Origin of the sequence: Arsukibacterium sp. (assembly GCF_018402695.1) — a bacterium.
Classification (GTDB): domain Bacteria; phylum Pseudomonadota; class Gammaproteobacteria; order Enterobacterales; family Alteromonadaceae; genus Alishewanella.
In genome coordinates, this window is sequence record NZ_JAGYIM010000009.1 from 1 (window position 1) to 115,343 (window position 115,343).

The window sequence follows — 115,343 nt, forward strand, 5'->3', positions numbered from 1 at the left end:
GCCCCACTGAATATCATTCAGCGCCTGGCGCAGTTTTAACGTAGCCGGGCCGGCTTCACCGCTACCCACTTTATGCTCGGTACCATCGGCAATTAAAGTACCTACCGGGGTTAGTACCGCGGCGGTGCCTGACAAAGCCGCTTCAGTACCCGGTTTGGCTGCACGTTCCAGTAACTCAGTAACACTTAGCTCCCGCTCAGATACCGTCATGCCCATATCACGGGCCAGGGTCAGCACTGAATCGCGGGTAACCCCATGCAGGAAGCTGCTGTCCAGCGCCTTGGTAATAATTTCATTGCCGTCAATCAGCAAAAAGTTTGCCGCGCCGGTTTCCTGGACATCACCGCCCGGGCAGAACAGTACCTGATCTGCCTGGACACTGGCCCGCGCTTTTAAAATCGGTTGCAGCGCGCTGGCGTAATTACCACCGCTTTTTACCATGCCCATATGGGCCGCACAGCGGGCGCCATTTTGCTCCAGCAACAACCGTAGCGGCTTGCTGCCACCGGCAAAGTAATCGCCAACCGGCGATAACAGCACATACAACATGGAGCTGGCTGTTGGTGCCGCGGCTTTGCCAATGGCGGCTTCAGTACCAATATGGGTTGGCCGGATATACATTGAGCCTGGCGGCTCGGGTACATCGCTGGCGTACTGACGGACAATATCAATAATCATCTGGCTTAAGGTCGCGGCATCGGGCTGCGGCAGGGATAACAACGCGCTGCTTTGAATTAGGCGGGCGACGTTTTTCTCCATCCGGAATAAATTTATCGAGCCATCGCTGTGTTTAAAAGCCTTTAAACCTTCAAAGCAGGTGCTGGCATAATGCAGCACGTGCGCACCCGGGTGCAGGCTGATACTGTCTGCAGAAACGATCTGTGGGGTGCTCCAGGCGCCCTGTTCAAAACGGGTTAATGCCATCTGTGGCATAAAAACACTACCAAATGCAGCCATTGTTGCTTCCTGTTGTTAATCTTTATTGGTTATTGAGTGCCGCCAACGGTCATGGCGTCCAGCTTCAGGGTTGGCTGGCCAACCCCTACCGGCACGCTCTGGCCCTGTTTACCACAAACGCCCACCCCAGTGTCCAGCGCTAAGTCGTTACCCACCATCGACACCTGCTGCATCGCCGCCGGGCCGTTGCCAATTAAGGTAGCGCCTTTAATCGGGCTGGTGATTTTGCCATCTTCAATTAAATAAGCCTCTGAGGCCGAAAAGACAAATTTACCCGAAGTGATATCCACTTGGCCGCCACCAAAATTCGGGGCGTAAATACCCTTTTTCACACTGGCAATAATTTCCGCCGGATCATGCTCGCCGGCCAGCATATAGGTGTTGGTCATCCGCGGCATTGGCAAATGAGCAAACGACTCGCGCCGGCCATTACCGGTTGGGTTCACGCCCATCAGCATGGCATTATGTTTATCCTGAATGTAGCCTTTGAGGATGCCTTTTTCGATCAGCACGTTGTGCTGACTGGGCACGCCCTCATCATCGACATTAAGCGAGCCGCGCCGATGCGCCAGGGTACCGTCATCAACAATGGTGCATAGTTTGGATGCAACCTGCTGGCCGATTTTACCACTGAAAGTAGAGGAGCCTTTGCGGTTAAAGTCGCCCTCCAGGCCATGGCCAACTGCTTCGTGCAGCAGCACGCCAGGCCAGCCCGAACCCAGCACCACCGGCATGGTACCGGCCGGCGCGTCTATTGCGGTTAAATTAACCTGGGCCATTCGCACCGCATCGCGGGCATATTGCTGCCAGCGCGGCTGGGCATTTACCAGTTCGCTGAAATATAAGTAATCGGTACGGCCACCACCACCGGCACTGCCGCGTTCGCGCCGGCCATCCTGTTCCAGTAGCACTGAACAGTTTAAGCGGACCAGCGGCCGGATATCCGTTGCAAAGGTACCATCGCTGGCCGCGACAAGGACTTCCTCATACACCCCCGACAAGCTGACCATGACCTGTTCGGCCCGGCTGTCAAGGCTGCGGATAAAGGCTTCAATCTGATTAAGCAGTGCTACTTTTTCGGTATTGCTCAGGCTTTGCAGCGGCTCGCATGGCAGGTAAATATTGCTGTTGCCACTGCGGCTGAATGCTTTCACCCGGCCCTGCTGGCCATGGCTGGCAATGCCACGCGCGGCTCCTGCAGCTTGCTGTAACGCTGCAGCGCTAATGGTATCAGCGTAGGCAAAACCGGTTTTTTCACCGCTTATCGCCCGCACACCCACACCACGTTCAATATTAAATGAGCCGTCTTTTACCAGACCATCTTCCAGTACCCAGGATTCATGGACACTGGACTGAAAATATAAATCGGCATAATCGAGCTGATGGCCAAATAAATAGCCAAGGGAGTGCTCCAAATCAGCCATGCTGAGATCTGAGGCGGTAAGTAAATTCTGTTCAACTGCATTCATTATTTCAGCTCACTGTTAAAACGATTATGCTGGTGGACCGGCATTTTCTGGCCGAGTTGCTGGCACTGGCCTATATCAACCAGCGCCGATATCCAGCCGGGACCGGTGCCGGCGTCAGCAAGTATCTCACCCCAGGGGTCGATAATCAGGCTGTGGCCATAGGTTTCGCGACCATTCGCATGCACCCCGGTTTGATTAGCCGCCAGCACAAAACACTGGTTTTCAATGGCCCTGGCTTGTAACAATGTATGCCAGTGGGCCGCACCGGTTGGCCGGGTGAACGCCGATGGTACTGTTAACACTTGCATACCCTGTGCGGCTAACGCCTGCATTAAACCGGGAAAGCGCACATCATAGCATATACTCAGCCCCAGTTTCAGGCTGGGCAATTGACATAAACTGATCTTTTCACCTGGCAAGGTGGTGGCCGACTCGCGATAGCTGCCGGTACTGTCAGCCACGTTGACATCAAACAAATGCAGTTTCTGATAATCAGCCAGCAATTCACCTGCGGGGCTGTATACCAGACAACTCGCGGCAAAACGCTCGGGGTTAGCAGTAGCGGTTGGCTGACTGCCGGCTACCAGGTACACACCAAACTCAATGGCCAGTTGCCGGCAGGCCTGCTGAATTGCACCTTCGCCAATAACGGCCTGATGGGCCAGCTGTAATTTATCGCCGCCGCCAAATACCGCAAAACACTCCGGTAACAACACCAGATGCTGCGCTGATTGGGGCAGTTGTTGCAGGTACTGTTTTACGGCCGCCAGGTTAACCAAAGGCTCCGGGGCGCTGGTTAACTGAATTGCCGATAAGCGCCAGTTAGTCGCCACGGGGTTGTTGCTCCTCTAAATCCATTATGGTCTCGGGCTGGGCTATCCGCACCGGTACCGGCACCTCGGTGCTGTGACGATTCACTTCTGTTACTACCGGCTGCTCAAAGGTACCGGTTACAGTAAAGTTAATCCGCGAGATCACTTCCGCCGACTGAAACACTTCGTCCAGCGCCAGCGCTGCCAGGCCCGTAGCCGGGTTAACCATCCAGGCAATGATCACCGGTAAACTGGAGGTGACTTTGGGCGAGAATGACATTTGATAATCCAGCTCTGAATTAACCAGATCAGCATAGCCCTGAATCGCCAGATTGCCGGGGACGCCATCAATGCTGGTATCACTGGTTTGCACTACCCCCCGATGAATGGCCAGGGCACCGCTCATTTTGTTATAAAAGAAACCTTTGGAGAATACGTCGCGAAAATCCAGCCGTAACTTGCGCACCAGCGAATCGAGACTGAAAATCGAAAATAGCCGGGCGCCCTGATCGCTCACTTCGGTTAGTGCCCCTTCGCCCAGGTTAAACTGCAACTGACCATTGAGTTTTGCCAGCTCAAACTGGGTGGGTGCCGCTGGCCAGTTAAGGTTAAAATTCATCTCAGCCCGGCTGCCACTGATCCCGGTTGTCAGCTGAAACTCATTCAGCAACGCCCCCAGGTTGGGGCTTTGAAAACGACCGCTGAGCTCGGTCACCCCTAACTGTTGATCAGGAAACCAGCTGCCCTGCACTGTCAGCTCATTGCTCTTATAGCGACTGGTAAATTCAGACAATTGCCAGTGGTCACCCTGGCCGCTGGCGGCCAGCTGCAGTTGGCCAAACCGGTAGTTGCCAATTGAGCAATCGTTACATTTTACCGTTAGCGGTGGCAGCGTCAGCAGGCTGGCCTCAAGTTGCGGTAGCAGCTCTTCCGGTGTGACCAGAGCATCTACCTCACCAGATACTGTTTGAAAATTGGACTGGCCCGGGGATTTACCGGGTAATGGCAAATGCAGGTAATCTATGTCAGCTTGTAGCCCCTGCTGCTGCCAGTCGTGACTGAACACCCAACGACTGGCGATTTCAGTGCCATGCAAGCGCAAACGCCAGGCATCCGGTCCCGGCTCCAGTTCAAATACGGTATTGGTCAGCGCGGTGTCCGCGACCAGGCCAAGTTTTGCTATCCTGCCACGCACCCTGCTTAACGGCGGCATCAGCCCGCTGCTATCCTGGCTACGGCTAAACAGCTGTTCACTAAGCAGTTGTTGCCACGGGTGCAGTTCTGCATGAGCGACATCAATATCAATAGTAAAGTGCGGCCCGTTAATCCCCGCATTCTCTGGTCCCAGGCTTAGATTTGCCCGGCGCACCTGAGCATTGGCATGGTCAAGCTCAGCTGTAAAATACAGCTGATCAGCATAGTTCAGTTCGAGCAGTCCCTGCTGACTATTGCCCTCAGCCTCGATAGCAAGATTTGCCGCTGTCGCTGCCGCTTTTTGATAGGGAGCCGGCAGCAGCAATGCTGCATCGCTTAAATCTGCCCTCAGGGTCGAGCTGTAGCTAAAGTCATCATTTTGCAACTGCAATGCTAACGCGAGTTGCCAGTCCAGCTCACCACTGGCTAATGCTGCAGCGTCAGGCCACAGCGCCTGCACCACATTGCTGCTGTCATTGGTTGCCGTAGCAGCGAGGTTAAACTGGTAATGGTCGTTCTGCTGCTGGCCATCGAGGCTGGCCGTTACCGGTAGCTCGCGCCAGTTAAATTTAAGATTCTCTGCATTTACGTCACTATCACGGAAGGTTACCTGACCGGTTAGCTGACGGATGGCCAGCTGCGGCGCGGTTAAATCCAGACTAACGTTGTTAAGCGCTATAGTGCCGCTTGCCTGAACCGCAGGCTGGCGTAAGCCCAGCTGCAGCGCAATATCAGCCCGGGCCGGGCCGGACGGCGCCAGCTGCCGTAACACCTTGCCTAAATTATCACGCAGCGGCGAGGCGTTAATCAGGCCAGTGGCGTCGTCCAGCTGCAAGGCGCTGTCGATGTCGATTGTCAGGTATTTAGCATCAAGCAAGTTAGCAATTTCAGCAGTAACCTTACCCTGAAGCGCCATGCCACCGATAGTGGCGCTGTCGGTGCTGATTTGCATTGCGGCGTTTTCAAACCACAACCGGCTGTTAAGTTGTTCCAGCGAAGGCCACTGCGGATTAAACTGAAAGCTGGCGTCGCTAACGACTGCTTCAACCTGAAATATACCCTCGGCAGCAGCAAAAGGATACTGTGCAGGTCGCCCCTGCCATAACACTGCAGCCTGCTCCAGCTGGCCATCGATGATCGCATTGCTCAAATAATCCCGGGTTTTCTCTGGCAGGTAACGTAGCGGCAGATAGCGCCCGACTTCGCTGGCTCTGGCACCGGTTAATACTGCAAAAAGGCTCAGCTCAGGCTGTTGTTGCAGACGCCATTGCATACTGCCGGCCAGGTTAAAATCGGCCGTGTCGAGTTGCAATGAGGGTAGCTGGATTTGCCAGTCACCAGCGCTGGTTTTTCTGGCCAGCAAGCTAAGCTGCAACTGCTGATAGGGGATAGGCGCACTGAACATAGCGGGCCATTGCAGCTCACTTTGCTGGCCGCCGAGGGTTAAGCCTGCGGCAGTCGGTGCGGCCCAGAACTCGCCGTTCAGGCCGGCTACCCCTGGCAGATCAGTGCTGCTGATTTTAGTCAGGTTGCTTAACTGACCCTGCAGTTGCCAGTTATCCCGGCTTTGCAATTGCCACTGCGCCTGGGTTAGCTCACCCTGCAATTCGGTGGTGGTCAATCGCGCCAGTTGGGGTATTTCATCACTGAGTAACTGACTTAGCGGTGCTAACGCATCCAGTTTTAACTGCTGCAGCTGGCCATGCCAGCCGGGCGATTTTTTATGCAGCTGTACTGTCAGGTCCGGCCATACCGCCTGACCATCAGACAAGGCTAAAGGCCCGGAATAGAGCGACCAGCCTTCTGCAGTAGGATGCCATAACAGCTGGCCCGGCCCCAGTTTCAGCTGATGCGCCTGACCCTGTCGTTGCCAGCTTAAGCTGTTATCCGCCAGCTCAATCTGAAAGCGCTGCAGTTCACCCTTGTCGACCCGGCCCCAGGCCTGAAAGTTGATATCTGCCTGATCCAGACGGCCAGTTTGTGGCAACGACTGTTGAAACCATGGCAAAATATCCAGCTGGCGGCTTTCCAGGAATATCTGACCAAATGCCTGATCTAAGGTAGCGCCATATAAATCGATAATAAAAAGACAGGGTATTGCCGGTGATATCGGCAACCGCAAGCTCACCAATACCCTGATGACGCTCCCCCTCATTGCGCCAATCCAGCTTATGCACCGCAATAACAATATCGTCCTGCCCTCTGCTGTTAACACCAGCTCACTGTCAAGCAAGGTAAAGTGATTCAACTGGCGAAAAAATAATTGTTCCAGGGCGTTAATTGCCGGGGCAGTATCAGTGGCTGAGTCAGTTTGCGGACGATTAAGCAGGTACTGCTGTCAATGGCATAACGCAGGCCTCTGAGTTCAAATGCTCGGCCCGCAGCTGCATGACTGCGCAAACTTTGCCAGAAATCAAAATGCACCTGGGTTTGTTTAATACTAGCTGCACCTCCTGCTGCGGCTTACCTAGCTGCATTTGGTTCAGCACCGTGGCCGGACCAAACTTTTGCCAGCCGGCACTGATTTCGGCTATCTGAACCTCGGTACCCAGCTGGTTGGCAAGCAGATCTTCTCAGATGATGTTTATAACTATCGGCATAGGGCAATGCCAGGCGTAATATTGATACCAGAGTAGCAAGCAGCACCAAGCCTATGGCCAGCAGTAGCCAGATTTTATGTAAACAATAAAAGCAGACCCGGGTTGCTTGTTGCACTACATCATCACCACATCAAATTGCTCCTGCGTATACATCGGCTCACCATAAATAGTTATTTGTTTGCCAATAAAAACCTGTAACTCCGCCAGGCTATGAAACTCGTCGGTAGTCAGGGCGTCTTTCACCACCGGCGACACGTAAACTGCAAATTTATCTGCCGCATAGGCCCGGTTTACCCGGACAATTTCCCGCAAAATTTCAAAACACACTGTCTCGACTGTTTTTAAGGTACCGCGCCCCTTACATACCGGACATTCAGAGCACAGAATATGCTCCAGGCTTTCCCGGGTTCGTTTGCGGGTCATCTCTACCAGGCCCAGCGCCGAGAAGCCATGAATATTAGTTTTTGCCCGATCACGCGACAAGGCCAGCTCCAGGCTGTGATACACCCGGCGTTGATGCTCGGTACTCTGCATGTCGATAAAGTCGATAATAATAATACCGCCCAGATTGCGTAACCGCAGTTGGCGGGCGATGGCCTGCGTCGCCTCGGTATTGGTATTAAATATAGTCTCTTCCAGATTGCGATGGCCAACAAAAGCGCCGGTATTGACATCAATAGTAGTCATCGCCTCAGTCTGGTCAATAATCAGGTAGCCACCGCTTTTCAGCGGTACTTTACGCTCCAGCGCCCGCTGTATTTCATTTTCAACATCAAACATATCGAAGATGGGGCGCTCGCCGGGGTAATATTCCAGCAACGGCGAAATATGCGGCATAAACTCTTCGCAAAATGCCGTAAGTTGCTGAAAGGTAATTTTAGAATCAATCCGCACCCGCTCCAGTTCGCTGCCAACGAAGTCACGTAAAATCCGGTAGCTCAGGGTAAGGTCTTCATAAACCACGCCCTCTTTGCGGGTTTTCTGCTTGCGCTTAACTATCTTGCTCCAGAGCTTTTTTAAAAACTTCGCGTCCTGCACCAGCTCATCACTGCCGGCCCCTTCCGCGGCGGTACGGACAATAAAGCCACCGGTGTCATCCAGACAGTCGCTGACGATATCTTTTAAGCGTTTGCGTTCCGCTTCGCTTTCCAGCCGTTGCGATACGCCAACGTGGTTGGAGTCTGGCATAAACACCAGATAGCGCGAAGGCAGGGTAATGTCGGTAGTTAAGCGGGCCCCTTTGGTACCCAGCGGATCTTTGACCACCTGTACCAGTAAATGCTGACCCTCGCGCACCAGTACCCGGATGTCCTTACTAACGGCGGGCTTAGTGTCCTGCTCATTGCTTTCATTGTGTTGTACTATGTCAGAAGCATGCAAAAAGGCCGCTTTATCCAGGCCAATGTCGACAAAAGCCGCCTGCATGCCGGGCAATACCCGGCTGACTTTACCCACATAAATATTGCCAACCAGACCCAGTTTGGCCTGGCGCTCGATATGTAACTCCTGTAGCACCCCATTTTCGATCAGGGCCACCCGGGTTTCTGTGGGCGTAACGTTTAACAGTAGTTCTGCACTCATGCCTGCTCCTGCCAGTTACGTAATAAACGATCCGTTTCGCACAATGGTAAACCGACCACAGCGCTGTAGCTGCCACTGATATGGCTGACAAAACGCCCGCCCTGGCCCTGAATGCCATAGCCACCCGCCTTATCCCGTGGTTCACCCGTTTGCCAGTAAGCGGCGATATCGGCAGTACTAAGCTGCCGGAAACACACTTCGGTGCTGACGCAGCAGCCATTACTGCTGTGCTGCCCAACTAACGCCACGGCAGTCATAACCTGATGGCAACGCCCGGACAGCAGTTGCATCATCCGGCTGAAGTCGGCCTGATCGACCGGCTTACCTAAAATATGCTGGTCCACCACCACAATAGTATCTGCGCCCAAAACCGGCACTGAGAATTTTAGTTTTTCAGCGCCAGCCTGTGCCTTGGCGTGGGCCAGTCTGGTAACGTAAACCTGTGGGCTTTCATTACCCTGGCGGCGCTCATCGACATCAACCTGCACCAGGCTGAACGGTACAGCAATTTGCTGCAGCAATTCACGACGCCGGGGTGAAGCAGATGCAAGTGCAATTTCTGGATACATTAGTTAGGGTCTTCGTCGGGTTGAAACGTCAATTATTGGATCTTAAACTGCCTTCGGTAGCGTCTTAACAACCAGAATAACCAGGGCCAGACCAACATGCCCGTTAATACCGGCCACAAATAAGCGGGCAAAAAGTATACTCCGGTTAAAAAGTGACTGAGCCAGAACAGCAGTAAATGATACAACGCTAAAAACAGGCCTATCAGTAAGGCTTGCTGAATGACCGAAAAGTTCCTGATCTTTAAATAGTTAACGGCGACAATAAAAGTAACGACTGAAAATGCCAGGGCATTAACTCCTAATACAGTGCCAACCAGCACATCAGTTAAAAACCCCAGCACAAAGGCGGTAAGAATATTGACCCGTCCCGGCAACGCCATCGTCCAGTAGAGTACCACCAATAAAGCCCAGTCTGGCCGGAATAACTTTACCTGTTGCGGCATTGGCATAACTGTTAGCAGCAACGCCACCAGCAGAGATAAATAGATAAACCCAAGCCCCCCGTTTCTGCGCATTAGTTTGGCTCCTCGGCATCCAGCACATCTTCTAGCCGGGCACCTGGCCATAACAACAGTACATGACGAATTCTATCCAGTTGCGCATAAGGTTTGGCGTAAACAGTCATAAAAGGCTGACTTTCATCTTGCTGCACCCGGCTGACTTCGGCTACCGGATAACCCTCGGGAAATAACCCATCCAGCCCTGAGGTCAGCAGGCGGTCGCCCACCCGGATATCGGCGCTTTGCGGTAAGTGAATCACCCGCAGCAAATCCCATTGGCCAAGGCCCTCGGCCACCGTACGAATGCCGGTGCGTTCTGCCCGGACCGAAATAGCATGGGTATTATCTGAGATAAGCAGCGCCCGGCTGCTGGTTGGCCCGACACTAACAATCTGGCCGACCACACCGCGCTCATCGATTAACGGCTGATGCTCAGTTACACCGTCATTTTTACCTTTATTCAATACAACCTGATGGCTGAACGGATGGCTGTATACGGCAAGAATTTCCGCCACCAGGCGCTGCCCATCGGCTAGCGGTGCAGACCCCAGCAGTGCCCGCAACTTGCTGTTTTCCTGCTGCAGATAACCCAATAGCTGCAACTGGCCGTTCTGGCGCAGCAGGGTTTCTTTCAGGCGGGCATTTTCATCCAGCAGACGCTGGTGTGACATAAATTGCTCGGTAGCGCCGGAAAGCAGGGTTTCCGGCAAACTGGCAATATAAAACAACGGGCTGACCGCTGAAGTAAGAAAACTGCGAAGCTGGGTAGAACGCTCAGTGTAGCGGTCTACCACCATTAAACCGACACTGCAAAGCACTGCCAGTAACAGACGTAGTCCTAACAACGGGCCCCGGCTGAAAATAGCGTTCATAACTTAACTATTCTGGTAAGAGCCCAATCTTTAGTAAGAGCACTATCACTTAGGGTAAGCGTGCTGTCACTCATAACTGAATACATCACCACCATGCATATCAATCATCTCCAGCGCTTTACCACCGCCACGGGCAACACAGGTTAACGGGTCATCGGCTACGACGACCGGAATACCGGTTTCTTCCATCAGCAAACGGTCCAGGTCACGTAACAAGGCGCCACCACCGGTTAACACCATACCGCGCTCAGAAATATCTGACGCCAGCTCTGGTGGTGCCTGCTCCAGCGCTACCATTACCGCGCTGACAATGCCGGCCAGTGGCTCCTGCAAAGCCTCCAGAATTTCGTTGCTGGTCATGGTGAAGCTACGTGGTACCCCTTCGGCCAGGTTACGGCCGCGAACTTCAATTTCCAATACGTCATCGCTTGGATACGCAGAACCAATTTCTGTTTTAATCCGCTCGGCGGTTGCTTCGCCAATTAAAATGCCGTAGTTACGGCGAATATAGTTAACAATGGCATCGTCGAATTTATCCCCACCGATACGCACTGAAGATGAATAAACCACGCCATTTAACGAAATAATCGCAACTTCAGTGGTACCGCCACCAATGTCCACCACCATAGAGCCGGTTGCTTCCGACACGGGCAGGCCGGCACCGATAGCGGCGGCCATGGGTTCATCTATCAGATACACTTCACGGGCACCAGCACCTTGCGCCGACTCACGAATGGCGCGGCGCTCGACCTGAGTTGAACCACAAGGTACACATACCAACACCCGCGGGCTGGGGCGTAAAAAACTGTTGCTGTGCGCCTGGCGGATAAAGTGCTGCAGCATTTTTTCTGTTACATAGAAATCGGCGATGACACCATCTTTCATTGGCCGGATAGCTTTAATATTACCCGGGGTGCGGCCCAGCATCCGTTTTGCGGCATGGCCGACTGCCGCGACACTTTTCGGGCCACCGGCACGTTCCTGCCGAATGGCAACCACTGACGGTTCGTTCAGCACAATGCCCTGATCTTTCACGTAAATCAGAGTATTTGCCGTACCTAAATCGATAGATAAATCGTTTGAAAAGAGGCCACGCAATTTATTAAACATGTAGACGCCAGATCCTATTAACAAGTACTCCGCAAGCAGAGGCACCATTGGCGGGCACACTGCATCGATACACCGGAGTTAAAATCAGTTACTCAGGCTATTCTAAGTAAGTCTATGCCAAGAAAATAGCCTTTTGTGACATTTTTCAGAAATTAATCAGCCTTAGCGCGCTATGTGGCGGCGTAGCCAGTGCTTACTTAGCAAAGCGTCGGCGGTTAATGGCTAAAAGCGTTCGTGCCAGTAGATTTGCCGCGGGTTGCCACGATAGCGACCAAAGATAAACTCAGCCAGCGGCGAGTTATTATAGTTGCCATCGTCATTCCAGTCATATTGCAGCCAAACCGGTACCTGATAGGTCGCCCCCACTACCCCTGGTTCGTCCGGGGCTAGCAGTAATAAGCCGTCGGTTGGCGTTTTGCCACTGCTCAGCGCAGCCGCATTGGCGACGGCGCTGGTCAGAGTACTGCTTAAATTCAAACTGGCAGCGCTGATAACACTGCAACTATCTGCACTGTTGCCGGTAAACCGGCTGCCGTCCCAGTACTCAGCAGTTAAATTAACCGGTAAGTCGTCAAATTCGGGGCCAAAACCATTGGCCATTTGCATCCGGCCATAGCGGATATCCGTCAGCAGCAGCGCCGCAGCATTGCAGCTATTGTCCGCCGCACAATCGATATTACTGACGTTGGTGTCCGGGTTGGCAACCAGGCTGCCATCGGCGTCAATAACATTTAGCGCCACAGTAAGCTCGGAATAAGGGCCGTCAGCTGCGCCGCCAGGCTGGCGGTTAATTCGCAGCTCAGTGGTGCTGAACGATTGACGGCCCTCGGTCCAGTTTCCAAAGCCACTGCTACTGATTCGGCCAGTCAAATCGATAGCATCGTCCGCATTTTCTGCCTGCAATAATAAGCTGGTATTGGCAAAATCACCGTAGTAATTCCGGGTACGCTGCCCCAGTGCATTGCGTGCCGTTAAGGTGAAGCCCAGGGCAAAGGGTTGCTGCATATAGCTGAAGCTGCCGCAGGCCGGGCTGCTGCTGATATCGCTGACAGCAAAGTCGGCTGGCACAAACCGACCACTCGGTTGGCCAGTACCCGCCGGCACCGGGTCGGTCATGGTTAAGTAATTGACCGGCGCAGTATTAAATCTGAACACCCCGACTTCTGCTACGCTTTGTTCAATTACGGTTTGGCTGTTAACAGCACGTTGATGCCTGTAACTGAGCTGCCCCAGGGTTCCGGGCTCACCGGCTGGCGCAATCAGGGTATGATTAAGGCCAATATCAGCCTGCTGAAAGTTCGGGGTTACCGGGTTAGCACAAATATCAGTACTGCCCTCCTGCCAGGCATGGGCACTGATCGTCAGCGGGAACGACTCTGCGGCCAGCTTAAACACCGGGCAACTGGCATCGGCTGCCGGGCAATGGCCCTCATTGCTGATACATAAGCCTGCCGGGCGGCGGATAAATTGATCGCTGCCATTGAGTACCAGCCCGCTATCGTCATTGGCAGCACTGCCACTGTAACGGGCATTGAGCTGCACCTGACCGGCATCGGCATAATTAACACTGATAAGCGCCTCGCCGTTTTCGTCAAAATCAAGCAGCAACGGAGTAGAACTGCCCTCAGTAACCCCAATATTACTGCCGTTAACCTGCAGCGGTAGCGATGCTGGCCGTTCTGCTGGCCCGGGGTCAATATAACTGCTCCAGAAGCCGACATTGCGGCTGACATCGGCAAACTGCGGCACACACTGCTGGCTGACATCGCTTTGTCTTACTGCCGCCACCATGATATCCGTTGCCGGCTGATTGGCAATACCATCAGCCACACTAAATACCAGGCCGGCACTGGCAAAATTGATATTACAGGCCGCGGTGGTTAACGGGCCGCTGCCAGCACGGCATAAAGTCTGGCTCAGTGGCCGGGTGCCGGGTACCGAACCACTGACCCCTACCAGGGTATTGCCGGCTGCATTGCGCCGTAAATCAACAGTAGTAGTACCACCGGCAAAATTGATTACATTGCCCCCCACCCAGCCCCCGCTGGCAACAGTGGCGGGGCTTAAGGTCGCCGTTACCGGCTCGGTGACAAGCTGGCTGCAATCCGCATTAGCGCAGGCCCGCACCGTTAAGGTTTCCGGCTTGCAGGTTAACGCCTGACCGCTGTGATCAAATTCAAAATGATCAATTTGCTGGCCGACCGGCGACGAGCGCAAGGCACAAATACTGATGTTATCAAGCTCATGGATATTGGTCGAGCCGCCGGTTGAACCGGTCAGCGACAAAAAGAAGTTTTCCGGAGTGGCAGCTTGGCTTGGTTCGCTGCGAACATCAAATGGTGCAATCAGGGTAATAAAACCTGTACCATGATCCCGTTCAACAGATACCAACGTAGTGTCGGCAGCTCTGGAGTCAACGGTAAAGCGATAACGGTGCGGGCTTGCCGCATTGCCATCTACCCTGGGGCTCAGGCAACCACCAGCCGGATTGGTTGCGCCATTATTACAGGTACCACGCAAATAACGATAACCTGTGGTGCCCTCACCTGACCCTCTTACCACCACACTCTGTTGCCTGCGGCCTGGACCACCAGGACCACCCTCTCTTGAAAAGTTACCAAACTCGTCCAGGCCAAAGCCTAACCAGCCGCCGGCAAACCCCGGAATACCGGGCTTATAACCATAACCCAGTGGCCCGCCAAAGGCACCGGGCTGAGGCGTTACTGTTGCATCAGATAACACTACTGCCAGACCATCAGCACCACTGCCACCATAGGCCCAGTAATCAAATTCAATAACGACCAGATTGTTTTCAGCGGGATACAAGCGCTGAAAAGTTGCTGACGTTGCCTGATTGGTGACAGCCTGGGTCATTCGCAGCCGGCCGTCAACAATACCTGGCGTAAAGGTTCCCCGACTGCTGGCTGTTACCCAGTCCGCCAGATCATCGGCAAAATCGTCGGCCAGGCATTGCAAGGGCTCAGCCGGACAAAGCCGGACCGTACCATCAGCATCCCGCTGCTCACTTTGCTGCTGATATAACTGCTGCACCTGGCTGGCATTCAGTACCCGATCATAAACCTGCACTTCATCCAGGGCAGCTGTTAACAAGTTAACGTCAGTACCATCGGTATGCAACACCCGGCCCAGATCATTAAAAGGCGTAGTGACGATACCCTGCTGAGATGCAAGGGTGCCGCTGTTATCCAGCTCACCATCAATAAAAATCTGAAACGCGCCGCTACTGGCGTTGCGGGTCAGCACCACATGCCGGTACTCACCATTATTAATCGCTACCGTTGATTTGGTTGCTGCGAAGTCATTACCCTTAGTCAGGCCAATCCGGCCACTGGCATCCAGCCAGCCCCAGAAAATATCGTTGGTGCCGCCAGTTTGTTCAACACCTGCCACCGCGGGCGCCTGCCAGCCGGTATTATTGCCGCTGGCCGTGGTGTTAATCCAAAAGCTGAGCGAGGCAGTGCCGCCCAACACTGATAAGTCATCCAGACTGATATAACCGTTACCAGTGAAGTCACTGGCCCGGCAAATCTGCCCTTCACCAATAGTTGTCGTATTAATTGCCTGTCCGTTATTACTGCCAATACTGTCGGCAACTTCGTCTGTGCTGCCATCCCAGTTGTATTGGTCAAAGCGGTATTCGGCCATTGGCAGCAAAGTCGGGGCGCCGCACAATACGCCAGCTTGCAACTGACTGATAGCGTCCGGCTGGTAATTAATAACTACATTATTACCCCCGGTTATCGAGCCTTTGGTTGTGAGAGCACCGGTTATTTCTGTGTTGGCACTGTTACCAAGAGTCACTGTTTTACCGGCTAAAATAAATCCACTGATTTTGGCATTGTTTTCAAGCGTCAATGTTCCGGTAACAATCAAGATTAAATTCGCTGGTGTATTACCCCAGTTAATGAGTGTACGCCCCGCTATGGTTAAGTTGCCGTCGACAAAAATTCTGGTTGTCGTTGATGTCGTCGTGATATCGTTTGACCATCGACCACTGGCAAGCTGATAGTCACCACTAACAAGGGGCTGCGAGGCCACCTCAGATGTTAAGTCGATGGGATTAACCGGGTCAAAGTTAACAACCGTTGGTACATCTGAATCCGATTTAAGTCCCTGCGTCCATATATCACTGCAATCAATCGCCATGGCCTGTGCGCTAAATAACAATATCAAGCTTGCTAACAACCACCTCATTGCCTGACCTCCAGTTCAATGCTTCTACTGGTAATAAATTCATTGGCATTACAACTGGCGGTGCTTTGCAGTTGGTAAAGCTGACTTAGTTGCGGGCTGGCAATGGCCTGGGCGGTACATTGCACCTGCGCTTCGCAGCCGGTTAACCCGGCCGTGGCAAAATTAAAGGTCCAGTTGCTGCAATTAGCAGTGCCGCTGCGCGGAAATAATTCGGTTAACGCTAGTTCCATGCCGCTTTGCGCCGCAAACAAGGCCCGGGTGCCCTGTACTTCGTATACGACACTGTCGCTGCTGCTTAATAAAATACGGGACAAGGCCAGCACTATCGCCAGCATCACCACGATAATAAATACCGCCACCACCAGCGCGCTGCCTTGTTGCGATGTTTTAGTTGACGCCAGTTTAAGGGACATTGGGAATATGTACCTCATAGTTAAAAAACATATCACTGGCCGGGCTCTGGCCAAACTGCAGCAATAAATTAACCACGCTGTTACGGGTTAACACCGCGTCGTTTACGGCAAAACGGACCTGCTGCACATCGCTGGCCATTAAGGCCGCACTGCCAACAGGAGGCAATGGCTGGGCTGCATTATAACTGTAATCGCTATAGCGGCGAATACTGCCATCTACCCCGTTAAAGCAGTAACTAACCGGGCTTTCGGCCAGCAGGTAAAACCGCTTTTCGGGCGAGTCTAACGGGAAACTATGGCTACTGCTCAGCTGCACGGTGCGGGTGGCACTATTGCCATCGCCATCGTCCGGCTCGTTGCCGCTAAGGGTGATAGTGCTGCCAGTGGTGCCATATATATCGGCCAGCTCGCGCGGGTAAATAGTAAATGGCAGGTTCAGATAGTCACTCTGCCAGTTCAGCATCGCCAGTTGCAATTCGTTGCCGGCGTCCGGCGCTACCGGCGCCTGTAAATACACGCCACTGGCAACAATAGGCGCAAATTCTATACAGCGCAGTAAGGCAGCATCGTTGGTCCGGATACTGTTCGGGGCGGCATTTCGTAATTCCCGCTGTAAGCGCTCGGCAACAAAGCGGCTTTGGTTCAGCACCTGCTCGCGTTCTGTCGCGTCGCTGTACATGGTGGCGCCCAGACCAATATAGCTGCTAACCCCCAGTGCCAGCACCGACAACAGCACGATAACAATGGTGAGCTCAATCAGGGTAAATCCGCCCGGCTTTTTTGCAGACAGACATTGCGGTGTTGTTTGCCACATTACCAGTTCCCCTTATAGCTGCTAAATTGCAACTCGCTACCGGTTGGGGTGCGGACTGTTACAGTAATCACTTTTACCTGATCGGCCGCCAGGCTGATACCGCTGATTTCCGAAGCAGTGGCATAACTGACGCTGACGCTGAGTTGATAATTGCGATACACATCAGCCAGGTCTTCGGCCAGAATATTGGTTAGTAACGACCCATTGACGGTAAAGTTATCAAAGTCGTCTACATCATTAAAACGCAGCCGGTTATCAGCAGCGGTTTCACCGGCATCGGCCGGCCAGCTGCCATCGCCGTTCTGCACGGTGCAGGCCGGCGCGCCACTTTCCCCGCAGCGCAACACACTGCCGCTGCGCGGGCTTTGCTGATCAAAAGAGCGGGCCATAATATCGTTCAGCATGCTCTGGCCCAGCTCAGTGGCCCGCACCTGATGCCAGGGATCGGTACTTTTAATGTATAGCGGCCCTAATACGGCCGTCACCAGGCTAAGTGCGATAGCCAGCACCACTATGCCGATAATCAGCTCTATCAGGCTAATGCCCCGTTGGCGCCAGGCTAACATCGGTGAATATACCCTTCATACTCAATACAGATGGCAAGGTTAACGCTACCCAGGACATTGACCCGGCAGACGCTGTTACAGCTACGCACACCGGATGCGGTTATCGGCTGGCCCAGATTATTAAAATAAAGGTCGTTATTAAAGGAGCCAGGCAGCAGCCGGATACTGCTGCGGTCACGTTCACTGATACATAATGCGGTAGCGGTGTTGGCGCAATCATCAATTCCAGCCGGGTTAATACTGAAACTGCCTAGCCGGAAGCCCGCGGGTGGGCAATTGGTGCATTGCATGGCCTGCATTTGCTGGCGCTGAATTAAACTAAACGCCTGGTCGCGGTATAAATATTCGTTAGTGCCACCGCCAGAAAAAAAGCGTGGTAGCAGAGTGACTGCTAACACGCCTATAATAACCAGCACCACAATAAGCTCTATTAAGGTAAAGCCAAGGTGACGCTGGAATTTGTTCATTACAACTTACTGCTATTAGCAGCCGTCGCCAGAAACTGTAATTTCAGGTTTCACATTTGCGCTTTCTGGTTCAACATAAGTCACTTCACAGACTTCATCATCTGACGGAACATAACCAACCGGCGTAATTGTCGCTTCGGTACCCGTTACGTCAATGTCCCACTCTGCTGCAGCCAGCTCAGCAACGGCACGAAGTGACGCGGCCTCTGCTGCGGGGTAGCCGTAAACTACGTCGGTATTCCCTGTGGGACAAGTATCACTCGACGCTGCGACCACTGCAGCCCCATCAAAACATGACAGCGCCGCAGATTGTTGACCTGCAATAATTGCCTTGCCGTATATCAGTGAGCTAGCAGACTCAAGTGCTCCCTTAACTCCGGTCAAAGTAGATTTACGGGCATCACCACTAAAGTCTAAAAATTTCGGGGCAGCGGTTACGGCCAAAATACCCAGAATAACGATGACAATAATTAACTCAATTAATGTAAAACCTGCTTGATTACGTTTCATTTATTACTACCTTTGGTTAAATTAGAACTCAGTTATTTTTGTTTAAAAATAAATTGACCTGGCCTGTCGCCGCATTGTACGAAAAGCCGTTGTTATCCTCTGTATCGGCAGGCGCTTCGGACAGACCAGCTGTTTGATGATAAAAACATACATTAGTATCGGCCCGGACAAACAGCTGGTTTGCGGCGTCAAAATCAGAATCAACCCGCAATTGCTGCTGAAACAAGTTATTAATTAAGAATAAACAGTCATCTACATCAACACTGGTAACGAGGGTGTTAGTCTCCGGGTTGCCTGATGGGTAACCAATGGTGCCATCCACACCGATATTAATCCCATCGTAATCAACCACAGTGCGACCTGGTGCGCCGCCGTTGCCAACTGGCCGGCCTGCCACCTCCCACTGCGCCCGTACCAGGCCCACCGCTGAAGCATAACCACCAGCAATACCTTCTACCGCCACGTCTTCGGCTTCCGCTGTCACGTTTAAAAAACGTGGTAACGCGGTGGCGGCCAACAGGCCAAGAATAATAATTACAATTACCAGTTCAATTAACGTAAAGCCATTTTGTCTTTTCATATTGGTTTCTCCCAGACACTTGTAAAATTAAGTATATCGTTATTTATTGTTATTAGCTTATTTTGTGTCAATTATTAACCACCTTTATAAGCGTTCAGCATATCCCACATTGGGGTGAAAATCCCTAATGCCAGCAACAATACCATCGCGGCGACAATGACAATTAATACCGGTTCTATTTTCGCTGTCAGGCTTTTTAAGTCAAACGCGACTTCGCGCTCGTAAAAACCGGCCACTTCGGTCAGCATTTCATCCATCTGGCCAGTCTCTTCGCCCACTGATACCATCTGTAACACCAGATCAGTAAACATTTCGCTTTGCTGCGCTACCCTGAGCAGGCTTTCGCCCCGTTCAATACTGCGCCGCATTTCCCGGATCTTATCTCCAAGATAGTCGTTATCGACCGCTTCGGCAACCAGGCTAAGTGCCGTCGTGATTGGCACCCCGGCTTTGAGCATCATCGAGAAGCTGCGGGCAAAGCGACCGAGGGTTGCCCGGTTTATAATACTGCCAATGATCGGCATTCTAAGTTTCCAGCGGCCCCAACGCAATCTGCCAGCGGGGGTTTGCAAATAAAAGCTGATGCCGATAATCGCTCCCAATAACAATACCAGCAGCAGGGGCCAGAAGTTAATAAAAAACGATGAACTGGCCAGCAACAGCTGGGTTGACCAGGGCAGCTCGGCATTAAAGCGGGCAAACATATTGGCAAATTGCGGAATAACAAAAATATTCAGTACTACCATGGCTATGACCAGGGCAATTAATACGAAAATAGGGTAACGGGTGGCCTGCTTGATCTGTTTGCGGGTTTCCAGTTCCTGCTCAAAATAAAAGGTTAACTGTAAAAACGCTTCATCCAGCCGGCCAGTATTTTCACCAACATGCACCAGGCTGACAATTAAACGGCTGAATACTTTGGGGTGGTTCGCCATGGCCACCGATAAACTGCGGCCATTTTCCAGTTCACTGGCCAGATCGGTCATTACCTGGCGTAAGCGTGGCGAGCCGGTGCTTTCTGCCAGACTTTTAATGGCCCGGATTATTGGGATACCGGCTTTCATCAGTGAGTACATCTGACGCGAGAAGATAATCAGTTCAGTCAGGCTGACTTTCGCCTGCCACAGCACAAAGCCGGCTGTTTTGTCTGCCACCACAACAGCTTCAATACTTAGTGGAATATAGCGCCGCTGTTTCAGAATGTCAGCCGCCGCCGCCTGACTGCCGGCTTCTAACTGGCCGGTTACGGCATTACCGCTGGCATCGCGCGCCTTGTACTGAAAGCTGGCCATTGCTTAGTTATCCTCTGCCACTGCAGCCGCATCGGCGCTAAAATCCGGTGTCAGCGGCTCAGTTTCCAGATACTCAGACACCCTGATCACTTCTTCCAGTGTGGTCACACCCTGCTGGGCGTAATCCAGTGCCATATTGCCCAGGCTGACAAAGTCGGCGCTGTGATAGGCCAGATTACTGAAACCTTCAATATCAGAGCGGCGCAGCGCATCGGCCAGCGGTTTATTAATTACCAGCAGCTCAAATACACCCAGCCGGCCCTTATAACCGGTATGGTGACATGACTGGCAACCGGCCCCCTGCCAGTAACTGGCCTGTTCACTGGCTTTGTGATGGCGTAGCCAGGTCAGCTCCAGCTCATCGGGCTGATGCGGCTTTTTACAATAATCACAAAGCCGGCGCACCAGTCGCTGGGCGATAATGGCCCGTAACGCACTGGCGACCAGATAGGGTGCCGCGCCCATATCAATTAAGCGCAGGGTACTGGATACGGCATCGTTGGTGTGTAATGTTGATAACACCAAGTGGCCGGTGAGCGCGCCGCGCAGACCCATTTCAGCGGTTTCCTGGTCACGCATTTCCCCGACCATAATGATGTCAGGGTCCTGACGCAACGTTGTGCGCAGCACATTACTGAACGTCAGGCCAATTTTATGATTAACCTGTACCTGATTGATCCGCGGCAAGCGGTATTCAACCGGGTCTTCGACGGTAATTATTTTACTGCCGGCCTGGTTCAGCTCGCTCAGCAAGCCATACAGAGTAGTGGTTTTACCCGAGCCGGTCGGCCCAGTGACCAGTATCATGCCATGCGGACTTTGCACAATACGCCGCAGCCTGGCCAGCATTGGGCCGGGAATACCGGTATCTTCCATTTTCAATAAGCCGGCAGACTGGTCCAGTAACCGCATAACCACCGACTCGCCGTATTGCACTGGCATGGTTGACATCCGGATATCGATTTTATGCTGCTTGACGGTAATCTGGAAACGGCCATCCTGTGGCAGCCGTTTTTCTGAGATATCCAGGCTGGCCATCAGTTTTAAGCGCAGTACCAGAGCCGCAGCGATACTGACTTCGTTTAAGGTACTCTCCTGCAGAATACCATCGACCCGCTGGCGGATCCGCAGCACTTTTTCATCGGGTTCAATGTGAATATCAGACGCTTTCACTTGCACCGCATCTTCAAAAATTGAGCGCAGCAGCTTGGCAATGGTGTTGTCGGTTTCTTCCCGGTTTTCTTCAGCCAGCAGGGCGTCTTCGGTATCGCCGCTGTGCTCCTGTTTAAGCTGGGTGGCAAAGGTTTCAATATCTTTTGTACGGCGGTATAACGAGTCAAAGGCTTCCAGCAACTGGCTTTCCCGCACCACCGCTATTTTAATTTCCCGCGGTGCTAATAACGGCGCTATCTGATCCAGCACAGCTAAATCGGCCGGATCGTTCATCCCCAGTAAGACAGTGTCACCCATATCTTCAATAACCAGGGCCCGGAAGCGCCGGGCATGTACTTCTGCCAGTAACTGTGCCGCTTTCGGGTCGATTTTGCGCTGGGCAATATCCAGAAAGGGTACCTGTAACTGCTGCGCCAAAAACTGCAGTAACTGCTGCTCTGACAGAAACTGCATTTCGATAAGCGTAGCGCCTAACTTACGACCACTACTTTTCTGGCGGGCCAGTGCCTGCTCAAGCTGGGCCTCAGTAATAATGTGTTCGTGCACCAGCAAATCGCCCAGGCGCATTTTAAGCTTTGGTTTTTGCATACTAGGGTTCTGTTGCCTTTAGCCGTTGCTGAATAAAATTGTGACTGCTTACCGACAGTGCCTGGCGGTACTGCCAGGCATGCTGATAGTACTGGTGCGCTTGCAAGGGCTGCCCGAGTTGCTCACTGGCCAGTGCCGCACCCAGGCTCCAGCGCCCCTGCTCAGGCTGCAATTGCTGCAAACGCTGATACAAACTAAGAGCAGCATCATGTTGCTGCAATTGCTGTAATACCGTGGCCTTTAAACCAAAATACTCTGGTTCTGCTGCCAGCTCAAACTGATCAGCTAAAAACGTCAGCGCCTGTTGCCACTCGCCCTGGCGCACTGCCAGTTGCGCCAGCTGCATATTTATTTCTGCGCTGAGCACCCCGTTTTGCCGGGCCTGCAATAAAACCTGGCTGGCACTGACAATTTGCTGCTGCTTTAACCATAACCTGGCCAGGTTAAGATAACCATTGGCCTCCGCCGGTTGCCGGGCAACAATTTGCTGCCAAATCACAATGGCGCCGCTGGTATCGCCTGCCGCTTCACTGGCGTTGGCCCGTAGCTGCATATTCTGCTGCTGCGCTGCCGGATCCAGAGGCTGCTTATCGACCCTAGCCTGGGGCCGGGCCGCGGCGGGCAATTCAGCTTCCTGCACTGCAATAACTGTTGGCTGCCGGGGCGCCGTGTTGTCAGGCGATGCTGGTGATGCCACATGCTGCGTTGCCCGAACTTGCTTCGCCAGAACCAGCTCTGCCTGCTCAGCAGCACTATCAGGCTTTGCCGCAGTGCGGGTTAGCGCAGCCCCTTCTGCAGCGGCCGGTTCAACCGACAGGGCAGCCATAATAGCTGCAGGCTTCGCACCGGCTGTGTCGTCCAGCTGGCGTTGCTCTGCTACAGATGCGTGCTCGCCAATTGTACTAGCTGTATTAGCGGCCGCGTTGTTGCCGGCATCAGCAAGCTCTACCTGCAGCTGACTATTGTTGTTAAACCAGAATGCAGCACCCAAAACCAGCACCATCAGCAACACCAGCCAAATAAAGCCGTACTTACTGTTACTGCGCGGCAGCGGAACTTTTTGTCTGTAACTTGCTGTTACCCGAGGTTGCTGGCGTTGCTCCAGATCCTGCAGCATTTTATTGATCACGCTCATCGCAGCACCCAGGCAAAGCAGGCAGCACTAAACACTGCCGCACCAGTCAGTAACCATAAATAGTGTGAGGCACCGCGGCGGGTGTCTTCAGTATCCTGGGCGGCAAAGCGGATATGCCGGCCTGTTACCCTGCTTTTACCCTCGCCGTACGCCAGCATCAGCCCTTTATGGGACAGCAAATTAACTAATCGGGGAATACCCCGGCTGTAACGGTTAATAGCCAGTAAGGCAAAACGATTAAATAACGCCGGTGTTGCGCCTGCTGTTTGTAAGCGGTGCCGGACATAGAAGCGAATTTGCGCCGGCGACATTACTGGCAGTTTATAAGCAAAGGAAATACGTTGGCGTAACTGGCGGAATTGCTGACTGGCCAGCCGCTGATCCAGCTCTGGTTGGCCGAACAAGACAACTTGCAACAGTTTCCGGCGTTCAGTTTCTAAATTTGTCAGCAACCGCAGTGATTCAAGTGTATCGTCTGGCAGCGCCTGAGCTTCGTCGATCACCAGAATAACTTTTTTGCCACTCTGGGCCAGCAATATTAATTGTCGCTGCAGCAACTGTAGCAACTGACTGGCGTCGATATTAGCGGAGTATTTCAGACCCAGCTCTGCCGCCAGGGCCCAGCGCAGTTCAGTAGGCGTTACACTGGGATCGGGCAGGTAAGCCAATTGCCAGTCAGCTGGCGCTTGTTTTAACAACAATCTGCATAACAAGGTTTTACCGGTCCCCACTTCACCGGTAACTTTAATAAAGCCCTCGCCGGCATTTAAGGCCGTATTCAATACCGCCAATGCGGCTTCATGTTGCGGTAAGCCAACATAAAACCGGGTATCGGGGGTTAATGAAAACGGCGGGGCGGCCAGATTAAAGTGGGCAGCATACATAAGCTTATTGCTCTGGATACCAGTCAGTGATTAATTTCTCTGACTGTTGCAACTGCTGTTGCCAAACCCCGGTACCCACCACGGTGGGCTTAAGCAGGATCACCAGTTCTTTTTTACGTTCAGTTTTAGTTTTGCTGGTAAACAACTGACCAAGCAACGGTATTGCACCCAGCACCGGGGTGCGCGATTCGCTGTCACTGGTTACCGTTTGCATTAAGCCGCCAATGACCACAATTTCACCACTCTGGGCTTTTATAATGGTATCTGACTCGCGAATATTGCTTTGTGCCAGCGGCAATACTATTTGCTCATCGCTGAAGCGGATAGTTTTACTTTGCTCTGACGTTTCGGTCACGGACGGGTGAACATGCAAAATTACGCTACCGTTTTGATCTATCTGCGGCGTCACATCAAGCGCAATACCCGAGAAAAAAGGCTGCAGCGAAATATTAGGAGACGTGGTGGTGGCACCGGTGCCGGCAATGGTAGTGTTGCTGGTCACATCGGTAACAAAATACTCATCCTGGCCTACTTTTATCACCGCTTTCTGGTTGTTCATTGCGGTGACCCGCGGGCTGGATAAGACCTGAGCGTTGCCCTGTGTTTCCAGCAAGTTAATTACGCCATTAAAGTCGGCGTTATTAAACGAAATAGCCGTTACACCGCCTAAATTGGTGGTGGTCGGGTTATTTGGAATAACCCCGGAGGTGGTAAAATTAAAGCTGGTAGAGCCAATGGTGGCTAAGGCGTTCTGCCAGTTAATACCCTGCTGATACTCATCACTTAAGGTAACTTCAATAATTTTTGCTTCCAGCACTACCTGGCGTTGCAGTTGCTGTTCTGACTGGCCCAGAAAGGCTTTGACTGCGGCAATTTCATCTGGCATGCCCCGCACAGTAACCAAGCCTGCCTGAGGGCTGACTACCACCATCCGTTGCTCACCTTCGCCCAGCACACCTGCTACTGCCTCTTTTAAATCACGCCAGAAGTCAGTCCGGCTTTCACTCTGGATGGTGCTACCATTAAATTGTTGCTGACTGTTTTGTAACTGGCCATTGTTGTTGCCAAGGGGGTTATTCTGCAGATTATTATTGGCCAGGCCCTGATTGCCGCGGCCATTGTTATTCTGGTTTGAATTATCCTGCGATACCCCCCCTGAATTTACCGAAATAGAGGAAAACCCATTGCGCTCAAGCATTAAATAGTTAACTGCAATGGTTTCCGTACGCAGACCAGCAGGATAAACCTGATATACCATGCCATGGCGCCGGATATCAAAGCCATACAACGACTGCACAATAGCCAGGGTTTCAGCCAGGGTAACCTGCTTCAGCTGCAGGCTGATTGTGCCACTGACGCTGGGATGAACCACCAGACTGTAAGGGGTGTCGTGAACGATGGAGTGAAAAAAGTCTGTCAGCGCCACATCGCTGGCCGACACATTAAACCGGGGTTCTGTGCTGGCTATTGCTGCAGGCGGTCTGGCAAGCAAATCCTCAGTTACTGCCGCCGGCACTGCCAGCGCGGGCTTTGGAGATACCTCGGCCGGTTGTAACGCTTTTTTGGCAGCTGCTGCGCCGGCATTTGGCTCCAGCGCCTGACAAGCGGATAGCAATAAGATGCTGCTGATCAAACACAATTTATAGCGGGTATTATCTATCATAATTTTTTATCGTTTTATTATGTAACTGCAAAATGCGTTGTTCATCCCCCCGGCTCAATACTACCGCGGTAGTACTGATATCGGTAAGGGTATAGCCCTGATACTGATCACCAAGCTGCAAAAACTGGCCGTTAATGGTAGCGGCCTTACCCTGATCGCTGTTTTGAATTATTTGCAATTTCAAGCTGCTGGCAGGGCTTGTCGTCGTATTGTTACTGCTGAAAACATCAATGTAGCCTGCGGCTGGCCGGGTGGGGTCAGCCTGGCTGGTAAATGCCAGTAACAGTGCAGCACTATAGCTGAATAAAGTTTTCATTCTCGCTCACTGTAATAAATTCAATCCTAATATCGGCCAACGGATACTTTGTTACCTGATAATCTAACTGCTGCCACTGCACCAACCAGGGTAGTTGTTCCAGCTCACTTAACAGTTGTTGCACATTCTGATAGGCACCACTGACAACCAGGGTGGTTTTATGCTGATATAACAAAGGCGCCTCGTCCACCAGCTGGCCTGCCAGTACCACCGGCACCGCCGCCGAAGTGGACAGTGACTTTAGTTTTACCTGCTGGCTTTTGCCGAGAATTTCCCGCAGCAACGCCAACATCTGATCGGCGCCAATAAACAAACTACTCTGTTGCTGTCTTTGGCTGATTAATTCAGTCTGCTGCAGTGTCAGTCGGTCAATTTCATCGCGGAAAGGTTGTTCAATATCGACTGCCAGCTGCAACTGCAATAGCTCAAGCTGCTGTTGCACCTGCTGCTGTTGTAAACGTAACTTTTGTTGTTGTCCGGTTAGTTGCTGTTGTTGCTGCCAGGCAGGTTCCAACAGGTACATTAATAATAACCAGAAAACTAAGATTACAGAGCCGAAAAAAATAAGCCGTTTTTCTCTTTGCTGTAAAGCCTGATAATGCTGATTCAGCTGTTGCCAGTTCGCCATGCTTAGTCTCCCTGCTCAGCAATAAGGTGGAACTGGACCGCCTGCTGTTCAGGCAGTTGTGTCAGGCGCAGCTCGTTAAAACGCTGGCCTTTAAAATAGTTGAAATGTCGCAGGCTTTCCAACCAGCCAGGCACTGTCGCTGGTGCTAACGTCAGGCCTTGTAATTCACTGCTGCCGGGCCGCAGTTTAAAATGGGTTAACCAGACACTGCTAATATCGGCATCAACCAATTGTTGCAATACTACGCTATAGGCGTAATCAGCTTGCACCTGCTGCGCTGTTAAGTACTGTTGCAATGCAATTTGCTGTTCGACCCGACGTTGCAGCTGATCTCGCTCGACAACTAAGGCTTTCGCCGGCTGCCGCTGCAATAACGCCTGTTGTAGTAAGCCAAGCTGTTCCTGCTGACGTTGCAACTGCTGTTCAGCCAGTTTATTTATTTGTATTTGCTGGCGTTGTTGCCATTGCATACCCCCCCATGCCAGCAAACTGATTGTCAGCACCAGCATAACTAAACCAAATAGTGATGCCAGCGCCATTGTTTCTTGTTTTGGCTTTAAACCAGCCTGGTACAAATTTATCCGCTGCTTCATACTGCCGGCTCTCCGCCAGCGCTCGCTGCTGCAATTGCAGGCCAGAATTCATTTACATCAAAGCCCGCAGCCCACTGCAGCTCAGGTTTAAGCTGCAAAGCCTGCACCTGACCGAAACCGGCCTGGTGAAACAACGGTACTAAATCAGTTCGTTCACTGCCACTACATAACAAATGAATACTGCGTACCGGCGGCAACTTAAGCTGGCTTTCGATGTAGTCCATAGAGCGTTGAATTTCTAGTAATAAGTTATCAAAAACCCCCTGCTGCAACTCGGAGTCAGAATATTGGTGCAGTCGGTTAAAACCGCGCAACCGCCGGGAGAACTGCAGTTGGCCCTGCCGGATAACCTGTAATAGCACGTCTTGATCGGGTTGGTGCATTAATACCAGGGCGGCATGATCAGCATAGTCAAGCAGCTCATGAATTAACCACTCTTCTATCAGAATTTGCTGCAGGTTGAGCTTGTCACGGTTAACAAGCGCTATCAGCTCCTGCAGCTGGCTTTTTACACTCACCACCACATTAATTTTAGCGGGCTGCCCGGGCGCTGCCGGCAAATCGATGTAATCAAGTACCAGCTCTTCCAACGCGATATCCGTCAGATCTTTTATTTGCCACGGTAAAGCGGTTAATAATTCCTGTTCGGCGATGGCGGGTTTTTCCAGTTGGATTATCTGATACATAGTCGGCGGGATAATCAGGGTCAATGCCATCGATTTGTTGACTTTGGCCAGTATGTCCTGCATTGCCAGCTGCCAGTTCCCCTGTGGCACAGGCTGCACTTGAACTGACGGCGGTTTACCTTCGGCTGGCTGAAGTAGCAGTTGAATTTCATGCTCACGAATATGCAACACAGCAATACCTGCGGCATTATTCTGGCCAAATCTGATGTGCTGCAATACTTTGGCTAACATCTTAATGCTATTTAACCCTGATATCGGTTTATAATACTGGCAACGTCTATTTCAAAATTGCCATCCCGCTTTATGTTATTACCAACCTCTGACTTTGCAGGTCTTTCTGCCCACTGGTACCGGATAGCTGACTCTCTGCTGGCAAAGACCCGGGTTGAGCTTTGGGTATATTGCCCGAAGACTGCTGAGCCAATGATATCCGGCAATAAATGGATGAAATTACAATATCATATTAAGTTGATTCAGCAACAGCAATATCGTGGCTTCGTCACTTTTGGTGGCGCCTTCTCCAACCATCTGGCAGCCTGTGCTGCAGCCGCTGAATTGTTCAATATTAAAGCAACAGCGTATGTCCGGGCTGATACTATTGATCGGCAAAATCCGACCTTACAGTTTTGCCTGGCAAAAGGTATGACATTAATTGCCACCGACCGGCAGACATACCGGCAACGAGAGCAGGCAGATTTTCTTAACATGCTGGCACTTCGCCATCCGGATTGTCTGATTATCCCTGAAGGGGGCAGCTCTGTGTTGGGGGCTAGTGGTATTGCCGGTTTGAATCTTACTGACACTCCCGCAGGACCGGCGGATGTAATAGCGACCGCTACGGCCAGCGGGGGCACACTTGCCGGTTTAATTACAGCACGCTCTCAGCAGGTCCACAGCAATAGTTCGTCCGAAATAATTGGACTTGCGGTGGTTAACGACCCATCACTGCCTGTGAAGGTAACAGCCCTGCTCAAAAATAACGCTGCCCACCCCGCGCCCTGGCGCATAGTAGCCACAGCACCGGACCAGCGTTACGCAAAATGTGCTGCTGAACATATCGACTTTTGCTGCGAATTTGCCCTTAACCACAACATAGCGCTTGAGCCGGTCTACACCGGCAGAGCGTTATGTAAACTTTATCAGATGATAGCAGCAGGTGAGTTTGCCCCGGGCAGCCGGATTAGCTTTTTCCATACCGGGGGGTTACAGGGCCTGGCTGGCTTATATTACCGGCAATTAATTAATCAGCAACAGTACCAGATATTGTCTGCGGCAACGGTTGGCTGAAGTAAAACCCCTGCCCCCCAGCAACGCCCAATTTTTGCAGCGTTTGCCACTCAGCAGCCAATTCGACGCCGGTACCGATCACCCGGATACCTCGCTCGGAAAAGTGAGATATCAGCCCCCGAACAAACAGTTGCTGCTCCAGATGCTGGTCAATATTACGCACAACAGATGGATGTAATTTCGCTGATTCAATTGCCAAATCATCTGCATATGGCGGTATATCAATGGTGAGGCCTACCTGATCCACGACCAGTGAGAAACCCAGGTTAATAACTCTGTCTAATACCGGCTTCAATTTATCGTAATAGCGAATCAAATGATGTTCGGTGAGTTCCAGCGCTAACTGGGAGGAATCGAGCTGGCCAGCTATCACCGCCTGCTCCAGCCATTGTTGCCAGTCTTTGCTTAATAATGAATGAGCGTTAATATTAACGCTACATCTGATAGCACTGCGACTTTCTAATGAACCCAGCTTCGCCGCGCGCAGCAGCACATGCTGGTCAATTTGTAACGTTAAACCACAGCTGTACGCCATGGGCAGAAATATCGCCGCAGGGATATTTTCGCCCTCCGTGCTTTGCAAGCGCACTAATACTTCTTGTTGTAACAGCTCCTGGTCCTGCCATGAAAACACTGGCTGAAAGCTTAAGCTAAAGCGGTGCTGTGCCAGCGCCTTAGTTATTTCAGAGCGCCACCAGACTGACCCCTTGGCCGCAGGTTTTTTCTCAGGTTCAAAACCAAAGGCACTATTGTGGCCATAAAGCTGCGCAGTTCGCAGCGCCATATCGGCTTCAGACAGTAATTGATATGTCGTTTGGTTCCGCTGATAAGCTACATAACCGATATGGACAAAGTCAGAATTTAAATAATTTGCAAAACAATTGGCCCTGCCCATTGCTACTACCAGCGTATCAGCCAGGTTAGCCATTTCCTTTTCTGAAATACCTGCCAGCAATAACACCAAATCATTTTCAGATAAACGCGCCAGGATCCTGTCCTGATAGGGCTCACAATAACTATTTATAACTTCTACACACGCCTTCAGACATGCCAGCTGTTTAACCTGGCTGATACTGTGCCCCGGGTGGGAAACTTCGACAATGAAAAGCGCCCCGGAACCTTCTTCTGAGACGTCACTTAAAAAATGCTGGAGTTTACTTTCAAAAAAAATGCGGTTACCAATGGCGAGTTCGTGATCAATAAGCCCCTGCACTCTGACCAGATGACGCACTTCATGATCGCGCCTGATATAATTTAACAGCCGGTCATTAACCTTCTCCAGCCTGATGTCGGGCATTAAATCAGCCCGCTGGCTAAGTTCAAGCCGCTCTTCCAGCCGTTTTATGGCATGATCTACCTGTAACACAGTGGTAGCAAGTGAACGCCGATGCCATTGTACGCCATAAAATAATCCGGCTAAAAAAATGCAAAGCGAGAGATTAAGCAGCAGACCAAGTTGCCAGCCAGCAAGGCTGCTGGTGCTCAGGATCATAGCAAGACCGAATAACACATTGGCAAAAATAAAGCTGGAGGCCAGGATAATTAACCAGCTGGAAAAGGTTTTTTGTTTAAATAGCCGGGCAAGCGACACACGCAACTCCTTTTGACAATTAATACAGTGTTAGCTTAATTCGCTGCTTTGTCTATATGTCAGCCGACATTTATAGCGTGCCTCCAACGGACTACAACGCAAAAAATGCTGCTCTGCTTAACGACCTCACGCAAAGTCACTGGTTAAGCTCGCTGGCGCAGCCCGCTAAACGGGATATACTAAAACTCTGAATACAGAGCTAAGTGAGGTTTTTTCATGAACATTAACCTGGCAAAAAGGTGCATCACCGCTATCTTCAGCTTACTGGTAGTTTTGAGTTTTAGTACTACAGCTCATCATGGCTGGTCATGGGCAGAAGATAAACAAACTGAAATGACCGGCACTATCACAGAGATATCAATCAGCCCACCGCACCCCCGCCTGATGATTGATACAGCTGATGGCCCCTGGCAGGTTGACCTGGGCAACCCAAGACAAACCCGCGATGCCGGCTTTGTCGAAGGGTCAGCTAATGTCGGAGATACCGTGTTAGTACGTGGACATCGCTCCGCTAAAAGTGACGAACATATTATTAAAGCAGTTAGAGCGACTATAGAAGGCAAACAATATACTTTCTACCCGCAGTTAGTTCGTGAAGACTAAATGCAGTGTTGCGCGCATTTCTGCTAAGTCTGGGTGATACTGAGTTAGCTTCGATGCTTCGCCAATCAGATATTGCCTATCCGTTGATAAGCGCGACACATATCATCGGCGTTGGCCTGGTGCTCGGAAATATGGTTTTATTGGATTTCCGGCTGCTTGGCGTGATCCGACAGCGTCAAGTGACTGAACTTTTCCCACTGCTGCGCCGATTGGCAGCGGTGGGCTTGTTGCTGGCAATAACCACCGGAATATTGCTGTTTAGTGTGCAGCCAGCGCATTATTTAGCGAATAATGCATTTATTCTGAAATTGGGTTTACTCGGCCTAGCCTTAATTAATATTCTACTGGTCCACCGACTAGCAGCCTGGCAAGCGGCCCTGGCTGGCCAGCCCGTCGCCCCCATCTTAAAAATATGCGCCTTAATTTCACTGTTCCTGTGGCTGGCCATACTGATTGCCGGACGTTGGATAGCTTTTATTTGAGACAAATAAAAAAGCCCCTGCTCTGTCGAGAGGGGCTGTTTTATTGAATTGGGAGCCTGGCGGTGTACTACTCTCGCATGGCGAATGCCACACTACCATCGTCGCAGCTGCGTTTCACTTCTGAGTTCGGAATGGGATCAGGTGGGTCCACAGCGCTATTGCCACCAGGCATTAACTGTTTACTGTTCTTTAACTTAGCAGGCTGATATTCAGTTACTCACAACTGTACTTCTAAACGCTTTCTCGCGCTCTAAAACATCTTGGGCGTTGTATGGTTAAGCCTCTCGGGCAATTAGTATGAGTTAGCTTAACGTGTCACCACGCTTCCACACCTCACCTATCAACGTTGTGGTCTTCAACGACCCTTTAGTAGACTCGAAGTCTAAGGGATGACTCATCTTGTGGCCGGCTTCCCGCTTAGATGCTTTCAGCGGTTATCCGTTCCGAACATAGCTACCGGGCAGTGCCATTGGCATGACAACCCGAACACCAGCGGTTCGTTCACTCCGGTCCTCTCGTACTAGGAGCAACTCCACTCAATCATCCAACGCCCACGGCAGAATAGGGACCGAACTGTCTCACGACGTTCTAAACCCAGCTCGCGTACCACTTTAAATGGCGAACAGCCATACCCTTGGGACCGACTTCAGCCCCAGGATGTGATGAGCCGACATCGAGGTGCCAAACACCGCCGTCGATATGAACTCTTGGGCGGTATCAGCCTGTTATCCCCGGAGTACCTTTTATCCGTTGAGCGATGGCCCTTCCATACAGAACCACCGGATCACTATGACCTACTTTCGTACCTGCTCGACGTGTCTGTCTCGCAGTTAAGCTGGCTTCTACCATTACACTAACCGTACGATGTCCGACCGTACTTAGCCAACCTTCGTGCTCCTCCGTTACTCTTTAGGAGGAGACCGCCCCAGTCAAACTACCCACCAGACACTGTCCGCAACCCCGATTCAGGGGCCCACGTTAGAACATCAAACATACAAGGGTGGTATTTCAAGGACGGCTCCATCTGAACTAGCGTTCAAACTTCAAAGCCTCCCACCTATCCTACACATGTAGGGTCAATGTTCAGTGCCAAGCTATAGTAAAGGTTCACGGGGTCTTTCCGTCTAGCCGCGGGTATACGGCATCTTCACCGCAATTTCAATTTCACTGAGTCTCGGCTGGAGACAGCCTGGCCATCATTACACCATTCGTGCAGGTCGGAACTTACCCGACAAGGAATTTCGCTACCTTAGGACCGTTATAGTTACGGCCGCCGTTTACCGGGGCTTCGATCAAAGAGCTTCGCTTGCGCTAACCCCATCAATTAACCTTCCGGCACCGGGCGGGTGTCACACCCTATACGTCCTCTTGCGAGTTTGCAGAGTGCTGTGTTTTTAATAAACAGTTGCAGCCAGCTGGTCACTGCGACTCTCTATTGCTTACGGAGCAAGTCCTTCACAACAAAGAGCGTACCTTCTCCCGAAGTTACGGTACTATTTTGCCTAGTTCCTTCAGCCGAGTTCTCTCAAGCGCCTTGGTATGCTCTACCTGACCACCTGTGTCGGTTTAGGTTACGGTCGCCAATACCTGAAGCTTAGAGGCTTTTCCTGGAAGCATAGCGTTAACAGCTTCGTGTCCTTAGACACTCGTCTCGTATCTCAGTCTTAGACATCCGGATTTACCTAAACGTCCAACCTACATACTTTCACGCGGACTACCAACGCCGCGCCTGCCTAGCTTTCTCCGTCCCCCATCGCAGTATTGGCCGGTACAGGAATATTAACCTGTTTCCCATCGACTACGCCTTTCAGCCTCGCCTTAGGAGCCGACTCACCCTACCCTGATTAGCATGGGATAGGAACCCTTGGTCTTTCGGCGGGGAAGTTTTTCACTCCCCTTATCGTTACTCATGTCAGCATTCGCACTTCTGATACCTCCAGCCATCCTCCCGGATAACCTTCAACGGCTTACAGAACGCTCCTCTACCACTTGCACAAGTGCAAGTCCGCAGCTTCGGTGAATGATTTAGCCCCGTTACATCTTCCGCGCAGGCCGACTCGACTAGTGAGCTATTACGCTTTCTTTAAAGGGTGGCTGCTTCTAAGCCAACCTCCTAGCTGTCTATGCCTTCCCACATCGTTTTCCACTTAATCATTACTTTGGGACCTTAGCTGGCGGTCTGGGTTGTTTCCCTTTTCACGACGGACGTTAGCACCCGCCGTGTGTCTCCCGAGTAGTACTCATTGGTATTCGGAGTTTGCATGGGGTTGGTAAGTCGGGATGACCCCTAGCCCATTCAGTGCTCTACCCCCAATGGTATTCGCTCGAGGCGCTACCTAAATAGCTTTCGAGGAGAACCAGATATCTCCGAGCTTGATTAGCCTTTCACTCCGATCCACAAGTCATCCCCTACTTTTTCAACAGTAGTGGGTTCGGTCCTCCAGTTAGTGTTACTCAACCTTCAACCTGCTCATGGATGAGATCGCCCGGTTTCGGGTCTACACCCTGCAACTATTCGCCCAGTTAAGACTCGGTTTCCCTACGGCTCCCCTATTCGGTTAACCTCGCTACAGAATGTAAGTCGCTGACCCATTATACAAAAGGTACGCAGTCACCCCACGAAGGGGCTCCCACTGCTTGTACGTACACGGTTTCAGGTTCTATTTCACTCCCTTTACAAGGGTTCTTTTCGCCTTTCCCTCACGGTACTGGTTCACTATCGGTCAGTCAGGAGTATTTAGCCTTGGAGGATGGTCCCCCCATGTTCAAACAGGATACCACGTGTCCCGTCCTACTCGTTTTCACTGTAAAAGCATTGTCGTGTACGGGGCTATCACCCTGTATCGCTGTTCTTTCCAGAACATTCCACTAACACCAATTCAGCTTAAGGGCTAATCCGCGTTCGCTCGCCGCTACTAACGGAATCTCGGTTGATTTCTTTTCCTCGGGGTACTTAGATGTTTCAGTTCTCCCGGTTTGCCTCGTTACACTATGTATTCATGTAACGATAACGCATAAATGCGCTGGGTTTCCCCATTCGGATATCTGCGGGTCTAACGCCTCTTACCGGCTTCCCACAGCTTTTCGCAGGTTAGTACGTCCTTCATCGCCTCTGACTGCCAAGGCATCCACCGTGTACGCTTAGTCACTTAACCATACAACCCCAAGATGTCTTGGAATGCACAGTTGTGAGTAAGGTTCACAATTCTTGCTGGTCTGTTTTACCCATGGCTGCGTTATACTTCCTCACTCGCTCAGTCATTGACCTTACGTCAACTCCTTCACTCGCTCGTCGTATGCCTTGCCCTGGCTAAAACATCCTTCGCAAAGGTTGCTTTACCTTGTTTTATTACTTTTTACATCAGCTTGCCAAATTGTTAAAGAGCAGTTTGAGATAAACTCAAATCAAATCATTCTGTTAAGAACGTTTTGATTTGAATTTGCTAGAACAAAGTAGAAGTGGTGGAGCCAAGCGGGATCGAACCGCTGACCTCCTGCGTGCAAGGCAGGCGCTCTCCCAGCTGAGCTATGGCCCCCTTCTAACAAGGTAAATTTGATTCAGGCAAGGCGCTTTAACACGAAGCATACTGAAGTATGTGAGTGTTGAAGCAACGAAGCATCAATCAAATTTGGTGGGTCTGAGTAGACTCGAACTACCGACCTCACCCTTATCAGGGGTGCGCTCTAACCACCTGAGCTACAGACCCGTCTAACTGGTCTGTTTTACTTATTGCTTTGTTGCCAACCTCGCTCAATCAGTCATGTACTTCAGTACACTCCTTCTTTCGCTCGGCTGTCGCCTCGCACTAAGCAAAACATCCTGCGTTATATATCTCTATATCGCGCATTAAACTTTATTTGCTCTATCTCATGCAATCAATCATCTGTGTGAGCACTTAAAACGAGCTCGTTATAGGTAAGGAGGTGATCCAACCGCAGGTTCCCCTACGGTTACCTTGTTACGACTTCACCCCAGTCATGAATCACAAAGTGGTAAGCGCCCTCCCGAAGGTTAAGCTACCTACTTCTTTTGCAACCCACTCCCATGGTGTGACGGGCGGTGTGTACAAGGCCCGGGAACGTATTCACCGTGACATTCTGATTCACGATTACTAGCGATTCCGACTTCATGGAGTCGAGTTGCAGACTCAATCCGGACTACGATACGCTTTATGAGATCCGCTCACTGTCGCCAGCTTGCCTCCCTCTGTACGTACCATTGTAGCACGTGTGTAGCCCTACTCGTAAGGGCCATGATGACTTGACGTCGTCCCCACCTTCCTCCGGTTTATCACCGGCAGTCTCCCTAGAGTTCCCACCATTACGTGCTGGCAACTAAGGATAAGGGTTGCGCTCGTTGCGGGACTTAACCCAACATTTCACAACACGAGCTGACGACAGCCATGCAGCACCTGTCTTACGGTTCCCGAAGGCACATCAGCATCTCTGCTAACTTCCGTAGATGTCAAGAGTAGGTAAGGTTCTTCGCGTTGCGTCGAATTAAACCACATGCTCCACCGCTTGTGCGGGCCCCGTCAATTCATTTGAGTTTTAATCTTGCGACCGTACTCCCCAGGCGGTCTACTTAATGCGTTAGCTGCGATACTCACGGTACAAGACCACGAACATCTAGTAGACATCGTTTACGGCGTGGACTACCAGGGTATCTAATCCTGTTTGCTCCCCACGCTTTCGCACCTGAGCGTCAGTATTGTGCCAGGGGCCGCCTTCGCCACTGGTATTCCTCCAAATCTCTACGCATTTCACCGCTACACTTGGAATTCTACCCCCCTCTCACATACTCTAGCTCCCCAGTATCGAATGCAATTCCCAGGTTGAGCCCGGGGCTTTCACATCCGACTTAAAAAGCCGCCTGCGTGCGCTTTACGCCCAGTAATTCCGATTAACGCTTGCACCCTCCGTATTACCGCGGCTGCTGGCACGGAGTTAGCCGGTGCTTCTTCTGCGAGTAACGTCAAAATTGTTGCTATTAACAACAACCCCTTCCTCCTCGCTGAAAGTGCTTTACAACCCGAAGGCCTTCTTCACACACGCGGCATGGCTGGATCAGGCTTGCGCCCATTGTCCAATATTCCCCACTGCTGCCTCCCGTAGGAGTCTGGGCCGTGTCTCAGTCCCAGTGTGGCTGATCATCCTCTCAAACCAGCTAGGGATCGTCGCCTTGGTGCGCCATTACCACACCAACTAGCTAATCCCATATAGGCGCATCCGATAGCATATGGCCCGAAGGTCCCATACTTTGGTCCGTAGACATTATGCGGTATTAGCCACCGTTTCCAGTGGTTATCCCCCTCTATCGGGCAGCTTCCTATACATTACTCACCCGTCCGCCGCTCGTCATCACCCGAAGGCATGTTACCGCTCGACTTGCATGTGTTAGGCCTGCCGCCAGCGTTCAATCTGAGCCATGATCAAACTCTTCAATTAAAGTTTTTTCGGAACCGAAGTTCCAGCTCAGCATTACTGACTAAATCTTTATAACTTGGTCACTCATACTGATTTGTTTCGTTTACACGAACATCATTATAAGTGCCCACACAGATAATTGATTGCTAATTGTTAAAGAGCGTGCTTCAAACCAATCTCTTGGTAATGAAGCGAGAACCGCTTGCGCCATTCTCAGAAGTCTTTCTCAGTCGTTTGCTGCGTTACCGCTGCCCCGTCTGTGGATGCGCATTATAGAGATCCGCCAAATAGGATCAAGATCTTTTTTACACTAAGATGACTGACCGGGTGTTTTTTGTGCAATTAGCAGAATAATTCCGCAGACTGATGAAATTTCGGGCAATTATTCGCTTAGGTTTTTGAAATGAGTAAGATCAGGAGCCAATTCACGTGGCCGCTGCAATTCATGTTGATAGATCAGTTGACCCAGTTGACGCATAAACGGCTTAGCTATTTCATTTAGCTGGTAGTTGTCGTCATTAAGAGTATCGTTTTCATTGGCATATATTACCGCAACCAGTAAGAACTCGACATTATGTTCGGTATCGGCAATATAGGCACCGTCGATAGCATGGCCATAAGCCCAGCCGGTTTTATCGAAAACTTTAAGATGACTCGGTATTGGCTCAGCTTCGCCGCCTACTAACAAAAATTTGGCATAATTATCAGGGTATTCATTTACATCGTAATCCGGGTAGCGGCTTACCGACGGAGCCAGGCTCATATAACGCATAATAAATTCGCGGTTTTGCTCACTAATAGTAAATTTTTGTTCTGCGCTGAATGTTTCAGGAAAAAAAATCCTTTTTAGCACGCCGTTATAATCCACCACAGAAAACCGGTTTTTTTCGCTAAAATCCATTGGCTCAGGCACCAGTTTACCGTTTGCAAAATGTGCTTTACCCAGCAGTGGTGATGGCTTATTAACATAGCGCTTGTCGCTGTTACGGGCAGGTAGTGCTAATACCACCTTATTGTCAGGGTCTACAAACCGCACTGGGTTGTAGTGCCGTTGCTCCACTTCAGCCAGTGGCACACTTAAACGGTGATTAATAACAGTGTTAGTTAATCCCATGCGCATTAGCTGATCATTAATATAATCCTGACCTAATAACTCATATAAGCGGTTATAGGCGTCATTATCACTAACCAGCAGAATTTTCTTTATATAGTGGCCAATACTGGGTAGTTTGTTCACTGCACTGTCATCTGCCAGGGCCTTTGTTTGTGCTGGCCGGCTACTGTCGCTAAGCATTACAGTATCTCTGGTTAACCCGGGCAGGTTTTGCTGTTCCAGCCATTGCAGCGCCAATAGAGATACCGGCAATTTTACGGTACTTGCCGGATAAAAATACCGTTGTTCATCCAGAGCATACTGATAATGTGTAAACGTCACCATGCTGTCTGGCTGACGGTCAATCTGGGTATAGAGGATCTGTACCTTAAAGCGCTCAGAGTTTGCCAGGACCTGAGCAACCATTGGGTAATCTGCCGCATGATTAGCCAGTAGTGGCTGAAGCGGATGACATTTTTCGGAGTGAATAGCAGCACAAGCTGCAGCCTGAGCAGGAAACAGTGAAGGGCAAAATATAACAACAGCGATAAACAAGGCGCGAATTGACTGCATAACACACTACCAAAATCCAGAATATTCTAGCTTAGACAGATTTATGCGGAAAAACAAACAGGCATAAAAAAACCGGGCAAAAGCCCGGTTTTTTAATTAGAGATTAGCTTACTCAGCTGCAGTTTCTTCAACTGGCAGAGTGTCCACTTCAGGACGATCAACTAACTCGATATAGCACATTGGTGCGTTGTCGCCGGTACGGAAGCCACACTTCATAATACGAGTGTAACCACCTGGACGCGCGTTGTAACGCGGACCTAAAACGTTGAACAACAAACCAACAACTTCTTTATCACGAGTACGGGCAAAAGCTAAACGGCGGTTTGCAACGCTGTCGTTTTTAGCCAGGGTGATCAATGGTTCGATCACACGACGTAACTCTTTAGCTTTTGGCAAAGTCGTTTTGATGATTTCGTGCTTCACCAACGAGCTTGCCATGTTGCGGAACATTGCAGTACGGTGGCTGCTGTTCCGATTTAATTGACGACCACTCTTGCGATGGCGCATGATCTATTCCTTCTCACTAAACCAGGAACTGGTGTCTGGTTAGTCTTTATTTACCAAACTAGCTGGCGGCCAGTTTTCCAGGCGCATGCCCAGAGATAAACCCCGCGACGCCAACACGTCTTTGATTTCGGTAAGTGACTTCTTACCAAGATTAGGCGTTTTCAGCAACTCAACCTCGGTACGTTGTACCAGATCACCGATATACTGAATCTGCTCTGCCTTCAAGCAGTTAGCAGAACGAACTGTTAATTCTAAATCATCAACTGGACGTAACAGAATCGGATCAAACTCCGGCTTCTCTTCGCGTTTTTCCGGCTCACTCTTATCGCGCAATTCAACAAAGAACTCCAGCTGTTCAGCCATAATTGTTGCTGCACGACGAATGGCTTCCTCAGGCTCAACTGTGCCGTTGGTTTCCATATCGATGATCAGCTTATCCAGGTCGGTACGCTGTTCTACCCGAGCCGACTCAACGGTGTAAGCAATACGCTCAACCGGACTGAATGACGCGTCTAATAACAGACGACCTATCGGACGTTCGTCATCATCGGAGGACAAACGAGCTGATGCAGGCACATAACCGCGACCACGCTCAATCTTCAGGCGCATACTGAACTCAGTTTCGCCGGTCAGATTACAAATAACGTGCTCAGGGTTAGTAATAACCACACCGTCGCCACGCTGGATATCTCCAGCAGTTACAGGGCCGGCACCTTTCTTCGTTAAAGTCAGCGTGACTTCATCTTTGTCTTCCAGGCGAACGGCAAGGCCTTTGAGGTTCAGTAAGATATCAATAATATCTTCCTGGACGCCCTCTTTGGCACTGTACTCATGGAGCACGCCGTCGATTTCTACTTCAGTCACTGCACAACCTGGCATTGACGATAACAGAATACGACGTAACGCGTTGCCCAAGGTATGCCCGAAACCGCGCTCAAGTGGTTCCAAAGTAACTTTGGCACGAGTTGGGTTGATCCTTTCGATACCAACTAATCTCGGCTTAAGGAATTCGGTGACAGAACCCTGCATATATCCTCTCTTAACAATTAGCTTTACTTAGAGTAAAGCTCGACGATTAACTGTTCGTTGATGTCCGCAGACAAGTCAGAACGCTCAGGCAGACGTTTGAAAACGCCTTCCAGCTTCGTGTTGTCAACTTCTATCCAAGTTGGCTTCTCACGTTGCGCTGCTACTTCAAGAGCTGCACTGATACGTGCCTGCTTCTTGGCTTTCTCGCGCACAGAGATCACTTGTTCAGGTAATACAGTATACGATGGAATGTTAAGCACTTTGCCATTTAATAAAATAGCTTTGTGGCTTACCAGCTGACGTGCTTCAGCACGAGTACTGGCCAGACCCATACGGTACACCACGTTGTCAAGACGAGACTCTAACAACGCTAACAGGTTTTCACCGGTATTACCTTTCAAACGAGCAGCTTCTTTGTAGTAATTACGGAACTGCTTCTCTAACACGCCGTACATACGACGCACTTTTTGCTTCTCGCGTAACTGTAAACCGTAGTCTGATAAGCGACCGCGACGTGCGCCGTGCTGACCAGGAGCAGTTGTTAAGTTACACTTTGAATCAATTGCTCTTACGCCGCTTTTCAGGAACAGGTCTGTACCTTCGCGACGACTAAGTTTGAGCTTAGGACCCAAATATCTTGCCATCTTCTTTCTCCAATAATCCGTGAAGCGCTGTAATTACACGCGACGTTTTTTAGGGGGACGGCATCCGTTATGCGGGATAGGCGTCACGTCGGTGATATTTGTAATGCGGTATCCAGCGGCATTAAGGGCACGAATCGCTGATTCGCGGCCAGGGCCAGGACCATTTACAAACACTTCAAGGTTCTTAAGACCATATTCTAACGCAGCAGTACCGGCACGTTCAGCAGCTACCTGAGCAGCGAACGGCGTTGACTTACGCGAGCCACGGAAACCTGAACCGCCAGAAGTTGCCCAGCAAAGAGCGTTACCCTGACGATCGGTGATCGTAACGATGGTATTGTTGAAAGAGGCATGGATATGAGCCATACCATCAGAAACTTGCTTTTTTACCCGTTTACGAGTACGAACTGGTGCTTTTGCCATGTTATTACCCCGTCCTATTTCTTAATCGCTTTGCGTGGACCTTTACGGGTGCGCGCATTGGTCTTAGTTCTCTGACCACGAACTGGCAGACTACGACGGTGGCGTAAGCCACGGTAACAACCAAGATCCATTAAACGTTTAATGTTTAATGTCACTTCACGGCGTAAGTCACCTTCAACGGTGTACTTAGCAACTTCGTCACGAAGCGTATCTAACTGCGCATCAGATAATGCAGCAATTTTCATACTTTCTTCGATACCCACAGCAGCTAAAATTGATTTAGCGCGGGTTTTACCGATACCATAAACATACGTTAAAGAGATAACTGCATGTTTATTATCGGGGATGTTAATGCCAGCGATACGGGCCACTAACGTTCTCCTATAAAAAATTAAAAGGTGCCAATTTGAAAAGCCCGTAAGGATACTCAAATGGCGCTCATATTGCAAACAATTAACGGGCCGAACGCAATGTTCAGCCCGATAAACTGTTTTCTACCTTAACCCTGGCGCTGTTTGTGCTTAGGTTCACTGCAGATTACCCGCACAACATTGTTGCGCTTGATAACTTTGCAGTTACGGCAGATCTTCTTAACGGAAGCTCGTACTTTCATAACTTAACTCCGCAAATATATCTTAACGGCTATAGCCTTTAAGATTTGCCTTTTTAAGCACAGAATCATACTGATGTGACATCAGATGGGTCTGTACCTGTGCCATAAAGTCCATAATTACCACCACGATAATCAGTAATGATGTACCGCCGAAGTAAAATTGCACATTCCATGCAACCATCATGAACTCGGGAACCAAACAGATAAAAGTAATATACAAAGCACCTGCTAAGGTTAACCGGGTCATCACTTTATCAATGTATTTTGATGTCTGCTCACCAGGACGGATCCCAGGGATAAAAGCACCGGATTTCTTCAGGTTGTCTGCTGTATCACGCGGATTAAACACCAACGCAGTATAAAAGAAACAGAAGAAAATGATAGCCGCCGAGTATAACATCATATACAGCGGTTGTCCCGGAGATAAAGCTAGCGACACTTCCTGCAGGAAGTTAGCAACCATACCTTCGCCTGTACCAAACCAACTGGCAATAGTGCCTGGAAACAGAATAATGCTTGACGCAAATATTGGTGGAATAACCCCGGCCATATTCACCTTTAACGGCAAATGGCTGCTTTGCGCGGCAAACACCTGACGGCCCTGCTGACGCTTAGCATAGTTAACCACAATACGACGCTGGCCGCGTTCAAAGAACACCACAAACCAGGTAATCGCAATAACAATTACGCCAATAGCAACTAATAGTAAAAAGTGCAAATCGCCCTGACGTGCCATCTCAATCGTCTGGCCAATGGCAGACGGGAAGCCAGCAACAATACCGGTGAAAATAAGCAGCGATATACCATTACCAATGCCACGCTCAGTAATTTGTTCACCTAACCACATTAAGAACATGGTACCGGTAACCAAACTGATGATAGCAGTAAAGTAAAATGCAAAGCCCGGGTTAAGCACTAACCCCGGCATCATATTTGGCAGGCCAGTGGCTATACCAATAGACTGCAATATCGCTAAACCTAAAGTACCGTAACGGGTGTACTGGTTTATCTTGCGCTTACCGGCTTCGCCTTCTTTTTTCAGTTCGGCCAAATGCGGATGCATCACGGTCAACAACTGAACAATAATTGAAGCTGATATATAGGGCATAATACCCAGCGCAAAAACAGAAGCCCGCTCAAGTGCACCACCGCTGAACATGTTAAACATTTCAACGATGGTGCCTTTTTGTTGCTCGAATAACTGAGCCAGCACGTTGGCGTCAATTCCAGGAATTGGCACAAAGGAGCCTAACCGAAAAACGATTATGGCCAAAAGTACAAATAACAGACGGGATTTCAGCTCGCTGAATCCGCCTTTTGCACCTCTTGAGTCCGAACCTGGTTTAGCCATAGCGTACTATCCTTATTATTCTTCGACTTTACCGCCGGCGGCTTCGATGGCTGCGCGCGCGCCTTTAGTTACGCCTAAACCTTTTACAGTCACTGGACGAGTAAGCTCGCCAGACAGCACAACTTTAGCGAACTTAACAGTGCGAGAAATGATGTTAGCTTCCATTAAGGTTGCTAAATCAACTACGTCACCATTAACTGCAGCCAGCTCGTGTAACCGGACTTCAGCAGAAACCAGAGATTTCTGCGAAGTGAAACCGAACTTAGGTAAGCGTTGTTTCAATGGCATTTGACCGCCTTCGAAACCAGGACGCACTTTACCGCCTGAACGTGACTTCAGACCTTTGTGACCGCGACCTGCAGTTTTACCTAAGCCAGAACCGATACCACGGCCTACGCGTTTTTTATCTTTCTTTGCACCTGGTGCGGGAGAAAGTGTATTTAACAGCATCTTTTACTCCTCCACTTTAACCATGTAATACACAGCGTTAATCATGCCACGAACTGAAGGTGTATCTTCAACTTCGACAGTATGATTAATACGGCGCAAACCTAAACCCGATAACGATGCACGATGCTTCGGTAAACGACCGATGCTCGATTTAGTCTGGGTTACTTTAATTGTCTTCTTCGCCATGGCAAATTACCCCAAAATGTCATCAACGCGTAAACCGCGTTTAGCTGCCACTTGCGCCGGTGACTTCACTGAAGCCAGGGCATTGATGGTAGCGCGAACTACGTTAATTGGGTTAGTTGAGCCGTAACACTTAGACAGAATGTTCTGGATACCCGCTACTTCTAATACGGCGCGCATTGCACCGCCAGCGATCAAACCAGTACCTTCTGATGCAGGCTTCATAAATACATTAGAGCCTGAATGCACACCACGAGTTGGGTGGTGCAAAGTGTGACCATTTAACTCAACCTGGGTCATGTTGCGACGTGCTTTTTCCATTGCTTTTTGAATAGCAGCGGGTACTTCACGTGCTTTACCATAACCGAAACCAACGCGGCCGTTGCCGTCACCGACTACAGTCAACGCAGTAAAGGAGAAAATACGACCACCTTTAACTACTTTTGACACGCGGTTTACTGCAACAAGCTTCTCTTGTAAATCAGATTGTTGTTTAGCTTCTTCGTTAGCCATGAGCTACTCCTAGAACTGAAGACCGGCTTCACGCGCTGCGTCTGCTAACGCCTGCACGCGACCATGATACTGGAAGCCACTGCGGTCAAAAGCACAAGCAGTAACGCCTTTGGCTACTGCACGTTCGGCAATCGCTTTACCTACAGCCTTTGCAGCATCTACGTTACCTGTGTACTTCAATGATTCACGAATAGTTGCTTCTGCAGTAGAAGCAGCAACGATCACTTCAGCATTTGGTGCGATAAGCTGGGCGTAGATGTGACGTGGTGTACGGTGTACAACCAGGCGATTCGCACCTTGTTCGATAATGTTTCTGCGAGTGCGTTTGGCACGGCGCAGACGAGCAAGTTTCTTATCCATCGTCTTACCCTACTTTTTCTTCGCTTCTTTACGACGCACGTTTTCATTCGCATAACGAACACCTTTGCCTTTATAAGGCTCTGGTTTACGGTATGCCCGGATGTTTGCAGCAACTTGACCAACTAATTGTTTGTCAGCACCCTTTACCACGACTTCAGTCTGGGTAGGTGTTTCGATAGTGATACCTTGCGGGATCTCGAACACTACAGGGTGTGAAAAGCCCAGGCTCAGGTTTAACACCTTACCTTCTGCTTTTGCACGGTAACCAACACCAACTAGTTCCAGCTTCTGAGCGAAACCTTCACTAACACCTGTTACCAGGTTATTGATCAATGCACGGGCAGTACCCGCTTGTGCGTTTGCATTTTCGAAACCGTCGCGTGGAGTGGTACGTAAAACGTTACCTTCGACAACGATCTCAACTGCTGGGTTAACATCTACTGTTAACTCGCCGTTTTTGCCCTTCAGCGTCACAACCTGACCATTTTGCGTTAAAGTAACGCCGGTTGGTATAGTGACTGGGGCCTTAGCAACACGAGACATAGATTACTACCTCCGTTACGCTACGTAGCCGATGATTTCGCCACCGATACCAACCTTGCGCGCAGCGCGGTCAGTCATTAGTCCTTTAGATGTTGACACAATGGCCACACCTAAACCGCCCATTACCTTAGGTAACTCGCCGCTCTTCTTATAGATTCGCAGACCTGGACGACTAACACGATCGATAGTCTCAATAACTGATTTGCCCTGGAAATACTTTAACGTAACTTCCAGCTCTGGTTTAACATCACCAGACACAGCGAAATCGCCGATGTAACCTTCGTCTTTTAATACTTTCGCGATTGACACCTTCAATTTTGAAGATGGCATTTTAACCGCAACTTTGTTGGCAGCTTGGCCGTTGCGGATGCGAGTAAACATATCCGCTACTGGATCTTGCATGCTCATAGCTCGTTACTCCCGTGATTCTTACCAGCTAGCCTTACGAAGGCCAGGAATTTCACCGCGCATAGCTGCTTCACGAACCTTAATACGGCTCATTCCGAACTTACGCAGATAACCATGTGGACGACCTGTTACACGACAACGGTTACGTTGACGTGAAGGGCTGGAATCACGCGGCAACGTCTGTAGCTTCAGAACTGCTGCCCAACGATCTTCATCAGAAGTTGCTGGATTCGCAATCAGGTCTTTCAGCTCATGACGCTTTGCAGCGAATTTGGCTACCAGTTGTGCACGCTTTACTTCGCGAGCTTTCATTGATTGTTTTGCCATGACCCTACACCTTATTTCTTGAACGGGAAGTTAAACGCGGCAAGTAAAGCACGTCCTTCGTCATCGCTACGAGCGGTAGTCGTAATAGTGATATCTAAACCACGTACTGCATCTACTTTATCGTATTCGATTTCTGGGAAAATGATTTGCTCACGTACACCCATGCTGTAGTTACCACGGCCATCAAATGACTTCGGGTTTACACCGCGGAAATCACGAATACGTGGGATAGCAATAGAGACTAAACGCTCTAAAAAATCCCACATACGCTCGCCGCGCAGGGTCACTTTTGCGCCAATAGGGTAGCCTTCACGGATTTTGAAACCTGCTACAGATTTACGAGCCTTAGTGATAAGTGGCTTTTGGCCAGCAATAGCGGTTAAATCCGCTACGGCGTTATCAAGGATCTTTTTATCTGCAACCGCTTCACCCACACCCATATTGAGCGTGATTTTAACAATCCGAGGGACTTGCATGACGCTGGTGTAGCCAAACTGTTTAAACAGTTCTGGGACTACGGTGTCTTTATAAATTTCATGCAGTTTCGCCATCGTATTACTCCAATAGCAATTAGATTACTTCATTATTCGATTTGAAGAAGCGAACTTTCTTGCCATCTTCAAAGCGGAAACCTACGCGATCAGCTTTACCCGTTTTAGGGTTAAAAATCGCTACATTTGAAACATGAATAGAGGCTTCTTTCTCAACGATACCACCCGGGGTATTAAGCGCAGGAACAGGTTTCTGATGCTTTTTTACCAGGTTAACGCCTGAGATATAAACACGGTTTTCAGAAAGTAATACTTTCGTCACTTTGCCGCGTTTGCCCTTGTCCTTACCAGTAAGAACAACCACCTCATCATCACGACGGATTTTACTAGCCATTGTGACTCCTTACAGTACTTCTGGTGCCAGTGACACGATCTTCATAAACTTATCGCCACGAAGTTCACGTGTTACAGGTCCGAAAATACGTGTGCCGATCGGTTCCAGCTTAGTGTTCAACAACACTGCTGCATTGCGATCAAAACGGATTAATGACCCGTCCTGACGACGTACGCCTTTGCGTGTACGCACCACCACTGCATTCAGAACGTCACCTTTTTTAACCTTACCGCGAGGAATTGCTTCCTTAACAGTAATTTTAATGACGTCACCAATTGCGGCATAACGGCGATGCGAACCACCTAAGACCTTAATACACATTACGCTGCGCGCGCCGCTGTTGTCTGCGACTTCCAGCATAGATTGCATCTGGATCATCTTAGTGCTCCGCTATTCTACTATATAGCCCTCTCGGACTACGCTGCTTACGATAATAAATACCCCCCAGATAGAAGGGCGCGTGATTATAACAGCACTTTTACTAAATGGATAGTTTAATAATAAAAAACGGCCCCACGGGGCCGTTTCTTGCAGTGACTTAACAATTAAGTCGCTGATTCAACTACCGCTACCAGGGTCCATGACTTAGTCTTGGACAGAGGACGACATTCACGGATTGTGACAACATCGCCTTCTTTACACTGATTGGTTTCGTCATGTACGTGCAGTTTGGTAGTACGCTTGATGAATTTCCCATAAATAGGGTGCTTCACAGAACGTTCGATAGCAACGGTGATAGACTTGTCCATCTTGTTACTGATCACTTTACCTTGCAGCGTACGGATATTCGCTTCAGTCATTACGCACCTGCCTTCTCGGTTAAGATAGTCTTAACGCGCGCGATATCACGACGCACCTGCTTCAATAAATGTGTCTGAGCTAACTGACCAGTAGCTGCTTGCATGCGCATATTGAACTGCTCACGTAACAGACCTAATAATTCAGCGTTTAACTCTTCTACACTTTTCGATTTTAATTCGCTGGCTTTCATCACATTACCGTCCGCGTTACAAAGGTTGTCTTAAATGGAAGCTTAGCAGCAGCAAGCGTAAATGCATGACGCGCTAACTCTTCAGACACACCGTCCATTTCGTACAGAACTTTGCCAGGTTTAATCTGACATACCCAGTACTCAACAGAACCTTTACCACTACCCATCCGTACTTCCAGCGGCTTAGCAGTAATTGGCTTATCTGGGAACACACGGATCCAGATTTTACCAACACGCTTTACAGCCCGCGTCATAGCACGACGTGCAGATTCGATTTGACGTGAAGTCATTTGACCACGTTCTAATGATTTCAGTGCATAAGTACCGAAAGATACTTTATCGCCTACCTGGGCTAAACCACGGTTACGACCTTTGTGCACTTTACGAAATTTTGTACGTTTTGGTTGCAACATCGCTCAATACCCCTACTTAGCCTTACGTGCCGGTTTTTTCGGCGCTTTAGGCTGGTTGTTATTGTTAGCGTTGTTGGTGTTGCTGCTTAATGGCAGAGCTCCTAAGATCTCGCCTTTAAAAATCCACACCTTAACACCAATGATACCGTAAGTAGTTAAAGCTTCTGAGGTGTTGTAATCAATGTCAGCGCGCAGGGTGTGCAGTGGCACACGACCTTCACGATACCATTCATCACGGGCAATCTCAGCGCCGCCTAAACGGCCACTTACCTGCACCTTGATACCTTTAGCGCCAATCCGCATGGCGTTTTGTACTGCGCGCTTCATAGCACGACGGAACATAACGCGACGCTCTAGCTGGCTGCTGATTGAATCAGCGACTAATTTGGCATCTAATTCAGGCTTGCGGATTTCAGAGATATTGATCTGCGCAGGTACACCAGCAATAGCGGCAACTTGCTTGCGGATCTTCTCAACGTCTTCACCTTTCTTACCGATAATTACGCCTGGACGAGCAGTGTGAATAGTCACACGGATGCTTTTCGCAGGACGTTCAATATCAATCCGGCTTACTGAAGCGGCTTTCAATTGCTTCGTCAGGTACTGACGAACTTTGTAGTCACCGTTTAAGAAATCCGGGAAATCTTTTGTATTCGCGAACCAGGTTGAGCTCCATGGCTTAGTGATACCTAGGCGAATACCATTAGGATGTACTTTCTGTCCCATTTCTATCTCCTAGTTATCAGCTACAACCACAGTAATGTGGCTGGTGCGCTTAACAATACGGTCAGCACGACCTTTAGCGCGTGGCTTAATCCGTTTCATGGAAGGACCTTCATCGATGAAGATGGTCTTCACTTTCAACGTATCAATATCCGCACCTTCGTTGTGCTCAGCGTTGGCAATGGCTGATAAAAGAACCTTTTTAACTAACTCAGCAGCTTTCTTCGGGCTGTAAGTCAGTACGTTCAGCGCCTTATCTACTGACAATCCACGCACCTGGTCAGCGACCAGACGGGTTTTCTGTGCAGAAGAACGGGCAAATTTGTGTTTAGCTAATGCTTGCATCATTTACCCCTTAGCGCTTCTTGGCCTTTTTGTCGGCTGCATGACCACGGTAAGTACGAGTAGGTGCAAATTCACCTAACTTGTGACCAACCATCTCTTCCGAGACAAACACCGGTACATGTTGACGACCATTATGGACAGCGATGGTCAAACCGATCATATCAGGTATGATCATTGAACGACGGCTCCAAGTCTTTATAGGCTTCTTGTCACCGCTTTCCAACGCTTTCTCTACCTTCTTCAGCAAGTGAAGGTCAATAAATGGACCTTTCTTGAGAGAACGTGGCATGGCAATTCCTCACAAATTATTTATCACGACGACGTACGATAAGTTTATCAGTACGCTTGTTTGAACGAGTTTTGTAGCCTTTAGTTGGTACGCCCCATGGAGTAACAGGGTGACGACCACCAGAAGTCTTACCTTCACCACCACCGTGTGGGTGGTCAACCGGGTTCATTACTACACCACGTACGGTTGGGCGAATGCCGCGCCAGCGCATAGCACCAGCTTTACCGTATTGACGTAACATGTGCTCGGCATTACCGATTTCACCGATAGTCGCGCGACAATCCGCTAATACTTTACGTACTTCGCCGCTACGCAGACGCAGAGTGACATACTCACCGTCGCGTGCCAGGATCTGTACGAAAGCACCGGCTGAACGAGCCAGCTGGCCGCCCTTACCTGGTTTCATTTCGATATTGTGCACAACCTGACCTACCGGGATATTCCGCAGTGGCAAAGTGTTACCCGCTTTAATAGGCGAGTCCATACCAGAAATAATTGAATCACCAGCTTTCAGGCCTTTAGGGGCCAGAATGTAACGACGCTCACCGTCTGCATACAGGACTAAAGCGATGTTAGCCGTACGATTTGGATCGTATTCTAAGCGTTCAACTTTAGCCGGGATACCGTCTTTAGTGCGTTTGAAGTCGACAACACGATAATGTTGCTTATGACCACCACCGATATGACGGGTAGTGATACGACCTTTGTTGTTACGACCACCAGTTTTAACGTTCTTCTCTAACAAAGGAGCATAAGGCTTGCCTTTGTACAGGTCAGGGTTAACCACTTTTAATACGTGGCGACGACCTGGTGACGTAGGTTTACACTTTACAAGTGCCATTTCCTAACTCCTCTTCTTACTCAGCGCCGCCAACGAAATCGATTTCGCTGCCTTCTTTAAGAGTAACGTAAGCTTTTTTCCAATCGCTACGCTTGCCCATCCGCGCACCAGTGCGCTTGGTCTTACCCTTAACATTAACAGTGCGAACACCCACTACTTCTGTTTCAAACAGTTTTTCTACGGCAGCTTTAATATCAGCTTTAGTAGAAGTAGTAGATACCTTGAAAACGATAGTGTTGTTGTTTTCTGCCGCATTAGTTGCTTTTTCAGAAACGTGCGGAGCCAGAATCACTTTCAGTAAACGTTCTTCACGGATCATGCTAACAGCTCCTCAAGTTGTTTAACTGCAGCAGCAGTCATTAACACTTTGTCGAATGCGATTAAGCTGACCGGGTCGATACCGTGTACGTCACGTACGTCAACCTTGTACAGGTTACGTGCAGATAAGAACAGGTTCTCATCTACTTCGTTAGTCACAATTAATACGTCTTTCAGATCCATCGCCTTTAATTTGGCAGATAAATCTTTGGTTTTCGGGGTGTCAACGGCGAAGTTTTCAACCACGATTAACCGTTCCTGACGAACTAATTCAGACAGAATGCTCATGATCGCACCGCGATACATTTTACGGTTTACTTTCTGGCTGTGATCTTGTGGCTTAGCCGCAAATGTCACACCGCCTCCGCGCCATATTGGGCTACGGATTGTACCAGCACGGGCACGGCCTGTACCCTTCTGGCGCCATGGCTTCTTGCCGCCACCGCGAACTTCTGAACGAGTTAACTGTGCACGGGTACCCTGACGGGCGCCAGCTGCATAAGCAACTACTACCTGGTGTACCAGAGCTTCGTTAAACTCACGTCCAAAGGTAGCTTCGGAAACTTCAAGAGCGCCTTGAGCGTCTCGTAATGCTAATTCCATCACTTATCTCCTCAGACGTTAGCTTTTAACAGCTGGTTTAACGATCACGTCACCGCCGATAGCACCAGGCACTGCGCCTTTTACTAACAGAATGTTACGCTCTGCGTCTACACGAACCACTTCCAGCGATTGCACGGTTACCCGCTCAGCACCTAAGTGACCAGCCATTTTTTTACCTTTGAATACTTTACCAGGTGATTGGTTTTGACCAATAGAACCTGGGGCACGGTGTGACAAAGAGTTACCGTGAGTAGCATCCTGGGTACGGAAATTCCAGCGCTTAACAGCACCAGCAAAACCTTTACCTTTTGATGTGCCAGACACATCAACTTTTTTCGTTTCTGCGAAAATATCCACAGTAATCTCGCTGCCAACCTGGATGTCAGCGCCTTCGTTGTCTTGCAGGCGGAATTCCCACAGACCACGACCAGCATCAACACCCACTTTCGCGAAGTGACCCGCTTCAGGTTTGTTCAGGCGGTTAGCCTTAATAGAACCAGCAGTCACTTGCAGCGCGCTATAGCCTTCAACGTCTTGCGTTTTAACAGCAGTAACGCGGTTTGGTGTTGCTTCGATTACGGTTACAGGGATTGATACGCCATCTTCAGTGAAGATGCGTGTCATGCCCACTTTACGACCGATTAGACCGATAGCCATTTCCTAAACCTCTCTAAAAACCTGTCTGATTAACCCAGGCTAATTTGAACGTCAACGCCAGCAGGCAGATCTAAACGCATCAGCGCATCAACCGTTTTCTCGGTTGGTTCAACGATGTCGATTAAACGCTTGTGGGTACGGATTTCGTACTGGTCACGCGCATCTTTATTGACGTGAGGAGAAATCAGAACAGTGAAACGTTCCTGACGGGTTGGCAGTGGAATAGGACCACGGACCTGGGCGCCAGTACGCTTAGCTGTGTCAACGATTTCCATAGTTGACTGATCGATCAAGCGGTGATCGAACGCTTTCAGACGGATGCGTATCCTTTGACTACTCATGTATCAAAGCCTCAAAGAGCAAAAAGAGCAAAAATAAACATAAGCCATAACCCTAATTGGGTATGCTTATGCACCAAAGTACCAGTTGCTCCCCAATCGGGAGCATTGTCGAACAGTTAATTCAGCCTGAAGCAAGTTCAGCGCTGTTAACTGTTGCAGCCATAATTAAATCGACTGGCCGCGTATTATACTGAAATCAGCCATTAACGCAAGTGTTGTTTATAATTTGCGCTGTCTTTTGTGCTAATCAGAGAATATCATTTAATTCAAAACCGATACCAAAACGGGTCACCGAACGGTCGTAGTCAATCAGGCTCTCGCCATAACCATTAAACAGCTCGACATATAAACGGATATGCCGGTTAAATGGCCGGGAGTACGACAAACGCAGCGCACCTTTATTATCGCTGCGTAGATTGTTACGCAGCATTAGCCGCCAGGTGGCATCATCCTGCTTATAAGCAGCGGATAACTCAAACCAACCCATGTATTTAGTAATGTCCGGGTTATCATCGCCTTTCGGGTCGTCCACAGCGGTTTTTCTCTGCTCGTTAAAACGATACCAGGGCTCAAAGTTGATAAAAACATTACCTATCGACGTTACCCAGCTTAATTTTAAACGATTCCAGCTGCGCGAGAGCTCACCAGCACGACCATTAGATTGGTGAGATAGGCTTAAACTAATGATCCGGCTGGCCGCTTCTTCATAATTACGGTAATGCGGCAGCATTAAGATAAGTTCCGGCTCGTAATTGGTCTCCCGAAAAGGTGATGATACCCTGGAATTATAAGCCTGCCAGTAAGCCTGCTGGGTAAAGGCGAAAAACAGATAACCATTGTCTTTATAAATCTTGGTCCACAGGGGGGTTTTCAGGCTTAGTTGAAACTTTGCTTCGACGTTGTCTGATTGTGCACTTACCCCGTCTCGATTCAACGTACCAGCAATACCATCCACATACGTCAATGGCATCAGATAGTTCGTTTCATGCGGCAGCAGAGTAAAAGGTTCATACTCATCCCATTGCTCTGCTTTTAATCTTTTGTCCAGTGCATCAGCGGCAAACAATGGCAGGGTTACCCATAATAGCAGGCAAGCAAACACTAACTTCATAGTGGTCCTTAAATCAAATCTCTTATACAGCTTGCAGGTCTTTCGCTACTGCAGCAACTTCGACTAATAGTTTTCAGGCGCCAGATTGTACAACATGGCGCAATCAGCGTTCAGAACAGCGCTGATACCAGCTACTTTTGGTAAAATCCGGCTGAAGTACCAACTTGCAGTATGGGTTTTAGCGTCTATAAAATCACGACTATGTTTATCTTTATCCAGGGCCAGCAGATTTTTATACCACATGTAGCCATATAATGTGTAGGAGACCAGTGTCAGATAGTCACATGCAGCGCCAGCCAGCACGGTATTTTCTTTATTCAGGAGCTCAATTGTCAGTTGTCGCAACTCACCAATTATCATGACTAATGGCTTAGCCAACGCATGCGGCTTTTCTGTCAATTCAGTAGAGATGTCATCCAACAAGCTAAACAACACTGCGCCGTTATCTGCTGCGACTTTACGAAGCATAAAATCAGCAGCCTGGATACCATTGGTACCCTCATAAATCTGCGCTATGCGAACATCGCGAACCAGTTGCTCCATGCCCCACTCTTTAACATAACCGTGGCCACCAAATACCTGCTGGGCACTGACACAGGCATCAAAACCCTGATCGGTCATGAAAGCTTTCGCTATAGGTGTCAGTAGATTAGCGCGCTGACCAGAAACCACACAGTTATCATATTTAGATTTATCCAGCAGTGCAGCAACCCAGGTAGCGAAAGTACGCCCTGCTTCGTTGATGGCTTTGATGTTCAGCAGCATCCGCTGCACATCAGGGTGGCCGATAATTGGCTGGGCTTTATTGGCGTCCTGTTCGTTGATCCGTCCTTGCAAGCGGTCTTTGGCATAAGCCAATGCATTCTGATAAGCCCGCTCGGCAGCACCCAGGCCCTGGCTACCCATCGACAGCCGCTCATAATTCATCATGGTAAACATGCAACTTAAACCACGATGGGGCTCACCAATCAAAAACCCTTTAGCATCATCAAAATTCAGGACGCAAGTCGCCGAACCATTAATGCCCATTTTATGCTCGATAGAACCGACACTAACCTTGTTGGGCTCGCCCGGCTCACCATTGTTATCAAGCAGATATTTTGGCACTAAAAATAATGAAATCCCCCGACTACCAGCTGGTGCGTCAGGCAGTTTCGCCAGCACCAGATGGATAATGTTAGCTGTCAGTTCATGTTCGCCGGCGGTAATAAATATTTTTGAGCCATTTAACGCATAGCTGCCATCAGCATTTGGCTTGGCAGTAGTACGCATAATACCGAGATCAGAGCCGGCATGTGATTCGGTTAAACACATAGTGCCGGACCATTCACCACTGTATAGTTTTGGCAAATAAGTTTGTTTGGTGGTGTCATCGGCATGCTGCAACAACGCTACGCAGGCGCCTGCGGTTAAGCCAGGATATAGTGAAAAAGCAATATCGCTGCTGCAAAGCATTTCGTCGACCATCATGGATAAGGCTTTCGGCATCCCCATACCACCATATTGCGGGTCACCGCTTAAGCTGGTCCAACCGCCCTCAGCTAAGCTTTGATAGGCAGTGTAGTAATGAGCAGGCAGGCTTACCTTGCCATCAGTTAACTGTGCGCCGCGCTGATCCGCATCAGCTGAATAAGGCGCAATTTGTTGCTCGCATATTTTCGCAGCCTCTTCCAGGATGGCTTTTGCGGTATCGACCTCTATTAAGTCCTTTAACTGACCATTTGTTTGCCAGTACTGGTCTAACTGCCAGACATCAAATAAGTTAAAGGTCATATCGGTTATCGGGGCCTGATAGCTGCTCATTGCAAATTCCTCACTGGACGGATGAGTCAGTAATATGGCATATCCCTCTGGTTCAAACAAGTTTTTCAAACATGCGTTTGAATTTTATTTTGGCAACAAAAAAGGCTCCTTAGGGGAGCCTTCTTTACATTGCTGCTATTCAGTTAAGAATTAAGCAATGATTTTAGATACAACACCAGCACCTACAGTACGGCCGCCTTCACGGATTGCGAAGCGTAAACCTTCGTCCATCGCGATTGGGCAAATCAGCTCAACAACAAACTTCAGGTTGTCGCCTGGCATGACCATTTCTACGCCTTCTGGCAATTCAACTGCGCCAGTTACGTCTGTAGTACGGAAATAGAACTGTGGACGGTAGCCTTTGAAGAATGGCGTATGACGACCACCTTCTTCTTTTGACAATACGTACACTTCGCCTTCGAACTTAGTGTGTGGCTTGATTGAACCTGGCTTAGCCAATACCTGACCACGCTCTACGTCTTCACGCTTAGTACCACGTAACAACGCACCAATGTTCTCGCCGGCACGACCTTCGTCTAACAGCTTACGGAACATTTCTACACCAGTACAGGTAGTCGCTACTGTGTCTTTGATACCAACGATTTCTACTGTCTCACCGACTTTGATGATACCTTGCTCTACCCGGCCTGTTACTACAGTACCACGGCCAGCAATTGAGAATACGTCTTCGATTGGCATGATGAATGGCTTGTCAATCGCACGCACCGGCTCAGGGATGTACGTGTCTAACGCTTCGCCCAGCTCCAGAATTTTCTTTTCCCACTCAGCATCGCCTTCCAGGCCTTTCAGCGCTGAACCGCGGATTACCGGTAAATCATCACCTGGGAAGTCGTAGTCTGAAAGCAGCTCACGCACTTCCATTTCTACCAGCTCTAACAGCTCTTCGTCATCTACCATGTCACACTTGTTCATGAACACGATGATGTAAGGTACGCCTACCTGACGTGATAACAGGATGTGCTCACGTGTCTGTGGCATAGGACCATCAGTCGCCGCAACAACCAGAATTGCACCGTCCATCTGCGCCGCACCAGTGATCATGTTCTTAACATAGTCAGCGTGACCCGGGCAGTCTACGTGAGCGTAGTGACGGGTAGGGGTGTCGTATTCAACGTGTGACGTGTTGATAGTGATACCACGGGCTTTTTCTTCCGGTGCTTTGTCGATTTGATCGAAAGCAAATGCCTGACCGCCGTATGTCTTAGCTAATACGTTAGTGATAGCAGCTGTCAGAGTAGTTTTACCGTGGTCAACGTGACCGATGGTACCTACGTTTACGTGCGGTTTTACGCGTTCAAATTTAGCCTTAGCCATTTGTAGACCCTTCTATATTAAATTGTAGCCCGACTTACACCGGGCCATACTAATTGATTAGTTAGACTTACGTGCAGCGATAATCGCTTCAGTTACGTTGTTTGGTGCTTCCTGATAATTCAGAGGCTCCATTGAGTAAGAGGCGCGGCCCTGACTCAGTGAACGCATGTTGGTTGCATAACCAAACATTTCTGATAACGGAACATTTGCGTCAACGATTTTGATACCACCAGGGGCATCGTCCATACCATGAATAATACCGCGACGACGATTTAAGTCACCTACTATATCACCCATAAACTCTTCTGGCGTTACCACTTCAACTTTCATAATTGGCTCAAGTACTACCGGTTTCGCTTGCAGCGCACCTTTCTTGAAGCCCATTGAAGCAGCAACTTTAAATGCCATCTCGTTAGAGTCTACATCATGGTATGAACCATCAAAAACAGTCACTTTAACGTCGATAACCGGATAACCCGCTAATACGCCGTTTTTCATCTGTTCTTGTATACCTTTGTCGATGGCAGGAATGTATTCCTTCGGAATAACACCACCCACTACCGCGTTGACGAACTCGTAACCTGCACCTTCTTCCTGCGGTTCGATCTTCAGCCAACAGTGACCAAACTGACCGCGACCACCAGACTGACGCACAAACTTACCTTCGACTTCGGTAGCCTGGCGCAGCGTTTCACGATATGACACCTGTGGTTTACCCACGTTGGCTTCAACCTTGAATTCACGACGCATCCGGTCAACGATAATGTCTAAGTGTAATTCGCCCATACCTGAAATAATGGTCTGGCCGGTTTCTTCGTCAGTATGCACCCGGAAAGAAGGGTCTTCTGCCGCCAGTTTACCCAGCGCGACACCCATTTTTTCCTGATCAGCCTTGGTTTTTGGTTCAACGGCTACCGAGATAACCGGCTCAGGGAACTCCATACGTTCCAGAATAATGACATTATCCTGATCACACAAGGTGTCGCCTGTCGTGGTATCTTTTAAACCGATTGCGGCGGCAATATCGCCGGCACGAACTTCTTTGATCTCTTCACGGGTATTGGCATGCATTTGTACCATCCGGCCAATCCGCTCTTTCTTCTGTTTCACGGAGTTATAAATAGAGGAACCTGCCTCTACCACACCAGAGTAAACCCGGAAGAAAGTTAAGGTGCCAACGAATGGGTCAGTGGCGATCTTAAAGGCAAGTGCTGCAAAAGGTTCATCGTCACTTGAATGACGCTCCCCTTCAGACTCGTCTTCCAGAATACCATTTATCGCCTTAACCTCGGTCGGTGAAGGCAAGTATTCTATAACCGCATCCAACATAGCTTGCACGCCTTTGTTTTTAAAGGCGGAGCCACATAGTACCAATACCACTTCATTTCGTAATGTCAGTGCACGAAGGGCTGATTTGATCTCTTGTTCTGAGAACTCATCGCCTTCAAGGTAGCGCTCCATCAGGTCTTCACTGGCTTCAGCCGCAGCTTCAATCAGGTTCTGACGCCACTCTTTGCACTCTGCCAACATGTCAGACGGGATCTCTTCATAATTGAAGGTCATACCCTGGTCTTCCATGTTCCAGTTAATTGCTTTCATTTTGATCAGGTCAACCACACCACTAAAGTCGTCTTCAGCACCAATAGGCAGCTGAATAGGCACAATAGTGCTGTTAAGACGGGTCCGGGCCTGCTTCACTACCCGCAGGAAGTCAGCACCGGTCCGGTCCATCTTGTTGACAAAAATCATCCGAGGAACTTCGTACTTGTTTGCCTGACGCCATACAGTCTCAGTCTGCGGTTGCACCCCAGACGAGCCACACAGCACCACCACAGCACCATCCAACACCCGCAGCGAACGTTCAACTTCGATAGTGAAGTCAACGTGACCCGGTGTATCGATAATATTTATCCGATGCTGGTCAAACTGTGCCTGCATACCGGCCCAGAACGTCGTAGTTGCAGCCGAGGTAATTGTAATACCACGCTCCTGCTCCTGCTCCATCCAGTCCATAGTAGCGGCGCCATCGTGTACTTCACCGATCTTGTGTGAACGACCGGTGTAAAAAAGTACACGTTCAGTAGTCGTGGTTTTACCCGCATCTACATGCGCACAGATACCAATGTTGCGGTAGCGTTCTATTGGGGTTGTACGTGCCACAATAGTGTCCTCATCTTTTGAATCTGCTTACCAGCGGAAGTGAGCGAATGCTTTGTTCGCTTCGGCCATACGGTGCACGTCTTCACGCTTCTTAACCGCAGAACCTTTGTTTTCGATGGCATCCAGCATTTCACCAGCTAAACGCTGAGCCATTGATTTTTCACCACGTTTACGGGCAGCTTCTACCAACCAACGCATAGCCAGAGCATTACGACGAACCTGACGAACTTCACATGGTACCTGATAGGTTGAACCACCTACCCGACGTGATTTAACTTCGACAGTTGGACGAATGTTATCTAAAGCAACTTCGAAAAGATCAATATGCTCTTTCTTCGATTTGGTAGCTGCAATTTCTAAGGCGCCGTATACAATTGATTCGGCTGTGGATTTTTTTCCGTCGACCATAACGACATTGACAAACTTGGCAAGTAATTCACTTCCGAACTTAGGATCTGGAAGGATTTTACGTTGACCTATGACGCGTCTTCTTGGCATTCGTAACTCCGATTGCTTCAGGTGATTCCAAAACTTTTAATACATTGAAGAAAAAAAGTTGTTTAGTTTGGCCTTACTAACGGAGTACCGTTATTTCTTAGGCCGCTTCGCACCGTACTTAGAACGGGCTTGTTTACGATCTTTTACGCCTGCACAGTCTAATGTGCCACGTACGGTGTGGTAACGCACACCTGGAAGGTCTTTTACCCGGCCACCGCGAATAAGCACAACACTGTGCTCTTGCAGGTTATGGCCTTCACCACCAATGTAAGAAGAAACTTCGAATCCGTTAGTTAAACGAACACGGCATACTTTACGTAATGCTGAGTTTGGCTTCTTAGGTGTAGTGGTGTATACACGGGTACAAACACCACGCTTCTGCGGGCAAGCTTCAAGCGCCGGAACGGTGCTCTTGGCTACCTTCTGGCTGCGCGGCTTACGCACTAGCTGGTTGATTGTTGCCATTAAATACTCCTGGTTAATAAATACCCAATAAACGTGAAAATTCCGCACCCCAAAATTAGGGTCGCGGAATTCTAATGGTCAAGCTTTGACCTGTCAAGTTACAATGCAGTTTGCTGGCTTTTTATCCACCGGCAAACTGCCTGCTCCTTTCTTACTCGTCGTTGCCCGACAAATTCATATTAAGTGCATCGGTCAGGGCCTGTTCAGCAGACTCTGCACTCATTGACGGTTCAACAACGTCGGTATTGCCGCCACGCTGACGTAGACGGGCACGGTTTTGATGGTAAGCAAAACCAGTACCTGCCGGGATCAAACGGCCAACAATAACGTTTTCTTTCAAACCACGCAGTTCGTCAAACTTACCACCAACAGCGGCTTCAGTTAGAACACGGGTTGTTTCCTGGAACGACGCTGCCGAAATAAATGAATCAGTCGACAGTGACGCTTTAGTAATACCCAGTAATGAACGCTCATACTGTGCAGGCATTTTGCCGGCCGCTTCCAGATCGCGGTTTGCGATATTGACACGGGCCACTTCTGCCATTTCACCTTCCAGGAACTCACTGTCACCCGGGCTGGTGATTAAACACTTACGCAGCATCTGACGAATAATCGTTTCAATGTGCTTATCGTTAATTTTTACGCCTTGCAAGCGATAAACATCCTGAACTTCGTTAACGATGTAGCTGGCTACATGGTGAATACCACGTAACCGCAGAATATCGTGCGCAGATTCCGGACCTTCAGAGATCACTTCGCCCTTTTCAATGCGCTCACCTTCGAACACATTAACCTGACGCCATTTCGGGATCATCTCTTCATGGGCATCACCCTGTTCCGGGGTAATAACCAGACGACGTTTACCTTTAGTTTCTTTACCGAAGCTGATAACACCTGAGATTTCGGCCAGGATGGCTGGATCTTTTGGTTTACGTGCTTCAAATAAATCGGCAACCCGTGGCAGACCACCGGTAATGTCGCGTGTTTTTGAACTTTCCTGCGGAATACGCGCTAACACGCCACCGGTCAGTACAGTTTCGCCGTCTGCTACTTCGATAGTAGTAAAACTTGGCAGACGAATTTCCTGCAGGCCGCCATCATCGGTCGCCAGGATAAGTTTTGGCTCTTTCGCGTTAGCTTTAGCCAAATCTTTTACTACTGTCCGGGTTAAGCCGGTCAGTTCATCCTGTTGTACTTCAGTGTTGGTATCATCTACATCACTGAAGCTAACCTTGGCACCACGCTCAACGATAATGGGGTGTGAATGCGGATCCCAGTTCGCGACGATTTGACCAGAAGCGACTTTAGCATTGTCGTCAGTTGCCATAATAGAACCATATGGCAGCTTGTAACGCTCTTTCTCACGACCTAACTCATCGAATACGGTTACTTCAGCAGAACGTGAGGTAATAACGATTTTGTTATCGGCGTTGCGCACAAACTTAGCGTTATGCAGTTTTAAGGTACCGGCATTTTTCACCTGCACACTGTTTTCAGCTGACGCCCGTGACGCTGCACCACCGATGTGGAACGTACGCATCGTTAGCTGGGTACCTGGTTCACCGATTGACTGGGCAGCAATAACACCTACTGCTTCACCGGCGTTGATCAGGTGACCACGAGCCAGGTCACGGCCATAACATTTGGCACAGACACCAAAGTCAGTCTGACAGGTAATTACTGAGCGAACATGAACTTCGTCAATTGAATTTTGTTCGATCAGATCACAAAGTTGTTCGTCCAGCATGGTGCCGTCGGCAACTAATACTTCACTGGTAGTTGGTGATACAACATCACCGATAACAACCCGGCCCAGAACCCGCTCACGCAGGCCTTCAACCACGTCACCACCTTCGATCAATGGCTTCATAATGATGCCCTGATCTGATCCACAATCGCTTTCTGTTACCACTAAATCCTGGGCGACATCGACCAGACGACGGGTCAGGTAACCTGAGTTTGCCGTTTTCAGTGCAGTATCGGCCAGACCCTTACGGGCACCGTGGGTAGAGATAAAGTACTGTAATACGCTTAAGCCTTCACGGAAGTTAGCGGTAATTGGCGTTTCAATGATAGAGCCATCCGGCTTCGCCATCAGACCCCGCATCGCTGATAACTGCCGAATCTGCGCTGGTGAACCCCGGGCGCCTGAGTCAGCCATCATATACACTGAGTTAAATGATTGCTGTTCTACAGTATTGCCTTCACGGTCAACCACAGACTCTTTAGACAGATTGTCCATCATCGCCTTTGACAAGGTTTCGTTAGCTGTTGACCAGATATCGATAACTTTGTTGTACTTCTCACCGGCGGTAACCAGACCCTGCTGGAACTGGTCCTGAATTTCAGCGACTTCAGTTTCTGCTGCGTCGATAATCTCGGTTTTTGCTTCCGGGATCACCATGTCATCAATACCTACCGATACGCCAGACAACATCGCATAGTGGAAACCGGTATACATGATTTGGTCAGCAAGAATAACCGTTTGCTTCAGGCCGATGCGACGATAAGCGCCGTTTAACAAGCGTGAAATCTGCTTCTTACCCATTGGCTGGTTGATTGAATCAAACGCCAGGCCTTCAGGCAGAATAGAGAATAAAATAGCACGGCCAACGGTAGTGTCACGTACCGCTACGGTTTCAGTACGGCTGCCATCTTCAGCAATTTCTACTTCAGTGATCCGAACTTTAACTTTGGCGTGCAAGCTGGCACAGTCTGCGCGGAAGGCTTTTTCAGCTTCTTTCGCACTCTTGAACATCATGCCTTCGCCTTTGACGTTAATCGCCTCACGCGTCATGTAATACAAGCCTAATACCACGTCCTGTGAAGGTACGATAATTGGCTCACCGTTCGCCGGAGATAGCACGTTGTTGGTCGACATCATCAGCGCACGGGCTTCTAACTGCGCTTCAATGGTTAACGGTACGTGTACCGCCATTTGGTCACCATCGAAGTCGGCGTTATAAGCGGCACACACCAACGGGTGCAGCTGAATTGCTTTACCTTCAATCAGCACCGGTTCAAATGCCTGAATACCTAAACGGTGCAGGGTTGGTGCCCGGTTTAACAATACCGGATGTTCGCGGATCACTTCGTCCAGCACGTCCCATACGGCGCCTTCTTCGCGCTCAACCATTTTCTTGGCAGCTTTGATGGTCGTGGCTAAACCACGGGCTTCTAACTTACCGTAAATGAAAGGCTTGAATAATTCCAATGCCATTTTTTTCGGTAAACCGCACTGATGCAGACGTAAAGTAGGACCTACGGTAATTACCGAACGGCCTGAGTAGTCAACCCGCTTACCTAGTAAGTTCTGACGGAAACGACCCTGCTTACCTTTGATCATATCGGCCAGAGATTTCAGTGGGCGTTTATTTGAGCCAGTAATAGCCCGGCCGCGACGACCGTTATCTAATAAGGCATCAACCGCTTCCTGTAACATCCGCTTTTCGTTGCGAACGATAATGTCCGGTGCTGACAAGTCTAACAGCCGCTTTAAGCGGTTATTACGGTTAATCACCCGGCGGTATAAGTCGTTCAAGTCTGAGGTGGCAAAACGGCCACCGTCCAGCGGTACCAGAGGACGTAAATCCGGTGGCAGTACTGGCAGCACAGTCATAATCATCCACTCAGGCTTGTTGCCTGATGTGAAAAATGACTCCATTAGTTTTAAACGCTTGCTGATCTTTTTACGCTTAGTTTCAGAGTTGATAGTAGGCAGCTCTTCACGCATCTGCTTAATTTCAACTGCTAAGTCGATACCACGCAGGATGTCCAGCACGGCTTCAGCACCCATCTTGGCTTCGAATTCGTCGCCATGCTCTTCCAGCACATCCAGATATTCTTCTTCAGTTAACATCTGGCGACGCTCTAACGAGGTCATGCCTGGCTCTGTTACCACGTAGCTTTCGAAATACAGCACGCGCTCGATATCACGCAGGGTCATATCCAGTAATAAACCAATCCGGCTTGGCAGCGATTTTAAGAACCAGATATGCGCTACCGGGCTGGCCAGCTCAATGTGGCCCATCCGCTCACGACGCACCTTGGTTAAGGTAACTTCAACGCCACACTTTTCACAAATAACACCGCGGTGCTTTAAGCGCTTGTACTTACCGCACAAACACTCGTAATCTTTTACCGGGCCAAAAATCCGGGCACAGAATAAACCGTCACGCTCTGGTTTAAAGGTACGGTAGTTGATCGTTTCTGGCTTTTTCACTTCACCAAATGACCATGAACGGATCATATCCGGTGAGGATAAACCGATACGAATAACATCAAACTCTTCAGTTTTAGTTTGTTGTTTCAGAAACTTTAATAAGTCTTTCACCTTTGCTCTCCTGTAAGAGGTAAACCGGAATGGGGCAGCGCACTGCCCCGCCAACTAACTGTCGGTTTATTCCTCTTCCAATTCGATATTGATACCGAGCGAACGGATTTCTTTCATCAGTACGTTGAAAGATTCTGGCATGCCAGGTTCCATTCTGTGGTCGCCGTCAACGATGTTTTTATACATCTTAGTACGACCGTTGACGTCATCAGACTTAACAGTAAGCATTTCCTGCAGGGTATAAGCCGCACCATAAGCTTCTAACGCCCACACTTCCATCTCACCGAAACGCTGACCACCGAACTGTGCCTTACCACCCAGCGGCTGCTGAGTAACCAGACTGTAAGAACCGGTAGAACGCGCGTGCATCTTGTCGTCAACTAAGTGGTTCAGTTTCAGCATATACATGTAGCCAACCGTTACCTTCCGCTCGAAAGTATTACCGGTACGACCATCATATAAGGTGATCTGACCGCTGGTTGGTAAATCGCCAAGTGTTAATAACTCTTTGATTTCTGATTCTTTAGCACCATCAAATACCGGTGTTGCCACTGGCAGGCCTTTACGCAGATTTTGCGCCAGGCGACGAACTTCATCGTCAGTAAAGCTGGCAACATCAACGTTCTGGCGTGATTCCCCTAAGGCATACACTTTAACCAGGAAGTCGCGGATTTCAGCCACTTCTTTCTGATCTTTGATCATACCGTCAATTTTATCACCGATACCACGCGCCGCTAAGCCAAGGTGAGTTTCCAAAATCTGACCGATGTTCATCCGTGACGGAACACCTAACGGGTTCAGCACGATATCAACCGGCTGACCTTTTTCGTCATATGGCATATCTTCAACCGGGACGATAGTTGAAATAACACCTTTGTTACCGTGACGACCCGCCATTTTATCACCTGGCTGGATCCGACGTTTAACCGCCAGATACACTTTAACAATTTTCAATACGCCAGGCGCTAAATCGTCACCCTGGGTAATTTTACGGCGTTTTAATTCGAACTTTTTATCGTACTCAACCCGAATTTCTTCGTACTGGGCCGCTAACTGCTCTAAATCGTTTTGCTTGTCTTCGTCGCTCAGGCTCTGATTAAACAGCGCATCGCCTTTTAACGTATCCAGCTTGGCGCGGTCTAAACCGCTTTGCTCCAGCAGGTTACGGGCACGGTCATAAATACCGGCTTCCAGGATCCGGAATTCTTCATTCAGGTCTTTCTTAGCCTGTTTGACTTCCATTTCCTCGATTTCGCGGGCGCGCTTGTCTTTCTCTACGCCATCACGGGTAAACACCTGAACGTCAATAACGGTACCTGTTACTGAGTTTGGTACCCGCAGCGAGGTGTCTTTAACATCAGACGCTTTTTCACCGAAGATAGCTCGTAATAGTTTTTCTTCCGGGGTTAACTGGCTTTCACCCTTAGGGGTAACTTTACCTACCAGAATGTCGCCACCTTTTACTTCAGCACCGATATACACGATGCCCGCTTCGTCCAGTTTGGAAAGCGCAGACTCACCGACGTTCGGGATATCACCGGTAATCTCTTCAGGCCCAAGCTTAGTATCGCGGGCGATACAGCTTAATTCCTGAATATGAATAGTGGTTAAACGATCTTCCTGTACCAGACGCTCAGATAACAAAATCGAATCTTCGAAGTTGTAACCGTTCCACGGCATAAATGCCACGCGCAGGTTCTGACCTAACGCCAGTTCACCTAAGTCGGTAGACGGGCCATCAGCCAATACATCACCACGTTCGATAGGCTCGCCATGGTTAACGCAAGGACGCTGATTAATACAGGTGTTCTGATTAGAACGGGTGTATTTGGTCAGGTTGTAGATATCGATACCGGCTTCACCGGCGATCATTTCTTCTTCGTGTACTTTAATAACAATACGGCTGGCGTCGACATAGTCAACTGTACCACCACGCTTTGCTACTACTGTTACGCCTGAATCTTTCGCTACTACCCGCTCAATACCGGTACCTACCAGCGGCTTATCAGCTCGCAGAGTTGGCACAGCCTGACGTTGCATGTTCGAACCCATCAGGGCCCGGTTAGCATCATCGTGTTCAAGGAATGGAATTAGCGCCGCGGCAACCGATACGATTTGCTGTGGTGCAACGTCCATATACTGAACTTCTGATGATGGCATCAGGGTAAATTCGTTTTTATAGCGACAAGGCACTAACTCTTCTGACAGACGGTTTTCGTCATTCAGTTCAGCATTAGCCTGAGCGATAACAAAGTTACCTTCTTCAATCGCTGACAGGAAATCGACCTCGTCAGTTACAATACCGTTTTCAATCCGGCGGTACGGGGTTTCTAGGAAACCATATTCGTTAGTCTGAGCAAACATTGACAACGAGTTAATCAGACCGATATTCGGACCTTCAGGTGTCTCAATCGGACAAACCCGGCCATAGTGAGTTGGGTGTACGTCCCGTACTTCAAAGCCTGCACGTTCACGAGTCAGACCACCCGGGCCTAATGCAGAAATACGACGCTTGTGCGTCACTTCTGACAGCGGGTTATTCTGGTCCATAAACTGTGACAGCTGGCTGGAACCGAAAAACTCTTTAACGGCAGCTGAAATTGGCTTGGCGTTAATTAAATCCTGTGGCATTACGGCATCTAAATCGCCCAGTGACAGACGTTCTTTCACTGCCCGCTCTACCCGGACCAAACCGACCCGGAACTGGTTCTCGGCCATTTCACCAACAGAACGGATCCGACGGTTACCTAAGTGGTCAATATCATCAACTTCGCCGTTACCGTTACGAATGTCGATTAACACCTTCATTACTGCCAGGATATCTTCTTTGCTCAGTACACCGGCACCAATGTTTTCTTCAAAACCAACCCGGCGGTTAAACTTCATCCGGCCAACAGTTGACAGATCGTAACGATCTTCAGAGAAGAACAAATTTTCAAACAGGGTTTCAGCGGCTTCACGCGTTGGTGGCTCGCCTGGGCGCATCATCCGGTAGATTTCTACCAGCGCTTCAATCCGGTTGTTACTTGGGTCAATCCGGATAGTTTCTGAAACGTAAGAACCTTGGTCTAAATCGTTAATGTACAGCGTTTCAAAACTGTCATAACCTGCTTTAGTCAACTTGGCTAACATATCCAGAGTTAATTCAGCATTCGCTTCGGCAACAATTTCACCACTGCTGGTGTCAACGTAGTTCTTAGCAAGAACCCGGCCCACTACATATTCATGTGGAACTTCCATCATAGTCAGGCCGGTTTTTTCCAGCTGACGCACATGACGGGCAGTGATCCGACGGCCTTGCTCAACAATCACTTCGCCATCGTTGTCTTTAATATCAAAACCGGCTGTTTCACCGCGTAAGCGGTTGGCAACCACTTCCATCAACAACTTACCTTCTTTAACTTCAAACTTAGTGTTTTCAAAGAAGGTAGCCAGAATTTCTTCTGTGCTGAATTCCAGCGCCCGCAATAAAATAGTTGCCGGTAATTTACGGCGACGGTCAATCCGGACAAACAGATTATCTTTGGCATCAAACTCAAAGTCTAACCAAGAACCACGGTAAGGAATAACGCGGGCGTTATATAACACTTTACCGGAAGAGTGCGTTTTACCACGGTCGTGGTCAAAAAATACACCCGGGCTGCGGTGCAGCTGAGAAACGATAACCCGCTCAGTACCATTAATGACAAAGGTACCATTTTCGGTCATCAGCGGGATTTCACCCATGTAAACTTCTTGTTCACGGATATCTTTAATCGTGCCTGGTGCTTCTTTATCAAATAACACCATCCGCAGCTTCACACGCAATGGCGCAGAATAGGTAACGCCACGGATTTGACATTCTTTTACATCAAAAACAGGTTCCCCAATGCGGTAGCTGACATACTGCAATTCCGCGCTGCCTGAATAGCTTTTGATTGGAAATACAGAGCGGAACGCGGCTTCTAAACCGTATTCACCTTCCGGATCTGGCTCGATAAATTTGCTGAAAGACTCGATTTGAATCGATAGCAGGTATGGCACATCCAGTACTTCCGGACGTTTGCCGAAGTCCTTACGGATACGTTTCTTCTCAGAATAAGAGTAAGTCATGGGGTTCCTCAGCTTGCTGATTTTTTTCCCAACTACCGAATTACCGGTAATTTATTGCTACCAGACATGGTAACAGCAGGGGTGGGGAAATCATTGTCCCACAGCGCAAAAAGGCCGGTGATTAATTCATCACCAGCCCAGCCCGAATTTCAGGCAGTTAACCCGGTTTTTACCGGATTATTTAACTTCAACAGATGCACCAGCTTCTTCAAGATCTTTCTTAAGAGCAGCTGCTTCATCTTTAGAAACGCCTTCCTTGATGGCAGCAGGAGCTGACTCAACCAGGTCTTTCGCTTCTTTCAGGCCTAAGCCGGTAGCACCACGTACTGCTTTGATAACAGATACTTTGTTAGGGCCAACAGCAGCCAGAACTACGTTGAATTCTGTTTGTTCTTCAGCGGCAGCAGCCGGGCCAGCAGCAACAGCTACAGCGGCAGAGGCAGATACACCGAACTTTTCTTCCATTGCAGATACTAATTCAACTACATCCATTACAGACATTGCTGCGATAGCATCTAAGATTTGATCTTTAGTCACTGACATTGCTCAGATTCCTAAATTAGGGGACGGATCCCGAATTAAATTCCACTCATCAAACAACACGCAAAATTACGCGGCTTGATCCTGTTTTTGGTCGCGAACCGCGGCAATTGTACGTACAAGTTTGCCGGCTGCTGCTTCTTTCATAGTGCTCATTAAGCGTGCAATAGCTTCGTCGTAAGTTGGTAACGATGCTAAAACATCAATGCTTACTGTTTCGCCATTAAAAGCGGCACTTTTCAGCTCGAACTGTTTGTTATCTTTCGCGAAATCTTTGAAGATCCGCGCTGCAGCACCTGGGTGCTCCTTAGAGAACGCAATCAGTGTCGGGCCTACGAATGCATCTTTCAGACACTCGAACTCGGTGCCATCTACTGCACGGCGAACTAAGGTGTTACGGACCACTTTCATCCAAACACCAGCATCACGGGCCTGCTTACGCAAGGCAGTAATGTTGCCTACAGTGACACCACGAGCGTCTGCGACTACCGCAGATAAAGCACCTTTGGCAGCTTCCTGGACTTCAGCAACAATTGCTTTTTTGTCATCAAGCTTTATAGCCATTGGCTCTTAACTCCTGGTTCATCCGGATAATATTTATCCGGTTGCCTACACATCGCCTCCGATTACCCGAAGGCGCGCGATTTACGGTGAGACCAGATTGAATTTAATTCGTTCTGGGGCCTGCACCGTCTGCGTAGGTTGTTGTTTTAAGCAATGCAGCTTGCGCTTTATTGCACCTACGGTCTTGGACGGAAGCACCTATTGGCCGTTTTAACACGGTTAACTGGCGCTTCTACCCGAATTTTTTGAGGGCGGGATTATAGAACAATACCGCCCAGCTGTAAAGCTAAGCCTTAAACCACCGCGCTCAGAGAGGCCTGGTTTAACGTCATGCCGGCACCGTGAGTAGATGAAATGGTTACTTTCTTAATGAAAATACCTTTCGCTACTGAAGGTTTGGCGCGCTTTAATGCAATCAGCAATGATTCTAAGTTTTCTTTTAACTTGTCAGCATCGAAGTCGATTTTACCGATAGTTGAATGGATAATACCATTCTTGTCATTGCGGTAACGGATTTGACCTGCTTTTGCATTTTTAACAGCGTCAGCAACGTTAGGCGTAACAGTACCGGTTTTAGGATTAGGCATTAAACCACGTGGGCCTAAGATCTGACCTAACATACCAACAACCCGCATAGCGTCCGGAGAAGCGATAACGACATCAAAGTCCATTACGCCCTTCTTAACTTGTTCAGCTAAGTCTTCCATACCTACGATGTCAGCGCCAGCAGCTTTAGCCGCTTCAGCGTTAGCACCCTGAGTAAATACCGCAACACGGACCGTACGGCCAGTACCATGTGGCAGTACGGTTGCACCACGCACGTTCTGGTCTGACTTACGAGCGTCAATACCCAGGTTAATGGCAACGTCAACGCTCTCAACGAACTTGCCGGCAGTTAATTCTTTTAACAAAGCAACAGCTTCGTTGATGTCATATTCGCGAGTTACATCTACTTTAGAGCGGATTAACTTAGCGCGTTTTGTTAATTTAGCCATCGATTAGCCCTCCACCACTAAGCCCATTGAACGAGCAGTACCTTCAATGGTACGCACCGCAGCAGCATGATCTGCAGCTGTTAAGTCAGGTTGTTTGATCTTAACGATCTCATCAATCTGTGCAGCTGTAACCTTGCCAACTTTCTGGGTATTCGGACGACCAGAACCACTCTTCAGGGCCGCTGCTTTTAACAGCAGGAACGACGCTGGCGGGGTACGGGTTTCGAATGTGAAAGAACGATCGCTGTATACAGTAATTACTACTGGGATCGGCATACCTTTATCAAGGCTTTCAGTGCGGGCGTTAAAGCCTTTACAGAATTCCATGATATTCACGCCGTGCTGACCCAATGCTGGACCAACTGGCGGCGAAGGGTTTGCCATACCGGCTTTAACCTGCAGCTTAATAAGTGCTGTGACTTTCTTTGCCATGTTTCACCTCTGTTATAGGGTCGTAGCCTTGTAAATGCGAGGACACTTACTCAAACGGCTCCCCTGACGATAAAAAGGGCGCAGATTATATTTTAATCAGCGCCCCGTTACAACTAATAAGTTTAGGCTTTCTCGACCTGACCAAACTCCAACTCTACTGGGGTAGCACGGCCAAAAATTAATACTGACACTTTTACGCGGCTCTTTTCGTAGTCAACTTCTTCGACTACGCCGTTAAAGTCAGCGAATGGACCTTCAGTAACCCGAACCACTTCACCCGCTTCAAACAGGGTTTTCGGTTTCGGTTTATCTGCATTGTCCTGCAGACGATTGAGGATGGTCATTGCTTCTTTTTCAGAAATAGGTGCGGGACGGTCTGAGGTACCGCCAATGAAACCGAGAACCCGCGGCACGCTTTTCACTAAGTGCCAAGCTTCCTCACACATTTCCATTTGTACCAATACATAGCCGGGGAAGAACTTGCGCTCGGACTTACGCTTCTGGCCGGCACGCATTTCAATGACTTCTTCGGTAGGCACTAATACTTCACCGAACTTGTCTTCCATCTCGTTAAGTTTGATATATTCACGCAGCGATGTGGCAACCCGTTGCTCAAATCCTGAAAACGCTTGTACGACATACCAACGCATTTTTGCAGCCATGCTTTAGATCCCCAATCCGGTAAAGAAAGAAACAACCCGTAATAAAATAGCATCCAGGCCCCATAATAATAAGCCCATAATAATAGTGGCTATTATTACTACCAGCGTAGTTTGCATTGTTTCCTGGCGGGTAGGCCAAACAACCTTACGGATTTCAGAACGAGACTCTTTAGCGAAATTGATAAATGTACGGCCTTTGTGGGTTTGACCAGCGACTACGCCAGCAATAATTACCAGCACAACAATAGCTATAGCTCGCTCTAACGCACCCAGTTCGAAAATGTAGTTACCGACAACTGCTAATGACAGAATAACAAAAACTAATAACCATTTAACCAGATCAAGCCCGCTTTTTGGATTTTCGCTCGCAACGCTCATGCTCTAACTCACTTCAATTTGGCGTGTATCATGCCAGTCGTTATAAACTATCAGGCATAGCTATAATCAGCTACTACCTTAAATTTGGCAGGGGCAGAGGGATTCGAACCCCCAACCATCGGTTTTGGAGACCGCTGTTCTACCAATTGGAACTATGCCCCTTCAATCTTTTAAATAGCTGTATCATTACCCAGCCATTAAATAGCCGCTCATTATACTGTCTCAGCTAACTAAAACAAGCGTACTGTGCCTATCCTGTTAAGTTTTAGCCCAATTTAATTGCTTGTAACAAAAAAGGCTCCTTAGGGGAGCCTTCTTTACATTACTGCTATTCAGTTAAGAATTAAGCAATGATTTTAGATACAACACCAGCACCTACAGTACGGCCGCCTTCACGGATTGCGAAGCGTAAACCTTCGTCCATCGCGATTGGGCAAATCAGCTCAACAACAAACTTCAGGTTGTCGCCTGGCATGACCATTTCTACGCCTTCTGGCAATTCAACTGCGCCAGTTACGTCTGTAGTACGGAAATAGAACTGTGGACGGTAGCCTTTGAAGAATGGCGTATGACGACCACCTTCTTCTTTTGACAACACGTACACTTCGCCTTCGAACTTAGTGTGTGGCTTGATTGAACCTGGCTTAGCCAATACCTGACCACGCTCTACGTCTTCACGCTTAGTACCACGTAACAAGGCACCAATGTTCTCGCCGGCACGACCTTCGTCTAACAGCTTACGGAACATTTCTACACCAGTACAGGTCGTCGCTACTGTGTCTTTGATACCAACGATTTCTACTGTCTCACCGACTTTGATGATACCTTGCTCTACCCGGCCTGTTACTACAGTACCACGGCCAGCAATTGAGAATACGTCTTCAATTGGCATGATGAATGGCTTGTCAATCGCACGCACCGGCTCAGGGATGTACGTGTCTAACGCTTCACCCAGCTCCAGAATTTTCTTTTCCCACTCAGCATCGCCTTCCAGGCCTTTCAGCGCTGAACCACGGATTACCGGTAAATCATCACCTGGGAAGTCGTAGTCTGAAAGCAGCTCACGCACTTCCATTTCTACCAGCTCTAACAGCTCTTCGTCATCTACCATGTCACACTTGTTCATGAACACGATGATGTAAGGTACGCCTACCTGACGTGATAACAGGATGTGCTCACGTGTCTGTGGCATAGGGCCATCAGTCGCCGCAACAACCAGAATTGCACCGTCCATCTGCGCCGCACCAGTGATCATGTTCTTAACATAGTCAGCGTGACCCGGGCAGTCTACGTGAGCGTAGTGACGAGTTGGGGTATCGTATTCAACGTGTGACGTGTTGATAGTGATACCACGGGCTTTTTCTTCCGGTGCTTTGTCGATTTGATCGAAAGCAAATGCCTGACCGCCGTATGTCTTAGCTAATACGTTAGTGATAGCAGCTGTCAGAGTAGTTTTACCGTGGTCAACGTGGCCGATAGTACCTACGTTTACGTGCGGTTTTACGCGTTCAAATTTAGCCTTAGCCATAAGTAACCCTTATTAAACAAAACGGCGGTTTTAAAAATTGAGTTTTATAACAACGAGAGGCGAACAAGATGGTGCTGATACCCAGAATCGAACTGGGGACCTCATCCTTACCAAGGATGCGCTCTACCGCCTGAGCTATATCAGCATGTAACATGTTTTGGAGCGGGCAGCGGGAATCGAACCCGCATCATCAGCTTGGAAGGCTGAGGTAATAGCCATTATACGATGCCCGCGGCCTACTCGTAGCTATTTGGCTGACTGAATGGTGGAGGGGGAAGGATTCGAACCTTCGAAGGCAGTGCCGGCAGATTTACAGTCTGATCCCTTTGGCCACTCGGGAACCCCTCCACTAATGGTGCCGCTTATCCGAGTCGAACGGATGACCTACTGATTACAAGTCAGTTGCTCTACCAACTGAGCTAAAGCGGCACTACGTCAGTGGGTGCGAATTCTAGTAGAATGCCGGAAGCGGCGCAACAGAAAAAACCAAAAAAGCATGTTTTTCTTGTCTGACCGCTCAATTCCTGCGCAAATAAAGGGTTAATGGTCAATATATCGGGCAAGACCCTGAAAAATCAATAAAGGTTCAATCGTCACGGTTAAATCTGCCAACTGCGGTTTTAAATACAAGGCATCTCCCCCCGTTAATATTAAACGCTTAGCCTTGTTTAGTCGCCAACCCTGCTGTATTGCCCCAACTACAGCTGCCAGACAGCCATTTTGCAGACATGATATAGTTTCTCTACCGGGGATCACCCTGGCGTCCAATAGCTCTTTATTAAATACTTTCGCCGTTTGCTGCACCACACTTTGCTGCTGCAAACGCAGCCCAGGTATAATCCAGCCACCCTGATGCATACCCGTTTCATCAAGCCAGTCAATGGTCAGTGCCGTGCCCGCATCGACAACCATTACAGCTTGCCCGTTAAAAAGCTGCTTTGCAGCCAGCAACGCCAACCAGCGATCGACCCCAAGCAAATGGGGTTCTACATAACAGTTTATTACACCGAAAGCCTGTGCTTCTGACCCAACCTGACGCCAGGGTATATTGTCCAGCTCGAGTTTGACTTTTAGTGCATTTAAGCGGCCATCATTGGCGACACAGGCAAAATAGACTGCAACAATAGGCAGCGCCTTTAAGCTATCTGCTGTTAGTTGAGGTAAAGCACTTATATTACCCGCATTAAATAACGCTGCTTTTTCACGGGTATTACCAATATCCAGCAATAAATACATCTATTCCCCCGCCCGTAAACTGAGTTCACCACCATAATGTACGTCAGTAGATTTTTCAGTTTCAATAATGATACCACCCTGCTTATCTACACCACGGCATATTCCGGATATCGGTAATTTTGAGACCAGGGTTACCTTACGGTTCTCGAATAAATCATGTTGGTTAAATTCGGCAACAAAGGGCGCAAAACCAGTAATAGCGAAGTCCTGTAGCACGTTAACAACCTGACGTTGTAACTCAACAACCAAGTTATTTCGATCAACCTGTTGCATCGACTCTGTCCGAAGATCAGTATATGGCTGATCAATATGCTGCTTACTATGTTCTGGCATACCAATATTCAAACCTATACCTATGACCACGTTACAGCTCGCGTCAAGGGTACCTGATAGCTCTACCAATATACCGGCAATTTTTTTGTCATTTACGTAAATATCATTTGGCCACTTAACCTTGGCGTCAAGTTGATACTGCTGTTGCAATAGCCGGCAAATGGCCAAACCAACGGCTAAACTTAATCCCATCGCTGCAGATACACCTTGCTCAAGTCGCCAGTAACAGGAAAAGTACAGATTGGCGCCAAAAGGCGAATACCACGACCTCCCTCGTCGGCCACGTCCGGCAGACTGCGCTTCAGCAACAATAACACTGCCTGGTTCGACTATGTGCCCGGCCTCCAACCTTTGTAACAGCTGGCAGTTAGTGGAGTCTGTGATATGCTGCACCAGAATCGGCGCCTTAACCATTGTCTGTATAGCTTTAATCTTTGATGCATCTAGCAGCTGAATAGCATACGCTAGTTTATAACCGCGCCCTTTAACACTGAATACCTCAAGGCCATGCTGTTTCAGGTCGTTCAGGTAATTTGCTACCGCAGTACGACTAACGCCCAGTTGCTCCGCGAGCCACTGGCCCGAGTAAAAGCCTCCATCTGCCAGATACTGCAATAACTGACGCTGACAAAGCAGACTCGCTTTAGACATATTGCTGACCGTCACGCATTAATAACCTAACTTCAGGTTCTAAACTTATTTGGTAAGCTGAACTCACTTTAGCCTGGATCTCAGCAATCAGTTGTAATAAGTCTTCAGCACGACCTCCTCCATAATTAACCAACACCAGTGGTTGCTTAGGGTAACAAGCAATATCATTAATTTGATGTCCCTTAAAACCTTGTTGATCGATTAGCCAGGCCGCAGGCACTTTTACCTGGCTATCCGGTTGCGCGTAGCCTGGCATCGTCGGGTAGGCACGTTGTAATCGCTGATAATCAGCTCTGCTAATTAGCGGATTTTTAAAGAAACTTCCGCAATTGGGCAGCTGCCGGTAGTCGGGCAGTTTACTGTTGCGGGTAGCTATTACCTTTTGATATATCTCATAAATAGAGCTAGTTGCTGGTAGATTAACCAAACCCTGATAACTAAGCACCGGCTTAGCAATTTTGGTTAAGTTTATCCCTACTGCAACAATGATCCCCTTACCGGTTAAATGGTGTTTGAACACACTGTCCCGATAACCAAAATTGCATTCACTTGTCGTCAATCGCTGTAAGCTTTTCGTCTGCCAATGAAAGTAGTCGACATAAGCACAGACATCTGCCAGTTCAACGCCATAAGCCCCGATATTTTGAACCGGCGCAGCGCCAACAGAGCCAGGAATTAGCGCCAGGTTCTCAATACCCCATAGTTGCCTTTCAACTGTAGTAGTGACTAGCTGATGCCAGTTATGGCCAGCTTCGACATGCAGTAAACAACAGTTATCATCCAACCACTTCTCTGTGATACTAGCACCGGTAAAACGCACTATTGACCTGGTTTGCGCTTGCAGAAAAACGGTATTGCTACCCTCACCCAATACCAGTGGGGTAGATGAACAAGTATCTACCTTTTCCAAATCAGCCAAACAATTAACTTCGATAACGGTAGCCAGGCGAGTTTTTAAACGGAAAGTAGAATAAAGCTCTGCGGGCTGATCGTGGAGGATATGCATAGTAAGGCCACTGAAAATATAAGGCGTTATTGTAAAACTGATAAATAGCTAAAGCAAATCCCCTCAATCCTCCTTTACAAAGTGGGAAGTGACTCAGCGCACAGTAGTAGCACGGCGACTAAAACGCCGGGAGCGTTTTAGGACGTTGCGAAGCGACGGCCCGAAGGGCGAAACACAGGGAAGTGTCTCGCAATGCCACACCCCGCAGGGGCTGTGGCTGCCATGCGAGTGTAGTGCGCCGCAGGCGCTTCAACGCAAAAAGACCGACCGGTTAGGGTAGGCCTTTTGCTTGAATTGGGAGCCTTCATGCCCCTCGCAGAGCTCGGGGCGTTCTGCCGGCGACAAGCCAAACTGTTGGCTTGTCGAAAGACCGGCATCACTGTACTACTCTACGAGCAGTCCACCACCAAATCACAGCCAATAAAAAAGCCCCTGCTCTTGCGAGAGGGGCTGTTTTATTGAATTGGGAGCCTGGCGGTGTACTACTCTCGCATGGCGAATGCCACACTACCATCGTCGCAGCTGCGTTTCACTTCTGAGTTCGGAATGGGATCAGGTGGGTCCACAGCGCTATTGCCACCAGGCAAAAACGTGTCAGGAACAACGTTTTAACGCACTTTAGTGCGGCCGGCTTGCCGGTCAAATACAGGGATGTATTTGATAATAACTGTCGTTCCATCTTTATTTAGCAAGCTGATATTCAGTTACTCACAACTGTACTTCTAAACGCTTTCTCGCGTCTTAAAACATCTTGGGCGTTGTATGGTTAAGCCTCTCGGGCAATTAGTATGAGTTAGCTTAACGTGTCACCACGCTTCCACACCTCACCTATCAACGTTGTGGTCTCCAACGACCCTTTAGTAGACTCGAAGTCTAAGGGATGACTCATCTTGTGGCCGGCTTCCCGCTTAGATGCTTTCAGCGGTTATCCGTTCCGAACGTAGCTACCGGGCAGTGCCATTGGCATGACAACCCGAACACCAGCGGTTCGTTCACTCCGGTCCTCTCGTACTAGGAGCAACTCCACTCAATCATCCAACGCCCACGGCAGATAGGGACCGAACTGTCTCACGACGTTCTAAACCCAGCTCGCGTACCACTTTAAATGGCGAACAGCCATACCCTTGGGACCGACTTCAGCCCCAGGATGTGATGAGCCGACATCGAGGTGCCAAACACCGCCGTCGATATGAACTCTTGGGCGGTATCAGCCTGTTATCCCCGGAGTACCTTTTATCCGTTGAGCGATGGCCCTTCCATACAGAACCACCGGATCACTATGACCTACTTTCGTACCTGCTCGACGTGTCTGTCTCGCAGTTAAGCTGGCTTCTACCATTACACTAACCGTACGATGTCCGACCGTACTTAGCCAACCTTCGTGCTCCTCCGTTACTCTTTAGGAGGAGACCGCCCCAGTCAAACTACCCACCAGACACTGTCCGCAACCCCGATCCAGGGGCCCACGTTAGAACATCAAACATACAAGGGTGGTATTTCAAGGACGGCTCCATCTGAACTAGCGTTCAAACTTCAAAGCCTCCCACCTATCCTACACATGTAGGGTCAATGTTCAGTGCCAAGCTATAGTAAAGGTTCACGGGGTCTTTCCGTCTAGCCGCGGGTATACGGCATCTTCACCGCAATTTCAATTTCACTGAGTCTCGGCTGGAGACAGCCTGGCCATCATTACACCATTCGTGCAGGTCGGAACTTACCCGACAAGGAATTTCGCTACCTTAGGACCGTTATAGTTACGGCCGCCGTTTACCGGGGCTTCGATCAAGAGCTTCGCTTGCGCTAACCCCATCAATTAACCTTCCGGCACCGGGCAGGTGTCACACCCTATACGTCCTCTTGCGAGTTTGCAGAGTGCTGTGTTTTTAATAAACAGTTGCAGCCAGCTGGTCACTGCGACTCTCTATTGCTTACGGAGCAAGTCCTTCACAACAAAGAGCGTACCTTCTCCCGAAGTTACGGTACTATTTTGCCTAGTTCCTTCAGCCGAGTTCTCTCAAGCGCCTTGGTATGCTCTACCTGACCACCTGTGTCGGTTTAGGGTACGGTCGCCAATACCTGAAGCTTAGAGGCTTTTCCTGGAAGCATAGCGTTAACAGCTTCGTGTCCTTAGACACTCGTCTCGTATCTCAGTCTTAGACATCCGGATTTACCTAAACGTCCAACCTACATACTTTCACGCGGACTACCAACGCCGCGCCTGCCTAGCTTTCTCCGTCCCCCCATCGCAGTATTGGCCGGTACAGGAATATTAACCTGTTTCCCATCGACTACGCCTTTCAGCCTCGCCTTAGGAGCCGACTCACCCTACCCTGATTAGCATGGGATAGGAACCCTTGGTCTTTCGGCGGGGAAGTTTTTCACTCCCCTTATCGTTACTCATGTCAGCATTCGCACTTCTGATACCTCCAGCCATCCTCCCGGATAACCTTCAACGGCTTACAGAACGCTCCTCTACCACTTGTGCAAGCACAAGTCCGCAGCTTCGGTGAATGTTTTAGCCCCGTTACATCTTCCGCGCAGGCCGACTCGACTAGTGAGCTATTACGCTTTCTTTAAAGGGTGGCTGCTTCTAAGCCAACCTCCTAGCTGTCTATGCCTTCCCACATCGTTTCCCACTGAACCATGACTTTGGGACCTTAGCTGACGGTCTGGGTTGTTTCCCTTTCCACGACGGACGTTAGCACCCGCCGTGTGTCTCCCGGATAGTACTCACTGGTATTCGGAGTTTGCATGGGGTTGGTAAGTCGGGATGACCCCCTAGCCCAAACAGTGCTCTACCCCCAGTGGTATTCGTCCGAGGCGCTACCTAAATAGCTTTCGAGGAGAACCAGCTATCTCCCGGCTTGATTAGCCTTTCACTCCGATCCACAAGTCATCCCCTAATTTTTCAACATTAGTGGGTTCGGTCCTCCAGTTGATGTTACTCAACCTTCAACCTGCTCATGGATAGATCGCCCGGTTTCGGGTCTACACCTTGCAACTAAACGCCCAGTTAAGACTCGGTTTCCCTACGGCTCCCCTATTCGGTTAACCTCGCCACATAATGTAAGTCGCTGACCCATTATACAAAAGGTACGCAGTCACCCCACGAAGGGGCTCCCACTGCTTGTACGTACACGGTTTCAGGATCTATTTCACTCCCCTCACAGGGGTTCTTTTCGCCTTTCCCTCACGGTACTGGTTCACTATCGGTCAACTGGGAGTATTTAGCCTTGGAGGATGGTCCCCCCATGTTCAGTCAGGATAACACGTGTCCCGACCTACTCGTTTTCACTACATGGCATCGTCGTGTACGGGGCTATCACCCTGTATCGCTCCTCTTCCCAAAGGATTCCACTAACACCAATTTAGCTTAAGGGCTAATCCGCGTTCGCTCGCCGCTACTAACGGAATCTCGGTTGATTTCTTTTCCTCGGGGTACTTAGATGTTTCAGTTCTCCCGGTTTGCCTCGTTACACTATGTATTCATGTAACGATAACGCATAAATGCGCTGGGTTTCCCCATTCGGATATCTGCGGGTCTAACGCCTCTTACCGGCTTCCCACAGCTTTTCGCAGGTTAGTACGTCCTTCATCGCCTCTGACTGCCAAGGCATCCACCGTGTACGCTTAGTCACTTAACCATACAACCCCAAGATGTCTTGAAGTGCACAGCTGTGAGTAAGGTATACAATTAAATGTAACCTTAGTTTGTTACTTTTTACATCAGCTTGCCAAATTGTTAAAGAGCAGTTTGAGATTAAACTCAAAAAACATAACACTATAAAAGTACTATCTTTTTTGAACTTCCAGAGCAATTTTCTTAGCCAACGTTATTTAGGCTAGGCGCGGTGAACCGAAGCATACTTAGGTATGTGAGGTTCGCTGCAACAACGCATAAATAAGGTTGGTGGAGTTAAGCGGGATCGAACCGCTGACCTCCTGCGTGCAAGGCAGGCGCTCTCCCAGCTGAGCTATAACCCCTCTTATAGCTTCGGATTTTAACCTTATGCTTCGCCTTGGTTCGTCGCTCGCTCGGTCATTTACCTGATGTAAACTCCCTTACTTGCTCCTCAGTCGGCTTGCCTAAGCTTAAACTTCTCGCTCTAAGTCTTTCTGACTAAGTAAATTTGATTCAGGCAAGGCGCTTAGTTACGAAGCATACTTAGGTATGCGAGTAATTAAGCAACGAAGCATCAATCAAATTTGGTGGGTCTGAGTAGACTCGAACTACCGACCTCACCCTTATCAGGGGTGCGCTCTAACCACCTGAGCTACAGACCCGTTCTTGCTTGTCTGTTTTCCTTATCGCCGCGTTACACTTCTCGCTCAGTCAGTCATTTACTTCTCGTAAACTCCTTCCTTCGCTCGGCGTGTGCCTTGCGCTAAACAAAACATCCTTCGCAATAAAACATTTTTATTTGCTCTATCTCATGCAATCAATCATCTGTGTGAGCACTTAAAACGAGCTCGTTATAGGTAAGGAGGTGATCCAACCGCAGGTTCCCCTACGGTTACCTTGTTACGACTTCACCCCAGTCATGAATCACAAAGTGGTAAGCGCCCTCCCGAAGGTTAAGCTACCTACTTCTTTTGCAACCCACTCCCATGGTGTGACGGGCGGTGTGTACAAGGCCCGGGAACGTATTCACCGTGACATTCTGATTCACGATTACTAGCGATTCCGACTTCATGGAGTCGAGTTGCAGACTCCAATCCGGACTACGATACGCTTTATGAGATCCGCTCACTGTCGCCAGCTTGCCTCCCTCTGTACGTACCATTGTAGCACGTGTGTAGCCCTACTCGTAAGGGCCATGATGACTTGACGTCGTCCCCACCTTCCTCCGGTTTATCACCGGCAGTCTCCCTAGAGTTCCCACCATTACGTGCTGGCAACTAAGGATAAGGGTTGCGCTCGTTGCGGGACTTAACCCAACATTTCACAACACGAGCTGACGACAGCCATGCAGCACCTGTCTTACGGTTCCCGAAGGCACATCAGCATCTCTGCTAACTTCCGTAGATGTCAAGAGTAGGTAAGGTTCTTCGCGTTGCGTCGAATTAAACCACATGCTCCACCGCTTGTGCGGGCCCCCGTCAATTCATTTGAGTTTTAATCTTGCGACCGTACTCCCCAGGCGGTCTACTTAATGCGTTAGCTGCGATACTCACGGTACAAGACCACGAACATCTAGTAGACATCGTTTACGGCGTGGACTACCAGGGTATCTAATCCTGTTTGCTCCCCACGCTTTCGCACCTGAGCGTCAGTATTGTGCCAGGGGGCCGCCTTCGCCACTGGTATTCCTCCAAATCTCTACGCATTTCACCGCTACACTTGGAATTCTACCCCCCTCTCACATACTCTAGCATGCCAGTTTTGAATGCAATTCCCAGGTTGAGCCCGGGGCTTTCACATCCGACTTAACAGACCGCCTGCGTGCGCTTTACGCCCAGTAATTCCGATTAACGCTTGCACCCTCCGTATTACCGCGGCTGCTGGCACGGAGTTAGCCGGTGCTTCTTCTGCGGGTAACGTCAAAATGCTGTGCTATTAACACAACACCCTTCCTCCCCGCTGAAAGTGCTTTACAACCCGAAGGCCTTCTTCACACACGCGGCATGGCTGGATCAGGCTTGCGCCCATTGTCCAATATTCCCCACTGCTGCCTCCCGTAGGAGTCTGGACCGTGTCTCAGTTCCAGTGTGGCTGATCATCCTCTCAAACCAGCTAGGGATCGTCGCCTTGGTGAGCCATTACCCCACCAACTAGCTAATCCCATATAGGTGCATCCGACAGCATATGGCCCGAAGGTCCCATACTTTGGTCCGTAGACATTATGCGGTATTAGCCACCGTTTCCAGTGGTTATCCCCCTCTATCGGGCAGCTTCCTATACATTACTCACCCGTCCGCCGCTCGTCATCACCCGAAGGCATGTTACCGCTCGACTTGCATGTGTTAGGCCTGCCGCCAGCGTTCAATCTGAGCCATGATCAAACTCTTCAATTAAAGTTTTTTCGAGACAAAAGTCTCAGCTCAGCATTACTGACTAAATCTTTATAACTTGGTCACTCATACTGATTTGTTTCGTTTACACGAACATCATTATAAGTGCCCACACAGATAATTGATTGCTAATTGTTAAAGAGCGTGCTTCAAACTCGTTTGAAGCGGGAGGCGTATGTTACACTTCCCAGATTTTAAGTCAAGCGTGATAAGTTGTCTTTTTTACTAAACAGCTTGTCGCGTTTGACGTGTTTCTTACTTAACACTGCTAACGTCGCTTTTCGGGGCTTTCGTTACCACCCTGAAGCGAGGGCGTCATTTTAGTGATTTAAACCTGACTGTCAAGGGTCTTTTTTAAAGATTTTTGCAATCCGGCTTATCTCACCCGAAGCCTGCTTAGCGCAGAACCCCTTGGCATGGCGCGCATTATAGGGCGCTTAACAACTGGCGCAAGAGTTTTTCCCTTAAAAATACAACTTTAGTCACTAACTGCTTATAAATCACACTTTTTGGATAGTTTTAGAGCAATGTTGTTTAAAATAAAGAATTTTTTCTATTGGCTGCTTAAGATCTAACCGTTAATATAGTTTCGCTTATTATAAATAAGCTCTTTTTTATTCTCTGTATTTAGGAATTGATTATGCTACCAACTTTACGTGCTTCATTACCTTATACTCTGGCATTGGCTGTGCTGGCTTATTTCGCTTTCGCATTTTTCACTCTGGAAATTAACCAGGCTTGGTTCGTTGTTATAGGTGTCTTACTCGCTGGTATCTTGGTCCCGGTTTTGGTCGATGTTAAAGGTGCCGCAGCCTCCCCCAGCGTCACTAGTCAGGAATTCACTGGCGACACAGCAACTTTATATGTTGGCAATCTGCCTTATCGGGCAAATGAGGACGCGGTCAAAGAGCTATTTTCTTCTTATGGTGCCGTTAAGAATGTCCGCTTAATGAAAGATCGACAAACGGGTCGTCGTCGTGGTTTTGGTTTTGTTGAAGTTTCAGCCAAAGATGCCTCTATTATGATAAACAAACTTAACGACTTCGAATTTCATGAAAGAACATTAAAAGTACGCGAAGCAAAAGAGCGTCAGGAAGACGATAACCAAGAATAAGCATAACAGAAGAAATCTGAGTATCGCTCCAGGTCAACTATATTCACGCCGGTTTTATACCGGCGTCTAAGCCCGACTATTCCTTAATTGTCACCAGTCACTCAAACTTGGGTTTGCGTCGTACGTAAAAACACCTAAAATACTGCCTTTACAATAAGCAGAGAACTGTATGCGAATAGGTCAGGTATTTCCCGCAGAATATGAAACCCAGTTAGACAATAAGAAGTTGTTGATACAGCAGCTTTTCTCACCCTATTCTTTGCCTGAAATAGATGTTTTCCGTTCTGACGATACGCATTACCGGCAACGTGCTGAGTTTCGTATTTGGCATGATGGTGATGATATTTACCATGCGATGTTTGATCCTGAAACCAAACAAAAGGTCCGGATAGATTATTTTCCGGTAGCATCGAAGTTAATAGCTGACTTTATGCCAATATTACTTAGCAAAATTCAGTATAACCATGCGCTACGTTACAAGCTGTATCAGTTGGACTACCTGGCAACGTTATCAGGTGAGCTGCTTATCAGTATGATATATAAAAGACAACTCGACGAGCAGTGGCAGGAAGCGGCAAACGTGTTAACTGCTGAGTTAATGCCTGAATGGCCCGTTAAAATTATCGGCCGGGCCCGCAAGCAAAAAATTGTTGTTAAAGAAGACTTTGTCACGGAACGCTTTACTGTGGGCAGTAAAACACTGGCCTACCAGCAAATAGAAGGCAGCTTTACTCAGCCAAATGCCGGAGTTAATCAGCAAATGCTGAGCTGGGCTGCGCAAATAGCCAGTCAACTTGATGGCGATTTACTTGAGCTTTACTGTGGCAATGCCAATTTTTCACTGGCATTGGCGAGCTACTTCAATCAGGTCGTAGCGACTGAAATCTCAAGAACATCTATAAAATCAGCTCAGTACAATATCAAGCTGAATAACATTGATAATGTTCAAGTATTGCAAATGTCTGCCGAAGATGTGTCAAAAGCTCTGATTAGCGGTACGGCATTGAAGCATATCGAACTGGCAAGCATGGCGCTTAACACTATACTAGTTGACCCGCCACGGGCTGGGTTAGACCCGGATACATTGCAATTGGTCAGTCGTTTCAATGATATTATTTACATTTCATGTAACCCGGAAACGCTTGCCGACAACCTGCAAAGTCTTTCTACAACACATCGGATTGTCACTGCAGCATTGTTTGATCAGTTTCCTTATAGCCACCATGTTGAGACTGGGCTTTGGTTGCAAAAACGTTAATTTTTAATTTTACTCCTACCATAGCTGGCCGCGCCATGTGCAAGCCAACGCAACTGAATGACGGTGCGGCTGGTTAAACTGGCATATTGTTCAGGCGGTGCATCAAGGGCGTCAGCACCAGTATGAAATACCAACGTTACCATCGCCTCCGCCTGTAGCTGTGCCAACTCATCCGGACAGGCAGTTTCTTTTCGTAAATAATGTGCCAGCTCAGCAGAAAAATGTTGAATTTCGCGAGCTACTGCAGCACGGAAAGCGGCAGATGTGCCTGAACGTTCGCGCAGCAACAGCCTGAAGACATTACTATTACCGGTAACAAACTCCATAAAGGTTTCAATAGACGTGCTGATAACACTGCCATTATTTTCAATACGCTGCCGCGCCTGGCGCATTAATTGACGCAGCATCAAACCGGCTTCATCTACTAAGGTTAAGCCTAGCTCGTCCATATCAGCGAAGTGCCGGTAAAACGACGTTGGCGCTATTCCTGCCTCTCTGGCAACTTCGCGCAGACTTAAACTGGCAAAGCTTTTTTCTGCACTCAGTTGAGAAAAAGCGGCTTCTATTATTGCCTTACGAGTTCTTTCCTTCTGTTGCGCTCTGCTCACGGCACATCCTATCGAAAAAATAGCTATTATATACCTTGACCTGACCCTGCTGGCTAGTTAAATTGGCGTACAGTTGTAAGCTCAAAGTGCCCTATATGAAAAAAGCTCCAATTATCTGGACCACCACCATTTTATTCAGCCTGACCTTTTTAGTGGCGGCTATCGCCGTACCCTGGTATGCCGTTGCGATAGGGTTTGGCTGGTTTGAAATTATCGCAACTATTTTAGCTCTCGGCTATTGTGGTATGTCAATCACTGCCGGTTATCACCGCCTGTGGGCCCATAAAACCTACGATGCGCATCCCATTTTGCAATGGGCTTTTGCTATTGGCGGAGCCTTCGCTTTGCAAAACAGCGCACTGCATTGGTCGTCAGATCACCGGGATCATCATCGGCACGTCGATAACAATGATAAAGACCCCTACTCTGCTGGTCGCGGATTCTGGTACAGCCATATTGGCTGGATGCTGCGTGATTATCAGGGCGATGTTTATAACGATTATTCCAATGTCCGGGATTTACAAAAAAATCGGGTTGTTGCCTGGCAGCACAAGCATTACCTGGCACTAACCATAGCCACCAACATCGGCGTTCCGGTAATACTTGGCTGGATAAGCGGTAATATGCTGGGCATGATCCTCAGTGTAGGCGTATTAAGGCTGGTATTGAGTCATCACTTTACATTTTTTATTAACTCATTAGCTCACATCTGGGGCAGCCAACCCTATACCGACAAAAACTCTGCCCGGGACAATGGTGTACTGGCTTTTCTTACTTATGGCGAGGGCTATCACAATTACCACCATATATTCGAATATGATTACAGAAATGGTATCAGGTGGTGGCAGTTTGACCCCACGAAATGGTTAATTAAAACAGCCAGTTTTGTTGGCCTGACTCGTAACTTGCGCATAGTACCGGAAGAACGTATTGCAATGGCCAAAGCTAAAATGCAATTGCTACGTGCCCAGCAAAAAGCCCAGTTACTGCCCAATTCTGAACAACTGTTGCAACTACTGGAACGAGAGTATGAGTTACTGGTTGCCAGAATGCAGGATTTCTATCAGCTTAAAAAGCAATTTGTTGTCCAGAAAAAGCAAGCCTTGATTGAGCAATATCAATCGGCTGATTTTAAACAGCGCTACCACGAATTTAAGTATCATTTGCAACAACAACATCAGCATTGGCAAAGGCTGACCGCAGCTTTCCAATGAAACTGAAAAAGAGGCTACGGCCTCTTTTTTTGTTATAAAGACCTGTTATGCTGAGAAGTAATAGTTTTTATTGAACAAGGCAGTGTTTGTGACCGAACAAAGCAAATCTAACAAATCACCTTATGATTATGACGCCATTGTTATCGGCACCGGCCCGGGTGGTGAGGGCGCGGCGATGTATCTGGCCAAAAGTGGTAAACGGGTAGCCGCTATTGAACGCTACAAATCGGTTGGTGGTGGCTGTACTCATTGGGGCACGATACCGTCAAAGGCATTACGGCATTCGGTCAGCCGCTTGATTGAGTTTAATGAAAACCCGTTATTTCAATTAGACGACCAACTCACCCGTTTAACCTTTTCCCAGATCCTTAAGCATGCAGCCGGTGTAATTCGCAAGCAGGTTAAACTAAGAGCCGGCTTTTATGATCGCAATCTGGTAAGAATACATCAGGGAGAAGCGCGGTTTATTGATGCCCATACCCTGGAAATAACTGATGGCGAAGGTAGCAGTTACAATCTGACGGCAGAAACCATAGTAATTGCTACCGGGTCCAGGCCTTATCGCCCACCTCAGGTCGACTTTAACCATTCCCGAATTTACGATAGTGACACTATACTTTCGCTAGTGCATGAACCTAAGCACATTATCATTTATGGCGCAGGGGTTATTGGCTGCGAATATGCATCGATCTTTCGGGGTCTTGGGGTAAGAGTTGACTTAGTTAACACCCGGGATCGCTTGCTGTCTTTTATGGATGCAGAGATTTCAGATTCACTTAGTTATCATTTCTGGAATTCCGGTATGACAATCCGGCATGGCGAAGAGTTTGCGCAGATTGAGGGCCATGAAGATGGCGTCGTTCTGCACTTACAGTCTGGTAAAAAAATGAAAGCAGACTGTTTTCTGTTTGCCAATGGCCGCACCGGCAACACAGATATGTTAAATCTGCCGGCGATAAACCTGGAAGCGGATAGCCGCGGATTAGTTAAAGTTAATGACCGCTATCAGACCAGTGTTGACAATATTTATGCCGTTGGCGACGTTATAGGATATCCCAGTCTGGCCAGTGCAGCTTACGATCAGGGACGACTAGCAGGTGAAGCCATTGTAAAAGGTAATTTGGATGGCCACCTGATAGCTGACATTCCTGTTGGTATTTACACCATCCCGGAAATGAGTTCTGTCGGTAAGACTGAGCAAGAACTGACCAATGCTAAAATACCTTATGAAGTCGGCAGAGCTCAATTTAAGCATCTTGCCAGAGCACAAATTGCTAACACCAGCGTCGGCAGTCTGAAGCTACTGTTTCATCGCGATACACTGGAAATACTTGGTATTCACTGTTTTGGTGAACGTGCTGCAGAAATTGTCCATATAGGTCAAGCTATTATGATGCAAACAAATGGCGGCAATAGCCTGAATTACTTTGTCCATACAACCTTCAATTATCCAACTATGGCCGAAGCATATCGGGTTGCAGCATTAAATGGTCTTAATAGGCTTTTTTAATTTATAACCACTATGCCTTTGTAACAAACTGAAATTAAACAAGATAATTATTTTTGTTTTGACAGATAAATCATTGTAAACTCGATGAAACAATAAAAAATTGTGGGAAAGTCGTGGAGACCGTTATGCCATTAGTTCGTATTAGTCTGGCTTGGATTGCAATCTGCTTCTCCTGGCATGCACTTGCAGATTTCCCTACTGCAAAATCGCTGTTCGAAAAACAAGAATATCAGCTAGCGAAACCAAGGCTGGAAAAGTTGGCTGAACTGGGTCATGTTGAAGCACAATTTTTGGTCTCCAGAATTTATGCTGAAGGTCTGGGTACTGACGTAGATAATAATAAAGCTTATGCCTGGGCCCTGATTGCCCGCGACCGGGATCATCCGGAGGCAGCAAAGCAATATTTAGCGTTAAGACGCAAGCTCGAGTCACGCCGTGATGGCAAAGAAACCTTCAGTGAACTAAATAGCAAATATGGTAAGGATGCATTGTTTGGAAACTTATATCCTATAGCAAACAGATTTGTTGTTGGTAGTAGTGGAAAAATAAAAGCGACCCGTCAGGATGAACCAAGCTACCCGAGTTATTTTGAGCGAGGTGGCGTGTCGGCCTGGGCTGTAGTTCACTATGACATAAATGAAGATGGCAAAGTGGAGAATGCTAAAGTTATCGCTTCTTTTCCGGTCGATGGTATCAATGAATATGTCCTTCGAGCAGTTAACAGCTGGCGTTTTGAGCCACCACGAGACTTATATGGGGACACTATGCGGCTTGAAATGCAGCTGCATAGCTTCCAGATAAAAGCATCTCAAGGCTCACAGTCACGCCGCTTTAATCGTGACAATCAGGAATATCTGGACGCGATAGCCGCTGCCGCCGAGGCTGAATTTGCCGAGTATCAATACTTGTATGCCATTCTGGCGGAAAGCAATATTGTTAAAACCGAGAACCCATTAGAATGGTATCAAAGAGCGGCAATTAATGGTCATCAGACTGCCCAGTACCGATTAGCACAATGCCTGATCACGGGTAATGGTTGCGATAAAGACCGCAGTAAAGCTGTAAATTGGCTCGCTGTAGCGGCTGAAGGTGGCAACCCCAAGGCCGCTTATTTGCTGGCTCAGGAGCTACTGGATAGCAACAATGTCAACTTCGAACCACGAAAAGCCGCCCGCTATCTGGAACTGGCGGCGCTGCAGGAATACATGCCCGCTATAGCTGACTATGCGTCATTACTCGCCATGTCAGATGATCCGGAAATCTATAACCCCAATAAAGCGGTTAGTCTGGCCGAACAAGGGCGGGCTATCGACCCTAACCACCCGGATTTATTATCTACTCTGGGTATCGCGTTTATTGAGCTTGGCCAGCAAGGGCGAGGTGAAGCCATGTTGCAACAGGCTATAGCTGAAGCAAAGAAGCGTAACTGGGCAACAGAAAATTTTGAGGATTTATTGTTGGATTATCAAACTTCTGTTGCCGGAATGAATTAACTGAAAGGCCATCAGCTGATGGCCTGAACCTTACTCTTTATCCGTTGTATCCAAATGATAAGTGCGGCTTAAAGACTGCACGGCATCAATAAATATTCCCGCTTTTTCAGGGTCAACGTCAGGCGTGATACCATGCCCTAGATTAAACACGTGCCCCGAACCCTGACCAAAACTATCCAGAATAGATTGTACTTCCTGGCGGATACGCTCCGGCGAGCCAAGCAATATCGACGGGTCCATATTTCCCTGCAAAGCTACCTTCTCGCCTACTCTTGCCCGGGCATTACCAATATCTGTCGTCCAGTCCAAACCCAAACCATCACAGCCTGTGGCAGCAATTACTTCCAGCCACTGACCACCATTTTTAGTAAATAACGTTACTGGCACCTTACGACCGTCCGCTTCACGGGTTAAGCCATTCACTATGGTTTGCATATAGCTTAATGAAAACTCTTTATAATCACGCGGTGTCAAAATGCCGCCCCAGGTATCAAATATCATCACTGACTGGGCACCGGCGGCAATCTGTGCGTTCAGGTAAAGCACCACGCTTTGCGCAAGTTTATCGAGCAACATGTGCAGTACTTCTGGCTCACTGTACATCATCTTCTTAATGATACTGAAGGTTTTGCTGCCACTGCCTTCTACCATATAGGTCGCCAGAGTCCATGGGCTACCTGAAAACCCAATTAACGGCACGCTGCCATTCAGTTCACGACGAATAGTGCGAACGGCATCCATTACATATCTTAGTTCTTGTTCTGGATCAGGCACCGGCAAATTAACTACATCCATAAAATCGCGGATAGGTCGCTGAAATTTAGGACCTTCACCCTCACCAAAATATAGTCCAAGGCCCATAGCATCTGGAATAGTTAAAATATCACTGAATAAAATTGCTGCATCAAGAGCATAGCGACGTAAAGGCTGCAACGTAACTTCGCAAGCCAATTCAGGATTCTTACAAAGTGACATAAAGTCACCTGCCACTGCTCTGGTGGCACGATACTCTGGCAAATAACGACCTGCCTGTCGCATCATCCAAACGGGTGTACGGTCAACGGGCTGCTTCAACAGTGCTCGCAGGTAACGGTCGTTTTGTAAACGCATAATTCATTCGCCTTCAATAAAAACTGCGCAAGTTTACCATCTGTGTCCGCCTGACTCTAGGGCATTAATCTGCAGTTCATATTTTTTCAGAGCACAGCTTGTATCTGTTAACACTATCTGTTATAAACTACTTGCGCTAGTGAAGAATTATAAGCGAGAAGCCTGTTTAACAGGACCATGCTGTACTAAGTTAAGCCACATTTTGTGGCTTTTTTATTTGCTGCCATCCATGGCGCAAACCCTTCGGGCCAACGCTTCGCATTGTTAAAAATCATTCCAGATGATTTTTTATTTGTTGTCATCCAGTAACTCTCTTTGTTGTAGTTGTCTGATTATTCTGCCTGAAAGGGTTTCGACAGGCGGCACTTCCGGCAAATCATTTAAATCAAACCAGGCCGCTTCAGCAATTTCATTTGGTTGGCACACAATATCGCCATCCAGATAGTCTGCGGTAAACCCGGTCATCAAGGAATGAGGAAAAGGCCAAGGCTGACTACCAACGTAACATAAATTAGTAATATCGACTCCCACCTCTTCTTTCACTTCACGGGCTGCGGCTTGTTCCAGTGTTTCAGCTGATTCTACGAAACCCGCAAGAATGGAGAAAAAACCGGCTTTATGCCGGGTAGACCGTGCTAGCAGTATTTGGCCCGGACGGGTAATGCCTACCAGCACACAAGGCGCAATCCGGGGGTAACAGCGATGGCCACATTTGCCACATAGTGCTGCCAGCTCCCAGTTAACCAGATGCATAGCACTGCCACACTGGCCGCAAAAACGATGGGTTTGTAAAAACAACGCAACCTGCAACGCCCTTGCTGCCAGTTGAAACAACATCTCATCTTGAGCTAGCAGGCTGCGGGCTGAATGCCATGATGTTTCATCAACAATTTGATCATGATCGACCACCAAGTAACAGGGTTGTTTCTGATACTCACCTAACCAGCAAATTTGCTCAGGCTCAGCTGCAATGGCTAAATTAGCCAGCGTCCCATGCGGCACCTCACCATCAGCTGTCAGATATAAACGCCCTTTATTAACAACAAACCAGAAGCCTGTTTTATTGTTTGGCAGCGATATACTGTGCTTTATCATGCTAAGGTCCTTAATTGACGTGGTTTATTCAGTTACATATCAGTGTGCTGTTGTTATGATACGGCTTGTGCACTGGGCTGACCAATAAAAAAATGGTTGATCTTTAGTGTGAAATTCTTTTAATTAGAGGTAGCAGAATTTTTACTGCTCTTAAGGAGAAGGCAATGTACCGTCGTGTGCAACAAGCGCAAAAGAAGTGGGGAGGGTCGTTAACTGCAATAGATAACTGGCTTGACGAGCGTCAGCAGCTGATTGTCAGTTATTGTAAGTTGGCTGGCTTACCACCATTTGAGAAGGACCGCCATACGCTGCCGGCTCAGGAAAAAATTCGTGAATTCTGTCAATTGCTGATGGACTATTTGTCAGCTGGGCACTTTGAAGTTTATGAACGTATTGTCGACCAGTGCACCATCAACGGCACCGACTCCCGTAAGTTAGCCGATAGTTTGTATCCAAAGATCTCAATATCAACCGATCTAGCCTTGAGCTTCAATGACGCTTATGCCGATCATTTAAGTACTCGCAATAGCGCAGCATTTGACCGGGAGCTTTCTGAACTGGGTCAGGCATTGGAAGAACGATTTGAACTTGAAGATGAACTGATTGACACTCTGCATGCCAAACACACCGATACCAGTGTGTCAGCCTGAGATAAAAAACATCAGGGTTTAGCAGCAGCGACGGCCAAACCGGTGTCGCTGCCATTATAATTGTTATTCGCCGGCAACAATTTCCAGTAATTCAACTTCAAATACTAAAACACTGTGTGGGGTAATAACGCCCATATCACGCTCACCATAAGCCAGCTCAGATGGAATGGTAAATTTATACTTTGAACCCACGTTCATCAGCTGCACGCCCTCTGTCCAACCCGGTATTACCCGGTTTAGCGGGAATTCAGCAGGTTCGTCACGGTCGTAAGAACTATCAAATTTAGTGCCATCTGTCAGAGTGCCGGTGTAATGAACTTTTACAACATCAGTGGCCGCCGGCTTCGGGCCGTCACCCTCTTCCAGTACTTCATACTGTAAACCCGAATCGGTAACAGTGACGCCTTCTTTACCGGCATTTTGCTCTAAATATGCCTTGCCGGCAGCAATCACAGCTTCAGATTCAGCGGCGGCGATTTCAGCTTGCTTAGCCCGGTATTGCTCATCCAAACTGGCTAACAGCTGTTGGATTTCGTCATCGCTGACACTGGAGTTACCAGCCAGACCGTCTTTAACACCTTGCATAATTAAATCGCTGTCTAATTCAACCGCAATTTTTTCATATTCCTGGATAGTACTTTCCAGATAGCGGCCCGCTGAAACACCCAAGCTATAGGCTTGTTTGGCTTGTTCAGTATCTAGTGCCGGCGCCGCTTCTGCTTGGGGCTCTTTCTGGCAGGCGCTTAAAGTCAGTACCGCAATGGCAATTAATGATAATTTGGTTGTTACGCGCATTCAATTCTCCAATTTTTGGCAGCCTGGCTGCAAAAGTGTGTTTTAATAATTCGTCAGGTTCTGACCTATACTAACGGTTTGTGCGAATGAGGTTAACACCCACAATGAAATATCCTGTGCTTTTTCTTACTTTTTTCATCGTATCCTGTACAAAAGTAGAAACAACAGCACTGCAACAGTGGCAGCATGTCGCTCAGGGTAGTTATGCAGCGGAAATTTCCCATGATGGCGATTTTGCGGTGGTGTCGTCGGTCCAGGATGGTATCGCTTTCTGGGATCTGCAGCAAAATGCGCTTAAATACCAGTGGCAACATCAGACTGACCAGCAGAATTTGGTATTCAATCTGGCCATTAGCCCGGATAACAGCCACGTGTTGAGCGCCGATCAACAAACCTTTGCCTTGTGGCGTACTGATAACGGTGAAAATGTCGGTTTCTGGCAACTTGATCAGTCCGCTGTCAGGGACATTGCGGTATCTGCCAATGGTGCCCATATGCTTATTGGCAAAAGCGATGGCGCGGTGCAACATATTACGCTATCGAGTGGCCGGCGCCTGGAGTTTCTGGGGCACTCAGAAAAAATTAACAGCGTGGCGATGTCGCCCAATGGCCGCTATGCCCTGACAGGTGGCAATGATTATCAGGCTTACTTGTGGGATACCGACAGTGCCCAGATAGTCCATACTTTCAGTCATCCCAGCCGGGTAAGCAAAGTGGCACTGGATCCACAAGGTCGCTTTGCATTTACTGCTGACAGTCAAAGCCTGGCCAGAATTTGGGATGTGCAAACCGGCGCTTTGATCAGTACCTTACAAATTACCGCCAGACAGCAGGTTTTCAGCGCAGTGCGCTTTAGCGACGACGGTGAGCATCTGCTGACCGGCGCCCCTACCCGCAGTCTGGTGCTGTGGCGAATCAGTGATGGTCAGGAGCTTCAGCGTTGGCGGGTAATGCCTCGTGATGGTAGCCGGCCGGCCAGTGCCGTGGTGCATGCAGTAGCATTCTTAAGTCCAACACGTATAATCAGTGAAAGCTCAAGTGGCTATGCCGAGGTATGGGAAATAACTAATGACTGAACGAGATGCTGCAATGCAGCAACAACTAATTGAGCTGGAGAGTAAACTGGCTTTTCAGGAAGACACGGTTAACAGCCTGAACAATGAATTACATCAGCATCAGCAGCGGATAGAAAAATTGCAACAACAGGTTATGCTCCTGGCCGAAAAGCTGCGGCAACTACCTGATGATCAAGGCATATTGCGTCCGGAAGAAGAGCCGCCGCCGCCGCATTATTAATATCTTGCAGGTTATTCTGGTTTAAACACGCCAATAACCTGCTCACGGGTGCGGCTGGCCTTTGTTACCTGCTGTTCTGGCTGCACCATCTGATGCCCACAACTGACACACTCTACTTTTTCCACGTTATTTTCCAGGAATAACATCATGGTATCCATGGCATGACATTTCGGGCAGCTGGCACCGGCAATAAAACGTTTTTTCTTGCGAACAGTCATAGTCATCTCATTTGGGTAGCGTGAAATTTAGCTTAGCCCTTGGTTTATGCCAGTTATAGCGTAAAATTGGCGCCCTAGTTCAGTATTACAGGTAATTAGCATGATTCAGTTACAGCAGGTTGAACTGCGCCGCGGCCCACTGGCTTTGTTTAGCAATGCCGATCTTACCGTATTTCCGGGGCAAAAAGTCGGAATTATTGGTGCCAATGGCTGTGGTAAGTCTAGTCTGTTTGCCATGCTGCAGGGAAAACTGCATGCTGATGCCGGTAATATTAATATTCCGGAGCGTTGGGTTATTTCTACCGTGGCCCAGGAAACGCCGGCGCTCGACTGCAGTGCTATGGATTATGTGCTGCAAGGTGATGAAACGTTATTTCCGTTACTGATGAAAGCTCGCAGCCAATGCAGCGAAACAGATTTAGCCGCAGTGCACTTACAAATTGAAGCGCTCGACGGCTACCGGGCTGAAGCGAAAGCCGGCGTACTGCTCGATGGCCTGGGTTTTAGCGGGGACGCCCAGCAACAGCCGGTTAAATCGTTCTCCGGTGGCTGGCGCATGCGCCTTAACCTTGCTAAAGCGCTGATGCAACCCGCCGAATTACTGCTATTGGATGAGCCCACTAACCACCTGGATTTAGATGCCGTATTGTGGCTGGAAAAGTATCTGGCGAACTATCAGGGCACCTTGCTGCTGATCAGCCACGACCGGGATTTTCTGGATGCGGTTACGGACAACATTGTCCATATCGAACGCCAGACGTTAACCTTGTACAAAGGTAATTACAGTCAGTTCGAGCGCCAGCGCGCCGAACAATTATCGCAACATCAGGCTAATTTTGATAAACAGCAACGCCAGGTCGCCCACCTGCAAAAATTTATCGACCGCTTTAAAGCCCAGGCTACTAAAGCGCGCCAGGCCCAAAGCCGGATTAAAGCACTGGAACGGATGACCATCCTGGCCCCTGCCCATGTCGACTCGCCCTTTAGTTTCAGCTTTCGCCAACCCAAATCGCTGCCCAACCCACTGCTGAAAATGGAAAACGTCCAGGCAGGCTATGCTGACCATGTAATTCTAAGCCAGATAAAGTTTCAGCTGCTGCCTGGCAGCCGCATTGGCTTACTAGGCCGCAATGGTGCCGGTAAATCCACCCTGATAAAACTGCTGTCTGGTAGCATGCAGCCGCAAAGTGGTGAAATCTGGTATGCCAACGGGGTAAGTCTGGGTTATTTTGCCCAGCACCAGTTAGAAACCCTGCGCCCGCAAGACTCCCCGTTGCAGCATTTAGTCCGGCTGGATCCTTTGGTGCCCGAGCAAAAGCTGCGCGATTTTCTGGGTGGCTTTGGTTTTCATGGCGACAAAGCGCTGGAAGCCTGCGCCCCCTTTTCCGGCGGTGAAAAAGCCCGGCTGGTGCTGGCACTGATTGTCTATCAACGCCCTAACCTGCTGCTGCTGGATGAACCCACTAACCACCTTGATTTAGATATGCGTGAAGCTATCGTCATGGCATTGCAGGAGTTTGAAGGTGCCATTGTTATTGTCTCGCATGACCGCCATTTGCTCAGTAGCTGTACTGACGAGTTTTATCTGGTAGCCCATGGCCGGGTAGCCCCCTTTGACGGCGATCTGACTGATTACTACCAGTGGCTACAGCAAGACGCCCGGCAAACTAACAGCGCTGCAGTGGCAGCTACCCCAGCCAGCAGCAATGTGGTTCGCAAAGATCAGAAGCGGCTGGAAGCCGAGCTGCGTAATTTACTACGGCCCCTTAAACAAAAGGTCGAAAAGCTGGAGCAACAGCAGCAAAAGCTGACCGAGCAGCTGGCCAGCATTGAACAGCAACTGGCCGACGCCGATATTTACAGCGCTGAACGTAAAGCCGAACTTACCGCCTTATTAGCGAAACAAGCCACCGCCAGCAGCAGCCTCGCCAGCATAGAAGAAGACTGGTTTATGGCGCAGGATGAGTTAGAGCAGCAAACAGCAACGTTCTGGCAAAATTATGACTGATGGGCGTAACAAAAAAGCGCCAGTACCGACTGAGCGGCAGCTCTGGCAATTCAGCCTGGCACTGTATCCTAAAGTACAGCCGCTGTGTCTGCAGTGGCAGGATAACTTCGGGCTCAATGTTAATCTGCTATTACTGCTCTGCTATCTGGAGCAACAGCAACTTAGCCTGAATAGCCAACAGATACAGCAACTGGCCGCTGAGCTTAACAACTTCAGCAGTCAGTTTACCCAGCCACTGCGAACGCTGCGTCGCAGCAGCGTCAACGCCAAGCTGTCTGCGACGCGGCAGCAACACCTTAAACAAACATTACTTAAGGCCGAGCTTTCGCTGGAGCAATTAGAGCAACAGTTATTACTGGAATATTGCCCTCCTTTAACTGCTACCGCACAACCAATGATTGAGCTGTATCTGGCGCAGCTAAATGCCAACGATCCGCTGTTAACAGCGCAAATTATTGATCTGCGTCAAGCACTGCAGCAACTCGGCTAACCCAGCCGATAAAGTTTGATCTGTATCAGTTCCCACCCCCACAACCTTACTAAACTTAATGTATCGACACGTCAGTTATGGCAACACAAGAGGGTAAGGCTATGAACCTGTGGCATGAATTTTTAAACGATCCGGTGATTTTTATTTCATTTACCGGCCTGGCCATCGTCATTGGCTTATGTCTGTTTTACGCGGTCTATTTTATCTATAAAATTGATCACGATACGCCAGACTCAAACCAACATTAAACAAGGTATTAACATCAGATTTCTGGCCTCGCCTCAGCATAAAACAGCAGTTCACCGGGGCAGGGATCGCTGTTTCCAGGCTGGTCTGCTGGCACTAGCTGTTGCAGGTTGAACCCCATGCTGGTCAACCAGTCAGGTAATGCCTTAGCTGATACGCCTGAAACGAACCGCTCACCACTGATTGCCAGCAGCACATCCGCAGGCCAACGTTGTCTGGTAAACCGGGCCCTGCCCTGCTGATTTAACTGCATCTGACTGGCCACCAGCTGCAGTGGCGCATTGATACTGTGCCGCAGTTGCTGCAACAACGCATTAATTGCCGGCTGGGGTAAGTACATCAATACCCCTTCAGCCAGCACCAAAGTCGAACGAGTGGCCGAAAAAGCCTTTGTATCTGCCAACAACCGGGCCATACTGCAGCTGGCCAGATCGGCAGCTTTCAGCCACAAATTTGGCTGTTGGGCATTCAGTCGCTGCAAAGCCTGCTGCTTAATATTAATTGTCTCAGCCCGGTCAATTTCAATCACCTGTAGTTGCTGAAATTCAGCGCTGAGCCTGGCGCCCAGTGCGTCAAAGCCCGCACCGATAATAAGCAGCTGTTGTACTCCCTGCTCCGTAACTTGTTGCCGGACCCTGGACGCAATATGCTGCTTGCGCCACTGATAGTGGGCGACAATACCCGGCAAGCTGCTTTGTAGCAGGCCACTGAATAACGCCCGAAACACCGGCCAGCGCATCACAGTCAGTAGCAACCGGCCGCGCCAGCCACTGCGCTGTAAAACCTGTCCGGCTAGCTGGCAATTAAGACTGTTAGCCGCATGCTCTGACAAACCAGGCCGGCACTGACTGGCGCAAAACTGACTGGCGCAAATAAGTAAGCTGGTATTGCTCATTGCAACTCCTCACTGAACATCTCGCTGTAATGTCGGTACCAGTTGCTCTGCAGTCGCTGGGCCGGATCATAACGGCGCTTTTGCTGCATAAATTTGACAAACTGCGGATAACAGGCCAGCACTTGCTGCTTAGTGGCAAACGGGTGGTACGTTAAGAAGTAGCTGCCCTGATAACGGATGGCGATATCAATCAGCCGCCGAAAATGACTTGCAGCAGTGTTGATAGCGTCAGGCAGGTGATCAATGTGCAGATTAAAGATGACGCAGGCATAGTCTTGCCTGGCCCAGGCTAAAGCGGTCTCGGCATCACGGCGGATAAAACGTACCGTGCCATAAATTAAATCGACCTTATGCTCGCGGAAATCTGCCGCACAGTCAGCCATAAAGTATTGCAGTGCCTGCAGTGGCACGTACAACTCGGTAATCATTTCACTGCCGGCACAACCAGGCGCTAACTGCTGGTCCAGTGCCAGATGATAATCATCCAGATAAATACTTAATTGATGGCTATCAGACCAGTAACGCTGGCCACTGGATGCCAGATAAAACTGTGAAAAACGACTAAAGGCTTCGGCTTTATCGGTATGAGCCAAATACAACAACTGTTGCCAATTGGCTTTGCTTAGCCGCAGCTGCTGCTTCGCAATCGGCTCGGTCGCTACCGGTCGGTAACAGGAGAAAACCCCGTGACACAAAAAGCCGGCGGAATCGGGCGCAGTCTCAAACTGAAAGTCGCCATATAAATATCCGGCGGCTATTCGCTTTGGTAAGGTAGCAATCATCTCAGCTAAACTGCACAGCTCAACCTCACGCACTACCTGTTGCCGTGCTGCCAATTGCAAAGTTGCTGTTACAACTATCCCAAATAAGCCATAGCCGCCCACCACCAACCGGAATAACTCAGCGTTCTGCTGCCTGCTGCAATGCACCAGCTGCCCTTGCGCATTTACCAGATCAAAGCTGACGATGTCTGCCACAAAAGGCGCCATATCCAGCCCTCTGCCATGGATATTTGCGGCTATTGCGCCACCAATACTTAAGCGATCGGCACCAGTTTGTTTCTGCCTGATCCCCCACTGCCTGCTGTTGCCGTTCTGCATCACATGCAATTTGCGCATTAAGTCTGGCCACTGAATACCCGCCTGCACCGTTACCTGGCCTAGTTCAGGGTCAAAATGTTCCAGCTTATTTAACCGGCTCAAGTCCAGCAGCACACCATCCGTGACAAATTGCTGCCCGCCCATAGCGTGGCGCCCACCGGCGATACTCAGCGCACTACCATCAAGATTCGCCTGGGTTACAGCGGCTATTACGTCGCCTACCGATGCCGGCTGCAAGCATCGTCTCATGCTTGTTGCATTTAATTTTGCATGAACATCATTAACGACGATCACTTGCTCTGATTTATTGCCCATAACTAACTCCTGCTGCTGGCGTGTGCTGCGACACTAGCTGAGGAGTAGCAACTTATGCTATACAATTATTAAAAGTATTATTATACGCTACCTAAAGGTGCAAATAAGGCGACTATGATCAACCAAACCAGTCAATTGATAGCGGCGCTAAAGCTATGTCTGAAAGTAAAAGGCATAAGTTATCGTCAGCTGGCACAGCAACTCGAGCTCAGCGAAGCCAGTGTTAAGCGCATTTTTGCCCAACAGAATTTTACCCTGAGCCGGCTGGAGCAAATTTGCCGGATCCTGGATACTAATTTGTATGAGCTGGCCAAAATGAGTGCCTTCGCCAAAGAGAGCCTACCAAGGCAATTAAGTAAGACCCAGGAACAAGCACTGGCGGATGACCCTACCCTGCTGACCTATTTTTACCTGCTGTTAAATGGCTGGCAAGCTGCAGATATTAATAGCCGATATCAGCTGGACAACCTGAAAGGTATCCGGTTACTGGCAGCACTGGACCGGTTAAAACTAATTGAGCTGCAGCCACACAATAAGGTCCGGCTATTAGTATCGCGTGATATCCAATGGCGACCTGACGGCCCGGTGCGGCGGCGTTATGAGCAACAGGTGAAAATGACATTTATGGCAGACAGCTTTACTGCACCTGAGCATTGGTTAAGGCTTGAAACTGCCGAGCTGTCCGGCGCCTCAATCAGTATTTTACAACGGCGATTGAACCAGCTTAGTGAACAGTTTGCCGAACTGGCTGAGTTAGATTTAGCAACCGACCCTGCTGATAAAAAAGGCATGGGTTTAATGGTGGCATTCCGGCCCTGGGTATTTGATATGGTACTGGCGCCCCCTGCTAGCAACTAACCGGTTTACTCTAATTCCAGCAGGCGCAGTTTATCCGCTACGCCATTCCAGGCGTCGGCATCGGCTGGCGGGGCTTTTACTTCGCGGATATTAGGCCAGAGTTCAGCAAGTTCAGCGTTAAGTGCGATAAAACCTTGCTGCTCTGCGGGTACTTTATCTTCTTGTACTATGGCGTTGGCCGGACATTCTGGCTCGCACAGCGCGCAGTCGATGCAAATAGTCGGACTTATCGCCAGAAAATTAGGTCCTTCAAAAAATGCATCCACCGGACATACCGCCACGCAGTCGGTGTATTTACATTTAATACAGTTATCCAGCACCACAAAGGCCATAACGCTTCTATTTCCTGTTAACTAAGGCTTCGGATCATACTGCAGCGCCCAGAAAAATCAAACTCCCCCCTAAACCCTTACGGACATTCGCTGCAGCTTGGCGTAAAATAGCGCCATCTTGTGAGCTGCTGGCCTGTTGCCTGGCCGCTATGACACCGATACGGACCCTTTATGCTGCGCTTGACTGAAATAAAACTCCCGCTAAACCACGACGAAAATGCGCTAAATGCCGCTATTTTAAGCAAACTGCAGCTAACACCAGAGCAGCTGCACAGCTTTACCGTATTTAAACGCGGTTTTGATGCCCGCAAAAAAACCGATATTCAGCTTATTTATACCCTGGATATCGAAGTAGATAATGAAGCTGAGCTGCTGAAAACCTTTGCCAAAGACCCGCATGTTAAACCCGCACCCGACACCAGTTATAAGTTTGTCGCTCAGGCGCCGGCTGAATTAACGGAGCGGCCTGTTGTCATTGGTCTTGGCCCTTGCGGTTTGTTTGCCGGTTTATTACTGGCACAAATGGGTTTTAAACCGATTATTTTAGAGCGCGGTAAAGAAGTACGCGAGCGCACCAAAGACACCTTTGGTTTCTGGCGCGGCAAAGCATTGAACCCGGAATCGAACGTGCAATACGGCGAAGGCGGCGCCGGTACTTTCTCTGATGGCAAACTGTATAGCCAGGTGAAAGATCCTAAGCATTATGGCCGCAAGGTGATGAGTGAGTTTGTCGCAGCCGGCGCACCTGACGAGATCATGTACGTCAGTAAACCGCATATCGGTACCTTTAAACTGGTGGCGATGGTTGAAAAAATGCGGGCAAAGATTATCGAGCTGGGCGGTGAAATTCGTTTCAGCAGCAAAGTAGAACAACTGCATATTGAGAATGGCCAGTTAACCGGTTTAACCCTGGCTAACGGTGAGCAGCTGCAGAGCAAACATGTGGTGCTGGCCGTTGGCCACAGTGCCCGCGATACCTTTCAAATGCTCTATGAGCAGGGTGTCTATATTGAAGCCAAGCCGTTTTCGATTGGCTTTCGGATTGAACACGAACAATCGATGATAGACGCGTGCCGCTTTGGTCCGAATGCCGGCAACCCGATTTTAGGCGCAGCAGATTACAAGCTGGTCCACCATTGCAGTAATAACCGCACCGTGTACAGCTTTTGTATGTGCCCGGGCGGCACTGTGGTGGCGGCCGCGTCTGAGCCAGGCCGGGTGGTCACTAACGGCATGAGCCAGTACTCACGGCATGAACGCAACGCCAACAGCGCCATAGTGGTAGGCATAGACCCTGAGCGTGACTACCCCGGCCACCCGCTGGCTGGTATTGCCCTGCAGCGCCGGTTAGAAGAGCAGGCGTTTAAGTTAGGTGGCGAAAGCTACCATGCCCCGGCGCAGTTAATTGGTGACTTTTTAAAAGGCAAGCCGTCGGCCGAACTGGGTGAGGTGAAGCCCTCTTATACCCCCGGCATTACCCTGACTGATTTATCCAAAGTCCTACCCGACTTTGCCATTGCCGCCATTCGCGAGGCAATACCGGCCTTTGACCGTCAGATTAAAGGCTTTGCCAAAGCCGATGGCTTGCTGACCGGGGTGGAAACCCGCACCTCGTCACCCATTTGTATTAAACGTGGCAGTGATTTTCAGAGTATTAATATCAAAGGCCTGTACCCGGCTGGCGAAGGCGCCGGCTACGCCGGTGGTATTTTATCAGCCGGTATTGATGGCATTAAAGTAGCAGAAGCGCTGGCGCTGGCCATGCTGGATGCTGATTCTGATGTTGATTCTGTTGTTGATTCTGTTGCTGATAACAGCACGACTGCATAACCATCGTGTCTGACGGACTTAGCCGGCAATACTACCGCAATGGCCCGCCACACCGGGCCGGCGCCGATGTCAGCTTTGGCGATCTGGTTAAAATATTCGGTTTTAACAGTATTCATATTGGCCGCTGGGTACAAAGCGCTGAGCAACAACAAGCGGCCAATTTATTTTTTGATGCCTTGTGCGATTTGCAGCTGTTGCTGCAGGTACCCGAGCAGGTTATTTCACTAAATGGCAGCCTGGCACTAACCTATGGCATTGGCGGCCAGCGCGGTGTCTGCGCCCATTATCAGCCACAGGGACGTATTTTAGCGCTGGCTAAAAACGCCGGCGGTGGCAGCCTGGCCCATGAATGGTTTCATGCTTTTGATCACTATATTGCCGGTAAAATGTTCAGCCCGGCCCCGCCCGCTAACCGCTTTGCCAGTCGTTGCTACCTGGATGGCCTGCCCGTGCGCGCTCACCCGCTGAATGATCTGCTGCAGCAGGCTTTTCAAACCTTATATTTATCTGATGATGGCCATCATGAGAGCGCCTTTTTCAAACAGTGCCGCACGCTGGATGCGACACGACAGCAGCTGTATCTGGCGATGCCGGAAGAAATGGCCGCCCGGGCCTTTGAGAATTTGCTGCAGCGTCAGAGCCTGAAAAACAGTTTTCTGGTAGCGGGCACGTTACACAGTAAAGCCGCGAAACTGGGGGTATATCCGGATGAGCTGCTAAGCAATGCCCTGAGCCAGCTTTGGTTACCATATTTCCGGGCGTTAGGTTTGGGGCTAACTCATCAGCGCTAGCAAACGTCAGGGTGTTTTGCGGTTAAACAACTGTTTGCCATTACTTAGTATAACCTGATTACCACCGGCATTTTTCGCCAGATACATGGCCTCATCAGCGTTTAACACTAATTCTTTCTGGCTACTACCATGCTCCGGATATAAGGCGATGCCAATACTGGGATTAATAGTCAGCGCCTGGCCATCTATAACGTAAGGCTGACAAAGCAGCAACCGGATATTTTCTGCCAGTTGCATGGCGGTGGCTTCACTGCTTACCTGCTCCAGTAAAATAACAAATTCATCACCACCAAAACGGGCGGCCGTATCCGTCTGGCGAATCGCCTGTTGCAGACGCTGCGCTGTTTGTTGCAGTAACGCATCACCGACATTGTGGCCAAATCGGTCATTAACCTGTTTAAATTTGTCTAAATCCAGGTATAACAATGCCAGTGTGGCTTGCTCCCGTCCGGCCCGGGCCAGTGCTGAGTGCATCCTGTCCTGAAATAGCTCGCGGTTTGGCAAAGCCGTCAATTGATCATACAACGCATGAAACTGTAACCGGGCCAGCATTTGCTTGCGCTCAATGGAAACCGCCACCTGGGTCGCCACAAACTCCAGCATTTCCAGTTCGGCCTGGCTGTAACTGGCAGCCTGCCCCTCATTTTGTGCCAGCAATACGCCAATAATGCCGCTATGTGTTTTCAGCGGTACGGCTAACGCATTGATGTCTGGCTGCACAGCGGCCAGCGTCCTGCCAACAGGCTGTGTTAGCTGCTGGCCATAAAATAACTCACTTTGACCACGCCTGAGTACTTTGTTACATAACTCCGTGGTGAGGAGCGGATTATTACTGGCTAACGAATCAGTACTGGTATAACCAAAACGCAAGCCATTCTGGCTATCGTAGCGGGCAATCACAAAACTTTGCATTGGCATTAAGCCGGCAATAATCTGATGAATTTGCTGATACAGCTGCTCGATATCTTCTGCTTTAAAGGCCGCTTCCGATATGGCATACAGTGCAGCCTGGCGGCGCTGTGCCAATTTCAGGCTGCTGATATCGCGAGCCACGGCGACCCGTTGCTGCTTATCTTCCGACCAGCGGGCCGACCACAGCAAATGCACTACACTGCCATCTTTGCGAATATAGCGGTTTTCAAAGTCAAGCTTTACCGCACCCTGGTTAATTTGCTCGGCAGTAGCCACGGTCATCGGCCGATCATCCGGGTGAATAAACTCCAGCATGGAATGGCCAAGCATTTCCTGTGGTTTATAACCAAAAATACGCTCGGCACCGGGGCTGATAAATTCAAAGCAACCGTGCTTATCTACCACGCAGATAGCATCCAGCAGCAGATCTATATAGTTACTCAGTACGCTGTAGCTGGGTTCGGTCATTTTATTCAGCTTCACAAATTATAGTGCTGTTACCCGGATGTCGCCCCCGGCTTGCTGGCTTAACAATAGCATGAATTCAGCAAAGGCAAACTATGCTGAGATCAGCGCTGCGCGCAATAACTGACAATTTAACCAGGTCATACCGTAAATGGTTAATTGCGGGTTAGCGCCTAAGCTGGTGGGCAGGATAGAACCATCGAATATCGACAGGTTTTGCAGCTGATGATGACGGCCCTGCTGGTTCACCACGCCTTTGCTGGCGTCGGCACTCATATTACAACCACCCATGACGTGGGCCGATGCCACGGTTTGCCGGTATTTTTGCATTGGCAGTGCTTCAATAGCCGCTTTGGCCTCACCCCAGCTACTATATAGTTTGGCATCGTGGTGAATGGGTAATACCTGCTTAGCACCGGCAGCAAATTGCATCTGCGCCATTGATAATAAGGCCCTGCGTGCACCGTGCCATAGGTAGTTAGTGATCGGGTAATCCAGCACCGGCTGCTGCTGACTATCGAGCATAACCCTGCCGCCCTGGCTTTGCGGGTGAAAGCCATCGCGCAGCAGTGCTATCGTTACCTGCAGCTGGTTAAACTGTTGCATTAAAGCCGCATGCTGCTCGCCCGTGCCCAGCAGTTTAGTGGCCATTAATACCGGATGCACCGGTGCCGCCTCCAGTTTATAGCCAATCTGGTCGCTATCTGGCCAGACAAACTGATCAGAGTAAATAGACTGCGGTGCCCCGGCATGGCCGTTAATATCTTCAGCAAACAGTCCACCGCTGATCAGCGACGGGTGCAAATAGGTGTGTTTACCCAGCCGGCCGGAGGGGTCTGGCACGTCGGAGCGCAGTAAAATAGCCGGCGAACCAATAGCGCCCGCCGCCAGGATGTAGTGTTTCGCCTTAATGCTGACGTTAATATCGCTGCGGGGCTGAAAATGCTGATCGACCGGCACGGCCTCAAGGCTGGTGATGTTGTCGCCCTGCCAGTGCAATTTGCGCACAGACAGCCGCGAAATTAAGGTCGCGCCCAATGCCAGCGCCGCCGGAATAGTACTGACCAGCATCGACTGCTTGCCGTTAATCGGGCAGCCCATGCCGCAATAACCCAGGTTAGCGCAACCATTTACATTGCGGCTGATGACGGTGTATTCCCACCCCAGCGCTTCGCAGCCACGTTGCAGCACACTGTTATTTGCATTGGGCGCGACAGGCCAGGGCTTGATATTCAGCCGTTGCTCTGCTTTTTCAAAATATGGGGTTAACTCGTTAGCACCAGTAAATTTCAGGCCAAACTCACTGTGCCAATAATCCAGTGTCGGCTGCGGCGTGCGAATAGAAGTGGTCCAGTTAACGGTGGTAGAGCCACCAACGGTGCGCCCCTGCAGAATGCCAATCGCCTGATCCCGGGTTTTACGGGCCGCCCCTTCCTGATACAAATTGGGGTAAGCCCAGCGCTCTTCCATCACAAAATCATCGCGGGTGTAGTAAGCGCCTTCTTCCAGCAATAAAACCTTAAAACCCGCCTGCGCCAGTTGCTCCGCAGCAATACCGCCACCGGCGCCCGTGCCGATAATTACGATATCCGCTTCAAACTGCTGATCCTGCGTAAACTGGCTGGCATCCAGATGATTAGTCATTAACGAAACCTCGGCGCAGTATAATCCAACGCCAGCCAGTGCTCTGGCTGGCCATAGTAAGCGCCATATAACAGCTCGCGCAGGCCATGATAAGCTTGCTGCAATACTGCAAGATAACTGTCGCGCCAGCTATCCAGCAGCGCCAGCCGCTGTTGCACTGTTAATTCTGCAAGCTGGGTAATATGACCAGTCAGGCCCAGCCGGCTGAACCGGTTGGCTAACAGATTAAACAGCTGATGCAGCTCCTGCTGCTGGCGCAGTGGTAAAAAAGGTAAAAAATCATTGATCGCGGCTTTAGTTCGCGCAAGCTCAGCAGCGGCTAAGGTCGCATCTTCGGGTAAAGCGCCGTACAATAGTGCAGGTAGTGCGGCCGACAAGACTAACTCCCGGTTGCTCTGATCCGGACTGAGGCTTTGCCGCCAGCCATAAGTACCGAGGGTAATGCCTAGACTGGCTGCAGCAGCAAACGCAATGCCGGAGAAAACAAATTGCCGCCGATCCATAGTGCTGCACCATAAGTAAAATTTAACCCATTGTTTATCAGGATACGTCCATTTGCAAGCTCAGCTCAGACCAGTCGTTCATGCGCCGTTCCAGCCCGCCTGGTGGTTACGGCATGCCCACCTGCAAACCATTTTTGCTAAATATTTAAGCCCGAAACAGCAGTTACATACTGCTGCCGAACTGTTCAGCCTGCCTGATGGTGACGAGCTGCAGCTAAACTGGCTGCACGCTAACAAGGCAACCACAGAGACACCGCTGCTGATACTATTGCATGGTCTGGCCGGCGATATTAACAGCCATTATATTCAGGCCATGCTGGCGCAGTGCCGGACGCTTAACTGGTCAGCAGTGCTGCTGCATTTTCGTGGCTGCAATGGCAAACCGAATAAACTGCCGCGGGCTTATCATAGTGGTGACACCGCCGATGCGGCGCTGGTAATTAATGCCATTAAACAACGCTACCCTGGCCGGCCTTTAGTCGCTGTAGGCTATTCACTGGGTGGCAATGTGCTGCTGAAATATTGTGGCGAACAGGCAGCCCACAATCCCCTGGCAGCGGCCGTGGCGGTGTGTCCGCCCTTATCGCTGGCGGCCTGCGCTAAACGGATTAATACCGGCAGCAGCAAATTGTACCAGCGCTATTTACTGGGCCGGTTAAAGCGTAGCACCCTGTTAAAGCTGCAGCAGTTTACTGATTTTCCGCTGCCTTTAACGCCAGAGCAGGTGCAGGGCTTTGCCAGTATTGAGCAGTTTGACGAGCATTTTACCGCACCCATTCATGGCTTTAACAATGCCCAGGATTATTACCAACGCGCCAGTGGCATGGCGTTTTTGCGCCATATTCAGATCCCCACCTTGATTATTCACGCCAAGGATGACCCCTTTCTAAGCGATGAGGTGATCCCTAAACCCACCGAGCTAAGTCCGCATGTGCAATATGAGCTGACCAGCGGTGGCGGCCATGTTGGCTTTGTGTATGGCAGCCCGTTCAAACCGCAATTCTGGCTGAACCAGCGTATTCCCGCCTTTATAAAACAGCAGTTGAACTTATGATTATTCCTTATTGCGACATTGATCAAGCGACCCTGCATAACCTGATTGAATACTATGTACTGCGCGAGGGTACCGATTATGGTGAGCAGGAAATTTCCTTATCTGAGAAAGTGGCTGCGGTGAAGCGCCAGCTGCAAAGCGGCGAGGTGGTAATAGTCTATTCAGAGCTACATGAAACCGTTAATTTGATGCCGAAACAGCAATTTTTACAAGACCAACACAGCCAGCCTTAAAGCTGGCTGGCTTTTAACAATGCCATTGCTGCCGCTGCGCCCTCAATCTGCTGTATCTGAATATTACCGTCAGCGCCTTTGTAGTGTTCAAACCAGAGCTGCAGTTGCGCTGTGATCCCGGGGAACTGACGTTGTAATTCCGCCAGGTCGGTAACGCCTGAAAGCGGTCCCTTTAACGGTACTGCCAGCAGTTTGTCGTCCTGCTCGCCATTGTCCAGCATCCGCATTACGCCAACCAACCGCACTTGCTGCACTGTGCCCTGCGACAGGGCCTGCCCCAGCACCAGCACATCCACTGGATCGCCATCGCCCCCCTGCTCTTTTGCCAGCAAAGTGTTAGTAACAATGCCGTAATTTGCCGGGTAAGCCAGATAATGAATTTGTCGCCGCTCGCCCCTCTGTTGCTCCCATTCCAGCTGCAGCGGCGCTGTTTTATCCTGTTGCCATTTGGCATTGTTGCCGGCAGCAATTTCAATCAACACATTGACACTGCCATCCGCGTTTACTGCAGGTGGCAATTGCTGTAGTCCGGTAGCCAATTTTGTCCGGCCCAGATATTGGCGTTTGTCACATGGTAACGGCATACCTCGCTGGCTCAGAGCAATACCGAGCATACCCCAACTGTTTTCTTCAGGCTTACGCTGACACAATAACTGATTAAGCCGGGTGTAATCTGGTGTACCGCGCCAACCTAATTGCTCCGCAGTAAAATCGCCAAAAATGATCCTGTATTTATTAAGGTGCAGTAAATGGCTGTGGATCCGCTCCAGCCACTGCAGATACTCAGCGGCACTGTAATAGCCGGGAAATTGCAACTCGCTCTGCGCCCGTAAATACTGGGCCCAGTAAAACTCGACAAAAGGAATGGCAGGTTTCGGCTTAGCCCATACCCCCTCGCGTAAAAAATACAATGCCGCCCGGTAAGGGTCATTCTGTAAGTTTTTACGCCCCAGATTGGCAGGTAATTCCTGATAGCCAATTTGGCCGCCTGCAGCATCATATAGCCAGGCATTACCCTGCAGCACCATCTGTTGCCAAAATGCGGCTGGCTCTGGCAACGCCAGCCTGGCCTGCACAACCACCGTTACCTTAAATTCAGGGCCGCCTTCTGGCATATCATAAAAAGCTGAAAAGGTGTGATGGCCATCGGTCAGGTACAGCTGGTTATCTGCACCCACAACCACCGTTTTTAACTGCTTAATATTACGCGGTTTCTTGCCGGCCTTGCTGCAGCGATAACTGTCAGGTTGGTTGGCCGCTGATTTGTGGTCAAAACTGACCTGGCGGCCCCAACCCGCGCTTTTACAAAGGTCGGCGAACAGTTGCTGGCGGCTCTCCCGGTACGCCGCCAGTTTATAGTTTACCTGCTCATGGGCAATAACACTCTGGGTAGGCCGTAAACTGGCCAGCGGCACTTCAATTACTGTGCCGGCGCTAAGGTTGTCACTACTATAATCAGCAGCCTGACTGTAGCCATTAACAGGCAATATGCCACCACAGCACAACAATAAGCCAAACCACAACCTCATAATGAGATCTCTGCAACACATTAATTTTACTAATAATACTGGCCAACAATGACACTAAGATGACAAACGCAGCCGGCCTCAATGTCACATCAGTGAAATCTAAACGTCATTATTTTGCCATAGGCAGCCTTTAACCTTTTGGTTATCTCTTAAAATAAATAAAAGGAACTCAGCATGTTAGCTGCAAAGCGCAAAACCGGTTTTAACAAGAAGCCCATCGTTAACGGTCTGCTACTGGCGCTTAGCCTGCCCGTTGCGGCCTACGTTCAGGCGGCGGCCGTCATTGAAGGGGTGGTGCAAAAAGCCGATAACGGTTCGGTGCTATCCGGTGCTCTGGTAAAAGTTATCGACAGTCAGCAACAGGTGTTTACTGACGCTTCTGGCCGTTTTGTATTGCGCAATGTTGACTCCGGTATGGTAACACTGGAAATCAGTTATATTGGTTTGCCTGCTCAGCGCCAGCAAATAGAAGTAACCGAGAACAGTACTAAGGCCGTGGTTATCCAGCTTACAGATGTTGAGCGCCTGGCCGTGGTCGGCCAGCGCCAGGCGCAAAATAAAGCGCTGAATATGTATCGCGCTTCCGATGCCATTACCAATTATATTGCTGCAGATGATATGGGTCAGTTCGTTGATCAGAACGTTGCTGAATCATTGCAACGCTTACCAGGCACCTCTATCAGTCGGGATCAGGGCGAAGGCCGTTTTGTCAGTATTCGTGGTATTGCTGCCGGGTTGAGCTCAGTAACGGTAAACGGTATGCGAATTGGTACCCCGGAAGGCAGTTCGCGGGCAGTGCCACTAGATGTTATTCCAACCGGCTCTATCGAAGGTATTTCTGTTACTAAAGCCCCCACCCCGGATATGCCGGGCGACGCGATTGGTGGCGCAGTAGATGTAAAATCAGCCTCGGCATTCGACCGAGAAGGCCGCCAGGTTCGATATCGGGCTGAAGCGTCGTACAACGAGCTTAGTAGCGAAACCAGCCCGAAATTCAGCCTGAACGCCAGTGATACCTTTAGTTTAGGTGGTGACAACAACAAAAACTTTGGCGTGGCAGCTGGCTTTAATTATCTGGACCGCAAACTCGAGTCTGACAATGTTGAAGCAGAATACGACATGGTCGATTTTCAGGACGGTGAAGTGTTCAGTATGATTGAGCTGCAACAGCGCAAGTACTATGTCAACCGCGAGCGCATCGGTGCCAACCTTAATCTTGAGTACCGGCCTGATAGTAGCAATAAGTATTTTGCCAATACGGTGTTCAGCCGCTTTAGCGATGCAGAAACCCGCCAGCGGAGTATTTTTGTATTTGAAGATGGCACCCTGAGCAATTTTGATGGCAATAATGCCATCGTCACCGAAATGGAGCCTGATGCATTTCGCCGTCGTATTCGGTTTCGGACTAAAGAGCAGGACACCCTGGCGTTAAACCTGGGCGCCGAACATAGCCGCAGCAGCTATAACCTGGATTATTATGCCGGTGTTTCCACTACCCGTGAGCGGGTACTGGATGAAAACGAAGGTCGTTTCGAGTATACCGGTGATCCGCTTGACGCCAGTTATGTGATTGGTCAGGGTATTCCGGGCTTTGGTATTTTCAGTAATGGCGTCGCCAATACCAGCCATCTGGACAATGCTAACTATGAGCTGGACCGGGCAGTATTAGAGCCAAAAGTGATTGATGATGATGAATACAACCTGGGTGCAAACGTTGAGCTGCCCTATGCCTTTGGCAACAACAACCTGACCTTAAAAACCGGCTTAGATCTGCGTTGGAAGCAAAAAGATAAAAATACCGATGAAGTTGAACTGCGCCGCACCCCGGATACCACGCTGGATCAATTTACCATTGGCGCGCCTGATTATGGCTTAGGCGATCTGGGCCAGGGCATCAGCTCTGCCGCCTATATTAACTTTTTTAATCAAAACCGCGCTGACTTTAGTGAACGGCCGCAAGACGTCGCCGAAAATAGCCAGCTGTCGCTGGCAGAAGACTTTATCGCCGATGAAGATATCCAGGCCGGTTATCTGATGGCTACCTACGATGGTGAGCGGAGCCGGTTAATCGCCGGGGTGCGGGTAGAGCGCACCGATTACTCCGCCAGCGGCAACCAGCTGACATTTGATGAGGACGGTGAATTAACTATCAGCCAGCGCAGTGTCAGCAGCGATTACACCAACGTGCTGCCGGGCCTGCATTACAGCTATGAGCTGGCGGATGATTTGATGTTACGGGCAGCCTGGACCAATACTATTGCCCGTCCAAGCTTCAATGATATTTCGCCCCGTGCTGAAATTAATTTAGAAGACAATGAAGTTGAACTGGGCAACCCGGACCTCGACCCCTACGAGGCGACAAACTACGATCTACTATTGGACTGGTACTACAACGAAGGCAGCTTGTTATCAGCCGGGGTGTTTTATAAAGATATCGACAATTTTATCGTTGAGCTAACCAGCAATGATGTACCGGAATATGCTGGCTTCGACGTTACCCGGCCAGTAAATGCTTTAAGTGCCAGTGTCAGCGGCCTGGAGTTTGCCTGGCAGCATAGTTTTACCCAGCCGCAGCTTAATGGAGTACTAGTAGGTGCCAACTTCACGTTGCTGGATACCGACTTAACAGTGCTGGATCGTCCTGACGAAAGCTTTAGTCTGCCAGAATCAGCCGAACAAGCCGGTAACTTTTACCTGGGTTACGAAGATAACAAATTCAGTACCCGCTTAAGTGTGTCGTACCGTGACAAATTCCTCAGTGAAGTCGGCGACGATGTTAACTATGACATCTATGTTGCTGCGCATACTCAGGTTGATATCACGGCATCATACAAGCTAAGCAAACAGGTTGAATTGGTAGCCGAGCTGATAAACCTGACCGATGAACCACTGGAGCTTTATCAGGGGAATGCCGCTTACACCTTTCAGTTTGAAGAGTACGGTATGACATTTGCGTTCGGCGTCAAAGGCCGGTTCTAACCGCCCGTAGAAGGTAAAGCGGGCCATACATCGCGTGTGGCTCGCTTTTTCAGGTAAGCCATTTTATACTGCCGCCTCCTTAATAAAACGGAGTGTTGTAACTAACCTGTATGAGCCTGTTAATTGCGTTCGCAGTTTTATCTATCGCGGTATCGTTTATTTGCTCCATTCTGGAAGCCGCCCTGCTTTCCATCACTCCCAGTTATATTGCCCAGCAAAAACTTCAGAATCCTAAACTTTATAACAAGCTGAAGGGCTTAAAAGAAAAAATAGACCAGCCGCTGGCGGCTATTTTAACCCTGAATACGGTAGCCCATACTGTTGGCGCTACCGGGGTTGGTGCCCAGGTTACGCTGGTGTTTGGTGACGGCTATCTGGGTATTGCTTCGGCGGTAATGACTCTGCTTATTTTAGTGCTGTCTGAGATCATTCCAAAAACTATTGGTGCCCGCTACTGGCCTGCCCTGGCGCCGCTATTGCCGGTAACGCTTAATATTATGATTACGGTGCTGCGGCCCTTTATCTGGCTGTCAGATCAGATAATGAAATTATTTGGTGGTGGCAGCCACGAGCACGACCTGCGTCAGGAAATTAAGGCGCTTACTGTGCTGGGCCGGGAAATGAATAAACTCGATGAGGATGAACAACGGGTTATTGCTAATATTCTTGACCTGCACGACATTAAAGTACGCGATATTATGACCCCGCGCACTGTCTGCGAAAGTGCCAGCCCGGACGAGCCGCTTGAGCAGTTTGCCGAACGGGTTAAAATTGGTCAGTTTTCACGCTACCCGGTAATAGATAAAGATGAATCGCCGCTGGGCATCGTGTTTCGCTACGATATGCTGAATATCACTGAGCAGCAGGTAGTGGCTGATTTAATGAAGCCGGTAAAAGTGATATCAGACAAAATGAGTGCCGAACACCTGATGACCCAGCTAATGCATGAACGCCAGCATATGTGTCTGGTGTACGACGAATACGGCACCTGGCTGGGGTTAGTCACCATGGAAGATGTGATTGAAACCATTATTGGCCAGCCGATAATGGACGAAACCGATGACATTCCCAATATGCGTCGCTTCGCCAAAAGACGCTGGGAACACCGCCTGAAAAACCTGTCGGATGATTAAATAATCGTTGTTACTGCGCCGGCAGCTTTAAAAAATAAGCGGGCTGGCGCGGATTATTCAACAATACAAAGCCATCCAGTGCCTTTACATACGCAAAGCGGCCAAAGGTACCGTGCCGCACCTGTGGCCCTGGATCATCTGCAATTGGAATGCCCAGCCAGCTTAAGCTGGCTAAATCAAATTTGTATAACTTGCCATCGCCCGGCCAGGCGTAAAAGTGGCCATCCTTACTGTTGTACGTTAAGCCCGGCGCCGGAAACTTTTCGATAAACTGAGCATCACCCTTTAACGGTATCGCTGTCCGCCGATAGCCCGTTGCTGCCGTTAAATCATAGAGTATTTGTTTTTTCTGACCAATTATCAGCATCTTGCGGCTATCCGGGTCAATTGCCGCATTAACGCCAAGCCCTAAACCTCCTTTACCGTTAAGCTTTTTATAAATACCACCCTCGGCGTGATATTGATAACTGTATAATGCAGACCTGTCATGTAAAAACACCAAACCGGTTTTACTATCATAAGCAGCGACCA

General features: G+C 49.3%; 107 protein-coding genes, 9 tRNA genes and 6 rRNA genes (1 of these 122 running past the window's edge). 21 read left to right on the plus strand and 101 right to left on the minus strand.

The window, feature by feature from the left end; genetic code table 11:
- The 25 genes from KG631_RS02020 to KG631_RS02140 all read right to left on the minus strand — a co-directional run.
- A partial coding sequence (locus KG631_RS02020) for a branched-chain amino acid aminotransferase (protein ID WP_213995008.1) occupies window positions 1-957 on the minus strand: 957 nt, incomplete at its 3' end.
- 29 nt (window positions 958-986) lie between these two features.
- Complete coding sequence (gene tldD / locus KG631_RS02025) at window positions 987-2,426, minus strand: metalloprotease TldD (protein ID WP_213995009.1); 1,440 nt, start codon at window positions 2,424-2,426, stop codon at window positions 987-989.
- The gene (locus KG631_RS02030; RefSeq protein WP_213995010.1) at window positions 2,426-3,259 is read right to left on the minus strand and encodes a carbon-nitrogen hydrolase family protein; all 834 of its coding nucleotides are present in this window, start codon (window positions 3,257-3,259) and stop codon (window positions 2,426-2,428) included. Before KG631_RS02030 ends, tldD begins: the two co-directional genes overlap by 1 nt.
- Entirely contained in the window at window positions 3,249-6,680 is a 3,432-nt protein-coding gene (locus tag KG631_RS02035; protein ID WP_365868051.1) for a YhdP family protein, read from the minus strand. The genes KG631_RS02030 and KG631_RS02035 overlap by 11 nt, the downstream gene beginning before the upstream one ends.
- 466 nt (window positions 6,681-7,146) lie before the next feature.
- On the minus strand, window positions 7,147-8,613 hold the full coding sequence (rng, locus tag KG631_RS02040) for a ribonuclease G (RefSeq protein ID WP_213995011.1): 1,467 nt from the start codon (window positions 8,611-8,613) through the stop codon (window positions 7,147-7,149).
- Complete coding sequence (locus tag KG631_RS02045) at window positions 8,610-9,182, minus strand: Maf family protein (RefSeq protein WP_213995012.1); 573 nt, start codon at window positions 9,180-9,182, stop codon at window positions 8,610-8,612. The genes rng and KG631_RS02045 overlap by 4 nt, the downstream gene beginning before the upstream one ends.
- A gap of 32 nt (window positions 9,183-9,214) precedes the next feature.
- The gene (gene mreD / locus KG631_RS02050) at window positions 9,215-9,697 is read right to left on the minus strand and encodes a rod shape-determining protein MreD (protein WP_213995013.1); all 483 of its coding nucleotides are present in this window, start codon (window positions 9,695-9,697) and stop codon (window positions 9,215-9,217) included.
- A complete protein-coding gene (gene mreC / locus KG631_RS02055) occupies window positions 9,697-10,554 on the minus strand; it encodes a rod shape-determining protein MreC (protein WP_213995014.1) in 858 nt (285 codons plus the stop codon). Before mreC ends, mreD begins: the two co-directional genes overlap by 1 nt.
- A gap of 66 nt (window positions 10,555-10,620) precedes the next feature.
- Window positions 10,621-11,664, minus strand: coding sequence for a rod shape-determining protein (locus KG631_RS02060; RefSeq protein WP_019677307.1), 1,044 nt, complete (start codon window positions 11,662-11,664; stop codon window positions 10,621-10,623).
- 222 nt (window positions 11,665-11,886) lie between these two features.
- A complete protein-coding gene (locus KG631_RS02065; RefSeq protein WP_213995015.1) occupies window positions 11,887-15,879 on the minus strand; it encodes a DUF6701 domain-containing protein in 3,993 nt (1,330 codons plus the stop codon).
- Window positions 15,876-16,292 (minus strand): pilus assembly PilX N-terminal domain-containing protein, encoded by a 417-nt coding sequence (locus tag KG631_RS02070; RefSeq protein ID WP_213995016.1) that lies wholly within the window; start codon window positions 16,290-16,292, stop codon window positions 15,876-15,878. Before KG631_RS02070 ends, KG631_RS02065 begins: the two co-directional genes overlap by 4 nt.
- Window positions 16,282-17,106, minus strand: coding sequence for a type II secretion system protein (locus KG631_RS02075; RefSeq protein WP_213995017.1), 825 nt, complete (start codon window positions 17,104-17,106; stop codon window positions 16,282-16,284). The genes KG631_RS02070 and KG631_RS02075 overlap by 11 nt, the downstream gene beginning before the upstream one ends.
- Window positions 17,106-17,672, minus strand: a complete 567-nt coding sequence (locus KG631_RS02080; protein ID WP_213995018.1) for a prepilin-type N-terminal cleavage/methylation domain-containing protein — start codon at window positions 17,670-17,672, stop codon at window positions 17,106-17,108. The genes KG631_RS02075 and KG631_RS02080 overlap by 1 nt, the downstream gene beginning before the upstream one ends.
- On the minus strand, window positions 17,666-18,139 hold the full coding sequence (locus KG631_RS02085; protein WP_213995019.1) for a type II secretion system protein: 474 nt from the start codon (window positions 18,137-18,139) through the stop codon (window positions 17,666-17,668). Before KG631_RS02085 ends, KG631_RS02080 begins: the two co-directional genes overlap by 7 nt.
- A gap of 15 nt (window positions 18,140-18,154) precedes the next feature.
- Complete coding sequence (locus KG631_RS02090; RefSeq protein ID WP_213995020.1) at window positions 18,155-18,649, minus strand: prepilin-type N-terminal cleavage/methylation domain-containing protein; 495 nt, start codon at window positions 18,647-18,649, stop codon at window positions 18,155-18,157.
- A 28-nt stretch (window positions 18,650-18,677) separates the two neighbouring features.
- Window positions 18,678-19,229, minus strand: a complete 552-nt coding sequence (locus KG631_RS02095) for a prepilin-type N-terminal cleavage/methylation domain-containing protein (protein ID WP_213995021.1) — start codon at window positions 19,227-19,229, stop codon at window positions 18,678-18,680.
- A 74-nt stretch (window positions 19,230-19,303) separates the two neighbouring features.
- Window positions 19,304-20,521 (minus strand): type II secretion system F family protein, encoded by a 1,218-nt coding sequence (locus KG631_RS02100; protein ID WP_213995022.1) that lies wholly within the window; start codon window positions 20,519-20,521, stop codon window positions 19,304-19,306.
- Between the two features lie 3 nt (window positions 20,522-20,524).
- Window positions 20,525-22,282, minus strand: a complete 1,758-nt coding sequence (locus KG631_RS02105) for a type II/IV secretion system protein (RefSeq protein WP_213995023.1) — start codon at window positions 22,280-22,282, stop codon at window positions 20,525-20,527.
- Between the two features lies 1 nt (window position 22,283).
- Entirely contained in the window at window positions 22,284-23,417 is a 1,134-nt protein-coding gene (locus KG631_RS02110; RefSeq protein WP_213995024.1) for a hypothetical protein, read from the minus strand.
- Window positions 23,414-24,301, minus strand: coding sequence for an AAA family ATPase (locus tag KG631_RS02115; RefSeq protein ID WP_213995025.1), 888 nt, complete (start codon window positions 24,299-24,301; stop codon window positions 23,414-23,416). Before KG631_RS02115 ends, KG631_RS02110 begins: the two co-directional genes overlap by 4 nt.
- A gap of 4 nt (window positions 24,302-24,305) precedes the next feature.
- The gene (mshL, locus tag KG631_RS02120; protein WP_213995026.1) at window positions 24,306-25,964 is read right to left on the minus strand and encodes a pilus (MSHA type) biogenesis protein MshL; all 1,659 of its coding nucleotides are present in this window, start codon (window positions 25,962-25,964) and stop codon (window positions 24,306-24,308) included.
- A complete protein-coding gene (locus tag KG631_RS02125) occupies window positions 25,954-26,280 on the minus strand; it encodes a hypothetical protein (RefSeq protein ID WP_213995027.1) in 327 nt (108 codons plus the stop codon). The genes mshL and KG631_RS02125 overlap by 11 nt, the downstream gene beginning before the upstream one ends.
- Entirely contained in the window at window positions 26,258-26,908 is a 651-nt protein-coding gene (gene gspM / locus KG631_RS02130; protein WP_213995028.1) for a type II secretion system protein GspM, read from the minus strand. Before gspM ends, KG631_RS02125 begins: the two co-directional genes overlap by 23 nt.
- Window positions 26,909-26,910: 2 nt before the next feature.
- On the minus strand, window positions 26,911-27,501 hold the full coding sequence (locus tag KG631_RS02135) for a PilN domain-containing protein (RefSeq protein WP_213995029.1): 591 nt from the start codon (window positions 27,499-27,501) through the stop codon (window positions 26,911-26,913).
- Entirely contained in the window at window positions 27,498-28,418 is a 921-nt protein-coding gene (locus KG631_RS02140; protein WP_213995030.1) for a hypothetical protein, read from the minus strand. The genes KG631_RS02135 and KG631_RS02140 overlap by 4 nt, the downstream gene beginning before the upstream one ends.
- A 72-nt stretch (window positions 28,419-28,490) precedes the next feature.
- Between KG631_RS02140 and KG631_RS02145 the strand changes: the two genes are divergently transcribed.
- Window positions 28,491-29,474, plus strand: a complete 984-nt coding sequence (locus tag KG631_RS02145; protein ID WP_213995031.1) for a pyridoxal-phosphate dependent enzyme — start codon at window positions 28,491-28,493, stop codon at window positions 29,472-29,474.
- Here KG631_RS02145 and KG631_RS02150 read toward each other — a convergent pair.
- The gene (locus tag KG631_RS02150) at window positions 29,428-31,065 is read right to left on the minus strand and encodes an EAL domain-containing protein (RefSeq protein WP_213995032.1); all 1,638 of its coding nucleotides are present in this window, start codon (window positions 31,063-31,065) and stop codon (window positions 29,428-29,430) included. The two genes, KG631_RS02145 and KG631_RS02150, sit on opposite strands and share 47 nt — an antisense overlap.
- Window positions 31,066-31,281: 216 nt before the next feature.
- Between KG631_RS02150 and KG631_RS02155 the strand changes: the two genes are divergently transcribed.
- Window positions 31,282-31,668 carry a DUF6152 family protein gene (locus tag KG631_RS02155; protein ID WP_213995033.1) on the plus strand — a complete coding sequence of 129 codons (387 nt, stop codon included), beginning with the start codon at window positions 31,282-31,284 and terminating at the stop codon, window positions 31,666-31,668.
- A 5-nt stretch (window positions 31,669-31,673) separates the two neighbouring features.
- On the plus strand, window positions 31,674-32,150 hold the full coding sequence (locus KG631_RS02160; RefSeq protein ID WP_213995034.1) for a DUF6644 family protein: 477 nt from the start codon (window positions 31,674-31,676) through the stop codon (window positions 32,148-32,150).
- A gap of 54 nt (window positions 32,151-32,204) precedes the next feature.
- On the opposite strand, the gene rrf (KG631_RS02165) is transcribed toward KG631_RS02160, so the two are convergent.
- The 62 genes from rrf (KG631_RS02165) to KG631_RS02470 all read right to left on the minus strand — a co-directional run bounded on the left by rrf (KG631_RS02165) (window position 32,205) and on the right by KG631_RS02470 (window position 83,137).
- A 5S ribosomal RNA gene (gene rrf / locus KG631_RS02165) occupies window positions 32,205-32,319 on the minus strand.
- A gap of 102 nt (window positions 32,320-32,421) precedes the next feature.
- Window positions 32,422-35,305, minus strand: a 23S ribosomal RNA gene (locus tag KG631_RS02170).
- Window positions 35,306-35,610: 305 nt separating this feature from the next.
- Window positions 35,611-35,686: transfer RNA gene (locus KG631_RS02175), tRNA-Ala, on the minus strand.
- Window positions 35,687-35,780: 94 nt separating this feature from the next.
- Window positions 35,781-35,857: transfer RNA gene (locus KG631_RS02180), tRNA-Ile, on the minus strand.
- Between the two features lie 210 nt (window positions 35,858-36,067).
- Window positions 36,068-37,598 (minus strand): 16S ribosomal RNA (locus KG631_RS02185).
- The 16S, 23S and 5S rRNA genes sit together here with 2 tRNA genes alongside, the layout of an rRNA operon.
- Before the next feature lie 361 nt (window positions 37,599-37,959).
- A complete protein-coding gene (locus KG631_RS02190; RefSeq protein ID WP_213995035.1) occupies window positions 37,960-39,243 on the minus strand; it encodes a serine hydrolase in 1,284 nt (427 codons plus the stop codon).
- Window positions 39,244-39,351: 108 nt separating this feature from the next.
- A complete protein-coding gene (rplQ, locus tag KG631_RS02195; protein ID WP_213995036.1) occupies window positions 39,352-39,750 on the minus strand; it encodes a 50S ribosomal protein L17 in 399 nt (132 codons plus the stop codon).
- Between the two features lie 39 nt (window positions 39,751-39,789).
- Window positions 39,790-40,779 carry a DNA-directed RNA polymerase subunit alpha gene (rpoA, locus tag KG631_RS02200; protein ID WP_019677739.1) on the minus strand — a complete coding sequence of 330 codons (990 nt, stop codon included), beginning with the start codon at window positions 40,777-40,779 and terminating at the stop codon, window positions 39,790-39,792.
- A 23-nt stretch (window positions 40,780-40,802) separates the two neighbouring features.
- Complete coding sequence (rpsD, locus tag KG631_RS02205; protein WP_019677738.1) at window positions 40,803-41,423, minus strand: 30S ribosomal protein S4; 621 nt, start codon at window positions 41,421-41,423, stop codon at window positions 40,803-40,805.
- 33 nt (window positions 41,424-41,456) lie between these two features.
- Window positions 41,457-41,846: a 30S ribosomal protein S11 gene (gene rpsK / locus KG631_RS02210; RefSeq protein ID WP_019677737.1), complete on the minus strand. Its 390-nt coding sequence runs from the start codon at window positions 41,844-41,846 to the stop codon at window positions 41,457-41,459.
- 14 nt (window positions 41,847-41,860) lie between these two features.
- Window positions 41,861-42,217: a 30S ribosomal protein S13 gene (rpsM, locus tag KG631_RS02215; protein WP_019677736.1), complete on the minus strand. Its 357-nt coding sequence runs from the start codon at window positions 42,215-42,217 to the stop codon at window positions 41,861-41,863.
- A 128-nt stretch (window positions 42,218-42,345) separates the two neighbouring features.
- Complete coding sequence (rpmJ, locus tag KG631_RS02220) at window positions 42,346-42,459, minus strand: 50S ribosomal protein L36 (protein ID WP_008950799.1); 114 nt, start codon at window positions 42,457-42,459, stop codon at window positions 42,346-42,348.
- 22 nt (window positions 42,460-42,481) lie between these two features.
- Window positions 42,482-43,810 (minus strand): preprotein translocase subunit SecY, encoded by a 1,329-nt coding sequence (gene secY, locus KG631_RS02225; protein ID WP_213995037.1) that lies wholly within the window; start codon window positions 43,808-43,810, stop codon window positions 42,482-42,484.
- Window positions 43,811-43,825: 15 nt separating this feature from the next.
- On the minus strand, window positions 43,826-44,260 hold the full coding sequence (gene rplO, locus KG631_RS02230; RefSeq protein ID WP_019677734.1) for a 50S ribosomal protein L15: 435 nt from the start codon (window positions 44,258-44,260) through the stop codon (window positions 43,826-43,828).
- 3 nt (window positions 44,261-44,263) lie between these two features.
- On the minus strand, window positions 44,264-44,446 hold the full coding sequence (gene rpmD / locus KG631_RS02235) for a 50S ribosomal protein L30 (RefSeq protein WP_097113077.1): 183 nt from the start codon (window positions 44,444-44,446) through the stop codon (window positions 44,264-44,266).
- A gap of 6 nt (window positions 44,447-44,452) precedes the next feature.
- The gene (gene rpsE, locus KG631_RS02240) at window positions 44,453-44,956 is read right to left on the minus strand and encodes a 30S ribosomal protein S5 (protein WP_019677733.1); all 504 of its coding nucleotides are present in this window, start codon (window positions 44,954-44,956) and stop codon (window positions 44,453-44,455) included.
- Window positions 44,957-44,965: 9 nt separating this feature from the next.
- Window positions 44,966-45,316: a 50S ribosomal protein L18 gene (gene rplR, locus KG631_RS02245; protein WP_019677732.1), complete on the minus strand. Its 351-nt coding sequence runs from the start codon at window positions 45,314-45,316 to the stop codon at window positions 44,966-44,968.
- A 9-nt stretch (window positions 45,317-45,325) separates the two neighbouring features.
- Window positions 45,326-45,859 carry a 50S ribosomal protein L6 gene (gene rplF / locus KG631_RS02250; protein ID WP_213995038.1) on the minus strand — a complete coding sequence of 178 codons (534 nt, stop codon included), beginning with the start codon at window positions 45,857-45,859 and terminating at the stop codon, window positions 45,326-45,328.
- Window positions 45,860-45,874: 15 nt separating this feature from the next.
- The gene (gene rpsH / locus KG631_RS02255) at window positions 45,875-46,267 is read right to left on the minus strand and encodes a 30S ribosomal protein S8 (protein WP_213995039.1); all 393 of its coding nucleotides are present in this window, start codon (window positions 46,265-46,267) and stop codon (window positions 45,875-45,877) included.
- Between the two features lie 21 nt (window positions 46,268-46,288).
- Entirely contained in the window at window positions 46,289-46,594 is a 306-nt protein-coding gene (rpsN, locus tag KG631_RS02260; protein WP_019677729.1) for a 30S ribosomal protein S14, read from the minus strand.
- Window positions 46,595-46,605: 11 nt separating this feature from the next.
- Window positions 46,606-47,145: a 50S ribosomal protein L5 gene (gene rplE / locus KG631_RS02265; protein WP_213995040.1), complete on the minus strand. Its 540-nt coding sequence runs from the start codon at window positions 47,143-47,145 to the stop codon at window positions 46,606-46,608.
- 19 nt (window positions 47,146-47,164) lie between these two features.
- Window positions 47,165-47,479, minus strand: coding sequence for a 50S ribosomal protein L24 (gene rplX / locus KG631_RS02270; protein ID WP_019677727.1), 315 nt, complete (start codon window positions 47,477-47,479; stop codon window positions 47,165-47,167).
- A gap of 9 nt (window positions 47,480-47,488) precedes the next feature.
- Entirely contained in the window at window positions 47,489-47,857 is a 369-nt protein-coding gene (gene rplN / locus KG631_RS02275) for a 50S ribosomal protein L14 (protein ID WP_019677726.1), read from the minus strand.
- Between the two features lie 167 nt (window positions 47,858-48,024).
- Complete coding sequence (gene rpsQ / locus KG631_RS02280) at window positions 48,025-48,279, minus strand: 30S ribosomal protein S17 (protein WP_213995041.1); 255 nt, start codon at window positions 48,277-48,279, stop codon at window positions 48,025-48,027.
- Window positions 48,279-48,470: a 50S ribosomal protein L29 gene (rpmC, locus tag KG631_RS02285; RefSeq protein WP_019677724.1), complete on the minus strand. Its 192-nt coding sequence runs from the start codon at window positions 48,468-48,470 to the stop codon at window positions 48,279-48,281. The genes rpsQ and rpmC overlap by 1 nt, the downstream gene beginning before the upstream one ends.
- Window positions 48,470-48,883 (minus strand): 50S ribosomal protein L16, encoded by a 414-nt coding sequence (rplP, locus tag KG631_RS02290; RefSeq protein WP_019677723.1) that lies wholly within the window; start codon window positions 48,881-48,883, stop codon window positions 48,470-48,472. Before rplP ends, rpmC begins: the two co-directional genes overlap by 1 nt.
- Window positions 48,884-48,895: 12 nt before the next feature.
- Window positions 48,896-49,609, minus strand: coding sequence for a 30S ribosomal protein S3 (gene rpsC / locus KG631_RS02295; RefSeq protein ID WP_019677722.1), 714 nt, complete (start codon window positions 49,607-49,609; stop codon window positions 48,896-48,898).
- Window positions 49,610-49,618: 9 nt separating this feature from the next.
- Window positions 49,619-49,951 carry a 50S ribosomal protein L22 gene (rplV, locus tag KG631_RS02300; protein ID WP_019677721.1) on the minus strand — a complete coding sequence of 111 codons (333 nt, stop codon included), beginning with the start codon at window positions 49,949-49,951 and terminating at the stop codon, window positions 49,619-49,621.
- Window positions 49,952-49,961: 10 nt separating this feature from the next.
- Window positions 49,962-50,240: a 30S ribosomal protein S19 gene (rpsS, locus tag KG631_RS02305; protein ID WP_019677720.1), complete on the minus strand. Its 279-nt coding sequence runs from the start codon at window positions 50,238-50,240 to the stop codon at window positions 49,962-49,964.
- Between the two features lie 16 nt (window positions 50,241-50,256).
- On the minus strand, window positions 50,257-51,081 hold the full coding sequence (gene rplB / locus KG631_RS02310; protein WP_213995042.1) for a 50S ribosomal protein L2: 825 nt from the start codon (window positions 51,079-51,081) through the stop codon (window positions 50,257-50,259).
- 16 nt (window positions 51,082-51,097) lie between these two features.
- The gene (rplW, locus tag KG631_RS02315) at window positions 51,098-51,400 is read right to left on the minus strand and encodes a 50S ribosomal protein L23 (RefSeq protein WP_019677718.1); all 303 of its coding nucleotides are present in this window, start codon (window positions 51,398-51,400) and stop codon (window positions 51,098-51,100) included.
- Window positions 51,397-52,002, minus strand: a complete 606-nt coding sequence (gene rplD, locus KG631_RS02320) for a 50S ribosomal protein L4 (RefSeq protein ID WP_046555265.1) — start codon at window positions 52,000-52,002, stop codon at window positions 51,397-51,399. Before rplD ends, rplW begins: the two co-directional genes overlap by 4 nt.
- An 18-nt stretch (window positions 52,003-52,020) precedes the next feature.
- Window positions 52,021-52,659, minus strand: a complete 639-nt coding sequence (gene rplC, locus KG631_RS02325) for a 50S ribosomal protein L3 (RefSeq protein ID WP_213995043.1) — start codon at window positions 52,657-52,659, stop codon at window positions 52,021-52,023.
- A gap of 29 nt (window positions 52,660-52,688) precedes the next feature.
- Window positions 52,689-53,000, minus strand: a complete 312-nt coding sequence (gene rpsJ, locus KG631_RS02330; protein ID WP_019677715.1) for a 30S ribosomal protein S10 — start codon at window positions 52,998-53,000, stop codon at window positions 52,689-52,691.
- Between the two features lie 247 nt (window positions 53,001-53,247).
- The gene (locus KG631_RS02335; protein ID WP_213995044.1) at window positions 53,248-54,111 is read right to left on the minus strand and encodes a phospholipase A; all 864 of its coding nucleotides are present in this window, start codon (window positions 54,109-54,111) and stop codon (window positions 53,248-53,250) included.
- A 63-nt stretch (window positions 54,112-54,174) separates the two neighbouring features.
- Window positions 54,175-55,914, minus strand: coding sequence for an acyl-CoA dehydrogenase (locus KG631_RS02340; RefSeq protein ID WP_213995045.1), 1,740 nt, complete (start codon window positions 55,912-55,914; stop codon window positions 54,175-54,177).
- 150 nt (window positions 55,915-56,064) lie between these two features.
- Window positions 56,065-57,249 (minus strand): elongation factor Tu, encoded by a 1,185-nt coding sequence (gene tuf / locus KG631_RS02345; RefSeq protein ID WP_097113087.1) that lies wholly within the window; start codon window positions 57,247-57,249, stop codon window positions 56,065-56,067.
- Between the two features lie 57 nt (window positions 57,250-57,306).
- The gene (gene fusA / locus KG631_RS02350; protein ID WP_213995046.1) at window positions 57,307-59,409 is read right to left on the minus strand and encodes an elongation factor G; all 2,103 of its coding nucleotides are present in this window, start codon (window positions 59,407-59,409) and stop codon (window positions 57,307-57,309) included.
- A gap of 27 nt (window positions 59,410-59,436) precedes the next feature.
- Window positions 59,437-59,907, minus strand: a complete 471-nt coding sequence (gene rpsG, locus KG631_RS02355; RefSeq protein WP_019677788.1) for a 30S ribosomal protein S7 — start codon at window positions 59,905-59,907, stop codon at window positions 59,437-59,439.
- A 90-nt stretch (window positions 59,908-59,997) separates the two neighbouring features.
- Window positions 59,998-60,372: a 30S ribosomal protein S12 gene (gene rpsL / locus KG631_RS02360; protein ID WP_019677787.1), complete on the minus strand. Its 375-nt coding sequence runs from the start codon at window positions 60,370-60,372 to the stop codon at window positions 59,998-60,000.
- Window positions 60,373-60,523: 151 nt separating this feature from the next.
- On the minus strand, window positions 60,524-64,705 hold the full coding sequence (rpoC, locus tag KG631_RS02365) for a DNA-directed RNA polymerase subunit beta' (RefSeq protein ID WP_213995047.1): 4,182 nt from the start codon (window positions 64,703-64,705) through the stop codon (window positions 60,524-60,526).
- 66 nt (window positions 64,706-64,771) lie between these two features.
- Complete coding sequence (gene rpoB, locus KG631_RS02370; protein WP_213995048.1) at window positions 64,772-68,797, minus strand: DNA-directed RNA polymerase subunit beta; 4,026 nt, start codon at window positions 68,795-68,797, stop codon at window positions 64,772-64,774.
- Between the two features lie 177 nt (window positions 68,798-68,974).
- Window positions 68,975-69,340 (minus strand): 50S ribosomal protein L7/L12, encoded by a 366-nt coding sequence (rplL, locus tag KG631_RS02375; protein ID WP_097113091.1) that lies wholly within the window; start codon window positions 69,338-69,340, stop codon window positions 68,975-68,977.
- A gap of 66 nt (window positions 69,341-69,406) precedes the next feature.
- Window positions 69,407-69,901 carry a 50S ribosomal protein L10 gene (gene rplJ / locus KG631_RS02380; RefSeq protein ID WP_097113092.1) on the minus strand — a complete coding sequence of 165 codons (495 nt, stop codon included), beginning with the start codon at window positions 69,899-69,901 and terminating at the stop codon, window positions 69,407-69,409.
- Between the two features lie 293 nt (window positions 69,902-70,194).
- The gene (rplA, locus tag KG631_RS02385; protein WP_019677782.1) at window positions 70,195-70,896 is read right to left on the minus strand and encodes a 50S ribosomal protein L1; all 702 of its coding nucleotides are present in this window, start codon (window positions 70,894-70,896) and stop codon (window positions 70,195-70,197) included.
- 3 nt (window positions 70,897-70,899) lie between these two features.
- Window positions 70,900-71,328: a 50S ribosomal protein L11 gene (gene rplK / locus KG631_RS02390; RefSeq protein ID WP_019677781.1), complete on the minus strand. Its 429-nt coding sequence runs from the start codon at window positions 71,326-71,328 to the stop codon at window positions 70,900-70,902.
- A 122-nt stretch (window positions 71,329-71,450) separates the two neighbouring features.
- Window positions 71,451-71,978 (minus strand): transcription termination/antitermination protein NusG, encoded by a 528-nt coding sequence (nusG, locus tag KG631_RS02395; RefSeq protein WP_026349551.1) that lies wholly within the window; start codon window positions 71,976-71,978, stop codon window positions 71,451-71,453.
- A gap of 15 nt (window positions 71,979-71,993) precedes the next feature.
- A complete protein-coding gene (secE, locus tag KG631_RS02400; protein WP_213995049.1) occupies window positions 71,994-72,368 on the minus strand; it encodes a preprotein translocase subunit SecE in 375 nt (124 codons plus the stop codon).
- Between the two features lie 85 nt (window positions 72,369-72,453).
- Window positions 72,454-72,530, minus strand: a tRNA-Trp gene (locus KG631_RS02405).
- A 181-nt stretch (window positions 72,531-72,711) separates the two neighbouring features.
- A complete protein-coding gene (tuf, locus tag KG631_RS02410; RefSeq protein ID WP_097113087.1) occupies window positions 72,712-73,896 on the minus strand; it encodes an elongation factor Tu in 1,185 nt (394 codons plus the stop codon).
- A gap of 69 nt (window positions 73,897-73,965) precedes the next feature.
- Window positions 73,966-74,041 (minus strand) — tRNA-Thr (locus KG631_RS02415).
- Window positions 74,042-74,054: 13 nt separating this feature from the next.
- Window positions 74,055-74,129, minus strand: a tRNA-Gly gene (locus tag KG631_RS02420).
- 30 nt (window positions 74,130-74,159) lie between these two features.
- Window positions 74,160-74,244, minus strand: a tRNA-Tyr gene (locus KG631_RS02425).
- A gap of 5 nt (window positions 74,245-74,249) precedes the next feature.
- Window positions 74,250-74,325: transfer RNA gene (locus KG631_RS02430), tRNA-Thr, on the minus strand.
- Between the two features lie 111 nt (window positions 74,326-74,436).
- Complete coding sequence (locus KG631_RS02435) at window positions 74,437-75,132, minus strand: type III pantothenate kinase (protein WP_213995050.1); 696 nt, start codon at window positions 75,130-75,132, stop codon at window positions 74,437-74,439.
- Complete coding sequence (birA, locus tag KG631_RS02440; protein WP_213995051.1) at window positions 75,133-76,116, minus strand: bifunctional biotin--[acetyl-CoA-carboxylase] ligase/biotin operon repressor BirA; 984 nt, start codon at window positions 76,114-76,116, stop codon at window positions 75,133-75,135.
- A complete protein-coding gene (gene murB, locus KG631_RS02445; protein WP_213995052.1) occupies window positions 76,109-77,122 on the minus strand; it encodes a UDP-N-acetylmuramate dehydrogenase in 1,014 nt (337 codons plus the stop codon). The genes birA and murB overlap by 8 nt, the downstream gene beginning before the upstream one ends.
- Window positions 77,123-77,591: 469 nt before the next feature.
- Window positions 77,592-77,706 (minus strand): 5S ribosomal RNA (gene rrf / locus KG631_RS02450).
- 178 nt (window positions 77,707-77,884) lie between these two features.
- A 23S ribosomal RNA gene (locus KG631_RS02455) occupies window positions 77,885-80,766 on the minus strand.
- A 264-nt stretch (window positions 80,767-81,030) separates the two neighbouring features.
- Window positions 81,031-81,106: transfer RNA gene (locus KG631_RS02460), tRNA-Ala, on the minus strand.
- A 223-nt stretch (window positions 81,107-81,329) separates the two neighbouring features.
- Window positions 81,330-81,406, minus strand: a tRNA-Ile gene (locus tag KG631_RS02465).
- Window positions 81,407-81,602: 196 nt separating this feature from the next.
- A 16S ribosomal RNA gene (locus tag KG631_RS02470) occupies window positions 81,603-83,137 on the minus strand.
- A gap of 637 nt (window positions 83,138-83,774) precedes the next feature.
- On the opposite strand from KG631_RS02470, the gene KG631_RS02475 reads away from it, so the two are divergent.
- Together KG631_RS02475 and trmA are read left to right on the plus strand one after the other, a co-directional pair.
- Window positions 83,775-84,248, plus strand: a complete 474-nt coding sequence (locus tag KG631_RS02475; protein WP_213995053.1) for an RNA-binding protein — start codon at window positions 83,775-83,777, stop codon at window positions 84,246-84,248.
- A gap of 169 nt (window positions 84,249-84,417) precedes the next feature.
- A complete protein-coding gene (trmA, locus tag KG631_RS02480; RefSeq protein ID WP_213995054.1) occupies window positions 84,418-85,506 on the plus strand; it encodes a tRNA (uridine(54)-C5)-methyltransferase TrmA in 1,089 nt (362 codons plus the stop codon).
- Here trmA and fabR read toward each other — a convergent pair.
- Entirely contained in the window at window positions 85,503-86,114 is a 612-nt protein-coding gene (gene fabR, locus KG631_RS02485; protein ID WP_213995055.1) for an HTH-type transcriptional repressor FabR, read from the minus strand. The genes trmA and fabR overlap by 4 nt on opposite strands.
- A 95-nt stretch (window positions 86,115-86,209) precedes the next feature.
- Here fabR and KG631_RS02490 point away from each other — a divergent pair, with 95 nt between their 5' ends.
- The 3 genes from KG631_RS02490 to KG631_RS02500 all read left to right on the plus strand — a co-directional run bounded on the left by KG631_RS02490 (window position 86,210) and on the right by KG631_RS02500 (window position 90,331).
- Window positions 86,210-87,328, plus strand: coding sequence for a fatty acid desaturase (locus KG631_RS02490; protein ID WP_213995056.1), 1,119 nt, complete (start codon window positions 86,210-86,212; stop codon window positions 87,326-87,328).
- Between the two features lie 88 nt (window positions 87,329-87,416).
- Window positions 87,417-88,838, plus strand: a complete 1,422-nt coding sequence (gene sthA / locus KG631_RS02495; RefSeq protein WP_213995057.1) for a Si-specific NAD(P)(+) transhydrogenase — start codon at window positions 87,417-87,419, stop codon at window positions 88,836-88,838.
- 125 nt (window positions 88,839-88,963) lie between these two features.
- On the plus strand, window positions 88,964-90,331 hold the full coding sequence (locus tag KG631_RS02500) for a TonB family protein (protein ID WP_213995058.1): 1,368 nt from the start codon (window positions 88,964-88,966) through the stop codon (window positions 90,329-90,331).
- Between the two features lie 30 nt (window positions 90,332-90,361).
- Here the strand turns inward: KG631_RS02500 and hemE are convergent, their stop codons facing one another.
- A complete protein-coding gene (gene hemE / locus KG631_RS02505) occupies window positions 90,362-91,444 on the minus strand; it encodes a uroporphyrinogen decarboxylase (protein ID WP_365868167.1) in 1,083 nt (360 codons plus the stop codon).
- A gap of 285 nt (window positions 91,445-91,729) precedes the next feature.
- Complete coding sequence (gene nudC / locus KG631_RS02510; RefSeq protein WP_213995060.1) at window positions 91,730-92,536, minus strand: NAD(+) diphosphatase; 807 nt, start codon at window positions 92,534-92,536, stop codon at window positions 91,730-91,732.
- A gap of 164 nt (window positions 92,537-92,700) precedes the next feature.
- On the opposite strand from nudC, the gene rsd reads away from it, so the two are divergent.
- Window positions 92,701-93,186, plus strand: coding sequence for a sigma D regulator (rsd, locus tag KG631_RS02515; RefSeq protein WP_213995061.1), 486 nt, complete (start codon window positions 92,701-92,703; stop codon window positions 93,184-93,186).
- Window positions 93,187-93,249: 63 nt separating this feature from the next.
- On the opposite strand, the gene fkpA is transcribed toward rsd, so the two are convergent.
- Window positions 93,250-93,981, minus strand: a complete 732-nt coding sequence (gene fkpA / locus KG631_RS02520) for an FKBP-type peptidyl-prolyl cis-trans isomerase (protein ID WP_213995062.1) — start codon at window positions 93,979-93,981, stop codon at window positions 93,250-93,252.
- A 104-nt stretch (window positions 93,982-94,085) separates the two neighbouring features.
- Between fkpA and KG631_RS02525 the strand changes: the two genes are divergently transcribed.
- Window positions 94,086-95,057, plus strand: a complete 972-nt coding sequence (locus KG631_RS02525; RefSeq protein WP_213995063.1) for a WD40 repeat domain-containing protein — start codon at window positions 94,086-94,088, stop codon at window positions 95,055-95,057.
- Complete coding sequence (locus KG631_RS02530; RefSeq protein WP_213995064.1) at window positions 95,050-95,277, plus strand: SlyX family protein; 228 nt, start codon at window positions 95,050-95,052, stop codon at window positions 95,275-95,277. Before KG631_RS02525 ends, KG631_RS02530 begins: the two co-directional genes overlap by 8 nt.
- Window positions 95,278-95,288: 11 nt before the next feature.
- On the opposite strand, the gene KG631_RS02535 is transcribed toward KG631_RS02530, so the two are convergent.
- Complete coding sequence (locus tag KG631_RS02535) at window positions 95,289-95,495, minus strand: YheV family putative zinc ribbon protein (RefSeq protein WP_213995065.1); 207 nt, start codon at window positions 95,493-95,495, stop codon at window positions 95,289-95,291.
- A 100-nt stretch (window positions 95,496-95,595) separates the two neighbouring features.
- Here KG631_RS02535 and KG631_RS02540 point away from each other — a divergent pair, with 100 nt between their 5' ends.
- From KG631_RS02540 to KG631_RS02550, 3 genes are all read left to right on the plus strand, one after another.
- Window positions 95,596-97,503, plus strand: coding sequence for an ATP-binding cassette domain-containing protein (locus KG631_RS02540; protein ID WP_213995066.1), 1,908 nt, complete (start codon window positions 95,596-95,598; stop codon window positions 97,501-97,503).
- Entirely contained in the window at window positions 97,496-97,993 is a 498-nt protein-coding gene (locus KG631_RS02545) for a TIGR02444 family protein (RefSeq protein ID WP_213995067.1), read from the plus strand. The genes KG631_RS02540 and KG631_RS02545 overlap by 8 nt, the downstream gene beginning before the upstream one ends.
- Before the next feature lie 101 nt (window positions 97,994-98,094).
- Complete coding sequence (locus KG631_RS02550; RefSeq protein ID WP_301003549.1) at window positions 98,095-98,241, plus strand: DUF3149 domain-containing protein; 147 nt, start codon at window positions 98,095-98,097, stop codon at window positions 98,239-98,241.
- Between the two features lie 14 nt (window positions 98,242-98,255).
- Here the strand turns inward: KG631_RS02550 and KG631_RS02555 are convergent, their stop codons facing one another.
- Window positions 98,256-99,134, minus strand: coding sequence for a class I SAM-dependent methyltransferase (locus KG631_RS02555; protein WP_213995069.1), 879 nt, complete (start codon window positions 99,132-99,134; stop codon window positions 98,256-98,258).
- Complete coding sequence (locus KG631_RS02560) at window positions 99,131-100,549, minus strand: FAD-binding oxidoreductase (protein WP_213995070.1); 1,419 nt, start codon at window positions 100,547-100,549, stop codon at window positions 99,131-99,133. Before KG631_RS02560 ends, KG631_RS02555 begins: the two co-directional genes overlap by 4 nt.
- Window positions 100,550-100,663: 114 nt before the next feature.
- Between KG631_RS02560 and KG631_RS02565 the strand changes: the two genes are divergently transcribed.
- Window positions 100,664-101,407 (plus strand): helix-turn-helix transcriptional regulator, encoded by a 744-nt coding sequence (locus tag KG631_RS02565; protein ID WP_213995071.1) that lies wholly within the window; start codon window positions 100,664-100,666, stop codon window positions 101,405-101,407.
- Window positions 101,408-101,412: 5 nt separating this feature from the next.
- On the opposite strand, the gene fdxA is transcribed toward KG631_RS02565, so the two are convergent.
- Window positions 101,413-101,739, minus strand: a complete 327-nt coding sequence (gene fdxA / locus KG631_RS02570; RefSeq protein ID WP_213995072.1) for a ferredoxin FdxA — start codon at window positions 101,737-101,739, stop codon at window positions 101,413-101,415.
- 171 nt (window positions 101,740-101,910) lie between these two features.
- On the opposite strand from fdxA, the gene KG631_RS02575 reads away from it, so the two are divergent.
- Window positions 101,911-103,569: an NAD(P)/FAD-dependent oxidoreductase gene (locus tag KG631_RS02575; RefSeq protein WP_213995073.1), complete on the plus strand. Its 1,659-nt coding sequence runs from the start codon at window positions 101,911-101,913 to the stop codon at window positions 103,567-103,569.
- A gap of 5 nt (window positions 103,570-103,574) precedes the next feature.
- On the plus strand, window positions 103,575-104,360 hold the full coding sequence (locus KG631_RS19140; RefSeq protein ID WP_213995074.1) for a CLCA_X family protein: 786 nt from the start codon (window positions 103,575-103,577) through the stop codon (window positions 104,358-104,360).
- Between the two features lie 6 nt (window positions 104,361-104,366).
- On the opposite strand, the gene KG631_RS02585 is transcribed toward KG631_RS19140, so the two are convergent.
- The 3 genes from KG631_RS02585 to KG631_RS02595 all read right to left on the minus strand — a co-directional run bounded on the left by KG631_RS02585 (window position 104,367) and on the right by KG631_RS02595 (window position 107,884).
- Window positions 104,367-105,740 (minus strand): GGDEF domain-containing protein, encoded by a 1,374-nt coding sequence (locus KG631_RS02585; protein ID WP_213995075.1) that lies wholly within the window; start codon window positions 105,738-105,740, stop codon window positions 104,367-104,369.
- A 90-nt stretch (window positions 105,741-105,830) separates the two neighbouring features.
- Window positions 105,831-107,381, minus strand: a complete 1,551-nt coding sequence (locus KG631_RS02590; protein ID WP_213995076.1) for a GMC family oxidoreductase — start codon at window positions 107,379-107,381, stop codon at window positions 105,831-105,833.
- Window positions 107,381-107,884, minus strand: a complete 504-nt coding sequence (locus tag KG631_RS02595; RefSeq protein ID WP_213995077.1) for a hypothetical protein — start codon at window positions 107,882-107,884, stop codon at window positions 107,381-107,383. The genes KG631_RS02590 and KG631_RS02595 overlap by 1 nt, the downstream gene beginning before the upstream one ends.
- A gap of 52 nt (window positions 107,885-107,936) precedes the next feature.
- Here KG631_RS02595 and KG631_RS02600 point away from each other — a divergent pair, with 52 nt between their 5' ends.
- Together KG631_RS02600 and KG631_RS02605 are read left to right on the plus strand one after the other, a co-directional pair.
- Window positions 107,937-108,938 carry a hydrolase gene (locus tag KG631_RS02600; RefSeq protein WP_213995078.1) on the plus strand — a complete coding sequence of 334 codons (1,002 nt, stop codon included), beginning with the start codon at window positions 107,937-107,939 and terminating at the stop codon, window positions 108,936-108,938.
- Window positions 108,935-109,171: a YheU family protein gene (locus KG631_RS02605; protein WP_213995079.1), complete on the plus strand. Its 237-nt coding sequence runs from the start codon at window positions 108,935-108,937 to the stop codon at window positions 109,169-109,171. The genes KG631_RS02600 and KG631_RS02605 overlap by 4 nt, the downstream gene beginning before the upstream one ends.
- On the opposite strand, the gene KG631_RS02610 is transcribed toward KG631_RS02605, so the two are convergent.
- A complete protein-coding gene (locus KG631_RS02610) occupies window positions 109,168-110,700 on the minus strand; it encodes a ParB-like protein (protein ID WP_213995080.1) in 1,533 nt (510 codons plus the stop codon). The genes KG631_RS02605 and KG631_RS02610 overlap by 4 nt on opposite strands.
- Before the next feature lie 174 nt (window positions 110,701-110,874).
- Here KG631_RS02610 and KG631_RS02615 point away from each other — a divergent pair, with 174 nt between their 5' ends.
- Both KG631_RS02615 and KG631_RS02620 read left to right on the plus strand, forming a co-directional pair.
- Complete coding sequence (locus tag KG631_RS02615; RefSeq protein WP_213995081.1) at window positions 110,875-113,679, plus strand: TonB-dependent receptor; 2,805 nt, start codon at window positions 110,875-110,877, stop codon at window positions 113,677-113,679.
- Between the two features lie 110 nt (window positions 113,680-113,789).
- Entirely contained in the window at window positions 113,790-114,812 is a 1,023-nt protein-coding gene (locus KG631_RS02620; protein ID WP_213995082.1) for a hemolysin family protein, read from the plus strand.
- 10 nt (window positions 114,813-114,822) lie between these two features.
- Here KG631_RS02620 and KG631_RS02625 read toward each other — a convergent pair whose 3' ends face one another.
- On the minus strand, window positions 114,823-115,343 hold the final stretch of the coding sequence (locus KG631_RS02625; protein ID WP_213995083.1) for a hypothetical protein. The gene runs 616 nt beyond the window's last position; 521 of the gene's 1,137 nt are visible here — the last part of the coding sequence; its start codon lies beyond the right edge, outside the window — the gene reads right to left on this strand; it ends in the stop codon at window positions 114,823-114,825.

Excerpts from the sequence above, each read along its gene's own strand:
- KG631_RS02105 (WP_213995023.1), bottom strand. The coding sequence starts at position 22,282 with ATGCAAAAACCAAAGCTTAAAATGCGCCTGGGCGATTTGCTGGTGCAC.
- KG631_RS02140 (WP_213995030.1), bottom strand. The coding sequence starts at position 28,418 with ATGTTAGCCAAAGTATTGCAGCACATCAGATTTGGCCAGAATAATGCC.
- rplX (WP_019677727.1), bottom strand. The coding sequence starts at position 47,479 with ATGGCTAGTAAAATCCGTCGTGATGATGAGGTGGTTGTTCTTACTGGT.
- KG631_RS02115 (WP_213995025.1), bottom strand. The coding sequence starts at position 24,301 with ATGTATGCTGCCCACTTTAATCTGGCCGCCCCGCCGTTTTCATTAACC.
- KG631_RS02615 (WP_213995081.1), top strand. The coding sequence starts at position 110,875 with ATGTTAGCTGCAAAGCGCAAAACCGGTTTTAACAAGAAGCCCATCGTT.
- fdxA (WP_213995072.1), bottom strand. The coding sequence starts at position 101,739 with ATGGCCTTTGTGGTGCTGGATAACTGTATTAAATGTAAATACACCGAC.
- rplJ (WP_097113092.1), bottom strand. The coding sequence starts at position 69,901 with ATGGCTATAAAGCTTGATGACAAAAAAGCAATTGTTGCTGAAGTCCAG.
- KG631_RS02335 (WP_213995044.1), bottom strand. The coding sequence starts at position 54,111 with ATGAAGTTAGTGTTTGCTTGCCTGCTATTATGGGTAACCCTGCCATTG.
- KG631_RS02065 (WP_213995015.1), bottom strand. The coding sequence starts at position 15,879 with ATGAGGTGGTTGTTAGCAAGCTTGATATTGTTATTTAGCGCACAGGCC.
- mshL (WP_213995026.1), bottom strand. The coding sequence starts at position 25,964 with ATGATAGATAATACCCGCTATAAATTGTGTTTGATCAGCAGCATCTTA.
- rplL (WP_097113091.1), bottom strand. The coding sequence starts at position 69,340 with ATGTCAGTGACTAAAGATCAAATCTTAGATGCTATCGCAGCAATGTCT.
- KG631_RS02070 (WP_213995016.1), bottom strand. The coding sequence starts at position 16,292 with ATGTCCCTTAAACTGGCGTCAACTAAAACATCGCAACAAGGCAGCGCG.
- KG631_RS02595 (WP_213995077.1), bottom strand. The coding sequence starts at position 107,884 with ATGGATCGGCGGCAATTTGTTTTCTCCGGCATTGCGTTTGCTGCTGCA.
- rpsK (WP_019677737.1), bottom strand. The coding sequence starts at position 41,846 with ATGGCAAAAGCACCAGTTCGTACTCGTAAACGGGTAAAAAAGCAAGTT.
- KG631_RS02500 (WP_213995058.1), top strand. The coding sequence starts at position 88,964 with ATGCCATTAGTTCGTATTAGTCTGGCTTGGATTGCAATCTGCTTCTCC.
- KG631_RS02475 (WP_213995053.1), top strand. The coding sequence starts at position 83,775 with ATGCTACCAACTTTACGTGCTTCATTACCTTATACTCTGGCATTGGCT.
- KG631_RS02540 (WP_213995066.1), top strand. The coding sequence starts at position 95,596 with ATGATTCAGTTACAGCAGGTTGAACTGCGCCGCGGCCCACTGGCTTTG.
- rpsS (WP_019677720.1), bottom strand. The coding sequence starts at position 50,240 with ATGCCACGTTCTCTCAAGAAAGGTCCATTTATTGACCTTCACTTGCTG.
- KG631_RS02550 (WP_301003549.1), top strand. The coding sequence starts at position 98,095 with ATGAACCTGTGGCATGAATTTTTAAACGATCCGGTGATTTTTATTTCA.
- rplN (WP_019677726.1), bottom strand. The coding sequence starts at position 47,857 with ATGATCCAGATGCAATCTATGCTGGAAGTCGCAGACAACAGCGGCGCG.
- KG631_RS02530 (WP_213995064.1), top strand. The coding sequence starts at position 95,050 with ATGACTGAACGAGATGCTGCAATGCAGCAACAACTAATTGAGCTGGAG.
- KG631_RS02565 (WP_213995071.1), top strand. The coding sequence starts at position 100,664 with ATGATCAACCAAACCAGTCAATTGATAGCGGCGCTAAAGCTATGTCTG.
- KG631_RS02560 (WP_213995070.1), bottom strand. The coding sequence starts at position 100,549 with ATGGGCAATAAATCAGAGCAAGTGATCGTCGTTAATGATGTTCATGCA.
- KG631_RS02060 (WP_019677307.1), bottom strand. The coding sequence starts at position 11,664 with ATGTTTAATAAATTGCGTGGCCTCTTTTCAAACGATTTATCTATCGAT.
- tuf (WP_097113087.1), bottom strand. The coding sequence starts at position 57,249 with ATGGCTAAGGCTAAATTTGAACGCGTAAAACCGCACGTAAACGTAGGT.
- KG631_RS02535 (WP_213995065.1), bottom strand. The coding sequence starts at position 95,495 with ATGACTGTTCGCAAGAAAAAACGTTTTATTGCCGGTGCCAGCTGCCCG.
- KG631_RS02100 (WP_213995022.1), bottom strand. The coding sequence starts at position 20,521 with ATGGCCAGCTTTCAGTACAAGGCGCGCGATGCCAGCGGTAATGCCGTA.
- KG631_RS02145 (WP_213995031.1), top strand. The coding sequence starts at position 28,491 with ATGTTATTACCAACCTCTGACTTTGCAGGTCTTTCTGCCCACTGGTAC.
- rpsC (WP_019677722.1), bottom strand. The coding sequence starts at position 49,609 with ATGGGACAGAAAGTACATCCTAATGGTATTCGCCTAGGTATCACTAAG.
- KG631_RS02110 (WP_213995024.1), bottom strand. The coding sequence starts at position 23,417 with ATGAGCGTGATCAATAAAATGCTGCAGGATCTGGAGCAACGCCAGCAA.
- rplO (WP_019677734.1), bottom strand. The coding sequence starts at position 44,260 with ATGCTGTTAAATACACTTTCTCCCGCACCAGGTGCAAAGAAAGATAAA.
- rpsL (WP_019677787.1), bottom strand. The coding sequence starts at position 60,372 with ATGGCAACAATCAACCAGCTAGTGCGTAAGCCGCGCAGCCAGAAGGTA.
- KG631_RS02340 (WP_213995045.1), bottom strand. The coding sequence starts at position 55,914 with ATGAGCAGCTATCAGGCCCCGATAACCGATATGACCTTTAACTTATTT.
- mreC (WP_213995014.1), bottom strand. The coding sequence starts at position 10,554 with ATGAACGCTATTTTCAGCCGGGGCCCGTTGTTAGGACTACGTCTGTTA.
- KG631_RS02135 (WP_213995029.1), bottom strand. The coding sequence starts at position 27,501 with ATGAAGCAGCGGATAAATTTGTACCAGGCTGGTTTAAAGCCAAAACAA.
- birA (WP_213995051.1), bottom strand. The coding sequence starts at position 76,116 with ATGTCTAAAGCGAGTCTGCTTTGTCAGCGTCAGTTATTGCAGTATCTG.
- rpmC (WP_019677724.1), bottom strand. The coding sequence starts at position 48,470 with ATGAAAGCCAGCGAATTAAAATCGAAAAGTGTAGAAGAGTTAAACGCT.
- secE (WP_213995049.1), bottom strand. The coding sequence starts at position 72,368 with ATGAGCGTTGCGAGCGAAAATCCAAAAAGCGGGCTTGATCTGGTTAAA.
- KG631_RS02095 (WP_213995021.1), bottom strand. The coding sequence starts at position 19,229 with ATGAAAAGACAAAATGGCTTTACGTTAATTGAACTGGTAATTGTAATT.
- rplV (WP_019677721.1), bottom strand. The coding sequence starts at position 49,951 with ATGCAAGCATTAGCTAAACACAAATTTGCCCGTTCTTCTGCACAGAAA.
- gspM (WP_213995028.1), bottom strand. The coding sequence starts at position 26,908 with ATGGCGAACTGGCAACAGCTGAATCAGCATTATCAGGCTTTACAGCAA.
- fkpA (WP_213995062.1), bottom strand. The coding sequence starts at position 93,981 with ATGCGCGTAACAACCAAATTATCATTAATTGCCATTGCGGTACTGACT.
- rng (WP_213995011.1), bottom strand. The coding sequence starts at position 8,613 with ATGAGTGCAGAACTACTGTTAAACGTTACGCCCACAGAAACCCGGGTG.
- KG631_RS02125 (WP_213995027.1), bottom strand. The coding sequence starts at position 26,280 with ATGAAAACTTTATTCAGCTATAGTGCTGCACTGTTACTGGCATTTACC.
- rplB (WP_213995042.1), bottom strand. The coding sequence starts at position 51,081 with ATGGCACTTGTAAAGTGTAAACCTACGTCACCAGGTCGTCGCCACGTA.
- KG631_RS02190 (WP_213995035.1), bottom strand. The coding sequence starts at position 39,243 with ATGCAGTCAATTCGCGCCTTGTTTATCGCTGTTGTTATATTTTGCCCT.
- rpsD (WP_019677738.1), bottom strand. The coding sequence starts at position 41,423 with ATGGCAAGATATTTGGGTCCTAAGCTCAAACTTAGTCGTCGCGAAGGT.
- KG631_RS02155 (WP_213995033.1), top strand. The coding sequence starts at position 31,282 with ATGAACATTAACCTGGCAAAAAGGTGCATCACCGCTATCTTCAGCTTA.
- KG631_RS02525 (WP_213995063.1), top strand. The coding sequence starts at position 94,086 with ATGAAATATCCTGTGCTTTTTCTTACTTTTTTCATCGTATCCTGTACA.
- secY (WP_213995037.1), bottom strand. The coding sequence starts at position 43,810 with ATGGCTAAACCAGGTTCGGACTCAAGAGGTGCAAAAGGCGGATTCAGC.
- KG631_RS02620 (WP_213995082.1), top strand. The coding sequence starts at position 113,790 with ATGAGCCTGTTAATTGCGTTCGCAGTTTTATCTATCGCGGTATCGTTT.
- mreD (WP_213995013.1), bottom strand. The coding sequence starts at position 9,697 with ATGCGCAGAAACGGGGGGCTTGGGTTTATCTATTTATCTCTGCTGGTG.
- rplW (WP_019677718.1), bottom strand. The coding sequence starts at position 51,400 with ATGATCCGTGAAGAACGTTTACTGAAAGTGATTCTGGCTCCGCACGTT.
- KG631_RS02045 (WP_213995012.1), bottom strand. The coding sequence starts at position 9,182 with ATGTATCCAGAAATTGCACTTGCATCTGCTTCACCCCGGCGTCGTGAA.
- nudC (WP_213995060.1), bottom strand. The coding sequence starts at position 92,536 with ATGATAAAGCACAGTATATCGCTGCCAAACAATAAAACAGGCTTCTGG.
- rplA (WP_019677782.1), bottom strand. The coding sequence starts at position 70,896 with ATGGCTAAATTAACAAAACGCGCTAAGTTAATCCGCTCTAAAGTAGAT.
- murB (WP_213995052.1), bottom strand. The coding sequence starts at position 77,122 with ATGCATATCCTCCACGATCAGCCCGCAGAGCTTTATTCTACTTTCCGT.
- rpsN (WP_019677729.1), bottom strand. The coding sequence starts at position 46,594 with ATGGCAAAACAATCAATGAAAGCTCGCGAAGTAAAGCGTGCACAACTG.
- rpsJ (WP_019677715.1), bottom strand. The coding sequence starts at position 53,000 with ATGAGTAGTCAAAGGATACGCATCCGTCTGAAAGCGTTCGATCACCGC.
- rplK (WP_019677781.1), bottom strand. The coding sequence starts at position 71,328 with ATGGCAAAGAAAGTCACAGCACTTATTAAGCTGCAGGTTAAAGCCGGT.
- KG631_RS02545 (WP_213995067.1), top strand. The coding sequence starts at position 97,496 with ATGACTGATGGGCGTAACAAAAAAGCGCCAGTACCGACTGAGCGGCAG.
- KG631_RS02585 (WP_213995075.1), bottom strand. The coding sequence starts at position 105,740 with ATGACCGAACCCAGCTACAGCGTACTGAGTAACTATATAGATCTGCTG.
- rpmD (WP_097113077.1), bottom strand. The coding sequence starts at position 44,446 with ATGGCGAAGAAGACAATTAAAGTAACCCAGACTAAATCGAGCATCGGT.
- KG631_RS02605 (WP_213995079.1), top strand. The coding sequence starts at position 108,935 with ATGATTATTCCTTATTGCGACATTGATCAAGCGACCCTGCATAACCTG.
- rplF (WP_213995038.1), bottom strand. The coding sequence starts at position 45,859 with ATGTCTCGTGTTGCTAAGGCCCCAGTCACTATACCAACCGGCGTTACT.
- rplE (WP_213995040.1), bottom strand. The coding sequence starts at position 47,145 with ATGGCGAAACTGCATGAAATTTATAAAGACACCGTAGTCCCAGAACTG.
- rpsE (WP_019677733.1), bottom strand. The coding sequence starts at position 44,956 with ATGGCTAACGAAGAAGCTAAACAACAATCTGATTTACAAGAGAAGCTT.
- KG631_RS02080 (WP_213995018.1), bottom strand. The coding sequence starts at position 17,672 with ATGTTAGCCTGGCGCCAACGGGGCATTAGCCTGATAGAGCTGATTATC.
- rplQ (WP_213995036.1), bottom strand. The coding sequence starts at position 39,750 with ATGCGCCATCGCAAGAGTGGTCGTCAATTAAATCGGAACAGCAGCCAC.
- KG631_RS02575 (WP_213995073.1), top strand. The coding sequence starts at position 101,911 with ATGCTGCGCTTGACTGAAATAAAACTCCCGCTAAACCACGACGAAAAT.
- tuf (WP_097113087.1), bottom strand. The coding sequence starts at position 73,896 with ATGGCTAAGGCTAAATTTGAACGCGTAAAACCGCACGTAAACGTAGGT.
- rplC (WP_213995043.1), bottom strand. The coding sequence starts at position 52,659 with ATGGCTATCGGTCTAATCGGTCGTAAAGTGGGCATGACACGCATCTTC.
- KG631_RS02590 (WP_213995076.1), bottom strand. The coding sequence starts at position 107,381 with ATGACTAATCATCTGGATGCCAGCCAGTTTACGCAGGATCAGCAGTTT.
- trmA (WP_213995054.1), top strand. The coding sequence starts at position 84,418 with ATGCGAATAGGTCAGGTATTTCCCGCAGAATATGAAACCCAGTTAGAC.
- KG631_RS02435 (WP_213995050.1), bottom strand. The coding sequence starts at position 75,132 with ATGTATTTATTGCTGGATATTGGTAATACCCGTGAAAAAGCAGCGTTA.
- rpsH (WP_213995039.1), bottom strand. The coding sequence starts at position 46,267 with ATGAGCATGCAAGATCCAGTAGCGGATATGTTTACTCGCATCCGCAAC.
- rplD (WP_046555265.1), bottom strand. The coding sequence starts at position 52,002 with ATGGAATTAGCATTACGAGACGCTCAAGGCGCTCTTGAAGTTTCCGAA.
- rpsQ (WP_213995041.1), bottom strand. The coding sequence starts at position 48,279 with ATGACTGAAGCGAATATCCGTACGCTGCAAGGTAAAGTGATCAGTAAC.
- rpmJ (WP_008950799.1), bottom strand. The coding sequence starts at position 42,459 with ATGAAAGTACGAGCTTCCGTTAAGAAGATCTGCCGTAACTGCAAAGTT.
- nusG (WP_026349551.1), bottom strand. The coding sequence starts at position 71,978 with ATGCGTTGGTATGTCGTACAAGCGTTTTCAGGATTTGAGCAACGGGTT.
- rpsG (WP_019677788.1), bottom strand. The coding sequence starts at position 59,907 with ATGCCAAGAAGACGCGTCATAGGTCAACGTAAAATCCTTCCAGATCCT.
- KG631_RS02090 (WP_213995020.1), bottom strand. The coding sequence starts at position 18,649 with ATGAAACGTAATCAAGCAGGTTTTACATTAATTGAGTTAATTATTGTC.
- tldD (WP_213995009.1), bottom strand. The coding sequence starts at position 2,426 with ATGAATGCAGTTGAACAGAATTTACTTACCGCCTCAGATCTCAGCATG.
- KG631_RS02085 (WP_213995019.1), bottom strand. The coding sequence starts at position 18,139 with ATGAACAAATTCCAGCGTCACCTTGGCTTTACCTTAATAGAGCTTATT.
- rplP (WP_019677723.1), bottom strand. The coding sequence starts at position 48,883 with ATGTTGCAACCAAAACGTACAAAATTTCGTAAAGTGCACAAAGGTCGT.
- KG631_RS02075 (WP_213995017.1), bottom strand. The coding sequence starts at position 17,106 with ATGTGGCAAACAACACCGCAATGTCTGTCTGCAAAAAAGCCGGGCGGA.
- KG631_RS02490 (WP_213995056.1), top strand. The coding sequence starts at position 86,210 with ATGAAAAAAGCTCCAATTATCTGGACCACCACCATTTTATTCAGCCTG.
- KG631_RS02555 (WP_213995069.1), bottom strand. The coding sequence starts at position 99,134 with ATGAGCAATACCAGCTTACTTATTTGCGCCAGTCAGTTTTGCGCCAGT.
- rsd (WP_213995061.1), top strand. The coding sequence starts at position 92,701 with ATGTACCGTCGTGTGCAACAAGCGCAAAAGAAGTGGGGAGGGTCGTTA.
- rplR (WP_019677732.1), bottom strand. The coding sequence starts at position 45,316 with ATGGATAAGAAACTTGCTCGTCTGCGCCGTGCCAAACGCACTCGCAGA.
- rpoA (WP_019677739.1), bottom strand. The coding sequence starts at position 40,779 with ATGCAGGGTTCTGTCACCGAATTCCTTAAGCCGAGATTAGTTGGTATC.
- rpoB (WP_213995048.1), bottom strand. The coding sequence starts at position 68,797 with ATGACTTACTCTTATTCTGAGAAGAAACGTATCCGTAAGGACTTCGGC.
- KG631_RS02610 (WP_213995080.1), bottom strand. The coding sequence starts at position 110,700 with ATGAGGTTGTGGTTTGGCTTATTGTTGTGCTGTGGTGGCATATTGCCT.